Source organism: Clostridium saccharoperbutylacetonicum N1-4(HMT) (assembly GCF_000340885.1).
GTDB lineage: Bacteria > Bacillota > Clostridia > Clostridiales > Clostridiaceae > Clostridium > Clostridium saccharoperbutylacetonicum.
In genome coordinates, this window is the sequence record NC_020291.1 from 4,668,989 (window position 1) to 4,784,331 (window position 115,343).

The 115,343-nt window shown below is 30.2% G+C and carries 94 protein-coding genes (2 of these 94 running past the window's edge); 21 read left to right on the top strand and 73 right to left on the bottom strand.

The window, feature by feature from the left end:
- The 12 genes from CSPA_RS20905 to CSPA_RS20960 form a co-directional block, all read right to left on the bottom strand.
- Window positions 1-646 carry the 5' portion of a methyl-accepting chemotaxis protein gene (locus CSPA_RS20905; RefSeq protein ID WP_015394371.1) on the bottom strand. It extends 686 nt beyond the left edge of the window, so the window shows 646 of its 1,332 coding nt (coding positions 1-646); its start codon is at window positions 644-646; the stop codon falls past the left edge of the window.
- Window positions 647-923: 277 nt separating this feature from the next.
- Entirely contained in the window at window positions 924-2,630 is a 1,707-nt protein-coding gene (locus CSPA_RS20910; protein ID WP_015394372.1) for a hypothetical protein, read from the bottom strand.
- A 375-nt stretch (window positions 2,631-3,005) separates the two neighbouring features.
- On the bottom strand, window positions 3,006-5,684 hold the full coding sequence (locus CSPA_RS20915; protein ID WP_015394373.1) for a glycosyl hydrolase: 2,679 nt from the start codon (window positions 5,682-5,684) through the stop codon (window positions 3,006-3,008).
- 307 nt (window positions 5,685-5,991) lie between these two features.
- Window positions 5,992-7,629 (bottom strand): glycoside hydrolase family 43 protein, encoded by a 1,638-nt coding sequence (locus CSPA_RS20920; RefSeq protein WP_015394374.1) that lies wholly within the window; start codon window positions 7,627-7,629, stop codon window positions 5,992-5,994.
- Between the two features lie 167 nt (window positions 7,630-7,796).
- The gene (bglX, locus tag CSPA_RS20925) at window positions 7,797-10,049 is read right to left on the bottom strand and encodes a beta-glucosidase BglX (protein ID WP_015394375.1); all 2,253 of its coding nucleotides are present in this window, start codon (window positions 10,047-10,049) and stop codon (window positions 7,797-7,799) included.
- A 226-nt stretch (window positions 10,050-10,275) separates the two neighbouring features.
- Window positions 10,276-11,673, bottom strand: a complete 1,398-nt coding sequence (locus tag CSPA_RS20930; RefSeq protein WP_015394376.1) for an MFS transporter — start codon at window positions 11,671-11,673, stop codon at window positions 10,276-10,278.
- Window positions 11,674-12,496: 823 nt separating this feature from the next.
- Window positions 12,497-14,092: a response regulator transcription factor gene (locus CSPA_RS20935; protein ID WP_015394377.1), complete on the bottom strand. Its 1,596-nt coding sequence runs from the start codon at window positions 14,090-14,092 to the stop codon at window positions 12,497-12,499.
- A gap of 2 nt (window positions 14,093-14,094) precedes the next feature.
- Complete coding sequence (locus CSPA_RS20940; protein WP_015394378.1) at window positions 14,095-15,825, bottom strand: sensor histidine kinase; 1,731 nt, start codon at window positions 15,823-15,825, stop codon at window positions 14,095-14,097.
- Between the two features lie 167 nt (window positions 15,826-15,992).
- A complete protein-coding gene (locus CSPA_RS20945) occupies window positions 15,993-17,519 on the bottom strand; it encodes an ABC transporter substrate-binding protein (protein ID WP_015394379.1) in 1,527 nt (508 codons plus the stop codon).
- Between the two features lie 178 nt (window positions 17,520-17,697).
- The gene (locus CSPA_RS20950; RefSeq protein ID WP_015394380.1) at window positions 17,698-20,241 is read right to left on the bottom strand and encodes a GH39 family glycosyl hydrolase; all 2,544 of its coding nucleotides are present in this window, start codon (window positions 20,239-20,241) and stop codon (window positions 17,698-17,700) included.
- A gap of 19 nt (window positions 20,242-20,260) precedes the next feature.
- Window positions 20,261-20,905: a TetR/AcrR family transcriptional regulator gene (locus tag CSPA_RS20955; RefSeq protein ID WP_015394381.1), complete on the bottom strand. Its 645-nt coding sequence runs from the start codon at window positions 20,903-20,905 to the stop codon at window positions 20,261-20,263.
- A 399-nt stretch (window positions 20,906-21,304) separates the two neighbouring features.
- A complete protein-coding gene (locus CSPA_RS20960) occupies window positions 21,305-22,276 on the bottom strand; it encodes a flavodoxin family protein (RefSeq protein WP_015394382.1) in 972 nt (323 codons plus the stop codon).
- 566 nt (window positions 22,277-22,842) lie between these two features.
- Between CSPA_RS20960 and CSPA_RS20965 the strand changes: the two genes are divergently transcribed.
- Entirely contained in the window at window positions 22,843-23,673 is an 831-nt protein-coding gene (locus CSPA_RS20965) for a ThuA domain-containing protein (RefSeq protein WP_015394383.1), read from the top strand.
- Between the two features lie 243 nt (window positions 23,674-23,916).
- Here the strand turns inward: CSPA_RS20965 and CSPA_RS20970 are convergent, their stop codons facing one another.
- The 10 genes from CSPA_RS20970 to CSPA_RS21015 form a co-directional block, all read right to left on the bottom strand.
- Window positions 23,917-26,172, bottom strand: a complete 2,256-nt coding sequence (locus CSPA_RS20970; protein ID WP_015394384.1) for a glycoside hydrolase family 3 protein — start codon at window positions 26,170-26,172, stop codon at window positions 23,917-23,919.
- A gap of 454 nt (window positions 26,173-26,626) precedes the next feature.
- Entirely contained in the window at window positions 26,627-27,994 is a 1,368-nt protein-coding gene (locus CSPA_RS20975) for an MFS transporter (protein ID WP_015394385.1), read from the bottom strand.
- Window positions 27,995-28,149: 155 nt separating this feature from the next.
- Complete coding sequence (locus tag CSPA_RS20980) at window positions 28,150-29,199, bottom strand: Gfo/Idh/MocA family protein (protein ID WP_015394386.1); 1,050 nt, start codon at window positions 29,197-29,199, stop codon at window positions 28,150-28,152.
- 43 nt (window positions 29,200-29,242) lie between these two features.
- Window positions 29,243-30,157, bottom strand: a complete 915-nt coding sequence (locus CSPA_RS20985) for a sugar phosphate isomerase/epimerase family protein (protein ID WP_015394387.1) — start codon at window positions 30,155-30,157, stop codon at window positions 29,243-29,245.
- Between the two features lie 84 nt (window positions 30,158-30,241).
- Window positions 30,242-31,225, bottom strand: a complete 984-nt coding sequence (locus tag CSPA_RS20990) for a TIM barrel protein (RefSeq protein WP_015394388.1) — start codon at window positions 31,223-31,225, stop codon at window positions 30,242-30,244.
- A gap of 11 nt (window positions 31,226-31,236) precedes the next feature.
- Window positions 31,237-31,671, bottom strand: a complete 435-nt coding sequence (locus CSPA_RS20995) for a C-glycoside deglycosidase beta subunit domain-containing protein (protein WP_015394389.1) — start codon at window positions 31,669-31,671, stop codon at window positions 31,237-31,239.
- Between the two features lie 29 nt (window positions 31,672-31,700).
- A complete protein-coding gene (locus CSPA_RS21000; protein ID WP_015394390.1) occupies window positions 31,701-32,804 on the bottom strand; it encodes a Gfo/Idh/MocA family protein in 1,104 nt (367 codons plus the stop codon).
- A gap of 362 nt (window positions 32,805-33,166) precedes the next feature.
- Window positions 33,167-35,584 carry a GH39 family glycosyl hydrolase gene (locus CSPA_RS21005; RefSeq protein ID WP_015394391.1) on the bottom strand — a complete coding sequence of 806 codons (2,418 nt, stop codon included), beginning with the start codon at window positions 35,582-35,584 and terminating at the stop codon, window positions 33,167-33,169.
- A gap of 255 nt (window positions 35,585-35,839) precedes the next feature.
- A complete protein-coding gene (locus tag CSPA_RS21010) occupies window positions 35,840-36,034 on the bottom strand; it encodes a hypothetical protein (RefSeq protein ID WP_015394392.1) in 195 nt (64 codons plus the stop codon).
- A gap of 339 nt (window positions 36,035-36,373) precedes the next feature.
- Entirely contained in the window at window positions 36,374-36,820 is a 447-nt protein-coding gene (locus tag CSPA_RS21015; RefSeq protein WP_015394393.1) for a GNAT family N-acetyltransferase, read from the bottom strand.
- Between the two features lie 532 nt (window positions 36,821-37,352).
- On the opposite strand from CSPA_RS21015, the gene CSPA_RS21020 reads away from it, so the two are divergent.
- The 6 genes from CSPA_RS21020 (at window position 37,353) to CSPA_RS21045 (ending at window position 40,935) form a co-directional block, all read left to right on the top strand.
- Entirely contained in the window at window positions 37,353-37,559 is a 207-nt protein-coding gene (locus CSPA_RS21020) for a DUF1657 domain-containing protein (RefSeq protein ID WP_015394394.1), read from the top strand.
- Between the two features lie 12 nt (window positions 37,560-37,571).
- The gene (locus CSPA_RS21025) at window positions 37,572-38,432 is read left to right on the top strand and encodes a DUF421 domain-containing protein (protein WP_015394395.1); all 861 of its coding nucleotides are present in this window, start codon (window positions 37,572-37,574) and stop codon (window positions 38,430-38,432) included.
- A 12-nt stretch (window positions 38,433-38,444) separates the two neighbouring features.
- Entirely contained in the window at window positions 38,445-38,924 is a 480-nt protein-coding gene (spoVAC, locus tag CSPA_RS21030; protein WP_015394396.1) for a stage V sporulation protein AC, read from the top strand.
- A 1-nt stretch (window position 38,925) separates the two neighbouring features.
- On the top strand, window positions 38,926-39,927 hold the full coding sequence (gene spoVAD, locus CSPA_RS21035; protein ID WP_015394397.1) for a stage V sporulation protein AD: 1,002 nt from the start codon (window positions 38,926-38,928) through the stop codon (window positions 39,925-39,927).
- A 20-nt stretch (window positions 39,928-39,947) separates the two neighbouring features.
- Window positions 39,948-40,301 (top strand): stage V sporulation protein AE, encoded by a 354-nt coding sequence (gene spoVAE, locus CSPA_RS21040; protein WP_015394398.1) that lies wholly within the window; start codon window positions 39,948-39,950, stop codon window positions 40,299-40,301.
- A 430-nt stretch (window positions 40,302-40,731) separates the two neighbouring features.
- A complete protein-coding gene (locus tag CSPA_RS21045; RefSeq protein WP_015394399.1) occupies window positions 40,732-40,935 on the top strand; it encodes a DUF1657 domain-containing protein in 204 nt (67 codons plus the stop codon).
- Window positions 40,936-40,992: 57 nt separating this feature from the next.
- Here CSPA_RS21045 and CSPA_RS21050 read toward each other — a convergent pair whose 3' ends face one another.
- The 6 genes from CSPA_RS21050 to CSPA_RS21075 all read right to left on the bottom strand — a co-directional run bounded on the left by CSPA_RS21050 (window position 40,993) and on the right by CSPA_RS21075 (window position 46,015).
- Window positions 40,993-41,475, bottom strand: a complete 483-nt coding sequence (locus tag CSPA_RS21050; protein ID WP_015394400.1) for a MarR family winged helix-turn-helix transcriptional regulator — start codon at window positions 41,473-41,475, stop codon at window positions 40,993-40,995.
- Between the two features lie 25 nt (window positions 41,476-41,500).
- On the bottom strand, window positions 41,501-43,027 hold the full coding sequence (locus tag CSPA_RS21055; protein WP_015394401.1) for a DHA2 family efflux MFS transporter permease subunit: 1,527 nt from the start codon (window positions 43,025-43,027) through the stop codon (window positions 41,501-41,503).
- A gap of 12 nt (window positions 43,028-43,039) precedes the next feature.
- A complete protein-coding gene (locus CSPA_RS21060; RefSeq protein ID WP_015394402.1) occupies window positions 43,040-43,693 on the bottom strand; it encodes an HlyD family secretion protein in 654 nt (217 codons plus the stop codon).
- 18 nt (window positions 43,694-43,711) lie between these two features.
- Window positions 43,712-44,695 (bottom strand): HlyD family secretion protein, encoded by a 984-nt coding sequence (locus CSPA_RS21065; protein ID WP_015394403.1) that lies wholly within the window; start codon window positions 44,693-44,695, stop codon window positions 43,712-43,714.
- Window positions 44,696-44,912: 217 nt separating this feature from the next.
- Window positions 44,913-45,362, bottom strand: coding sequence for a MarR family winged helix-turn-helix transcriptional regulator (locus CSPA_RS21070; RefSeq protein ID WP_015394404.1), 450 nt, complete (start codon window positions 45,360-45,362; stop codon window positions 44,913-44,915).
- 26 nt (window positions 45,363-45,388) lie between these two features.
- Window positions 45,389-46,015 carry a class I SAM-dependent methyltransferase gene (locus CSPA_RS21075; protein WP_015394405.1) on the bottom strand — a complete coding sequence of 209 codons (627 nt, stop codon included), beginning with the start codon at window positions 46,013-46,015 and terminating at the stop codon, window positions 45,389-45,391.
- A gap of 226 nt (window positions 46,016-46,241) precedes the next feature.
- Here CSPA_RS21075 and CSPA_RS21080 point away from each other — a divergent pair, with 226 nt between their 5' ends.
- Entirely contained in the window at window positions 46,242-46,478 is a 237-nt protein-coding gene (locus CSPA_RS21080) for a DUF2164 domain-containing protein (protein ID WP_015394406.1), read from the top strand.
- 33 nt (window positions 46,479-46,511) lie between these two features.
- On the opposite strand, the gene CSPA_RS21085 is transcribed toward CSPA_RS21080, so the two are convergent.
- The 11 genes from CSPA_RS21085 to ulaG all read right to left on the bottom strand — a co-directional run bounded on the left by CSPA_RS21085 (window position 46,512) and on the right by ulaG (window position 58,784).
- On the bottom strand, window positions 46,512-48,947 hold the full coding sequence (locus CSPA_RS21085) for a GxGYxYP domain-containing protein (RefSeq protein WP_390624467.1): 2,436 nt from the start codon (window positions 48,945-48,947) through the stop codon (window positions 46,512-46,514).
- Window positions 48,948-49,602: 655 nt separating this feature from the next.
- The gene (gene fsa, locus CSPA_RS21090) at window positions 49,603-50,250 is read right to left on the bottom strand and encodes a fructose-6-phosphate aldolase (protein WP_015394408.1); all 648 of its coding nucleotides are present in this window, start codon (window positions 50,248-50,250) and stop codon (window positions 49,603-49,605) included.
- Between the two features lie 57 nt (window positions 50,251-50,307).
- On the bottom strand, window positions 50,308-51,237 hold the full coding sequence (locus CSPA_RS21095; protein ID WP_015394409.1) for a transketolase family protein: 930 nt from the start codon (window positions 51,235-51,237) through the stop codon (window positions 50,308-50,310).
- Between the two features lie 24 nt (window positions 51,238-51,261).
- A complete protein-coding gene (locus CSPA_RS21100) occupies window positions 51,262-52,077 on the bottom strand; it encodes a transketolase (RefSeq protein ID WP_017810426.1) in 816 nt (271 codons plus the stop codon).
- 112 nt (window positions 52,078-52,189) lie between these two features.
- Window positions 52,190-53,035 carry an L-ribulose-5-phosphate 3-epimerase gene (locus CSPA_RS21105; protein ID WP_015394411.1) on the bottom strand — a complete coding sequence of 282 codons (846 nt, stop codon included), beginning with the start codon at window positions 53,033-53,035 and terminating at the stop codon, window positions 52,190-52,192.
- A 14-nt stretch (window positions 53,036-53,049) separates the two neighbouring features.
- A complete protein-coding gene (gene araD, locus CSPA_RS21110; protein ID WP_015394412.1) occupies window positions 53,050-53,742 on the bottom strand; it encodes an L-ribulose-5-phosphate 4-epimerase in 693 nt (230 codons plus the stop codon).
- Between the two features lie 114 nt (window positions 53,743-53,856).
- On the bottom strand, window positions 53,857-54,885 hold the full coding sequence (locus tag CSPA_RS21115; protein WP_015394413.1) for a hypothetical protein: 1,029 nt from the start codon (window positions 54,883-54,885) through the stop codon (window positions 53,857-53,859).
- Between the two features lie 407 nt (window positions 54,886-55,292).
- The gene (locus CSPA_RS21120; RefSeq protein ID WP_015394414.1) at window positions 55,293-55,586 is read right to left on the bottom strand and encodes a PTS sugar transporter subunit IIB; all 294 of its coding nucleotides are present in this window, start codon (window positions 55,584-55,586) and stop codon (window positions 55,293-55,295) included.
- Window positions 55,587-55,667: 81 nt separating this feature from the next.
- Window positions 55,668-57,125 (bottom strand): PTS ascorbate transporter subunit IIC, encoded by a 1,458-nt coding sequence (locus CSPA_RS21125; RefSeq protein WP_015394415.1) that lies wholly within the window; start codon window positions 57,123-57,125, stop codon window positions 55,668-55,670.
- Between the two features lie 75 nt (window positions 57,126-57,200).
- Window positions 57,201-57,662, bottom strand: a complete 462-nt coding sequence (locus CSPA_RS21130; protein ID WP_015394416.1) for a PTS sugar transporter subunit IIA — start codon at window positions 57,660-57,662, stop codon at window positions 57,201-57,203.
- Window positions 57,663-57,719: 57 nt separating this feature from the next.
- Window positions 57,720-58,784: an L-ascorbate 6-phosphate lactonase gene (gene ulaG / locus CSPA_RS21135; RefSeq protein WP_015394417.1), complete on the bottom strand. Its 1,065-nt coding sequence runs from the start codon at window positions 58,782-58,784 to the stop codon at window positions 57,720-57,722.
- Between the two features lie 390 nt (window positions 58,785-59,174).
- Between ulaG and CSPA_RS21140 the strand changes: the two genes are divergently transcribed.
- Window positions 59,175-59,969, top strand: a complete 795-nt coding sequence (locus CSPA_RS21140; RefSeq protein WP_015394418.1) for a DeoR/GlpR family DNA-binding transcription regulator — start codon at window positions 59,175-59,177, stop codon at window positions 59,967-59,969.
- A 125-nt stretch (window positions 59,970-60,094) separates the two neighbouring features.
- Here CSPA_RS21140 and CSPA_RS21145 read toward each other — a convergent pair whose 3' ends face one another.
- From CSPA_RS21145 to celB, 6 genes are all read right to left on the bottom strand, one after another.
- Window positions 60,095-61,156 carry an iron-containing alcohol dehydrogenase family protein gene (locus tag CSPA_RS21145; protein WP_015394419.1) on the bottom strand — a complete coding sequence of 354 codons (1,062 nt, stop codon included), beginning with the start codon at window positions 61,154-61,156 and terminating at the stop codon, window positions 60,095-60,097.
- Window positions 61,157-61,324: 168 nt separating this feature from the next.
- Window positions 61,325-61,636: a hypothetical protein gene (locus tag CSPA_RS21150; protein ID WP_015394420.1), complete on the bottom strand. Its 312-nt coding sequence runs from the start codon at window positions 61,634-61,636 to the stop codon at window positions 61,325-61,327.
- A gap of 198 nt (window positions 61,637-61,834) precedes the next feature.
- The gene (locus CSPA_RS21155; protein WP_015394421.1) at window positions 61,835-62,143 is read right to left on the bottom strand and encodes a PTS sugar transporter subunit IIB; all 309 of its coding nucleotides are present in this window, start codon (window positions 62,141-62,143) and stop codon (window positions 61,835-61,837) included.
- Between the two features lie 60 nt (window positions 62,144-62,203).
- Window positions 62,204-63,652, bottom strand: a complete 1,449-nt coding sequence (locus CSPA_RS21160) for a glycoside hydrolase family 1 protein (protein ID WP_015394422.1) — start codon at window positions 63,650-63,652, stop codon at window positions 62,204-62,206.
- A 178-nt stretch (window positions 63,653-63,830) separates the two neighbouring features.
- Window positions 63,831-64,148 (bottom strand): PTS sugar transporter subunit IIA, encoded by a 318-nt coding sequence (locus CSPA_RS21165; protein ID WP_015394423.1) that lies wholly within the window; start codon window positions 64,146-64,148, stop codon window positions 63,831-63,833.
- 43 nt (window positions 64,149-64,191) lie between these two features.
- On the bottom strand, window positions 64,192-65,412 hold the full coding sequence (gene celB / locus CSPA_RS21170; protein WP_081603996.1) for a PTS cellobiose transporter subunit IIC: 1,221 nt from the start codon (window positions 65,410-65,412) through the stop codon (window positions 64,192-64,194).
- 341 nt (window positions 65,413-65,753) lie between these two features.
- On the opposite strand from celB, the gene CSPA_RS21175 reads away from it, so the two are divergent.
- Window positions 65,754-66,608, top strand: coding sequence for a MurR/RpiR family transcriptional regulator (locus tag CSPA_RS21175; protein WP_015394426.1), 855 nt, complete (start codon window positions 65,754-65,756; stop codon window positions 66,606-66,608).
- Between the two features lie 184 nt (window positions 66,609-66,792).
- Here CSPA_RS21175 and ilvD read toward each other — a convergent pair whose 3' ends face one another.
- The 10 genes from ilvD to CSPA_RS21225 all read right to left on the bottom strand — a co-directional run bounded on the left by ilvD (window position 66,793) and on the right by CSPA_RS21225 (window position 79,565).
- The gene (gene ilvD / locus CSPA_RS21180) at window positions 66,793-68,508 is read right to left on the bottom strand and encodes a dihydroxy-acid dehydratase (protein WP_015394427.1); all 1,716 of its coding nucleotides are present in this window, start codon (window positions 68,506-68,508) and stop codon (window positions 66,793-66,795) included.
- 213 nt (window positions 68,509-68,721) lie between these two features.
- On the bottom strand, window positions 68,722-69,444 hold the full coding sequence (locus tag CSPA_RS21185; RefSeq protein WP_015394428.1) for a FadR/GntR family transcriptional regulator: 723 nt from the start codon (window positions 69,442-69,444) through the stop codon (window positions 68,722-68,724).
- Between the two features lie 90 nt (window positions 69,445-69,534).
- Complete coding sequence (locus tag CSPA_RS21190; RefSeq protein WP_015394429.1) at window positions 69,535-70,770, bottom strand: MFS transporter; 1,236 nt, start codon at window positions 70,768-70,770, stop codon at window positions 69,535-69,537.
- 178 nt (window positions 70,771-70,948) lie between these two features.
- Entirely contained in the window at window positions 70,949-72,349 is a 1,401-nt protein-coding gene (locus CSPA_RS21195; RefSeq protein ID WP_015394430.1) for an APC family permease, read from the bottom strand.
- A 292-nt stretch (window positions 72,350-72,641) separates the two neighbouring features.
- Window positions 72,642-73,547 (bottom strand): coiled-coil domain-containing protein, encoded by a 906-nt coding sequence (locus CSPA_RS21200; protein ID WP_015394431.1) that lies wholly within the window; start codon window positions 73,545-73,547, stop codon window positions 72,642-72,644.
- Between the two features lie 120 nt (window positions 73,548-73,667).
- Window positions 73,668-75,074, bottom strand: coding sequence for a HAMP domain-containing sensor histidine kinase (locus CSPA_RS21205; RefSeq protein WP_015394432.1), 1,407 nt, complete (start codon window positions 75,072-75,074; stop codon window positions 73,668-73,670).
- Window positions 75,061-75,747: a response regulator transcription factor gene (locus tag CSPA_RS21210; RefSeq protein ID WP_015394433.1), complete on the bottom strand. Its 687-nt coding sequence runs from the start codon at window positions 75,745-75,747 to the stop codon at window positions 75,061-75,063. The genes CSPA_RS21205 and CSPA_RS21210 overlap by 14 nt, the downstream gene beginning before the upstream one ends.
- 149 nt (window positions 75,748-75,896) lie before the next feature.
- On the bottom strand, window positions 75,897-77,285 hold the full coding sequence (locus tag CSPA_RS21215; protein WP_015394434.1) for a L,D-transpeptidase family protein: 1,389 nt from the start codon (window positions 77,283-77,285) through the stop codon (window positions 75,897-75,899).
- A 117-nt stretch (window positions 77,286-77,402) separates the two neighbouring features.
- The gene (locus CSPA_RS21220) at window positions 77,403-79,103 is read right to left on the bottom strand and encodes a flavin monoamine oxidase family protein (RefSeq protein ID WP_390624466.1); all 1,701 of its coding nucleotides are present in this window, start codon (window positions 79,101-79,103) and stop codon (window positions 77,403-77,405) included.
- 111 nt (window positions 79,104-79,214) lie between these two features.
- The gene (locus CSPA_RS21225; protein WP_015394436.1) at window positions 79,215-79,565 is read right to left on the bottom strand and encodes a winged helix-turn-helix transcriptional regulator; all 351 of its coding nucleotides are present in this window, start codon (window positions 79,563-79,565) and stop codon (window positions 79,215-79,217) included.
- 176 nt (window positions 79,566-79,741) lie between these two features.
- Here CSPA_RS21225 and CSPA_RS21230 point away from each other — a divergent pair, with 176 nt between their 5' ends.
- Window positions 79,742-80,137: a pyridoxamine 5'-phosphate oxidase family protein gene (locus CSPA_RS21230; RefSeq protein WP_015394437.1), complete on the top strand. Its 396-nt coding sequence runs from the start codon at window positions 79,742-79,744 to the stop codon at window positions 80,135-80,137.
- A gap of 125 nt (window positions 80,138-80,262) precedes the next feature.
- Here the strand turns inward: CSPA_RS21230 and CSPA_RS21235 are convergent, their stop codons facing one another.
- The 3 genes from CSPA_RS21235 to CSPA_RS21245 are packed head-to-tail and all read right to left on the bottom strand — an operon-like array spanning window position 80,263 to window position 84,308.
- A complete protein-coding gene (locus CSPA_RS21235) occupies window positions 80,263-81,951 on the bottom strand; it encodes a [FeFe] hydrogenase, group A (protein WP_015394438.1) in 1,689 nt (562 codons plus the stop codon).
- Between the two features lie 4 nt (window positions 81,952-81,955).
- Window positions 81,956-83,830: an NADH-quinone oxidoreductase subunit NuoF gene (gene nuoF, locus CSPA_RS21240; RefSeq protein WP_015394439.1), complete on the bottom strand. Its 1,875-nt coding sequence runs from the start codon at window positions 83,828-83,830 to the stop codon at window positions 81,956-81,958.
- A 1-nt stretch (window position 83,831) separates the two neighbouring features.
- Complete coding sequence (locus CSPA_RS21245) at window positions 83,832-84,308, bottom strand: complex I 24 kDa subunit family protein (protein ID WP_015394440.1); 477 nt, start codon at window positions 84,306-84,308, stop codon at window positions 83,832-83,834.
- Between the two features lie 412 nt (window positions 84,309-84,720).
- On the opposite strand from CSPA_RS21245, the gene alr reads away from it, so the two are divergent.
- Window positions 84,721-85,884: an alanine racemase gene (alr, locus tag CSPA_RS21250; protein WP_015394441.1), complete on the top strand. Its 1,164-nt coding sequence runs from the start codon at window positions 84,721-84,723 to the stop codon at window positions 85,882-85,884.
- A 401-nt stretch (window positions 85,885-86,285) separates the two neighbouring features.
- On the opposite strand, the gene CSPA_RS21255 is transcribed toward alr, so the two are convergent.
- The gene (locus CSPA_RS21255; protein ID WP_015394442.1) at window positions 86,286-86,873 is read right to left on the bottom strand and encodes a DUF1349 domain-containing protein; all 588 of its coding nucleotides are present in this window, start codon (window positions 86,871-86,873) and stop codon (window positions 86,286-86,288) included.
- 229 nt (window positions 86,874-87,102) lie between these two features.
- Here CSPA_RS21255 and CSPA_RS21260 point away from each other — a divergent pair, with 229 nt between their 5' ends.
- Complete coding sequence (locus CSPA_RS21260) at window positions 87,103-87,978, top strand: AraC family transcriptional regulator (RefSeq protein ID WP_015394443.1); 876 nt, start codon at window positions 87,103-87,105, stop codon at window positions 87,976-87,978.
- A gap of 72 nt (window positions 87,979-88,050) precedes the next feature.
- Here the strand turns inward: CSPA_RS21260 and CSPA_RS21265 are convergent, their stop codons facing one another.
- Together CSPA_RS21265 and CSPA_RS21270 are read right to left on the bottom strand one after the other, a co-directional pair.
- Window positions 88,051-88,956 (bottom strand): DUF4367 domain-containing protein, encoded by a 906-nt coding sequence (locus CSPA_RS21265; protein WP_015394444.1) that lies wholly within the window; start codon window positions 88,954-88,956, stop codon window positions 88,051-88,053.
- Window position 88,957: 1 nt separating this feature from the next.
- Entirely contained in the window at window positions 88,958-89,524 is a 567-nt protein-coding gene (locus CSPA_RS21270; RefSeq protein ID WP_015394445.1) for a sigma-70 family RNA polymerase sigma factor, read from the bottom strand.
- Window positions 89,525-89,983: 459 nt separating this feature from the next.
- On the opposite strand from CSPA_RS21270, the gene CSPA_RS21275 reads away from it, so the two are divergent.
- Window positions 89,984-91,390, top strand: a complete 1,407-nt coding sequence (locus CSPA_RS21275; RefSeq protein WP_015394446.1) for a peptide MFS transporter — start codon at window positions 89,984-89,986, stop codon at window positions 91,388-91,390.
- A gap of 70 nt (window positions 91,391-91,460) precedes the next feature.
- Here CSPA_RS21275 and CSPA_RS21280 read toward each other — a convergent pair whose 3' ends face one another.
- The 6 genes from CSPA_RS21280 to CSPA_RS21305 form a co-directional block, all read right to left on the bottom strand.
- Window positions 91,461-93,242, bottom strand: coding sequence for a dynamin family protein (locus CSPA_RS21280; RefSeq protein WP_015394447.1), 1,782 nt, complete (start codon window positions 93,240-93,242; stop codon window positions 91,461-91,463).
- Window positions 93,243-93,245: 3 nt separating this feature from the next.
- Window positions 93,246-95,015, bottom strand: a complete 1,770-nt coding sequence (locus tag CSPA_RS21285; protein WP_015394448.1) for a dynamin family protein — start codon at window positions 95,013-95,015, stop codon at window positions 93,246-93,248.
- A complete protein-coding gene (locus CSPA_RS21290; protein WP_015394449.1) occupies window positions 95,016-95,711 on the bottom strand; it encodes a hypothetical protein in 696 nt (231 codons plus the stop codon). It lies immediately after the preceding gene.
- Window positions 95,712-95,722: 11 nt separating this feature from the next.
- The gene (locus CSPA_RS21295) at window positions 95,723-98,242 is read right to left on the bottom strand and encodes a dynamin family protein (protein WP_015394450.1); all 2,520 of its coding nucleotides are present in this window, start codon (window positions 98,240-98,242) and stop codon (window positions 95,723-95,725) included.
- A gap of 162 nt (window positions 98,243-98,404) precedes the next feature.
- Window positions 98,405-99,184 (bottom strand): SDR family NAD(P)-dependent oxidoreductase, encoded by a 780-nt coding sequence (locus tag CSPA_RS21300; protein WP_015394451.1) that lies wholly within the window; start codon window positions 99,182-99,184, stop codon window positions 98,405-98,407.
- A gap of 150 nt (window positions 99,185-99,334) precedes the next feature.
- Window positions 99,335-99,859, bottom strand: coding sequence for a ferritin (locus CSPA_RS21305; protein ID WP_015394452.1), 525 nt, complete (start codon window positions 99,857-99,859; stop codon window positions 99,335-99,337).
- 231 nt (window positions 99,860-100,090) lie between these two features.
- Between CSPA_RS21305 and CSPA_RS21310 the strand changes: the two genes are divergently transcribed.
- Together CSPA_RS21310 and CSPA_RS21315 are read left to right on the top strand one after the other, a co-directional pair.
- Window positions 100,091-100,972, top strand: coding sequence for a LysR family transcriptional regulator (locus CSPA_RS21310; RefSeq protein ID WP_015394453.1), 882 nt, complete (start codon window positions 100,091-100,093; stop codon window positions 100,970-100,972).
- A gap of 86 nt (window positions 100,973-101,058) precedes the next feature.
- Window positions 101,059-102,951 (top strand): oxidoreductase, encoded by a 1,893-nt coding sequence (locus tag CSPA_RS21315; RefSeq protein ID WP_015394454.1) that lies wholly within the window; start codon window positions 101,059-101,061, stop codon window positions 102,949-102,951.
- A 231-nt stretch (window positions 102,952-103,182) separates the two neighbouring features.
- Here CSPA_RS21315 and CSPA_RS21320 read toward each other — a convergent pair whose 3' ends face one another.
- The 3 genes from CSPA_RS21320 to eno form a co-directional block, all read right to left on the bottom strand.
- Window positions 103,183-104,445, bottom strand: a complete 1,263-nt coding sequence (locus tag CSPA_RS21320; RefSeq protein WP_015394455.1) for an Nramp family divalent metal transporter — start codon at window positions 104,443-104,445, stop codon at window positions 103,183-103,185.
- A 142-nt stretch (window positions 104,446-104,587) separates the two neighbouring features.
- Window positions 104,588-104,797 carry a DUF1450 domain-containing protein gene (locus CSPA_RS21325; RefSeq protein WP_015394456.1) on the bottom strand — a complete coding sequence of 70 codons (210 nt, stop codon included), beginning with the start codon at window positions 104,795-104,797 and terminating at the stop codon, window positions 104,588-104,590.
- A 139-nt stretch (window positions 104,798-104,936) separates the two neighbouring features.
- On the bottom strand, window positions 104,937-106,229 hold the full coding sequence (gene eno / locus CSPA_RS21330) for a phosphopyruvate hydratase (protein WP_015394457.1): 1,293 nt from the start codon (window positions 106,227-106,229) through the stop codon (window positions 104,937-104,939).
- A gap of 239 nt (window positions 106,230-106,468) precedes the next feature.
- Here eno and CSPA_RS21335 point away from each other — a divergent pair, with 239 nt between their 5' ends.
- The 3 genes from CSPA_RS21335 (at window position 106,469) to CSPA_RS21345 (ending at window position 108,606) form a co-directional block, all read left to right on the top strand.
- Entirely contained in the window at window positions 106,469-107,386 is a 918-nt protein-coding gene (locus CSPA_RS21335; RefSeq protein ID WP_015394458.1) for a DUF5685 family protein, read from the top strand.
- Window positions 107,373-107,993, top strand: coding sequence for a J domain-containing protein (locus CSPA_RS21340; protein WP_015394459.1), 621 nt, complete (start codon window positions 107,373-107,375; stop codon window positions 107,991-107,993). Before CSPA_RS21335 ends, CSPA_RS21340 begins: the two co-directional genes overlap by 14 nt.
- Window positions 107,994-108,111: 118 nt before the next feature.
- Window positions 108,112-108,606, top strand: a complete 495-nt coding sequence (locus CSPA_RS21345) for a hypothetical protein (RefSeq protein WP_015394460.1) — start codon at window positions 108,112-108,114, stop codon at window positions 108,604-108,606.
- A gap of 362 nt (window positions 108,607-108,968) precedes the next feature.
- Here the strand turns inward: CSPA_RS21345 and CSPA_RS21350 are convergent, their stop codons facing one another.
- Window positions 108,969-109,988 (bottom strand): pyruvate kinase, encoded by a 1,020-nt coding sequence (locus CSPA_RS21350; protein ID WP_015394461.1) that lies wholly within the window; start codon window positions 109,986-109,988, stop codon window positions 108,969-108,971.
- Between the two features lie 156 nt (window positions 109,989-110,144).
- Here CSPA_RS21350 and CSPA_RS21355 point away from each other — a divergent pair, with 156 nt between their 5' ends.
- Both CSPA_RS21355 and CSPA_RS21365 read left to right on the top strand, forming a co-directional pair.
- Window positions 110,145-110,627, top strand: coding sequence for a DUF4883 family protein (locus CSPA_RS21355; RefSeq protein ID WP_015394462.1), 483 nt, complete (start codon window positions 110,145-110,147; stop codon window positions 110,625-110,627).
- Between the two features lie 478 nt (window positions 110,628-111,105).
- Window positions 111,106-112,908: a multicopper oxidase family protein gene (locus CSPA_RS21365; RefSeq protein ID WP_015394464.1), complete on the top strand. Its 1,803-nt coding sequence runs from the start codon at window positions 111,106-111,108 to the stop codon at window positions 112,906-112,908.
- Between the two features lie 205 nt (window positions 112,909-113,113).
- Here the strand turns inward: CSPA_RS21365 and CSPA_RS21370 are convergent, their stop codons facing one another.
- Together CSPA_RS21370 and CSPA_RS21375 are read right to left on the bottom strand one after the other, a co-directional pair.
- Window positions 113,114-114,463: an FAD-binding oxidoreductase gene (locus CSPA_RS21370; protein WP_015394465.1), complete on the bottom strand. Its 1,350-nt coding sequence runs from the start codon at window positions 114,461-114,463 to the stop codon at window positions 113,114-113,116.
- A 503-nt stretch (window positions 114,464-114,966) separates the two neighbouring features.
- A protein-coding gene (locus tag CSPA_RS21375) for an N-acetylmuramoyl-L-alanine amidase family protein (RefSeq protein ID WP_015394466.1) crosses the window boundary here: on the bottom strand, window positions 114,967-115,343 show its 3' end. Its footprint extends 2,764 nt past the window's final position; only the last 377 of its 3,141 coding nucleotides appear in the window; its start codon lies off the right edge, out of view — the gene reads right to left on this strand; it ends in the stop codon at window positions 114,967-114,969.

Sequence of the window (115,343 nt, forward strand, 5' to 3'; positions counted from 1 at the left end):
TCTCTTCTGATGAAGTTAATCCTGCTTTTACTTTAGATAAAAGTAAATCATTTGTTTTTATAATTTCTTCAATAGACATATTTGCTTTTTCAGTTGTAGCTATTAAAGTCGATGCATCAGTTGATAATACAGATGACGTTGAATTAATAGCATTTATATTTGAATATGAGCTTTTTGTTGATTTTAACAATTCATGACTTGAAGTATTAATATTTTTAGAAATATCAATTATATCTGATAACAATACTTTCATATTTGAACTAGCTTTATTTAAACTATCTCCCAATTTGCTTATATCATCATTTCCTTTAAAATTGAGTTCCTCAGATAAATCCCCATTTCCTAGTTTTTGAGTAAAATCCAATACTTTTTTAAGCCTCTTTAAAACTAAATTATCATAAATATATACTATTATAAATACTGATATTATTATGCTTATAGCTGCAGATACAAAAATACCAATATCTCCATCTAAAAAGAAAGTAGGAACCCCAACTCTTTGCAATGCTTCCTTTCCTCTTGCTATAACAAAATTTACAGCTTGTCCTATGTAAGAACTAAAGCATTGAACAATTACAATAGCAATTATCAATTTAAATTTAATAGATTCCAATGTTGAATTTACTATTTTTCCTTTTACGCTCATATTTTTTCCTCCTCATATAGTAATACAATAATATTATAATACCAATTAATATTATAATATCAGTGTATTTTATTTAAGGCACTATTGTCAATGCGTAAAATGGACTGTGCATCTATATGGAATCATATTTATTTATCAATTTTTTATTACGATCTGGTGCTTGAGCAATCACTACAGCTATAAGCATAAATACACAACCTATAATTTCTCTAAAGGACATTTTCTCATTAAGTATAATAACTCCGCTAGTTATTTATAACCTAAAAATTTGAAATAGCTATACAATCCAAGCTCCATTAGCTCCTAGTACATAACCATCTATAGTTGTATTAGCAAGCATTGCTCCTGAAGCATTACAGTAATACCAAGTACCATTATCATTAATCCAGCCAGTTTGCATTACCCCTGCTGTATTTAAGTAATACCAAGTAGCTCCATCTTGTAACCAGCCTGTAGCTTTAGTTCCATCAGTTTTAACATAATTCCAAGTTCCATCTGCCGCCTTTACCCATCCAGTAGCTACTACTGCTGGAGTTGTTGTTTTTGTTGTATCAGTATTTTCTGAAGGTTTGTTAAATATTAATGAATAAACTTTATCATTTTCATTCCAAGCAACTACACTAGCATCATAAGCAACATTGAATTTATCAAATGATCCATCCACTTTATATAGCTTATCAAATTTACTATCTTTGTTATTCCACTTTTTAACATATCCACTTCCTACAGAATAAAGATTTCCTCCACCTATTCCCCAAGCATCAGCACTAGTATCATCATAATCACTTACATCTGTATAGTAATATCCATTTTCTGCTTTAAAGTTTATAGTTTGAGCATAATATTTTTTCTCAACAGGATCAAAACAATGACTTGCAATACCATCAGGGCTTCCTGTTATTAATCCAAAAGGAATGTTTCCAGGTGTAGGTAATTTACTAAAATCAAATAAACCAAATATATGTGCTTGATTTCCTTTATCATCTGTTGTAAAATAAGTCCCAACATTCTCAGCATATTTAATACCATCTACATCCCCTGATGCTTGAGCTTTTGAAATTCTTTGTAAAACTGTTACACTATTATCACTAGAATTAATAACTGGAGCTTTATAATGTTTTGCTTTTGATCCAAAGAACACTTGATCTGTCACATTAGTATACGAAGCATCTACATCTGAATCAGTTTTTAACTTTTTCCATATTGTTAATTTTGCACTTCTAGTTATGTAATCAGCATCTTCATCTCTTGTTGCATCATTAATAATTTGAGCTTTTAATGTATAATCAACGCCTCCGACTGTAACATCATAAGTATCTTTAGTATTTTTAATTGTAACACCAGCAGCGGTTGTAAAATATACCCCAACATTTCCCAAATTATAGTCGGCATCTACATAATTTCCACTTTCATCTGTGTAAATTATATCTTTTAGTTTACCTTGAAACTGATATTTTGTTTTTAAATCATATTGGAATTCTCTCCATTTACCTGTAGCTCCCCATATATCAGTCTTATCATTCCCTTTAATCTTATCTGGTTGTATATGATTTCCTTCATAACTGCTTTCTAGAAATCTCCCCTCATTATCTTTCTTAATTTTCTTTCTCAAGGCATCGGCTACATCACTATTTATGTCATCTAATACCTTATCATCTATCTTCTTACCTGTTGTTATATCTATATAATAATCCCCATTATTAAAATCTAAATATTTATCTTTATAAATATCTCCTATTTCATCGCCTGCACCAGCATCCTCTAATTGAGTATACTTCCCATCTGCCAAGTAATAAACAGCGTCATCTTTACCGTTTATTTCTCCATCAATTATATAGCTGCCTCTGCCCAAAGACTTAGCTCCATAAATAGTTCCTTCTTCAGTATCATACTTTTTCACATCTGCTGCCATAGCTGGAATCATTGATATAACTGCAGCTGCCGTCACTAAAAGACTAGTAACCTTCGTAATTCTTTTTAACATATTGTCTTTCCCCCTACTTTTTATCATTTTGTTCTTTTTCATAAATTTTCTTACAAATAATATTTTCTATACGTTTACAATAAGTGTAATTTCTTTAATTCATAAGAAATCTATACCATTTATTATAATTTGAAAGACTTTATTAAGCATTGATTTATCTTACTTTTCTTGCAACTTTTACGACTTTATAAATATTAATGTTACCAATTTCAACTATTATACAGTAAATCTACTTCACAGACTGTGTATTTCTACTACTTTCAAAAGTTATCTATAGTTCTAAATTTATTTTAAATTCCTTATAGTGAAAAGAAATATAACCTCTTATAAACAAACGCTTAAAGAGGTTATATCAAAAACTTCAATTGATCTATATTACATTTTTAACTTTATTTCTCCATACATTCCTGTTGGGTCAATTGAATCATGCCATAAAATAAATGGTGGCTCAGGCATAGTGAAACGATCTCTATCTAAAGTCGTTGCAACTTCTACGCGAATTGTATTTTTACCTTTCTCTAAATATTTACCTATATTATAAATATAAGGTGGACAAATCTTCATCCCTACATATTTTTCATTAATCCATAACTCCATTGCTTCATATACATATTCAAAGCTTAAATATGCATCTGTTTTTACTTCGTCAATTTCTATAGTTTTTTCATATCTTATTAATCCTGCAAATAGTGGATCTTCATTAGAAATCGGAGCTAACTTATCCATTTTATTCATTTCACCGAAATTAGGATATTCTTTATTTTTAACTATTGAATAGTTCCAATCTCTTGATAAATCAATATTGTTCTTACAATTGCTTAGTTTATCTGACATTGGTAAGTAATCTTCAGTAATTTCATTATATCCATCTGCATTTTCTAGTATTATACATGATTCACAAGGTTTTAATTCTATAAAAATACTACTCTTTCTATTTTCAGTATTGACAGCTAATTTTTTAAATTCATTTTCTAATCCATTATATATAACTGCATTTTCCCCAATAGTTAACTCAATTTCCCCTTTAAAAGTTTCATGAGCTGATTCATTTTGGAACATATATATGTTTCCATCTTTAAAATAATGATAATATGTTAAATCAGAAAATTTATCCTTTAACTTAACTTCCTTAAAGCCTTTTTGTTGTAATACCACTGCAAGTTCCTCTAATTTTACTACTGTACAATTTCCAAAACTTTTCATTAATTCTGCTTCTTCTGCTGCACTAGTTTCATTTGTAATTCCTTGTGGCATAGCATCTACAAATATAATTTCTACTCCCTTAGCTGTTTTAATAAAGTTTGCTAATTCTTTTGTAATATATTTAGTGTAAGGAACAACTAAACATTTAAATTCAACATCATTAATATTTAATATGCCATTATCTATTTTTCCATTATAATCTTCAAGCTTATTAAGCATATCCATAGAAACAAAATCAAATTCAATTTGATTTTCACTTAATTCTCTTGCTGGTTTTTGCATCTTCATAAAATCACCAGCCCATTCATTTTCACCATGATATAAAATAGCAGTCTGTGCTACATGTTTTCCTCCATTTAATATATGACACATACGATTAGCATACTTCATTAAATTACCAAAGTGCCTGAACTGTGGGTTATTCCCTCTAGCATAAAAATGTGGTGGACAATCATGATCTGGATATTCAGCCATTGAAAATGCATGTGGAACAAGATAATTTATACCTCTAACAAGTAGATGATCTGTAATATATCTCATATCCCTAACACCAAGCTTCCAGCCATATGCGCCAAAAAGTTCACACATAGTTCTTCCCTTTTTCTTTGGATCAAGATGTCCACTAGAAGCTCCTAATTTTCCTAAAGCATAATGATAGAATTCACCATCACCTTTTGTTAGTGAAATTCTTTCAAGCCCTGCTCCACCTGGTATGATTTGCCCTCCAATAACATCAATTCCTGCCATATGCTGACCTTCAATAGCTCTAAAGAAATGTCCAGCTCCACTTCCAAGTTTACTATGCTGATTACTATCCTCAACAACATGTCCTATATATTCAACTCCATGTTTTTCACACCATTTACCTAGTTGACTGCTAAAATTCTTTTCATATAAACGAGTAATAATATCCATATAAGTATATCTAGTATTAACACAATCATTCATTTCAATTGTACCTATCCATAAATATGGTAAGTATAAATTCCACTCATTTCCTAAAGCTTCTTTAAGCATATCTCTAACTTCTTCACTCCATGGAAGAGGCATGTCTCGTCTACCAATAGATTCATCAAAATCAAATCCAACTACGTTACCAAAGGCTGGTTCGTCTGAAAAGAAGCCTGCAAAAGTTTTTCCAAACTCTTCCTTATAATGTTCAAAATGTGGCTCGTATACAGCTTCTAATTGAGTACTTGCTGATTCTTTATCAACCATATTGATATATCTATTATCCCCACCATCAGTTTTTGTTTCATACACAACATAAATTCTCCAAGCACCTGCTGGTAATTTACATGTTAAGAAATTCCCAACTACATTATTTGTTAAATCAACTAATTCCTCATGAATAATTCCATCTTTGATTAATCTAGCTGCAACTACACTTACCAATTTATTCTTCTTTTGCTCTTCAACATCTTTTTGTTTTCCAAAATCCAAAAATGAAGTTCTTGGTTTAAGCATAGGCGTAAAATGAAAACTTATTTCATCTTGAGCACCGATTACATCCACTACATTATAATTAATATAAGTTTTTCTTCTTTCAGGATATTTTTTCTCAATTAATCCATTAGCATAGCCTGTTGGAAAATGTGCATCATCTAAAACCCAAACCCTCATATTTCTTTTCTTTGCTTCTTCCATAACTATATCTAAATCATGCCACCATTTAGGTCCTGTAAAATCCGGATGTGGTCTAGCTTCAACACATACTGCTCCAATACCACTTTCATATATCTTCTCCATTTCTTCACGAATCACATGTTCTTCTTCTCCACGCATCCATAAAAAAGGTAGGATGTAATTATCGCCTTTACCGTTTTTTAATTCTTCAATTGTCTTTTTCATAATCGACCTCCATAATTCATAGTTAAATGCAAAATCCTCATTAAGGTTTAATTCATAATCATAGCTATAAAACAATATCTATATAAATAAACTTAATATTTAATTTTTCAATTTAATTGTAATACTTCGCAACATCGTTTTCATTAATAAATCAGACATTAATCATAACTTTTACGACTATTAAACCAAAATAGTGTATCTCAAAATTAATAGTAAAAATTTTAAGATACACTTTACTAATAGATACTTTTCGCTATATTGATTAGTTATTTCAATTTGCTATTTTATACTTTATTTATGATTAATCTTATTTGGCCCCTTTCATTTGAAACCAGTCAAATTCTGCAACATTATCACTTTCTTTACCATTGGCAGTTGCAAACATGCCAATTATGGTACCTGCCATACAGCCAACATATTCTGGATTGATTCTTCCACAGTCCACATTTTCTGCAAGACATTTCATGTTTTCTAAATCTGTTCCGTATACAAAGTCATAACTTTCATGCTTTGCATTAAACCCTAAAATAAGTTCATTATCATCACATGGTACACATGCAATTATTTCTTCCTTATGCTCATATGAAAAGCCTGGGAAATACGGTGGTCTATCATAGTCTGTTGTAGAAATTATCAATTTCAAAAGTTGCTTCCCATTTTCACAAGTACGTTCTACACGTAAATGATGATGCATAGCCTGCATTATAGCCAAACCTGCTGACTCTCCTTCTTGAGGATTAAAACTCATCTTAGTAAACAATGAAAAATCAATATGAATTTGTCTCTTGCCTACAAAGCTTATAATTCGGTCTTTACATATTTCAGGATTAAATGAAAGTGGTTTGATTACTGGTGTCATATTTTCTTTCAAGCATTTTAAAGATAATTTCGAGTCATATATCTTATAAAATGGTTCATATGGAGTTCCAAGTAATACCCATGTCATTCCAAGGTCTCTTTCCTCATCAAAGTCTTCCATGTCTTTTTCTTTCTTTTCAAATTCTGTCCATGGCAATGAAGCTGCTGGATATTCCCATTCTAATTTTCCTGTTCCTGGACTGAATATTGGCCATTCTCTCTCCCATATTACTGGACAAATAAAAGTTTCTCTTCCTAAATTCTTATATTCACCATCAATCAGTCTAGAAGCAAGCATTACAGCATACCATTCTCCATTTTGCGTTTCCACAAAATCTGCATGTCCTACGTTTATAATTGGAGCTTTAAATCCAAAATGTCTATGAGTCATTACAGGATTTGCAGGACATCCCTCATACCATCCAAACAATTCCTTACTTCTTGCTACCATTACTGCATGATAATGCTCAGTTCCACCCTCAGCAATCATTAGATAATAGTAATCTCCAATATGATAAATATGTGGAGCTTCTGGTGCTGAACCGCCTCTTAGTGCACTATTAAAAATCGTTACTGGCTCTCCTGCTAATTTAAAGTTTTCCATATCATATGGTGCAAGCCATATTCCTCTTTCCTTTACACCAGCACCATTCTCCCATACATCTCCTGTACCCATAACGTAAGCTTTTCCATCATTATCAAAGAAAAATGAAGCATCAATCCCTGGAACATCTGTTAACCAATGAGGCTCTGACCATGGGCCCTTTGGATCTTTAGCTGTAATAATAAAATTACCTTTATCACAAAAGTTTGCATTTATTATATAAAATGTGCCGTTATTATAACGAATTGTAGGTGCCATAACACCACCAACCATTGAATTAAATTCCACATGAAAGCCATTATCTTTAGTCAAAGCATTTCCTATCTGCTCCCAATTTGCTAAATCCTTACTATGAAAAATTGGAATTCCAGGATACATTTCAAAACTAGAACATATTAAATAAAAATCATCTCCTACTCTACAAATTGATGGATCTGGATAAAATCCTGATATAATAGGATTTTTAATTTTTCTTTCTGTCATATAGTTTTAATCCTTTCTCTTTTCTATTTATACAAAATATAAAATTTTACTACTCTCGTTTGCAATACATATAATTACAAAACTACGCATTCATATGCTATGGGGATTCATCAATAATTTCACGAACCCTATTCTTCAATTATTCTTTTAATGTACCAACTTAAAAATTAATCAAGTGCTACAATAGTAAATTCACCTTCAAGACATTCCTTAGAATTTGTACCGACATATACTTTAAATAAGCCTGGTTCAACAACATAATTCATATTTTCATCATGGAACCCAAGATCTTTTGTGTTAAGTTTAAAAATTATAGTTTTACATTCCTTTGGTTGCAATAATACTTTTTCAAAGCTTTTTAATTCTTTAACTGGTCGTACTCTACTTGCAACAACATCTGATACATAAAGTTGTACAACTTCTTCTCCTGATACTTCTCCTGTATTAGTTACATATACCTTAACAGCAACTGTATCTCCAATTTTATTTTCTGCTGATAATATAGATAAATTTTCATATTTGAAAGTTGTGTAACTTAGTCCAAATCCAAAAGGATATAGTGGCTCTGCTGGCCCATCTATATATTTTGAAGTGAATTTTATTTTGCCTGCTGGTCTACCTGTCATAGGATTATTATAGTAAATTGGCACTTGCCCTACTGAATAAGGGAATGTAGCTACTAACTTTCCACTTGGATTGTAATCACCAAATAATACATCAGCTATAGCATTACCACTTTGAGTCCCTAACTGCCATGCTTCTACTAATGCATCTACATTTTCAGCTTCCCAAGGTATAGTTAGTGGTCTTCCATTAATCAATACAACAATTAATGGTTTGCCAATTTTACGTAATTCCTTTAATAATTCTTCTTGCTTTCCAGGTAAATTAATATCTATACGACTTGCAGCTTCTCCACTCATATCTGAATTTTCACCAACAACTGCTATAATTACATCTGATTCCTTTGCTACTCTAACAGCACCTTCAAAGTCTATACATTCTTCTCCAGTAATCTTACAGCCTTCAGCATATAAGATTTCTGTTTCAGTGCTAACTGCAGCTTTTATTCCTGAAATAATAGTAACTACATCTGATGGATTTCCTGTATGTGACCAAGTTCCGAGCATTTCTGCAGCATTTTCAGCAAGCGGCCCTACTACTGCAATCTTTTTTAAATCCTTCTTAAGTGGAAGAGCATTATTTTCATTTTTCAAAAGCACTATCGATCTTCGGGAAATATCTCTTGCAGCCTCAAGATGTTCCTTGCAAAGAAGTGTTTTTTCTTCTTTTTTAGCATCTGTTCTATATGGATTATCAAATAATCCTAATAAGAATTTCACTCTAAGTACTCTTCTTACAGCTTCATCTAATACTTCTTCTAATATATCTCCTTCTTTCACAAGTTCAGGCAATTCATTTCTATAAGTACCTTGACTCATATCCATATCTAATCCGGCATTCAATGCTTTTTTACTTGCAGCTTTATTATCTTCTGCATATCCATGCACAACAACTTCTGGAATTGAGTTAGCATCACTTACAACAAAGCCATTAAATCCAAATTTTTCTCTTAAAACATCTGTTAATAAATATTTATTAACAGTACAAGGAATTCCATTTAAATCATTAAAGGCACTCATAAAAGTTCCAACACCAGCTTCTGCTGCTGCTTTAAATGGTGGGAGATAAACATCATGCAAAGTTTGAAGTGACATATCTACTGTATTATAATCTCTTCCACCATCTGGTGCTCCATAGCCTGCAAAATGCTTAGCACATGCAAGTATACTTTCTGGATTATCTAAACTCTCCCCTTGAAATCCTTCTACTCTAGCTTTAGCAATAACACTTCCTAAGTATGGATCTTCACCTGCCCCTTCTGCAACTCTTCCCCAACGTGGATCTCTTGAAATATCAACCATTGGTGCAAAAGTCCAGTGAAGTCCTGCTGCTGAAGCTTCTTTGGCAGCTATTCTTGCAGATTCTTTAATTTTTTCGATATCAAAGCTACAAGCTTCTGCAAGAGGTATTGGAAATATTGTCCTATATCCATGTATTACATCGAGTCCAAAAAGTATAGGAATTCCAAGTCTTGATTCTTCAACTGCAATTTTTTGAAGTTCATTTGACTTTTCTGCCCCGTGTACTCCACCCATACAACCAAGTGTACCTTGTCTAATTTCATCTTCACGATAATTTCTTTCAAGTGCTTCAAACTCAGCTGGGGTAATCTCCCCATTAATTAATTTTTCAATTGTTTCATCAAAGGTTAATCCAAAGGCTCCAAAAATTGAAGGGGAAATTTGTACTAACTGCCCAACCTTTTCTTCTAAGGTCATTTTACCTATAAGATCATCTATTCTTTTTTCATAATATTGTTTAATAAATTCCTTTTGTTTACTTTCTCTATTAATCATACTGAACCTCCAAATATTTTTTTAATAACTTAAACTTTTAAGATTGTCCACAAACATTTAGCCTTTTCAAAAATCCTAATCAACTATTATAAGAATTTCATATGTAATATGCTTTTCTATCTACTGAAATATTCAACGAAAATCAATAATACCATCTCCTGCTACCTCATAAAAAACAAGAGATAATAAGGTAACATCCCTTATTATCCCTTGTCATTATTACCTATTATTCAGAGACACTCTTTCCTTGTCTTTCAAGAAGTATTCTTGTATTTTCATTAGCTTTTGCTTTTGATAATGTATAGAATACTAATGGGATTGTTGCAACAAAATATATTATTCCAGGTACTAAATTTACTAACATGTTTATGCTGTTAGCTACTTCTGGAGTTTGTGGTTGATTGGCAACATAACCTATTGCTCCTAAAACTGCAACGCTTACAGAACCAACAATTGCATTAACAACTTTAGTTGTTAAACTTGTAAATGAATATATAGCACCGTCAGCTCTTGTACCAGTTTTTACTTGATAATCATCTATGCAGTCACCAACCATACTGAATATCATTGATGAGAATCCCATTGATAAACATGCAACAAATGTTATAGCTATTATTGCTGTAGTATTTGAAACTGGTGTAAAATAAAGAGCTATAAACCCAATTCCCGATACAACATTTCCGCCACCTAAAACTGTTTTCTTTTCAAAGTGTTTTGCAATGAAAGGAAGACAAGAAGCACCAATAACACCAGCAATAGATAATGTTGTAAACATTACTGCAATTAAGTCAGGACGACCTACAACATATATTGCATAATACATTACAAGTCCTATTCTTCCAAATACAGCGATTAGTGATATTAATAAGCATAATAACATTAATAATAATGGTTTATTCTTAACTGAAGCCAATAAAGATTCCTTAATAGTTGGTCTTTCTTCTTTCATAGGCTCAACAATTTCTTTACAATTTTTAAAAGTTAATAATAGCATAGGCATAGCAATTAAAGTTAAAACTATTGCAGCATAGAAATATCCATTTTGGTTATTTCCTTTACCTAAAATTGTTATTAATGGCATTACTGTAGCCCCAGTAACAATACCAGCTACTTGTCCAAAAACTCCTCTAAAAGCATTTAATCTAGTTCTTTCTTCAGTATCTCTTGTCATAACTGTTGCAAGTGCACCATATGGAACATTAACTACTGAGTGAAAAGTACCAAGTAATAAATAAGTAACACATGCGTATATTGCTTTTCCAGTACCACTAAATTGTGGAGTATAGAAAGTTAATATGTTAAATAATCCAAGCGATATAGAGCCAAATAAGATATATGGTCTAAAACGTCCAAATCTACTCTTAGTGCGTTCCATAATCAATCCCAGAATTGGGTCTACAAAACAATCCCATACTCTAGCTACAAGTAATAATATTGCTATAATTCCGCCAGCTAAACCAAATACATCTGTATAAAAAAATAAAAGATATGATGACACTAAACTCCAAACAACGCTACAAGCAAACTCCCCTAATCCATAACTAAATTTTGTCATAAAACTAAGCTTTGCTTGACTTGCATCTTGATTAACGATTGCATCTTGTTTATCGATTACATTTTGCATTATAAATTCCTCCTAATGATTAATAGATCCTTTTCTTTTAATTCCCCAAAGAACTCTTCTTGTAAATTTCACTTAAAAATAATATAATATGTTTATAATTTCAATTAACATGCTGATTAGCTTTATTTAATGTTGGTGTGGTAACTTACCATTAAATAAGCTGTATCGGTGTGTTATTATTTTTTTCATAAAACATCCTATAATTTCTAAGCTTTCCTTATATTCTTTTGGATAAATTTCAATACTATAACTTATAAGCCATTCTCCTCTCCAGTTAAGTATTCTTAATTATTAACCCTTTTTTCTGTAAAGGTTTAACTTTATGTTATTATTTTAATACATACTTTCTTTTCTTTCATTAACTAATCAGACTTTTACTGCAACTTTTGTGACATTATCAATATCAAAAACTATACTATAGACATCCAATTTAATAATCAAACTTACAAATGGAATATACATGATGAATCATTGAGAAATTATAGCCGTAACACTACACTAGAAATCATATACATTTTTCTGGAAGCAGGCATGTGAAATTGAGCTATTGAAGGTTGTTAGTGGAAGGTTGTTCCATTTTCTGCTTGTCATAAATTTACTTTAGGAACATGCAGAAATGGGCGCAACCTTCCACTTAGAACCTTCCAGCGAAAATTTCACTAGTCCTGTGGAAGATAAATGTATCTGATCTCGATAATTGTTGCATAAATCTAATTCTCGCTTTGGATATCTATATTAAAATTTCATAGTAATTTAGAAAATTTTACCCTCTAAACATCAGAAAATGGATCCCATATCGTTTAATTCATGGAATCCATCTTAGCTAAATTCTATTTTGACTCTTCTTTCTATACTCTATTGGAGTCGTCCCCGTAATCTTTTTGAATATTTTAGAAAAATAGTTCATATTATTGTATCCCACTTCATCTGAAATGCTGCTAATTTGAATATTAGTCGTTGAAAGAAGTTGCATTGATTTTTCTATTCTCTGTTCTGTGAGATACTCCGTTAAGGATAAACCTGTAGCTTTCTTAAAAATTCTTGATAAATAATCTGGATTAAGAAAAACATAACTTGCTATATCATCTCTTGTAATATCTTTATTATAATTTTTCTTAATATAGTTTTTTACCCTTTCAATTACTGTTTGCGATTTAGTAACTTCTTCAACATAGCTGACAGCTTTATTGAACACATAAATTACCCATTTTATCATATCATCTATTGAATTTGTTGCCTTAATATATAATTTTTCAGATTTTTCATCATCAAAAAGCTGATGTGCTTGTATTCCTTTTTGCTCTAAGAAAGAATACAGCATCTGTAAAACATCTTGATGAAAAATATTTAGAATCCTTCTATTAATTCTTTCAGTTTTTACAAGTTCATCAATATATTTTTTTACTTCTTTAACCGCATTTTCACTGTCACCATTATAAAGCATTAAAGACCATTCACTAATATTAGGTAATAAAATTTCTTGTTCATTGCTCTGATTTAATGTACTACTATTTAAGTCAATTATCTTACTGACAAAAGACACATTATTTTTATCTAAGTCTTGAAGTTCACTAAATTCATCTGCTAAATTATCACCATTTACATATCTTCCTATATAACCTGTCATGCTGCACCCTAAATATTTATTACAATCAATTATATAATTAACACAACTTTTTCCTATATTATCCAAGCTCGTTTCCTTATCACCTATCTCTGGCACGATAATTATTATCTCCTCTTCCCCTACCGTCATACTACTTGAAGGAATCTCATTTAATATTGTCTCTTTAGCAATATTCTCTAGTGCAAATGATAAGGAATTTTCATTCCATTCCTCTAGCCTGCTAATTACACGCTTCTTAGTAAGTAAAACCAAAAGATATTTAAAATCTTTATTAAAACTAACATTCTTCTTCTTTGCGTAGGTTTCAATTCCCTCGCAATTTCCTGCTATTTTTCCTGCTATTAATTCATACCAAAAGAAGCCTTCAATTTGCTTTTGATTATTATCCCAATATTCACTATGCTTTTTTAATTTGCTGCTTGCTTTAATTTTAGCTATTAATTGTGAGATCTTATTTTCTAATTCTTTAAAAGGAATTGGTTTTACTAAATAATCAAAGCTTCCAAGTTCAATTGCTCGCTTTGCATACTCAAATTCTGCATGACAGGTTAATAAAATATTTTCTGTTTGAGGCGAGTTTATCTTTACCCATTCTATTAAGTCTAATCCACTTCCTTGAGGCATTTCAATATCACAAATTATAATCTGTATATCATTATTTTCTATGATTTCTTTAGCTTGAGAAATATTATATGCAGTATGTACTTTTGCTATCCCAAGCTTTTCCCATTCAATTGAAGTAGCTATAGCTTTTACGTTTTGTATTGAATCATCTACAACCATTATATTCATATTTATCTCACCTCTTTTTTTACTGGTATATATATATCAATACATGCACCCATATTGTCATTATTACTTGCTATTATTTGTGCCCTATCTCCATATATAAGCTTTAGTCTTTGCTTAACATTCCATATACCAATTTTTTCTCCTGTATTATTATTGTAAGTTGAATTATTTATTTTATTTATTGCTTCATCTGAAAAACCTTTACCATTATCTTGTATTATTATATGTGCATATTCTTCATCATGCTTTTTGATTAAGGATATTTTAATAATTACATTAATTACTTCAAAAGATTTCATTGCATGTTTAATTATATTTTCAATAAAAGTTTGCAAAACTAATGGAGGTATCTGAACTGCCATTAAATGTTCTTCTGCATCAACATTACATATTAACGTTTCCCCAGAATGAATCTTTTCTATCTGCAGATAATTCTTCACATGCTTTAACTCACTTTCAAGTGATACCAATAAAAAACTACTTCTAAATAAATATCTTAAATAATCTGATAAATATAACACCATATCTTGAATTAATTGAAACTCTTTCATTTGAGCCATACTATATATATTATTAAGTGCATTTATATAAAAATGTGGTCTTATCTGCATTTGAAGGTAATCAAGCTCAGATTTCTGCTTTTGTAACTGTTCCTCATATACTTCTATTTTTAATTGTTTTATTTGAGAAACCATATTGTTAAAGGCTTTATTCACTACTAAAAATTCATTTGAAAAGGACTGATCTTCTATGCGATAATCTAAATTCCCATTTTCGATCATGTTAATTGCATATTTTAAAGTTTTAACAGGTTTAAATATCAATCTATGCAAAATATACAAAGTACTAGGTATTAAAAGAAAAGACAGTATTGCTATAAAAAATATTATTGTCTGGATTAAATCAAGACCTTGCAGCATATTTTTTTCATTTGTTACAGCAATTAAACTAAATTTACCAACTTCTGAGGGTTTACCGATAACCATATGACTATTTCCTTCTCCAGAAAAGTAATAATGTGTTAAATCCCCTAATAAATCAATATGATTATCATTAACAAATCCTTGATTTATCATAGGCTTTCCTTCTGACGTAGCAAATAAAATACTGCCTTCTCTTTGTAAATTTATTTTTAAGAGAGGACTCATTAAGGTTTCTACTTTTATCCATGCACCTAAATATATATTATTATCTACTGATATAATCCTAAAAATGTAATTTGAACCATCCATTGATATTGGTATCCATCCTTTAGAATTAAAATTTGTATTATCTCTTGATACTTTTGAAATAAAATTTGATATATTTAAAGTTTCCTTATAATTTACTCTGCTGCTGTAAGAATCAAAATACTGATTACCAAACCTTGAATAAACAAAAAAGACATCAGCTAATTTATATAAAGCTCTTGCATTAGTAAGCTCATTTTGAAGTTTTACTTTTGATAATACACTTAAATCTTTATCATTACTATTTAAGTTCAATATATCTGTATTAAAGGAAATCACATTAAAAATATAACTGTCAATACTTTTCAAATCAGAATCAATTTGGTTCATATAAAGATTAACTGTATTACTATTATATTCTGCAACCTTATTATGTAAGGTTCTTATTGAATAATAGCTATTAAATATAAGAAAAAAGACCATTGGAATTGTTAAAATTAACGTTCCTGCTATGAGCTTAAAAATCAAAGAATTATGCACTGATTTGTTTATTTTTATATTCATAATATTTCACCTGCAACATATATATTTTGCAATTCAAATTTTACATTTCTAGTAATTAATTTTCAATAAATTCCGTAGGAAAAGTGAGAATCAAAAAGGGAATAAGTTTTAGTTGCAGAGAAGTTCTGTATTGTGGCAGACTAATCTTTTTATAGGTGATAAGTTCCTCATTGCGGCATAGCCACTCTTTTTATAGGTGTATCTTTTGCCCATTTATCAAGCTGCTTTTGTTTCTCTGAGACTATTTTGTCAATTCCTGCTACTTTGAGCCTACTTATAAATTCTGGCAATACTTTATCTGGATCTACTGCTCCATTTTCTAAAGCAGGTTTATACTCAGAAACAATTCTAGATACTTCCGTATATTCCACCATAACTGGTGTTGCATCAAATAAAAAACCAGTGGCTTTAGATTTTTCAGCATTTTTATTGAAGAAATCAATTTGTCCCCAAATATCTTTAGGATTTCCATCCCATATATGAGATAAAAATTCATTGCCAAACATGTATTCTTGATCTAAATTGTATCCATTTTCTCCAGTACTATTATCTGAGATACGCTCTATTATTTCTTCTGAGTCTTTTACTTTTTTGTAATGTGTTCCTTCAATACCATAATCAAGTAAATTAATTAGATCTTTATCTGTATACATTAGATTTAAAAATTCCATAGCTTTTTCTGTATTCTTAGAATAACTAGGAATTGCCCACATAAAATTCGTAATAGTTGATGTTCTCTTAATTGCTGGATAAATAGTGACAACTTCAACTGGAAATCCAACTGATTTTTTTTGTAAGTATTTAGTTATTGGATTTATATAGGCAGTAGCTCCATAAAGCTTATTTTCTCTCATAAGCAATACATCATTTTCTTTATTTGTTACTATATCAGGATAAATATAGCCAAGCTCATACCATCTCCTTATTTTTTTAAGTAAATCAGCATATTCCTTAGTTTCATAATAGTCCACTACTTTTAATTCATTAGGATTCATAAGCACACCATAGCCATCAACTAAATTATCTCCAAAAGCTGCTACTCCCAAGGAATCAACTATTGATGTCCCCCCCATTATTCCAAAATATTTATTAGGTTCATTATCATGTATGGTTTTCATAGCTTCTTCTAAATCCTCAAGATTTTTTATTTTTTGAGCATCAATTTTATATTTGTCTAATAACTCTTTTTCTATTTTTACTCCATGCTCTGTGGCCATATCTTTAATTGTTGGAATTCCATAGATCTTACCATGAATTTTACTTGAATTTAAGTATTCGTTTCCTAATGCTGAATTAATACCTTCCCCTTTATTTTTTATTAAATCATCCAAAGGATAAAGCTTTCCCTTTGATGCAAGGATTGGATAATCGAATAATCCTGATAAGGTTCCTGTAAGAAAAATATCTAAATTTTCATTACTGTTAAGTTTTAAGTTTATCTGCTGAGAATATTCTGAGGAAATTATAGGCTCTAATTTTATCGTAGCATTAATCTTTTCTTTTGTTATTTTATTTATTTCAGCATTAACCAGGTCCAAATCCTTAGGTATTGATGAAAATGTAATAAACGACAACTTCAATTCTGTAGTAGTTTCATTGTTTTTATTAGTCTTTTCATTTATTACATTACTGCAGGATTGAAATAAAATTAATGACAATAATACTGCTGCAAATAAAGGTGTTTTTCTATACATAGTATCCTCCTCATCCTAAGTATTTGTTTCTAATAAATCAACTTTGACCTATTTAAACCTTTTCAATAATAATGATAAACAAGTGCAATAGCTTATTTAACCTATCACACTTATTAAAAATTATAAATATTAATCAAGCCCTTAACCATTTTCACTAATAATTTATTTGTACATTTAATTAACTATATTCAAAAGTAATCTCATAAAAATTGACCTCATGTGGTGAAAGACAGCTTTCAAGCCTTAGTTCTTCTATACTCTCAACATAAAAAACAGTTTGCTTAGGTATACAAATTTGTTTTAAATAATCAATTTCATCTTTTTTAATGTTAAAAATAGCATTCATATTAAGCCATTCATCGAAGATACTTCCGTGTTCTCTATTTAAAACATACTTTTTTATACGATATCGCCCCTTTTTAACTCCTTTTAACAAAATAGAAAAATTCAAATTTTCTTGATTTTCATAAATATTATAATATTGTTCTAAAGTCACGGGTGTTTCTTCACTTAAACAGTAAAAATAATCAAAATGTTTATAATTATAGGTGATGATTTCAAAGTTATATAAGGATTTCTTGGTTATTATATATCCATCACCTTTTTGTACTAAATCATTCCCCAGTTTTCCTAACATTTCATAAGCATAAAAACCTGGTTTATTAATTCCATTAGCACTTATGAGTCCCATATCTCCATAAAGCAAATTTTTTGAATCCTTCAATTCTCCTGAAACATCTGAGCAAAACCAATATCCAAAACTATCAGTTTCATCTAAATTGTCTAATATATTTTTAGCAATAAATGCAGCCTTAAAGGTAGTATCATTAGCTGGATGACGATGCGATATACTTGAATTATATTCTGTAACATGTATTTCTGGAATATTTACTTCTGCTTCCTTCACCATTTTACGTATTTTATCTAATTTTAATTTTGAATAATTTCTGTCTTTAGATGGTAAAAGATGATTTAAATATTCTCCTTCATCATTTTTATAGGCCTTACTCCCTATATTATTTCTTTTACTTAATTTTTCAGCCTTGCTATCTTCAATTAATTCATATGGATATATTGATATTGATAAGAAATCCAGCTTAGTACTTGTTTTCTTTACTTGTTTCAAAAATTCATTAAACTGTTTCATATTTACTTCTGGATTAAACCCCGGTCCACCAATTTTAGCCTCTGGCACAATTTCTTTTATCATATTGTAATAATTTTGGAAAGTATTTAAATAATTTTCAAAGTGTCCACTCCAGAAAACATAATCATTATCTCCTTCTTTCCAAATTTCAAAATACCACTGTGAAACTTCATTTATTCCATACCTATTGATACAGTGAAACATAAATTTTTCTAATAAATCTAAAGCTTCTTTTAAAGTTTTCTGCTTTTCTGAGGAATTTCTAAAATACATTACTTTGTCAGAAACAAGATTTAGCACCTTAGCTTTATTCCCCAATTCAATAAATGGTTTTAGGTTAATACTATATAAAAAGTCTATAAGCTTATCAATTTTAGTAAAATTGTAATTCACCTCATTTATATTCTCATCTCCATAACTAAGCATCTCATCACTAAAAATCCCTTGAAATCTTGCATATTTAAATTTAATTTTATTTTGAATATCTGTTAAGTGCTGCTGCAAATCTGATCTTAAGCCATCTTGAGCGTATCCTAAATTTATTAGATTTCTCCAAGTATGCGCTATAGGCTTTGAGGTATAAATATCCGCTTCTACATTTATATTATTTATTTCTTTATAATCAACAATCTTTTTCTCATCTTTTTCATCTTCCACATATCTTGTTAATTTTTCAACAGCTTGATTATAATCAACCTTTGTTACTTCCGATTCCACTTTTTCACTAGCATTAGTTTTTATTTGTTTTTTTCTAACTTGGCTTCTATACTCTGCTGGAGTTGTATCATATACTTCTTTAAATATTTTGTTAAAAGCAACTAAGTTAGGAAATCCGTTATTCATTGCAATTTTAGTCACTGAAATATCTGTACGAATAAGTTCTTTTACTGCTTGGGCCAATCGAAACTCATTTAAATATTTTGAAAAAGTCATCCCCATATGAATCTTAAAAAATTTAGATAAATATTCAGGTGTTAAGTATTGAGAATCTGCAACATCTTGCAATGATATCTGTTGATAATAATTTTGTTTAATGTATGAAACTATTTTATTTATACGATCAGTATATTTGCTATTTTTAATATCTAAACTTTGCATTTTATAGTCATCTGCAATTACAAAATGAACATTTAACAAATATATTAAATCATACAATAATGACATTATTTTATAATCATAACCATATTCTCTATTTGAATATTCATACATGACTTTTGCCAAAATGCTTCTAATATCATCATAATGCTCATTATCATTAATAGAAGAATTACATAAAAATAAACTTTGTTCTCTTTTTACTACATCATTAAAGAAATCATTATCAATTTCCATTAATAAAATAAGATTTTCTTCTTCACCATAAATTTCAAAAACATCTCCATTATTTATTAATATCACATCTGATTCTGACAACTTGTATTTTTGATTGTTTATTATTACTTCCAATTCTCCTTTTAAAACAAATAAAAATTCCACATTTTTTTGAATATTAGAAGAAATTTTTTTAACCTTGTTCAAAAAAATCATTACTGGCAAATTACTATTTTCATTAGTACTTTGTCTTATATTGCTCATATTTCACACTCCTTTAAAGTTAATTACACACATTTTCAATAGACTTTATAAGTGTATCAACAACTTCAAATGAAATTTCTTCAAACGTAATAGGTTCATATTCAAAAGTTATTGGACTATAACTCATTCTTTGAAGCAATCCCATAACAGTTTGGTATATATACATTCCTGTCTTAGGAAGATTTATATCTTCTTTTAAAGATCTATCCTTAATTCCTTTTTCTAAAGCGTACTTAAGCAAACTTTGATTATAATCCTCTTTTGTAAAACTTTTATATTTTAATTTCAATTCTTCATTTAAATCATGAGAACTATAATAAAGATCAAATGAAACTATAAATTTCATTTCCTCCTTATGCTCTTTTGCAAAGTTTATCCAGGCATAAAGCACTGATTTCAAACTTTCCTTTCCATTGGAGCTAAAATCACTTTTTTCTTTTATAAACATCAGCATACTCTTTAATATATCCATTTGCACTTCGAATATTAATTCATCCATTATATTAAAATATTTATAAAAAGTAACCCTGCTTACTCCAGCTATATTACAAATATCAGTTATTTTTACATCATGAAAACTATGTTTCAAAAACAATTCTTTTCCTGTTTCAAGAATTTCTTCTCGATTTTTATTACTAATATTTAAATGCCAATTATTATTCATTTGTTCCACCTATCCATTACTTTATTACAGTTTTTATTTTTTAGTTAAATAAGGTAACAAAATCATTAACTATTGTTAACCTTTACAAAATCAATATCAAAAAATTCTTGCTTTAAACAATTCATATTAACCCTTTACATCTTGTAAATAATTATACACTGAACTTTACACCATGTAAATGGCAATAAACTTACATTTTTATATGAATTCACCAATTGATTTTCGTACTTAGCCTCATATTGATTAGGTGATAAATATTCACAATGATTATGTTTTTTAAAAAGCATCTATGTAGTTAAATCCCAATGGATATGCATGATTATAATCTAAAATTTAAAATCTATTTAATTAAAAGTAGCAATCTCCTTTTAAGAAACTGCTACCCATATTAAAAATACCTTATTCGTTTATATATTTTTCGAAGTTCTTATAAACTTCCATTCTCTTATCTAAAAGTTCTTTGTTTGCCATTATTTTTGGTGCACAGATTGCTCCAAACCCTTGTATTTCTGCAGTGTGCTCACGAAGACCTGCAAATGTACCTCTAGCTCTGGCTTGCTGAGCATCAGAGAAGGTTACTTTTAACTTTTCTCCTTCAATTGCAATCTTACCTTCAATTCCGCATATTGGACATTCTACTGTAGTTGTCCCATTAACTGTTAAAAGGTTTTGATGGCATACTGGACATGTTCCTTCTTTACCAAACCATGCAATATCCTTATCATCTTTTCCATAAGCTTCTGAAGTTTGTTTACCCAATTCATGAATTTCAGACATCATTTTATCATCTAGGATTGGATTAGCTCTTGTTCCCATTCCTGATGCATCGTAATTTCCAATAACTTTCATCATTGCAGGAAAGCCAAAAAGATGCATAGTTGATGTACCCATAGATACCCAATTTGGTGTAATTGCTCCACCAACTGAAATATAAGACACATAACGTTTTTTCAATCTTTCTTGTTGATATGCGTCTGGATCTCCAGGAGCCTCCCCATTTCTTCTCTTATCTAGTACCCAGTTAATTGCAGATACATCATGACGACAAGAAAATCTATCAACGAAATTTTTAAATTGACCAACTGGTTGTAGTACATATACTGGTGCACCTACAATCAAGCAGTCAGCTTCACGAATTGCTTCTTCTACCATTTGTAAATCATCTTTAACTATACAGTCATTGTCTTTACCGTTTTCAAGACTTCTTGAGCAAGCACCGCATCCTATACAACGATCAATTGTAAGATTGTTTGTGTTGATAAATCTTATTTCTGCATCTGGTGCACCTTTTTTTGCCCCAAAAAGTGCTTCCTTTACTAAAATATCTGTATTGCAATTTTTTCTTCCAAATGATAATCCTAAAACTTTCATAATTTAAAACTCCTCTTTCTTTTATAACTAATTTTTGTTTATATATGTTACTTTAACAATTAACAATGATTGAAAAAGTTCTGAAAGAATTCCTTCAATCGATAATTGATAATTTATCATTTATAATAAATTCTTACTATTTAATTATAAATTTTAATGTACATGTATTCATTAAGTTATTTAACCAATTTTAATCGATATTTTGACTTTATTAATTATCTATTTGAATAAAAAATAAAGACATCAAAAATGCCCCCTACTATTTTTGATATCTTTATTATTTTTATATTAATTTTCCTCTTTTAAAAGGAAAAAATCAAATATGAATATAGTTTGGTTTAATTATATAATGACTATATGGTGTTGGCATAAAAAAGCAACATCATCACCTTGAAAAATCTATATATTTTGTAGTGACAACTCCATATAAATACTTAACACTGATGAAACTATCAGCAGTTTCTACGAAATGTAAATTTTTCAACGAACTAAAGTTTCACATGAAAAGGTATACAGCTTTTTTCTTTGAACTTGATGAGTTAAAAATATATACTGGAGGGTTTGTAATGAAAAAATTGAATGTATTGCTGGTAACAGGTTTACTTACAGCAGAACATCAGGGACGTTTAATCACACTGCGTCTCAGAGAATTATTAGAAGCAACAGGACGTTTTCATGTTGCAATTGTGGAAGAGTTCCGTAATGTGACACCAGGATTTTTAGAGCCTTATGATGTGCTCTTTGTAGACTATGATGGAAAAACCTGGCCAACAGACCATGCACGTAGATTTGGAGAACAGAGCGAAGCTGCCGTTTATGATTTTGTTTCAAAAGGAAAAGGAATTGTATTTTATCACTCTTCAATCTGGGTCGATGCAGACTGGCCAGATGAGTGGAGAAAACTTTTAGGTGGCTATTGCGCTATGGAAAAAGGATGCAGAAGATGTCCAAAAGATGATCACTTCGTTGAGACCATGGACGAGAATCATCCAATTACTAAAGGAATAGATAAGAAGTGGATGAACGTTTTTGATGATTTATTCACACAGCTAATCATTCATCCAGAAGCAAAAGTTCATGTACTAGCATCTATTTATGATGATGTGGAAAATTACAGAATTCCTGGATTCCCGCCACCACATCATCCTGTTGACATTCCAGATGGAAAACTTGAGAATATGGCTGGGGTGAATGAGTATACACCGGTAATCTGGACAAATGAATATGGAACAGGACGTGTATTTGCTACATCTATTGGACATTGGGAAGCGCTTGATCGATTTAATTTCATTACTATGCTTGTTCGTGGTGTGGAGTGGGCTGCTACTGGTGAAGTTACATTGGAGAAGCCAGATCGTTCTGGAGACAACCGATTGAAATTGTTTCCATATTATTAAAGAAATGAACTGTCACACTATAATGGTGGCGTACAATAAAATACATAAATTTAAATCGCCGGAAATATTTTGACCGGCGATATCTTTTTGTTCAAAACTTCTTAATAATAATATTATTATCAGTTATAAATGAATTTAAAGTTATATTTTGTAATTTTAGGAATACTTTCCTTGGCACTCCTAAAATATTCACAATACAAGTTAAGCTAATTGTTTCCATATCTTTAGTCTAACTTTGTTATTTTACCTTGTTTTGTATTTTTTTACTCTACCATCATTAATAATACCATTAAAATCTAAACCATATGAAAAGTCGTAAACATTTCCTAATTCATCTTTATAACATTCCATATCATGAGGTACATCTTCACATTGATTTTCTACAGTTTCCATATTAATTGGCATTTGAAATGGTAATAATCCGCTTGGATTAAATTTTCCACTTACAATATCCATTACTGCTTGAGTTTGCACACCAAACTCTACTATTATTCCATCTACATACTTTTCAAACTCTGCTACTACTGTTGGATTTGTCATATTTATAGACACTATTACTAGTTTCTTTCCCATAACTTCTTTTGTTTCAAGTATTATATCCAAGTCCGCTTCATTGCTTGCATAATTAGTTTTATTTAAGTATGATCTATTAGCTGATATTTCTAGGGGATCTCCTCCAGCTATACTTTTTTCTCTAGTAGTTAATGATGTATATTTTCTATATTGCAAGCTAATTGGTAGGTACCCATCTTCTTTTGTATATCCTACTGTTTTTGGTGATTCTATAAATACAATTGAAAATTCAGCATCCTTTGGAGTTTCAACTACATCATAATACTTTTCAATAATAGCTTTATTTACAGGCTCCTTTTCATATGCTGGTATTATATTTCCAAACCAGTCTTTACTTTCTTTAATTCTCCTCTTTGGTATATAAACTCTTTTTCTTTCTTTTATTGGAATAATGTTTTCTTTATTTTTTAGCATGACAATGGATTTTAACTGAGCATTATATCCAGCTTGCATAAATTCAGAATTTCCAACTATTTCTTTAGATTTTTCAGCATCAACATAAGGATTTTCAAACAGCCCAGTTCTAAACAAATTCAATAATAATCTTACAGCTGATTTTTCAAATCTGCTGCGCATGAACTCTTCTCCATGTTCCTTTACGCCAATTTCATAAGCTTTAATTACAGGATCTACTTGGTTATTGCCTCCAAATTGATCCACGCCTGCCATTAATGCCTTGTAATGCCTTTCTTCTACTGAAAGGTTCTCTACACCCCAGCACTTTCCAGATATAAATGCATCCATTTCTTTATTGTCTTCTGTTATTGCCCAATCTGTACATACAACACCATTATAATTATATTTTTCTCTTAATAAGTCATTAATAATATACTTACTATAGGAATTCCCTACATTTTCATTATTTTTCTTATCTTGATCATAAGAAATCGTGTAATACGGCATTACTGCTGAGGCTGTATTTGTTTTTCCTTTTAACTTAAAGGCACCTTCAACAAAAGGCTTTAAATGCTCCTGAAAATTATTACCTGGATAAACAGCAAATTTACCATAAGCATAGTGGGCATCACGTCCACTTTCACCACTACCACCACCTGGCCAATGTTTAACCATTGCATTTACACTTTCAAAGCCCCAGCCATGATTTATTTCAAATTCTCCAATAGATGTTTGAAATCCATCACAATAAGCTTCTGCTAAATTAGCTGATAAAGTTGAATCTTCTCCAAAAGTTCCATTAAATCGCATCCATCTTGGTTCTGTTGCTATATCTACTTGAGGAGATAAAGCTGTTGTTATACCTAACGATCTATATTCTTTAGCAGCTATACTACCAAAATTTCTCACTAATTCTGCATCAAAGGTAGCAGCAAGACCTAAAGGTTCTGGCCATTTTGAAATATCTCCTCCTGCTCCAGCATTAAATTCAGTATCACTACTAGTTCCATGTCTTGGATCTGTAGATATATTGACAGGGATACCAAGAGATAGTCCTTCCGAAAATGCTTGTACATTATTATTCCACATAGCTCCAATTTCTGAATTTTCTATTACAGTAATTAATATATGCCTTAGATTATCATTTTTTAAAAATTCCATCTGCTGATCAGTTAAATCAATTATTTTAGCATCACTTTCATGTAATTTCTTGCCTTTATAAGTTCCTGCAAACATTTTTGCAAATGGATCATCACTGCTTGAAATAGCTTGATGTCCACTATAAAGCATCAGGCCAGCTATTTGCCTAATTGTCATTTTACTTGCTAAATCTTTAGCCCTTTCTTCTGCTGGCAATCTCCAATCTTCATACTTTTCCAGCTTCCCGCTTCTGCTTAAATTTTTAAAAGTAAAACCATCTTCTTCAATTATTTTAATATTTGACTTTGGTGAATAAGCTATATTTTGTCCACCTTCATTTAAAATAAGATTATATCCTTCTTTTTTAATTTTCTTCCATTTTTTAATCATAATTCTTAATCCTTTCTATGTGCTCCAGTACCTAATATTATTAAAACGACTCAAGCATGTCATTATTTAAAACAAATATATCACTCATAACTCCCTCCTAATTTTTCCATATAAATTTTATCATTCTGCTAAAATTAAGTAAACATTTTCATACAATAAAATACTATATTCACTATTTAATTTATATTATATACTATCTCATATGTAGACGCCTTCTTTTACTTATTCACTTATATTTGACTTTATTGTTTTTATATGATTTTTTTATGCTTAATGAAAAAAATCTAAAAATTTGATTAGCATTTTTAACTTTTTTGTATAAACAAGTAATTATCTATTTTACTATACTATTATTTCTCATTTCACCAAATACTATTACTAATATCTATTTCAGCTGTAAATTATTTAAGGATTTGAATTATTCATTCAAATCCTCAAAATAAAAATTTATCTGTTATACATTAGTATTAGCACGTCTTTCTTCAATTTCTTTAGCATACCCTTGAGCCTTTGCTTTAGTTATTCCATATAAGAGCATTGGTACTATCGCCAATAAGTATACAATTCCTGGAAGAAGATTAACTACCATATTTAATCCTTTAATGGTTTCAACAGATTGTTGTGCATTTGGAATATACCCAATCCATCCAAGTGCAATTGCAGTAATTCCACCAATTATAGCTGAAGATATTTTTGTAATAAGACTTGTTACTGAATAAATAGCCCCATCTGCACGAGAACCATGCTTCCATTCACTATAATCTATACTATCAGCAACCATACTAAATATCATTGGAGCACCAAAACCTACTGGTATAAATCCAATAGTTGATAATATCATTATTGCAGTAACGCTTGTAACAGGTATTAAATATATTCCAATGCAAGTTAAACCACATAATACTACACCGATAATTGCTAATGTTCTTTTTTCAAAATATTTAGCTATAGCACCAACTATTATAGATCCAATTGCTGTACATACCCCAAATCCACCCATCAATGGCGCAATTAAATCAGGTCTTCCTATAACATATATATAATAAAAAACTACTGTGCCTAATCTTCCAAATAGTGCTGTAAATAATAAGAATAAGTAAATTGCAATTAACATAAATGGTTTGTTTAATGAAACTGCACGAATTGAATCCTTGATTGAAGGATGACTCCCCTTTGGAGGTTGAATAACTTCCTTACAATTTCTAAAAACCATATAAAACAGTGGTAATGTAAATAATGATATTACTAAGGCTCCATATGAAAAGCCTTTTTGATTGTTACCTTGTCCGAGTGCCATTACAAGTGGCATTAATGCAGCTCCTGTTATAACATTAGAGATTAATGAGAAAAATCCTCTAAAGGAATTCAAAGAGGTTCTTTCTTCTGTGTCACGTGTCATTACTGTTCCTAAAGCTCCATAAGGTACATTAACGATTGAATAAACTGTTCCAAGTATAAAATAAGTTACAGTTGCATAAATTATTTTTCCTGTAGGGCTTAAGTTCGGTGTGGTAAATGTTAAAGTATTAAACGCTGCAAGCACTATAGCACCAAAAATTATATATGGTCTAAAACGCCCAAATCTAGTATTAGTACGTTCTACAACTAATCCAACCACTGGATCAACGAAACAATCCCATATTCTTGCAGCAAGTATAATTACTCCTGCTACTGCAGCACTTATTCCAAATACATCTGTATAAAAGAATAATAGATATGTCGATACTAGGCCCCAAGATAGATTACTTGCAAAATCCCCTATTCCATAACTAAATTTTGTTCCAAAACTAAGCTTTCCTGTTTTTACATTCTCATTATTCATAATAATTTCTCCTCTTTTTGTTAATAAGTAATATAATATCGTTTACAAAATTGTATAAAAAAAGCATATTATGTTATAATTCATTTGGTTAATTTTTATCAATTACCATTTTTATAGTTTATAAGCAAGGTCCTAAGCTTGCTTATAAACTTTTATTATTCAAAATCAATTATGGCTTTATTTGTTTTGCTAGATTCCCACGCAGCTTCCATTACTGATAATACACGACGTACTTCTGAAATCTTAATTTTTGATTCTTCAGTTCCATCTAATACACCTTGTACATTTTCATAGAAATCTACCCAGTCAGTTTCAACTTGTGGAAGTGACTCCTCTACAATTCCTCCTGGAGGTACAGGAGCAAATTGTCTTGTTGGTCCTGCAACAGTTTCAGTTATTTGAGGTGGAAGCTTCTTTAGCATATCTCCTGTACGATAAAGTGCTCCTTCGCAACCAAAACTCTTTACAATTATTGTTCCCTTATCTCCTGCTACTAGCCAACGTGGTTGGTATTCTAGAATATAAGTTGATAATTCTAAATGGAAGGTAACTCCATTTTCCATCTTTAAAATTATTTTAAAATAATCATCAACTTCTTCATGTAATACATTTTTTATATCTGCATAAATAGATTTAATCTTTACACCTGGAATCATAAACAGAGCTTGGTCAATTAAATGAACGCCCCAGTCATAAATCATTCCACCACCATATTTCTTATAAAGATGCCATTCATGCATATAACCATTACCTGAATGAAGTTTACTTTCAATTGTAAATATATTACCTAAAAGTCCTTCATCATAAGCTTTCTTTACAATTAGCATATCTCTATCCCATCTTCTATTTTGATGAGCTGTAAAAAATACACCTGCTTTTTTACAAGCTGCTTCCATTTCATCTAATTCTGCTACATTCATAGCTGCTGGTTTTTCAGTAATAACATTTTTTCCAGTTGCAGCTGCTTTTAAGCACATTTCTTTATGCAAATGGTTAGGTACTGTCAAAATTACTGTATTAACTTCACTATCTGCAAGTAATTCATCTGCTGATTTATAAAGCTTAAAACCCATTTCTTCTGCTTCACTCCAGCGTTCTTCCTTAATATCACAGACTGCTGCAATTTCAACTCCTGCACGAGGTGCATTTTGAGCATGCCACTTTCCCATGCCTCCAAAACCTATAACTCCTAATTTAATTTTCATTTTTCCACCTTCTTCTAATATGTTACTGCATATTTGATTTTTCTTATATCACAAATTGTTTAAGATATTTTGCACTTAAAATTGCAGCCTTTTTAGAATCTACAACTGAGCCTTCAAATGCTTTATCTTCAACTTCAATACAGGTATCACCTGTGTAACCTATGTCTGTTAAAGCCGAAACATATTTTCCCCAATCAACATCACCAAGACCTGGTAATTTAGGTGACATATATTGAAGTGGTGTTGCCATAATTCCAACATCATCAAGTTTGTCTTTATAGACTTTTATATCCTTATAATGTACATGGAATATTTTATCCTTGAACTCATATAATGGCTTAATATAATCAATTTGCTGCCATACAAAATGAGATGGATCATAATTTAATCCAAAGTTTGGACTATCTAGTATTTCAAATACTTTTCTCCAATTAGCAGGTGATGTCATAAGATTTTGTCCACCCGGCCATTCATCATTTGTGAATAACATTGGACAGTTTTCAATTCCTATCTTTACACCTTTTTCTTCTGCATGCTTTACAATTGAAGGCCAAACTTCTTTAACTATTTCCAAGTTTTCTTCTACAGTTTTTGAAGGTATACGCCCTACAAAAGTAGTAATCATATTAACCTCTAATATACTAGAAGCATCAATTAACTTGTTTAAATGCTCAACATATACTTTTCTTTTTTCTAAATCTTCCTCAAGAGTGTTTGGATAATATGCTAAAGAAGATATTTTAACATTCTTTTTAGCTAAATAATCCTTAATATAAGAAGCTTTAGCATCATCTAATTTATCTACATCAATATGACATACTCCTGCATATCTTCTTTCTGCTTTCCCCTTAGGCCAACAGCACATTTCTATACATTCAAGTCCATTTTCAGCAGCAAAATCTACTACTTCTTCAAAGCTTAGGTCTCCTAGTATTGCGCTTACAAATCCTAATTTCATAAAAATTCTCCTTTCCCAAGTTCTATTTACCCAACGCTTTTTATATCATTGGGTAAATAATTTGAATTCACATATACAAATCTTTTACATTCCTAAGAATTTTTTCTCCATTGCAATTTGACGTCTTGTAAATTCTGTTCCACCACAGAATAATTCATCTTCATATTCACAAATAAGATATCCATCAAACTCTGTATCTTTTAGCATTCCTAGAATTTCTTCATAAGGTATGCTTGGTTCTACACAATCTTCACTTAAATAATGGAACTTACCATGCATTTCAAAGCAATATGGAAGAATTTCTTTTAATCCATTTAATAATTCAGGTAATTTTTCCTTAGGATTAAATTGAACAAATCCATACATTCCTTGTAATGTACCATTGATTGCCGGATGAGCTCCAGCTTCCATTAATTTTTTACGAGCTTCTTCTATATCAACACCTTGATATCTAAATTCTGCTGCCATTTGTAAATGTTCTTCCTTAACACCTGCCGCAAGAGCTTTATCCCAATGTGGCTTATTTGGAGCAATTGAGAAGCATCCAAAGTCAGGTACAAAGCCTAAATGCTTAGAGCCTGTACGTTTAATAACTTCTAAATATTTCATCATCTTTGGAGATGTTGGTGTTTCAGGATTATGAATTTCAATACCTGCTTTTACATCATATAGTTCTGCATAAGGAGCAAGTCTTCCAAAAGCTTCTGGTGATAACATGTATTGTACACGCATAACCTTACAGCCTAATTTATTAGCTGTTTTTAAATCAATAATTGCATCTGCTAACATTTCATCATCAGTAAGATTTCTATCATGACGCATACCTTTATCATTATTTGCACCATATCCAACTGGTCCAATACCATACTTAGCCTTTAAAGAATTTACTAATCCTAAAAATTCATCACTTACATTAGGATAAGAAGGAATCATTTGAGTTCCTACAATTTCATATCCTGTCGCACCAGCTAAAGCTGCTTGTTTTACACATTCTTCAAAATCATATTGATATCTTGCATACTCTGTTCCATAACAAAACAAAGTAGCACCTAATTTAATATTACTCATCTTTATTCCTCCTAATCATTTATGGTTACAGTTACAGTATCTCCACTATCAAGCGGCATATATTGATGATCTGGTCCCATCTGCATATAAGGAACTCTAAGCATAAGCTTTAATTCTAATTCATGCTCTCCTACATCTAATCCATCTTTTTTAATTACTCTAATCTTAGCTAATTGAACTTGACTCCAGAATTCAGTTACTGCATATTTTAATTTATAAATAGGCATTTCTTTGCCATTTAATTCAAAAGTAACTGCTTCTTCTGGCATCTTTTCACCATCACAATACACTTCTAATAAATCAATATCTGATAAATAATGTCCTCTATAATAAGCTAATTGAACATCAAATTCGAAACCATGTTTTTTCCCATTTATATACATACTTTTAAACGAATCTTCTTTAATAATTTGATTATTAAGTTTCATACGCATTGCAAATGCCATTTTTCCTACCTCCTTTTGTATGAAAAAAACTAAAATTTAACTTCTGCTTTTTCTTCTGCTGATTTGTAAATTGCATCTAATATTTTTGTAACAGCTAATGCTTCTTCAGGCTTAACTAGTGGTTCTGTATCATTTGCGATAGCTTCTAACCATTGTTTACAATCCATGCTCCCTTCAGCACCGCCTCCTCCACCGAAGTATGCAACCCCACCAACTGGAGATAATTTTTCTTCCATTAATTGATTATTTCTTCCACGGTTATAAATCAATTCATTTTTAGAATGGCTCATTCCTGAATGTATTTCAGCACCTGCAAGTGTTCCGCAAAGTGTAGTTGATGCTTCTCTTGATTCAAGTACATTTAATGCCCAGCTTGCTTCTAAGTTTATAGTTGCACCATTTTTCATTTTAACGAAGCCCATTGCAGAATCTTCAACTTCAAAAGTTTCTGGATTCCAAGGTCCAAATAAGTTTCCTTCTGTAGCCTGCTTTAATCCACCTAATTTATAGAATACAGAACCTGATACACTTTCAACCTCGTAATTGTTCATGCACCATAAAGTAATATCTAAAGCATGTGTACCAATATCTATAAGTGGACCTCCACCTTGCTGTGCTTTATCCATGAATACTCCCCAAGTTGGAACTCCTCTTCTACGTACTGCATGTGCTTTTCCGTAGTAGATTTCTCCTAAGTCACCATTCTTGCATGCTTCATGTAAGTTCATAACTTCAGCTCTAAATCTATTTTGATATCCTACAGTAAATTTCATTCCTGATGCTTTCCAAGCTTCAACCATATTTTCAGCTTCTTCAGTTTTATGAGACATTGGTTTTTCACAATATACATGTTTCTTAGCTTCAAATGCATCTATTGCAATAACGCTATGAGATACATTTGGTGTACAAATATGAACAACTTCAACATCTTTATCCTTTAATAACTCTTTATAATCTGTATAAACTCTTGCTTTTTCTACACCAAATTCTTTAGCAGCCTTAGTAGCTCTTTCTTCTACAATGTCACAAAAAGCAACTATTTCATTTAAATTAGAATTTTCTTTTAATGCTGGAAAATGCTTTTGATTTGCAATTCCTCCACAACCGATAATTCCTACTTTAATTTTACTCATTTTATTACTCCTCCTATTTTCATATATATAAATTTCTTATTGTTTCTTCTTATGTACCAAGTATACTTTTTTAAACGTATTCAGACATTCAATTAATTTCACTTAGTTCAATCATTTATTGACTTGTTTTATTTTTATATTTGAAAACAAGAAAATAAGGTCAAAAATAATACTAATTATTTTTGACCTAAATAAAAAATTAACCTAATTCTAAAATATTTTTTTAATGGGCATGACTCGTTAACTTTGATATTTCATATAAATATCTAAATATATTCGTAGTTTCATATATAACTACTTTTCTATTTGTCTATAAACATATACATCCATTTAACCTATAAAAAAGCCAGTTATAAAATTTATCACAAAGTCCTATCCCCGTAAGATATATGTATAATATCAAATTCATGTGGTGCCAAAGCAACTTCTAAATTTAAAATTTCCTCTTCGACATCACATCTCTTTATAGTTAACCTTGGGGTTGAAATTCTTTTTAAATAATCGATTTCATCTTTATCTAAATCACCAATTTCATCCATCCTCATCCATTCATCTAAAGCACTTCCATGTTCTCTATTTATAGAATAAGTTTTTACATTATATTGACCATTTAACAAGTTCTTAAGTTGAAAATTCAAACGTAAATTATCATAATCATTAAATATTTTTCCCTGTTCTCTTGGCTTTATTTCATCTTCTGATTTTAAATAATAATAATAGTTAAAATGCTTATAATTATGACATGCTATATAATATCCATTATGACTATTAGCCGTTATAATATAATTTTCTCCTTTATCTATAATCTTTCCACCAACTTTATTCATAAATTCTATTGCATAATAAGCTGGCTTTTTAATACTATTTTTAGAAAGCAATCCTGCACCGCCATTTAATAAAACATGAGAATCATAAAATTGAGAAAATAAATCTGATCCAATCCAATAGGCAAGAACATCTACTTCATTTATATTATCAATAATGTTCTTCATTATATAAGCACCTTTATAGCAGCTATCATTTGTATAATTACGATTAGATATAGTGCTATTCCATTCAGTAATATATAATTCTTTAACCGCCCATTTTATATCTTTTAAAGTTTCTTTAATAAGTTTTATCTGATTTAAAACATAATCTTTATCTGTAGATCTCTTTGAATATTTATCACCTTTTTCCTTAATTACTATATAAGGATATAAATAGAATGATAAAAAATCGGGTTGATTACTTTGTTCTTTCCACTGAATAATGTTTTTCATCAATTGTTTTAAGCCATAATCTCCACGAAAACCTGCTCCTCCAACTTTACAGTTAGGAATATATTTTTTTAATTCACCATATCCAACATTAAAAATATCGAGATAGTCTACCTCCATCTCTTCAATTTCAGGTCTCCAGATTTCAAAACACCAATTTTGAGTCTCTTCAAGGCCATATCTTTTAACAATATGAATAGAAAAAGCCCTCATTACATTTTTCCACTGCTTTATATTATTAAATAATTGTTGCTCCTCTTCAAAAATAACTGCTTCCCTTACTGTTCTATCAAGTCTTTTAGGCTTTTGACCTAGTTCAATGAATGGCTTTATTTTATTGTCTAAAAGAAAATCCAAAACTCTATCTATTTTATCAAAGTTATATTTCCCATCTGGATTAGATACGCCAACATACATATCATGACCAAATATACTCCAAAATCTCACATATTCAAACTTCAATTCATTTTTTAACATTTTTACGTGTTCCTGTATATCTGATTGAAGCAAATCACTTGCTGCTCCCACATTGATTACTTTATTCCAATTTTTTATATAATCTTTTTTATCTCTTGCATCAACTATTATATATTGATTATCTTTTACCAAATCAGCATTATTTTCAAATTTATTTTCTTCTCCAAAATGATTATCTAATCTATCCAAAATAATATCTTCGTTTGATTCAACTTCTTCGATATTATCATCTATACTTTTCTTTACCTTCTTTAAATATTCTGATGGAGTCATATGATAGGTTGCTTTAAATAATTTATTAAATACTGCTGTATTTGCAAAACCATTATCTAGTGCCGCTCTAGTAATTGTAGCCTCAGTATATAATAAGTCTTCTAAAGCATAATGCAATCTAACATTATTCAAATAATCTATAAAGTTCATGCCTAAGTGTTTCTTTAAATATCTAGATAAATATGCATTAGATAGATGTAGCTGATTAGCCAAGTCATTAAGACTTATTGGCTTATTATAATTGCCTCTTATATAGTTAGTAATTTCATTGATTCTATCATCATATTTATTTTCTTTATCATGAAAACGCTCATCTGCATTATTAATTAAAAAGTTATTGGTTAATAGATTTACTAACTGATAAAACAAGCTATATTCATAAAAATCTTCTTTACCTTTCCTATTTAAATAATGATTGAATACTAATTTTAATATTTTTCTAACCTCATCATAGGAATAATCTTTGTCTATGGTTGAATTACACCAAAATAATATCAAATTATTTTCAAGAAAACTACTTAATCTTTGAAAGGAAATATAAAAACTTGCCATTAATATATCTTCTGAACATTTGTAGCTATGCTTTTTATTAGGATTTACAACTACAAAGTCATCCTGCTTTAATTTAAATATGTCTGCTTCAACTTTAAGTTCCATTTCACCTTCTAATACATAAATTAATTCAACGTCTTGGTGAAAATGTATTTCTTCTTTTTGCTTAACCATTATATTATAGGTAACTATATTTTCCTTGTTAAGATTTGATTTCATCACTTAATTACCCCTACCTTAATCATATTTATTAAGTATTTTATCACATAATTATAATATAATTAATCTATTAAGAACAGTCACTTTCTGATCTGATACGTCATTTAAATCTTCTTCATTTATTTTACCAGCACATAAAACATATGCATATATGCTATTTTTGAGCAAAAAAAAAGCGACTATTTAATATAGTGCCATCTAAATTTAAAAATATTTCTTTATAACTTTATGTAAAAAAGCTTGGTAAAGCTTTATTTACATAGCATATGAAACTTTTTTTGTTTTCATTCCTGCTTGATTTACTTGATTTGCTTCATTATCAAGCATTTTAAGTGATTCACTTAATCTAGCATAATCAGCTGCTGCTAAATTTGGACTGCTAAATAACATATTTATTCCTGCCCTTTTTAAATTTCTTGAACTAAATAATTCTCTAATAATATTCATCATAGTTATCATATCTCCTTTTCTTTTTTCTTTATATATTTATAATAAATCACAATAAATTTTAATTCAAACCAAATTTTCCCCTGATATCGTTTCGAATTTGTTAATATTTTGTTAACAAATTTAAATTATTATTGAAAACTTTTACAAAAAGTTTTATAATATTTACCCAACAGATGAGTTAATTGACTAGGTTGATAAACATTATATTATAAATGTTATATTAATTATTTCTATTAATTATAAAAAAATAATACGAAATATACTTTTAATACAATATTTCATCACGTTGATTTATAATTTTATTACTCAAAACTTTTCTAAATGCATACAAGTAATGAATTATAACTTTAAGTTATAATTCATTACTTGTAATGTTAATCCACTTTTTTCAGATATAAAAGTATCCCCTATACAATTAAATCCAACTTTCTTATAAAAACCTACCGTATCTATTCTTGCATTTAAACTCAGATTATTAATACCTTGTTTCCTAGCCTCTTCTATATGCATTTTTAACATTTCAACTCCAATGCCTTGTTTTGTATACTCATATCCAACAACTACATTAGTAATCTTACCCTCACCATTTAAGTTCGTCATACGGGAATATGCTATAACTTCATTGTCCTTCAACACTGCTAAGTGCAAACTAATCTTATCAAATTCATCATAATCATATTTGTCTATTTTACCATATGGCTTAAATAGTACATTAAATCTTAACTCTATTGCTTCTTTAAATTTTTCACTTTTATAATCTATATATTCATATGTAATTATATTCATAATACTTTCCTCTTCTTATTATATTTCATTATCATTATACACTATATTCATTATTATTGTATATTTATTCATATATTATTTCGATAATTATTTTTTTCTTTTATTGGATATCCAATTTAATAATCAAACTTATAAATGGAATATACATACATCATCGAGAAATTATAATCGTAACACTAAACTAGAAATTAGATACATTTTTCTGGAAGCAGGCATGTGAAATTGAGCTGATGATGGTTATTAATGGTGGCTTGTTTCATTTACAACTTGTCCAGATTTTACATCTGGAGCACGCTGAGATGACGACAAGCCACCATTTAGAACCTTCCAGCGAAAATTTCACTAGTCCTGTGGAAGATAAATGTATCTGATTTCGATAATTGTTGCATAAGTCTAATTCTCGCTTTGGATATCTACAAAATTCACCTAGACATTTTTTCTACTATCTTATTCTTAAAATAATGTGAATTAAATTTAGCCTTATTGGTTAAAGTATCTTAGTAAACATTTTATATACAAAGGAGATTTTTATATGACTGTTGGTTCAAAGGTAAAACAAACATTAGCTACCTTGAAAGGTTCTGAGGCTACTTTAAGAATGTACTCCCTTCAGGAACGTGATAAAAATGCTAAAGCAGCTTATACAGAAGCTTATGACGAATTAAGCCAAATTAAAATAGATTTAGAAAAAAGATTGGGCTTCATAGAATTTCAAGAACCCCAATATAAAGGTAACTAAGTGAGGTGGAATATGAGTACTTGGTTAATATTTTTATTTAATTCAATTATTTTATTTTTTCTTGCCCTTATTATTTCAAGGTATATGAAGAAAAAAACTTTATCTAGGGCTACTCCCTTTGATTTTATTTCTTACGCAGTTATAGCCATTATAATTACACTAATTTCATTAAATACCGTTAACAATGTTTACTTTGCACTAACTACATTAGTTGTTTGGGCATTAATGCCCATGCTTTTAGATTTTGCATCAATGAAAAGTAAATGGGTATACAATCTAATACATGGTAAAGAACGTGTATTAGTTAAAAGTGGAAAAATATTAGAAGATAATTTATCTAAGGAAAGAATTACAGGGCAGGAATTTCTCCAGGAAATGCGGTCAAAAAAAGCTTTTAATTTAGCTGACGTTGAATTTGCTTTAATGGAAACAAGCGGAGATATAAGTGTAAGTTTTAAAGCTGATAAAAAACCAGTTACACCTCATGATTTAGGGAAAAATGTTTCATCTACAGCTGAACCTCAAACTGTAATCTTAGATGGAAATATTTTAAATGAGGGTCTTGTTAATGCTGGATTAAATCATGGCTGGCTTAACACCCAATTAGAGAACAAAGGCATTGCTCTTGAGAATGTTTTTCTTGGTCAGGTAGATTCTTCTGGTGATTTATATGTAGATCTTTTTGATGATATGATACAAATTCCTAAAACTCAAGTTAAAGAAATGCTTTATGCAAGTCTTCAAAAAGCTCATGCTGATCTTATTACTTTTTCTCTAGATACAGATGATAAACCGGCAAAAACAATGTATTTACAAAATGCACAAAAATTAGAGAATGTTATAAAAAATTTAGAACCATACTTATTACGTTAGAAGGTGATATAAATGTCCAATATGAAAAATAAAAAATTAACTACAACTCAGCTTCAATATAACCAATTAGTTACTTCAATAGAGCCCAAGCGTCCAATTCTAACTAACTGCATAAGAGCATTTCTCATTGGTGGTCTTATATGTACCATTGGACAATTTCTACAATGGGCCTTTATAACTTATTTTAATTTTGATGAGAAATCTTCAGTTGGTCCAACTTCACTAGTTTTAATATTTACTGCTGCTTTACTTACAGGACTTGGAGTTTATGATCATCTTGCTCAATGGGCAGGAGCTGGCTCTGCTGTACCAATCACAGGTTTTGCTAATTCTATAGCTTCAGCCTCAATTGAACATAAAAGCGAAGGTTTTGTACTTGGCGTAGCTGGAAATATGTTCCAACTTGCTGGTGCAATTATTGTTTATGGAGTATTCTCTGCCTTTGTAGTTGCTACAATAAAATTGATAATAACATGGTTGGGGGCGATGTAAAATGCTTAAAGGTCATCAATCCTGGATTTTTGAATCTAAACCTGCAATATTATCCTCTGCTGCTGTTGGAGGTCCTTTTGAAGCTGAAGGCGCATTAGCTGATGATTTTGATATTCTTCATGAAGATTTATGGCTAGGTCAAGATAGCTATGAAAAAGCGGAAAAAACTCTACTTGAGCACGCTTGTCAAAGAGCAATACAAAAATCAAAGGTAAAAAAAGAAGATATTAACTTCTTTTTAAGTGGAGATTTAATGAATCAAATAATTTCTAGCAGTTTTGCTGCAAGAACATTAGGAATACCATACTTAGGCATATTTGGTGCCTGTTCAAGTTCTATGGAAGGATTATCTTTAGCTGCACAATTAATTGATAGTAAAGCTGCTAAATATGTTTTAGCCTCTGCATGCAGTCATAATGCAGCCGCTGAAAAACAATTTAGATATCCTACTGATTATGGTGTGCAAAAGCCACCTACTGCTCAATGGACAGTAACTGGAGCTGGTGCAGTATTGCTCGGAAGACATGGAGGTGGACCTAAAGTCACTTCTGCAACCATAGGAAAAGTAATAGATATGGGAATTTCTGATCCTTTTAATGTAGGAGCAGCTATGGCTCCCTGTGCAGTAGATACCATTGAAGCTCATTTTAGAGATTTGAATATTGATGCTTCCTATTATGATCTTATTGCTACAGGTGATTTAGGAAAGGTAGGACACGAACTAGCTAATGCATTATTTGATAAACATGGTATAGCTATGCCACAACATATATTTACAGATTGTGGGCTTTTAATTTATAAAAAAGACCAGCCAGCTTTTTCTGGTGGAAGTGGTTGTGGCTGCTCTGCCACTGTAACTTATGGTCATTTTCTTAATCGAATGAGAAAAGGAGAATTAAAAAAAATTTTAGTTGTTGCAACAGGTGCTTTAATGTCTCCTATTTCTTTTCAACAAAAAGAAAGTATACCTTGCGTTGCTCATGCTGTTTCAATCGAAATGTAAAAGGACGGTGTAAGTTATTTATGGAAAAATTTATTTTTGCATTTGTAATAGGTGGCTTAATTTGTGTTATAGGTCAACTTATAATGGATACACTTAAGATTACTCCTGCTCATACAACTTGCACACTAGTTGTAATTGGAGCTATACTTGGTGGCTTTGGACTTTATGATCCTTTAGTCAAATTTGCTGGTGCAGGTGCATTTATTCCTATAAGCAGTTTTGGAAATACTCTTGTAACAGCTGCTTTAGCTGACGCCCAGGAAACTGGCTTTATTGGTATATTCACAGGTGTTTTAAAGACAGTAAGTGCTGGTGTCTCTGCTGCAATAGTATTTGGTTTTATGTCTGCAATGATATTTAAACCTAAAGGCTGATTTCAAATTAACAATTTAAACAGATGATAAAATCACTTCGTGATTATAGATATCCAACTTAATAATCAAACTTATAAATGGAATCTGTATACACTCTTGAGAAATTAAAATTACAACACTACACTAGAAATATGATACATTTTTTTCTGGAGCAGGCATGTGAAATTGAGCTGTTGAAGGTTCTTAATGGGGGCTTGTTTCATTTACAGCTTGTATAAAAGTGAATGTCCAAATTTTATATTTGGAAACATGAACTTTCTCCTTGGGGATTTTACATCTGGAACACGCTGTAATGACGACAAGCCGACATTTAGAACCTTCCAGCGAAAATTTCACTAGTCCTGCGGAAGATAAATATATCATATTTCGGTAATTGTTGCATAAATCTAAGACTTACATGTGTATCTATATTTGAAAGGAGGTGATAATTATGACAGTTGGAACTCAAATGCAAAAAGCAATTGCTGGAATTCAAAGTGCAGCTGCTACAATGAAAACTTTCTCTTTAGAGACTGAAGACCAACAGGCAAAACAAGATTTCAAAATGATTGCAGAACAACTTGATTGTTCATTAGAACTTTTAAAAGGTAGACAAAAATATATTGAAGAACAAGAACCTCAATATAAATCTTAATTAATATTAAATCCCCTACATCACAATAATTTAATGTGATGCAAGGGATTTAATTTTTTATTCTTCTTCACTTAATAACTTGCTAAACTGTCTGAGCCCATATATAATTTTTTCAACTTCTTCTTTATCTGTCTTCTTTATTGCATTAGATATAAATTCTCCAATAAATCTTTTCTTTATTAAACATATATCATTGTTATTTTTAAATTCTTCAGAAATTGATAACTTTACAATTCTACGATTATTCTCGGGCACTTCTCTATTTACCACACCCTGTCTAGCTAGACGATCCACTATTCCTGAAACCGTGCTTTTGGTTAAATTCATATGTTCACTTAATTCATTTAGTGTTATTGAAGGCATTTTATACAAATGAAATATAACACCTAACTGTTGCGGTGTATAACCATATTCCTTTGCAATTTTTTCATATTTACAACTAACTGATCTTTTTATACTCTTAAATATTTCAATTATTTCATCTGCTTCTTTTTGAGCTCTTTCATCATTTGTATCAGGTAAATCTTCTTTTAAATTCATTATTTTCACCTTCCTACTTTAAATTTTAGAGTCTTTTAGTTCTCATAAAGAAAGTTAAGATCAAAGCAGCTATTACTGCTACAACTGTTACCATAACTGCATATTCCATTCCATCTAAAGTTGCTTGACCTTTTATAATTTGAACCAAATAAGATGATGCTGAAACTTTAGCCATGCTCTGTGACATACCAGAATGCATGTATTTTTGTATCAGCGAACTTAACATATCATTTGTTGCTTTATTATAAACATTTATTTGTTCTGCTAATTTAGCATAATTATAATCACTTCTGCTTTGCATTATTGTAGACATTATAGTTACAGCTAATGCACCTGCTACTTGCCTAATGGTATTATTAAGAGCTGACGCTCTTGAAACTAGTTCTGTTTTTACAGCATTCATCCCTGCTGTACTAATTGGCATCATAGCAAGACCTAGTCCGATTGATCTAATACAGGTAACTAGTATTATATATTCTTTACTTGTATTCATATTTATAGTATGTGCAAGTTCATAAGAACTAATACCCAATATTGTGAGTCCAGGTATTACAAGAGGTTTTGCACCCATCTTATCAAACATTTTCCCACTTATAGGCATTAAAATTCCCATTACTAAGGCAGAAGGTAACATAATTATTCCTGTCTCTATAGCAGTATATCCTCTTATATTTTGCAAAAACATTGGTAATATATATGAAGACCCCATAAGTGCTAAAGTTAAGACACTAGTTATAATTAGACTTATACTAAAATCAAACAACTTCAGAACTCGCAAATCTAATAGCGGATTTGGATGTGTAAGCTCATTTACTACAAATAATATAAGACTCAATATTCCAAGTGTCATTAACATTGGATTTTCCAGCTTGCTCCAGTCGATTGAAGAACCTTCCCCAAGCACATATAATACACTTACTAGTCCAATTGTACAAGATAAAAATCCTATTATATCAAAGGATTTAATAGGCTTTCTTTTCGAATCCTTTAATAAAATTCCTGCCATTATTACTCCAACTACCCCTATAGGAACATTTACATTAAAAATCATTCTCCAATCCATCTTTTCAATAATAAAACCTCCAAGTGTTGGTCCTATAGCAGGCGCAGCCATAGCTGCTATTCCCCAATAGCCAAGGGCAAGTCCTATTTTTTCTCTAGGGAACAAGCTATATATTATGGACATTCCTACGGGCATTATCATACCACCGCCAAGGGCTTGAAGTACACGAAAGGCTATCATAGTTCCACCACTCCATGCAAAACCACACAATAATGACCCTATTGAAAACATTCCTAACGCAAACATATATATTTTTTTAGATCCAAAAGTATCCTGAAGAAATCCTGTCAATGGGATAATAGCACCAAGTGTCAAGGAATAAGCCGTTATAATCCATTTAGCATCATCTAAAGGCATTCCAAAAACAGACATCATCTTAGGAAGAGCAATATTAACTATACTACTATCTAGTATAGACATGAAAGTACCTATTACAACTACACCTAATGCTAACCAGCTATTTAATAAACCTTTATTATTCTCTTCCATATTACCACCCCATTACTTAACATGGATCTTAACAACTGCATTAGTTCCTGGAAGAATTTTATTATTAAAATCATCAAGTTCAATTTTTACTGATATTCTTTGAACTACTTTTGTAAATGTCCCACTTGTTGATGATGGTAATAAGGATAAAGCTGAATTTGCAACTTCTCCAATAGATTTAACTTTTCCTGTAAACTTTTGCGAATCATATTGATCGATAGTAATTTCAACAGGTTGGCCAACTTTCACTTTTCCAAGTTTTGTTTCCTCAATATCTGCGGTAACATATAGTTTACTAGGATCTATTAATGTAATTACACTTTGACCAGCTGATATAAGCTCTCCAACAGTTCCTTGTTTTTTTATAACCACACCATCGATTGGTGATCTCATCAAAGATTGTTCAACATTAGTATCTGCAAGACCATTTACATCTTGACGTGCCAATATTTCATTTTTAGATACTGTATCACCTTCTGCTACATTAAGTTCTAACAATTTTCCTGTAATTTGAGGCGTCACGCTAACTAAATCAGCACTAACTCTTGCGTCATCAGTCGAAACATAATATGTATTTTCATACCAGTAATAGAATACTATACCACTTAATGCTATCACAATTGTTGCTAAAATTCCAATAATTAATAATTTACGTTTTTCCTTCATCTTAACTCACCTCTTCTCTTATTCCTTTAATCCAACTTCTGCTAACATTCCAGGTTTTAACTCTGATTTTGGATCTGTTAACGCTACTTTAACTAAAACATTTCTACTTTGAGAATTTATTTTAGTATTAATCACTGTTATTTTTCCTTCAAATTCTGTATCTTCAACTTCTGCCACTTTAACAACAACATCTTGACCTTCTTTAAGTTTGCCCACAATATCTAATGGAGCATAAGCATTTACATATAAAGCATCTGCATTAGATATTGACGCTAAAGTTACCCCTGGTGAAGCCATTTCACCAACATTAATACTCTTAGCATTTACTACTCCTGAAATTGGAGAAGCAATAACTCCATTACTTAAGGCCGTTTGTGCAGTTTTTAAAGCTGCTTCCGCTTGTTCAACTTGAGCTTTATAAACATCAATGCTTGTTTCTGTTGCACCTTTTTTAAGCATATTTAATTGCTCATCGGCTGATTTTTTTTGTGCTTCTGCTGCGACAAGCTGTTGATGAGCAGCTTCTAATTGTTGCTGAGTATTTGCTCCTGAATCAACTAAAGCTTTTGTACGTTCATAATTTTTATTTGCAACCTCATAACTTTCAGTTGCACTATCTAGGGACGCTTGAGCTTGAGCAATTTGTTCAGGACGTGTACTATTCATTGCATTAGCTAAATTAGCCTTTGCAGTATTTACTGCTGCTTGAGCTTGATCAACTTGTGCTTGTAAATCTTTTGTATCTAATTTTATTACAGCATCTCCTTGATTTACCTTTGAACCAATGTCAACTAATACCTCTGATACTCTTGCAGAAATTTTTGATGCTATATTAACCTCATCATTGGAATCAATTTTTCCTGCCATCATGTATTTATTTTTAGCTTGCTTTGTTGCAGTATCAACAGCTTGTACATTGCCGTTTCCGTTTCCATTGCTAACTGAACCGCATCCGCTTAGCATCATTGCCGTAACTAAACAAAGTAACATTATTTTTTTCATATTAATCCTCCTTATGCGAATGTTTCTTATACTTATTGTTCGTATGCTGACATTTATTATATACTTAATATTTTATTAATTCAATACTAAAATTATAAAAAAATAAAAAGTAACCATTCACCATTCATCTTTTCCATAGATTTCATCAACCTCTCAAGTTTCTGAAATCTGAAATCATATAATTACTTGCAATATAAAAAATAGGCAGAATTACTACCTATTTTTTTGAAATATTTATACTTATCTTTCTTATAAGTTTTAAAAGTTCTTCTCTTTCTTCAAAAGTATCTAAAGCCAGTATTATTGTTCCATAAACTTCATCTTCAAATTTCATATGTTCATCTTGAACTTTCCTTCCCTTTTCAGTAAGTTCTAGTTTATAGGATCTCCTATCTCTATCACTAATAGCTCTAACAATAAAATTGCGCTTCTCAAGTCTATCAATTATACTAGTTAACGTACTTTTAGGAAGCCTTAACGTATCTACAATATCCTTTATTATAACATCTTCTTTCTCAGAAATAATTCTAATAACACTTATTTCAGTTGTACTTAACTCTTGAAGATTTTCATATTTTTTCTCTATCTCATTATATTTAGGTTCTGTAAGCATAACGTGCCATAACTTATTTAATTCATCTATTTGTTTTTTGCATTCTTTATCCATATTTTCACTCCAAAGCTTATATAATCTTACCCTACTATTTTAGCATTAATTGCAAAGCTCTTCCAATTAATCATTTTAAAATCACTTGGTTCAAAACCACATCTTAATAACATTTCTTCTATTTCTTTTTTAGAATAGATTCTATAATCACCATTATTAGATAATTTACAAAATATATTTAATATTTGTCTTATCATTATTGGACATGTTGGATCCCCAATAATTAATGTTCCATTTTTCTTTAATACTCTTTTCATTTCAAGTAAAACCTTTTCGGGGTTTGGATAATGATGAAATGATGCATTACACACAATCACATCAAAAGTATCGTCATTCCAAGGGATATATTCTGCATCTCCAACTTTTAACTCTGCTCTATCTCCAACATTTTTCTTTGCTATTTCAATCATATTTTCTGAAAGATCCAATCCACTTAAAACAATTTCTTTATTCTCTTTAAGTCTCTTAAGTACATTCCCAGTTCCACATCCAAGATCTAATACTCTCTTTGGTTTTTCACTGATAATCCTACTAATAATTTCTCCATACATTGGCGCAACAAACTTTCCATCGTCACTTTCATCATAAATTTCAGCGTGTTTATTGAAATTATTCTTTGAATTTTCTTTAAAAATATTTTTACTGCTTGCCATACAAATTCCCCCTTAAGTAATACTATATTAGTATAGTACGTACTTCGCACTATACTAATATAGTATTACTTTTATTCCAAATAGTCAATTATTTTATCTTTTAGGAAATATTAAATTTTTAATCCAATTAAATATAATCTCTTCTTTAACACTAAAAAGATTTGCATAGTGTATTAACCTAATATATGATTAGAATGAATTAAATTTTTTACAAAGGAGTGTTTAAATGAGTGATAAAAATAAAATCAAAATAACCAAGGAACAACGTGAAGATATGATTACTTCTATTAAAGAGTATTTTTCAACTGAAAGAGAAGAAGAAATAGGCGATTTAGCTTCAAGCAAAATTTTAGATTTTATTATAGATGAGCTAGCAATAGAATTTTATAACCAAGGCGTCTATGATTCTTATAAATATATGACTAGAAGTATAGATGATTTGCTATCAATTCAAAAGTACTAATTTAAAATAAGAATAAAGTGACCACGCAACGCTTTAATTCACAATTTGAGGTGTAATATTGTTCCTAATTAGTTCCATAAATACTTCAGGAGTTGTTATTCTTACCTTCGGATTTTCTTTTAGCTTATTTATAACTGTTTCTACATTATTAAGATCTTTGCTCCACACATGAATATAAACAAAAGTATACGCTTCTGAAGTATGTATATTAGTTTCACCAGACTTGACTCTAGCATTTATTTTATTTACAAGTTCGTCTTCATCTTCAATAGAATTCCAAAGTAGATCTCTACAGGAGACTATTGGTTTATTGTTTGACCATATAATTTTCCCGCCGAAATTATCATGCCTTGTATAATCAAGATAAAATAAACCTTGAATATTAGATTTTTCAGTGAATCTATTCCAAATTTCAGTATTGTAAAAAGCATAATCATCTATAACCTCAAGATATTTTTCATCTACTATTTTCATATACTCATTTAAAGTATTAATGTATTCACTTAATTTCTTAATATCAAATTTACTTGGATACATATAACCATTTCCTGAAGGTGGCACAATAAAATTATTATAGGTCTTCTCATTGCTTATACTCTTATAATATATATTAAAGACCGTTGGCGCTAAATAATATAAGGCTGGAGTCATTGACCACCCTAAAGAAAGTTTGTCTCTATTTGTATTGCCAAACCATTTGGTAGAACTATAGTTATTTCCAAGATTCCATTGTAGATTATCGCCATCAGACATAATAAAAGTCACATAATGAACATCTTCTTCTTTAGGTGTTCCTAATGGATATTTTTTCAAACTTCTTGATGTTGGAAAAGAGCTTAAAGTAGTTAAATTATAGGCCCAATCTGCTGCAACTACACTAACGCCATGCTTAGATGCTACACTTACATTAATAAACTCATCAGGCCCCCACCCTAAACAAGTAAAACCTTTATCCATTGAAGAAAATACCTTATCTCTAAGCACTGTTTTGTTTATACTATCTTCATAAAATATTAATGACTTGCTCATTATTGCATAATCTCTTAAAGCAGCATCTTTGTCAGGTGAAAGTTCTATTACCGTTAAATGATTTAATCCTTTATTCCACAGATTATCATAAGCCCAGCTTTCACCTGTATTCCTGCAATCTTCTTTAAATCCTATGCCCATTTTCTTTACTTTAGCTTCTATACTTTCTTCAATCACTATAGCTTTATTTAAAGATGCAAAAGTACAAGCATTGTTAATAGATGGGTCTTTGGGTGACTTATTGCTATAAAGTACATATCCATCTATATAATCCTTGTAAATCTCTACTAGCTGCCAGGGATCCGATATTATTTTGCACTGGATATTATTGTTTTTTTTCAAATCGTTCAACCATATTTTATAATCTGGTTCTGAAGAAGTTAAAGTATATATTTGAAAAGAACAATGGTTATTTACCAACCCTTGAAGGCTGGCAACCATTGTTCTTTCACTTGATGACATAGAATCTAATGAGATAACATAAAGAAAATTTGGAATGATTTTATTTCTTATATAAGGAGAATTTATCCTTGGTACTTTAAAAGCTTGAAACATCACTCCATTATCTGTAGTAGATATCGTCTTCCACTCGCTCCATTTTTTATTAAATGAATTAGCATTTTCTTTGCAGTAATCATAAAATTTCTTCAAAAAATCCATTCTTTCCTTATTTTGAAAAGATTTAATATTTTCTTCATTAAAAGCTGCCAATGCCATATGTCTATTAATTATGTCTTCTATACCAATCTCTTTACAATTTTTAGTCATATCGTACATAATCATAAAAGTCGTAGTTCTTCCAACTCCTGCTTTGCAATGAAAGTGCAGCCATGAATTATCTCCTTGATTCTTTACAAAGTCTATAAAATAATCAACCATTTCATCTGAAGGTATTCCACCATCTCTAATTGGTATTCTTTTATATGATACAGAATTTGACTTAACAATGTCCTTTTCATCTTCAACTTTTGCAACTATTACTGTTTCTTTAGGTTTATTATCAAAAGTAATTGGTGCTCCAATCTTAATACTCTTAAGCTTACTAGCCTCATCTTCTAATACCTGTTCCCTAGTTAATCCTTCATTTGCATTATTTTTTGAATTTGCCCAGCTTACTGGCAATCCATTGATAAAGCCGTGAGATTCTTGTCTTAAATCTATATCTGTTATAGGCATGGAGGTTCCAATTGATTTTATTAATGTGGGAAGATTAAATTCTGAAAACTGCTGACTTCCAGAAATATTTAATTTATCTAAACCTTTTAAATTTATATTTTTATTATCTTTTATACTTGTTAAATCCGATGTCTTACGAAATTCCTTTGGAATAGTCTCTCCTTCAGTTGATGTATCTAAAACAAGATGTGCAATATTCTCTTCTACACTTTGAGCTTCAACATTTTTTTTCACCATAAAAGATGAAATAGTAGTCATAAACATTACTAATATAACGAGTAGCTTTAATTTTCTATACAATCATATCCTCTTCTTTCGTATTAAATTACAATTCTACATACTTTAATTTAGCATTTATACTCATTAGCATTTAAAATAAACTCTATAATATTTTTTGCAACATTCAAATTATTATACACTCAAATTTATTAAATGAATTATTCACCCTTCATCTATGATAACCCTATATTTAATCAGAATCTCAAGTTTCTGAAATCCTATAATTTCCTGTACAAGAAAAATAGAGCTATCAATAACGGATTTTTACCATTAAGATAGCTCTTTAAATATTAGTTTATATCTCAAAGATTATAGATATCCAAATTAATAATCAAACTTATAAATGGAATATACATGCATCATTGAGAAATTATAGTCGTAACACTACACTAGAAATTAGATACATTTTTCTGGAAGCAGGCATGTGAAATTGAGCTGATGAAAGTTATTAGTGGAAGGTTGTTCCACTTTCTGCTTGTCATAAATTTACTTTAGGAACATGCAGAAGTGGGTGCAACCTTCCACTTAGAACCTTCCAGCGAAAATTTCACTAGTCCTGTGGAAGATAAATGGATCTGATTTCGGTAATTGTTGCATAAGTCTAATTCTCGCTTTTTATATCTTTATCTTCCTAATTTAATTACTTATTAAATGCTTTATCATAGTCAGCCAAGAACTTTTCAATACCAGCATCTGTAAGTGGATGTTTTATCATTTGTACTATTACACTATAAGGGATTGTAGCAATATTAGCTCCAGCCTTAGCGCAATCTAATACATGAATTGGATTTCTAACACTTGCTGCAATTATTTCTGTTTCTATTCCATGAACTGCAAAAACATCTGCAATATCTTCAATTAATATCATACCAGTACTTCCAATATCATCTAATCTACCTAAAAATGGACTTACATATGTAGCTCCTGCTCTTGCTGCAAGCAAAGCTTGAACTGCTGAAAAAATAAGAGTTACATTTGTTTTTATTCCTTCTTTATGAAGAATACTTACAGTCTTCAAACCTTCTTCACACATTGGAATTTTTACTACCATATTTTTATGAATTTTAGCTATTTCACGAGCTTCAACCACCATTTCTTCACTTTTCATAGAAATAACTTCTCCACTTATAGGACCATCTACTATACTGGTAATCTCATTAATTACTTCTTTAAAATCTCTACCTTCTTTTGCAATAAGTGATGGATTAGTTGTAACACCACAAATTACTCCTAAATCATTAGCTTTTTTAATCTCTTCAATATTTGCTGTATCTACGAACATTTTCATTAATAATCACGCTCCCTAAATATCTAATGCACTTGCTTGTACACCTCTTGATTTTTTCTATTTCTTCAATATAGCATTAACTTCTTCTATAATAGCTTTACTTGTTAATTTATATTTTTCCATCAACTCATTTGGAGTCCCTGACTCTCCAAAGGTATCTTTTATCCCAATCATCTTTATAATAGTAGGACATTCACTGCATACAACTTGTGAAACCATAGCTCCAAGTCCTCCTATTATTGAATGTTCTTCTGCTGTGACTATACCTTTAGTTTCTTTAGCAGCTTTAATTATTAAAGCTCTATCTATTGGCTTTATTGTTGAAATATTTATAACCCTTGCACTAATTCCTTGAGTTTCTAATTCCTTTGAAGCATCAATAGCTTTTTGAACCATCATTCCCGTTGCAATTATTACTATATCATTACCATCTCTTATTTGGACTCCTTTACCTATTTCAAACTTATACGTATCATCAAAGATATCTTCAGTATTGCATCTTCCAAATCTCAAGTAAACAGGACCTTCAAATTCTGCTGCTGCTTTTGTTGCTGCCATTGCTTCTCTATGATCTGCTGGAACAATTACAGTCATATTTGGTAGTGAATTCATTAAAGCAATATCTTCAACTGATTCATGAGATCCACCATCTTCACCAACAGTTATTCCCGCATGAGTTGCTGCTATTTTTACATTCATTTTAGGATAACAAATTGAATTTCTTATTATTTCAAAAGCTCTTCCTGTTGCAAATACAGCAAAGGTACTTGCAAAAGGTATATTCCCAACATTAGCAAACCCTGCTGCCATACCCATTAGATTTTGTTCAGCAATTCCTGAATTAAAAAATCTATCTTTAAATTCTGATTTAAAACCATTTGTTTTAGTTGATTTAGAAAGGTCAGCATCTAATACAACAACTTTTTCATTTTCACGTCCTAGTTCAACTAAAGCCATACCATATGATTCTCTTGTAGCTTTTCCCATTTAATTAATCCTCCTAAAAACACACTAATTCATAATATCTTTTATAGCTTTTTCTTTTTCTTCTTCATTAGGTGCTTGACCATGCCATTCAGCTTTATCTTCCATAAAACTAACACCACTACCTTTTACTGTTTTAGCAATTATTACTGTTGGCTTTTCTTGTGTATCATCAATACTTAAAAAGGCTTGATCTATTTTATCAAAATCATTTCCATCTTCACAGTAAATTACATTCCAGCCAAAGCTTTCAAATTTTTTATCTACTGGTGCAACGCCCATTACTTCTTCATTTTTTCCATCTATTTGGAGACCATTGTAATCTATAATTGCAACTAAATTATTTAATTTATAATGAGCTGCTGCCATTGAAGCTTCCCAAACCAATCCCTCTTGAAGCTCTCCATCCCCTAAAATAACATATATCTTTGCGTTATTTTTTTGATTTCTAAGACCTAAGGCCATACCAACTGCATTTGATATACCTTGTCCAAGTGATCCTGTAGAAACATCAACTCCTGGTACATGCTTAGAATCTGGATGTCCTTGAAGAAGCGCTCCTATTTTTCTTAAATGTTTTAATTCTTCTTTTGGAAAATATCCCTTTTCTGCTAAAACAGAATAAAGAGCTGGAGCTGCATGTCCCTTACTCAAAACAAATCTATCTCTATTAGGATCTTTAGGATTTTCAACACTTACCTTCATTGTTTCATAATATAAATAAGTTATTATATCTGCACAAGATAAAGAACCACCTGGATGTCCTGACTTTGCCTCATATATCATTTCAATAATATTTTTTTTAATTTCTTTTGATAAAGAAATTAATTTTTGCTTATTCATTTTTTCACCAACCAATCTATATCTTTTAAGTTCTAAAATTCTAAATAAATTCAAAGTTAAAATAATGAATATTTTTGTAAAACTTTAATTTATATTCTAAAGAAATATGAACTTAAGCTAAAGCTTTCTTAAACTTCTCATCTATAAATATTTTTGTATCTCTAATTACTTCTTTCCAATCTTCATTTCCTGTATACCAAAATTCTGCTGTGAACTTTCTTACACCAAGTTCCCATGATTTCTTAATTATTTCTTCAAAATTAACATGCCCAGTACCAAATGTGATTTCTCTAAATTTTCCTGGAACAGTTTCTTTTAAGTGAACTGCTGCAATATGCCCTTTACCTTTATCAAAATCTTCTGTGGCACTACTTCCCTTTTCCAAAGTTGCATTAGTAACATTTCCGCAATCAGGGTATATTTGAAGATAAGGTGAATCAACTATTTTTACAAATTCCATAGCCTTTTCAACTGTATTCATGAATTCAGTTTCCATTGTTTCAAAAGCAAGAATTACTCCCTTGCTGGCAGCCATTTCAACTGCCTTTCTTAAATTTTCTTCAAAATACTTTCTTGTTACTTCATTACCTTCTTCATAGTAAACATCATATCCAGCTAATTGAATTATTTTAACCCCTAAATCATCAGCCAATTCAATAGCTCTTTTCATTATATCCATACCTTTAATTCTTATTTCTTCACTCATACTTCCTAAAGGATATTTCCTATGTCCACTTAAACACATAGTTCTGATTTCAACACCGCACTTAAACATCAATTCAACAATGGCTTTTCTATCACCTTTAGACATATATAATCTAGATAACTTTTCCTCAGTTTCATCTATGCTTATTTCAACAGTATCAAAGCCACACTCTTTTGCACAATTTAACTTTTCTTCCCAGGTCAAATAGCTTGGCATAGACTTTTCATATAATCCTAAACTATACCCTTTCATAAGCTCACCTCTTTCTAACCTTGTCCGTAATAAGCATTTGGTCCATGCTTTCTCATAAAATGTTTTTCTATTAAATCTTGTGGCATTCTATTTGCATTATGATTGCTTAAAAGTTCAGTATTTAATGCCATCATTGCAACTTCTTCAAGTACTACTGCATTATGAACAGCATCTAATGCATCTTTCCCCCATGAAAAAGGTCCATGATTCTTAACTAAAACTGCTGGTACATGAACTGGATTTAACTTGCTAAAGGTTTCTACTATAACACCACCTGTATTGTATTCATATTCATTACTTATCTCTTCACTAGTCATATTTCTTGTACAAGGAATTTCATTATAGAAATAATCCGCTTGTGTTGTGCCATATGGAATTATTCCTTTCCCGGCTTGTGCAAATATAGTTGCATATCTTGAATGAGTATGTACAATTCCCCCAATATCCTTAAAATCCTTGTACAATTTTAAATGAGTTGGTGTATCTGATGAAGGTTTATATTTTCCTTCAACAACTTTTCCATCCATATCAACTACAACCATATCTTCTGGTTTCATCATCTCATAATCTACTCCAGATGGTTTAATTACAAAAAGCCCTGTTTCTCTATCTATAGCTGACACGTTTCCCCAAGTAAAAGTCACAAGTTTGTATTTAGGTAAAAGCATATTAGCTTCATAAACTTTTTTCTTTAATTCTTCTAACATTTAATTTCCTCCCGCTTCCAAAATTCATACCGCTTTACTCTGATTTAAATTTTTCATTAAAGATTAAGCATGGAATTCACTTGATAACCATGCTCGTAAATTTAATATCTATAATTACTCTTTTATTACTGTATAAACAGCTGCTTCATTCTTTGTATGGTTAGCTGAAACAATCAAATCGCAGTCCTTTAAATTAATAACTGCTACATTAGCAGGTCCTGCACCTTTTTCTATAATTGTTTCTTGACATTTTCCATCAACCCATTGAATATAAAACAATTCAGCTTCTACACGTCTTACACCACCAACAAAGCTTGGTACACCGCAAAGAGTTGTTCCTACTAAGGTATGCGCAAAATCTATTTCATGTGGATATGTATAAATTTCAGTATATTTACCATCAATTAATTTGTATATTTTCATCGAATTTCCATGGAATGGTTCAATAGTCATTAGTTCATCCTTGCCATCACCATCTAAATCACACCAAGCAACTTCACTAATTTGACCTTCCATTAAATGATTAACTTCCCACTCTCCAGTTTTACTTGGGATTACTTCAAATACTCCTTGATCACATCCAAGAGTTCCGTGTATCTTTCCATCAACTATATGACGTATATATCCATGATTTCTAAACAAACCATTTTTTAGAACTTTAAGTTCAATTCCATCAGTTGGATTCTCTGGCAATTTACCATAATAAATTGTACCTGAATGACTCCAGTCATCTTTAGCTGCTTTTAGATCTGCTATTGTTGCAGCAACTACATATATTTCACCATCAACATCCCATACATCAAAACGGTGCAAATATGGTAATTTATTAACAGTTTCAATAACCCATTCACCCTCAACTAAATGTCCCCAAACTAATCTAGAACCACTTGGACTTTCTTTTAAATAAAAATCGCGAACTGCTAAGAATTCATTTTTACGGTTAGGAATAGGAATTATTGACATGCATCCTCCACCGTTGTCCCATACTGTTTGACGGTGCTTAAAATCCTTACCACTATATGCATAACAAGGATATCCTTTCTCTTCAGAAGCTACAAATAAATTCAATTCACCATTAACTTCCATTGAACTTGCCGAATATGCCCTATACATTTCATCTAAGTGTTTTTTAATAATTTTCATGTTTAATTCACCTCAATTTCGAATTAACCTAGTTAAATTTCTAGGTATCCAATTTAATAATCAAACTTATAAATATAATATACATGCATCATTAAGAAATTATTATCGTAACACTACACTAGAAATTAGATACATATTTGTGCAAGCGGCATATGAAATTAAGCTGTGCTGGTTATTAGTGGAAGGTTGTTCCACTTTCTGCTTGTCATAAATTTACTTTAAGAACATGCAGAAATGAGTGCATCCTTCCACTTAGAACCCATCCAGCGAAAATTTCATTAGTCCGCTGTAATAAATATGTGTTTAATTTCGGTAAGTTACCCATATGTCTAATTCTTGCTTTGGATATCTATAATACTTTATCATTTTTTTTAGCTATTTGAAGGAATATTATAGTGATATATACTTTACTTTTTATTAACTATTTGCTCTAGAACTTTTTCTTCCATTTCTTGTTCTGATAATATATTTTTCAAGCCTATTATTATAGTTCCTGAATCTTCTGCTCTTTTAAAGTTTGATTTTAACACTTCTGAACAAAATACTACATCAAAACTTGATGCTTGGCTTTTTGCTTCCCCAACACTGTTATGTTGTACTGACACTTCTATTCCCAATTTTTTAAACACTTTGTTTATTTTCATCTTTATAATTTGACTTGATCCCATTCCACTTCCGCACGCTGCTATTACTTTTAACATAATTTATACACACCCTTCTTCATTTTATTTTTTATTTCATTACATTAAATATCGAACTTACTTTACGTTACTATATATTGTTTATGCTTTCTCAATTTCATTAAGATATTCTTCGTAATCTTCTGCTATTTTGAAATAACCTTTTTTATTTTTAAGATATTGGAATTGTGGTATTGCAAGTAATGCTATAACTGCTATTCCAAAACCTACATATGTGAAGTTCTTCATTAAGAATCCAATTACTGGCCATACTGTATCCCAGTCGAAGTTTCCATGCCATCCTCCGAATTGTGATAACCCAAAATAATAAGCTGCAAATGCTCCACCTAATACTTGAATTATTCCTGATACTAATGGAATTATGCAAGCTGCTTTTAATCCACCTTTTCTATTTGCAAATACTGCAAATGTTGCATTATCAAAGAATACTGGAACGAATCCTGTGATTATTAATACTGGGCTATGGAATACTATTAAACCAAGAATTGATATAAATTGTCCTAATGCACCAAATAAGAATCCAATTGTTACTGCATTAGCATGACCAAATCCATATGTTGCTGCACAGTCAACTGCTGGCATTGAACCTGGTAAAATTTTATTTGAAATACCTTGAAATGATTCTGTAAGTTCTCCAACGAACATCTTAACTCCAAGTTGTAATATACTTAAGTAAACCGCAAAACTTAATGATTTTTCCATTATGTAGAAGAAAAAGTTTCTATCTGCTGCAAAACCTGTCTTGTCTATTTGATGTAACAAATCTGATCCTAATATCCCCATAATTGTTCCAAAGAATAACATCATTAAAACACCAGTTGCAACTACATTATCATTGAATATTTGTAAAAATCCAGGTAATTGAAGATGTTCTATTGATTTTTCTTTATTACCAATTTTTCCTGCAATCTTATCTGTAAGCCATATACCAAACATTTGTTGATGACCAACTGCAAATCCACCACCTTCAGTTAATTCTTGAGTTGCTTCAACTGTAAGGTTTGCTGATACTGCCCAATAAGCTCCAAGTAATAGTCCAAGCATAATTACTGCTTGTGTATCAATTATATTAGGGAAACAGAATAATACTAACCATAATGCTGTTGACGATTGTTGAACCATTATATGTCCTGTAATAAACACTGTTCTTACTTTTGTAACTTTTCTAAATAATACCAATATTATATTAAATATAAATGCTATTAATAATACTATCATCATAAGAGAAAATGATCTGCCAATATTTTCAATTGCCTTTTGTGCTGCTGTTTGACCAAAATAAGGATCAATAACTGCTGCTGTTAAATTAAAACGATCTTTTAATCCAGCTAGTATTGGACGGAAGTTACTAACTAATCCACCAGATGCTACATTTAAAATTAAATAACCAACAGTTGCTTTTATAAATCCTGCAATCGCCTCGTAAATTGGACGTTTTAATAACAAATAACCTATAAGTACTATAAAACCAATAAAAAACGCAGGGTTTGTTAAAATATTTACCTGAAAAAATTTCCATATGCCCAATAATATTTCCATTTTAATTCCTCCATTATTTAAATTTATTTTACTTTCATTAATTTTCTCTTTCGATTATCTTTCGTAGCCTTTATTTTATACTGCATTAGCTTGTAACATTTCAACTATTGCATCTAAATCTTCCTTACATTCTGCTTCTAATAATTTATCAACTACAGCTTCGTCTTCTATTAAGCCAACCATATTTGATAAGTTTTGTAGATGTACTTCATTATCAGTAGATGCCAAAACAAAGAATAATCTTGCATCTTGTTCAGGATCATCACTAAAATGAACAGGATTTTTAGTTCTCATAAAACACATTGCTGTTTCATTAACTCCAACTACACCTTCTTGTGCATGTGGTATACAGATATTTGGAGCTATAACTATGTATGGTCCATATTTCTTAACATTTTCTATTATTGCATCAGCATATGCCTCTTCTATTGCCCCATCGTTTATTAAAGGTTTACAAGAAGCCTTAATTGCGTCTTCCCAATTATCAAATCCATCATGGAATGAAATTCTTCCCTTCTCAATTAATTCTTTTAACATCTCTTTCCTCCTTATTATTTGGATAGAGGGCTAATTCATAACCCTCTATGAATTTTACTATAACATTGATTTAAATGGTAGGTCTGGTTCTATTTCAAATGCATCGTGGAAGCCTCTATCGTGATGATATTGCATTACATCCTTATCGTTTGGATAAACGAATTTGCCACCGACTTCCCAAATAAATGGTTTAAATTTATATTGTAATCTATATTTTCTCATATTCCATAAAGTTATAATTTCTTGTGTATCAGCCATAAAGTTTGTCCAGATATCATGATGGAATGGAATGACAACTTTAGTATTTAAACATTCAGCCATTCTTAAGATATCAATAGAGGTCATTTTATCTGTCATCCCCCTTGGATTTTCACCAAATGATCCTAAAGCAACATCTATTTTATGATCGTTACCATGTTTTGCATAGTAATTAGAATAATGTGAATCACCACTATGATAAAGGCTTCCACCTGGAGTTTTGAAAAGATAATTTACAGCTAACTTATCCATATCCCTTGGCATTTTATCTTTTAATATTGTACCTTTTGGCGCTGTAACAAGTTCAGTACGATCAAAAGAATCAAGTGCAACAATTTCTGTATCTTTTACTTTTACCACATCACCAGGTTTTACAACTATACATTGGTCTTCTGGAACTCCCCAGCCTAACCAAATATCTACACAAGCTTGTGGTCCTATGAATTTAACATCCTTTGAACAATTTTGAATTACAGCTGCTGCTACATTTGCATCAATATGATCACTATGATCATGTGTAGCTAAAATTGCATCAACTTCTTTTATTTTAAAAGGATCAATAACACAAACTGAATTTCTTAAATTTGGTTGCATTGCTACGCATCCTATCATCCTTTGATGTTGATGCTGTTTAGCCATTAATGGATTTGCTTTTGTTTTCTTTCCTGAATTAACCCATAAGTCTACACATATATTTGCATTTCCTTCAGATTTAAGCCATATTCCTGTACATCCCAACCACCACATTGCAAAGGTTCCTGGTTTCACTTCTTCTTGTTCTATTTCTTCATTAAGCCATGTTCCCCATTCTGGAAATGTGTTTAATATCCAAGACTCTCTTGTAATTTCATTTACTTTTGACACTTTAAATCTCCCCTTTATTATAATTAATGATCTTTTATTTTCTTATTTTATCTTTTTGAACGTTTTGAATTATTTATTTTGAACTTTCTGTCTTGTTTATGTTTTCATAATACACCAACAATTCAAAAAGTTCAAGTATTTTTTGAACGTTTTTTTATTTTTTTATTTTTTGATCATTTTTATTGAACTTTTTGAACATTTATATTATACTGATATTGGATACACTCTAATTATTGTTAATTTAGTCTATACAAAAACATACTATAGATAATCAACATAATCATTAAGTGGATAGTGTATACGCACTTTACAGGAAGTAAATTATCTATATTTTATTTATTCGATATATTCATAAAACTTATCAATTATATTAAAGGAGGAGCAACTTAAATGAAAAAGACTCAAGGTATCGTATCTAAAAGACGAGCAAGAATTTTAGAATATTTAAATTCAAACGAAACTATTAGCAACAATGAATTAGCCGAAAAGCTAAATATATCTCCTCTAACTTTAAGAAGAGATTTGCAAGCATTAGATGAAGAAGGCTTGGTAGTAAGACATTATGGTGGTGCAAAATTAGCATCTTCAAGTGATAAATATGAAAATCCAAGTTCTAATGAAAATGAAAACAATTCAACATTACTTGATAACAAACATGCTCTAGCAAAATATGCTGCTAGTTTGATAAATGATGGGGACACAATATTTATTAATTCTAGTTCAACTGCACTATTAATATTAGAGTATTTAGGCCATAAACGTGTTTATGTCGTTACAAACAATGGCAAAGCACTTCATTCTACTATTGGCCCTAACATAGATCTTGTTTTAACTGGAGGACAGGTTTATGAAAGAAAACAATCACTAATTGGGGAATTTGCAACTTACATTCTTTCAAAAATTACTGCTAACAAATGTTTCTTAGGGGTTAGCGGAATAGATTGTGATTTAGGCATTAGTACATCAGTTCTTCAAGAAACACTTGTTAATCACGAAATGATTAACCGTTGTGGCGGACCGATTTATGTTTTAGCTGATAGCAACAAAATTGGTAAGCACCATAATTTTTCAAGTGGCGAAATAAACGAAATTTCTCATCTTATTACAGATTCAAATATAAGCGATGAGGATATTGAAAAATTCAAAGAAAAAGGAGTTACTGTAACAAAAGTAACTAATGAATAATTAGTAAATCTAAGCTATTGCAAATAATTAGAAATCAAATATATTCTTCCTACATCACAAGAAAAAATATATTTGATTTCTTAATAAAGGCCTTCAATTCCGCTCATACTAATGCTATTTCATATCTAAATTAATACATGTTTTAATATTTCATCTTCCTCTACTATTCTTTTAGCAAGAATTCGATTTTCTTCAACGTGAATATATGTGTATCTGCTTGATTTTATTGAAGGCGCATCATCTATTGCCCTCTTAAAATCTTCCTTTTTCATTTTTAAAGATTTAACATATTCAAAAAAACCTGTTTCCTTTAACACTTTACTTATCCTCTCAAATCTATGATTTTGAACCTTTGCCATAATGTAAGTTGCTATACCAACTTGTATCCCATGAAGCTGCGATACTTCTACGAACTTATCTAAAGCATGAGAAATTAAATGTTCTGAACCAGAAGCAGGTGAGCTATTTCCTGCTATCTCCATAGAAATTCCATTTAAAGTTAACGAATCCACTAACTCTTTTAAAAACAAATCATCTTTAATAGTCTTAAATTCAGTTCGCACAAAACTATTTACTGCTTTCTTAGAAATCATAGTTGCAAAATCATCAACAATAGCCTTTCCATTCTCCTCTTCAAATTTCCAATCATATAAAGCAGTAATATTTGAAACTAAATCACCAATTCCAGAAAATATAAATTTTTCTGGAGCTCCTTTAATTACATCAATGTCTACAATAATTCCATAAGGTGTTTTAGCCGGAACAGACATACGTCTATCATTGACCAACAACGAAGCTCCTGCACTTGAAAATCCATCATTAGAAGTTGAAGTTGGTATACTAATAAAAGGTAGCTTTTTCAAGAAACTCATATACTTAACCCCATCAATAACTTTTCCTCCACCAACTCCAATCAATGCTTCAACATCATTTGATATTTCAAATGCTTTTGTACTTATTGCCTCAAATTTTATATCTGATATTATTTCTACATTAGAAATTTCTATATCAACCTCTTTTAATGAATTACGTATAGCATCTCCAAACAATTCTTCTATACCTTCCCCAAAATAAATCGACACCTTTTGAAACATTGCTTTTTTAATCAAAGTTCCTACATTATTGATATTTCCTTTTCCCACTTCAAGTATCGAAGGAATTGCTATTCTATGAATTGAAGTTTTCATTTCTCCACCCCTTATTCTAATTTTATTTAATATTAAAGCATACTCAAGAATACAATAAGATAATATATAATTTATTATATATCTTTATCCTAAAGTTTTCTTTCATATGCTTTATTTTAAATCAAAAAATTTATTATTATGTATTCCTAAACTTCTTGCCGAGAAAAATTAATTCAAATCATTAACTACCTTATTAATTTTTTCAGCCTTATCTACTGCTTGAGTCCAGACTTCCTTTGAAGGAATTATCTTTTCAATTGCTGTGTAACTTTCCTTCACTCCTGGTATATTAACTAAATTTGTACTTTGTAACGACATTAGTACAAAATAGCACACTCCTATTATTGCAACTGTTTTTATAATTCCACTAATAGCTTTTATTACAACATAAACAGCTATAATAGTTACTGCTGCTAAAATTATTGTATTAGTTGTCAAATGAACTGGAGCTTTATCTAACATATTATTTATCGTTTCCATTGTAATCTCTCCTCTTCACGGATACTTTTTTGATAATATTATTTTTTTGCATCCACCTTATAAATTTGTTGTATTTTATTATAACACATGTTAAGTTTTTTTCCATTTTTTCAGCGCAAAAAAATTATATTTACATTAATTAAACCGTGGAAAAATACTTTAACCACGGTTTAAAATAATATTATTAAATTTATTTTATTATTTATTATTTATTAGATTCATTGCAAAGCTCAAAACTTTTGGACCATTACACATACCATAATCTATAGACGGAATTGCTTCTACAGGAATATTATATTTCTCACCTTTTTTCTTCATTTCAGGAAGCTGAAAACGAATTTGCGGCCCTATTAATACGACATCTGCCTTTGCCATATTTGAATCAGCTGCATCAGTAGATACTGCCCAAATTGTTGCTTCAATTCCTTCTTCTTTCGCTGCTTTCTCCATCTTTGTAACTAATAAACTTGTAGACATTCCTGCCGAACAAACTAATAAAATTTTCATTAAAATCACCTCATAATATTTTTTTATATCTTTCACTTTAATTTTACGTACTAAATATTTTTACTTATAAACTGTTTCCGTATTTTTAGCTTCAAAACATCTATCAGTAGATATCTTTTTAAACCAACGACCTGATTTTTTAATAATTCTATTTCTATCATCTTCTAAATTAATTTCAATTAGCCCATATCTATTCTTAAATGCATTCTGTGGTGACACATTATCAGTAAATGCCCACAACATATATCCAATACAATTGCATCCTTCTTCAACAGCTTTTAAAAGCCAAATTAAATGATCAGATATAAATTCTATTCTATAATCATCTTGAATTATACCTTCTTCATTTTTATACTTTGCTTCGCCTTCCACTCCCATTCCATTTTCAGCAATGAACCATTCAATATTTCCATATTCATTTTTAATTCTCATTGCCATATCATACATTATTTTAGGATATATTTCCCAACCTCTATGAGGATTCATCTTTTTACCAGGCAAATCAAACATATCATAATAGTATGACGGATGAAATGGCACCTCTGGATTCCACCCATTTGTCCTAGCTTTTACTCTATGAGGAAAATATAAGTTTAACCCCAATAAGTCAACAGTGTTATTTTTAATAACAGCTAATTCTTCATCATTATATTCAAATAAACAATCATGTTTTTGTAGAATTTCAAATAATTCTGCTGGAATTTCTCCTTTTACACTTGGATCAAGATAAAGTCTATTGAAGAAAAGATCATACATTTCAGCTGCTTTCATATCATGAGGCGCTGACGATCTTGCATAAGTCACTTCTGGGTTTAAAATAACACCAATTTTCCCTCCAATATCCTTTCCAATTTCACCTAACTTAAAGGCTTCAACTACTTTTGCTGTTGCAAGAATTTTATTATAATTCCACTGCATCCAAGTTCTTGTATTTTGTTCAAATGGCCATCTAATCGCATCTAAATACACTCTAGTTTGTACTACTATTGGTTCATTAAAAGTGAACCAATACTTAACTTTATGGCCAAAAGCTTCAAAAGCTTTCTTAGCATATTCTACAAATAAATTCACTACATGCTTAGATCCCCATCCCCCATATTCTTCAAATAATACAGCTGGTAATTCATAATGCTCAAGACATATCATTGGTTCAACACCATTTTTAATAACCTCATCTATCATATTGTTATAATATTCAAGTGCTTCTTCGTCAACTTCTGCAGTTTCATAATCTTTTATAAATCTAGACCAATCAATAGAGGTTCTATATTTTTGTAATCCCACCTCACTCATAAGTTTAGCATCTTCTTTATATCTTCTATAAAAATCCGTTGCTAATGTAGGTCCATAACCATTGTGCCAAAGATGTGGTGTAGATTTATACCACAAATCCATATATGAATCTTGACCATCCTTTTTACCTGTCCACCCCTCAGTTTGCCATGCGGATGATGATGCTCCAAGGAAAAAATTTTTAGGTAATTCAAATGTACTTTTTTTCAACTCCATATCTTGCCTCCAAATATACTATGAATTTTAATATTGTTCTAATTTTTTTAGGTTTTGCCTATTTCATTATTAAGTTTTTGATTTAACTATTTTTTATGTTATAATATAATCCGAAAATGTTTATTAATTATTCTTGATCAGATGTGCGAAATATGCCCATTTCACACATCTCATCTTTTTATTTTGAATTTGTCATATCTTTTCTTATTTCTATAATTTCTTCTGCCAATTGTTTTACTGTAATTCCTGTCATCAAGTGGTCTTGAGCATGTATTAATAATAGCGAAATTATTTTTGCGTTTCCATCTGCCTCCATGGTCAATAATTCTGTTTGTACATGATGTGCTTGTTCAAATTCTTTACTTGATTTTTTCAATAACTCTTCTGCTCTTTCAAACTCTTTTTCTTTTGCCGCTCTAATAGCTTCGAAAGCATAACTTCTTCCGTCCCCACTATGCATTATTAAAGAGAATGCTTGTTGTTCTAAATTTTCCATTATATTTTCCTTTCCTTTCTTAGTATTAGATTTCTATATTTATCTAAGATACTTCTATATCTTCTTGTTCTTGCCTTACCATATTATGATCATAAGCTTTTAGGAATGGCCAATAAATAATAGCTGAAACAAGTATATTTATACCTTGAAGAATTATAGCTCTCCAATCGCCGTTTGTAGCTAAAAAGCCTGAGAAAAATGATGGTACAGTCCATGGTACTGCAATTCCTGCTGGATAACTAACTAAACCTGTTGCCATTGCAATATAAGTTATTGAACCTACAGCTAAAGGCGCTAGAATAAATGGAATCATCATTATTGGATTCATAACTATTGGAATACCAAATATTATAGGTTCTGAAATATTAAATATCGCAGGTGCAAGAGCTAATTTACCTATTGATTTTACTTGTCTTGATTTTCCAATCAATATAATACATATAATTAAACCCAATGTTGCTCCGCATCCACCTAAACTGTTAACGAAGTTATCATAAAATTGAAGCGTTACTATATTCGGTAATTGGTGACCTGCTTCTAACGCTGAACGATTTTGGTCCATAGCTGGTAGTAATATTGAATCCATAACTCCGAATACTACACGCGTCCCATGTATTCCAAGTGTCCAAAAGAAACTATAAAGTGATACTGTTGCAAACATTCCACCAAAAGATAATCCAACTAAAGCCAATGGTGCTCCAACGAATTTAGTTATAAAAGCAAACACTGTTTGGTATGATGTACTTTCAAATCCTAAACGTATTAAGAAAAACACTACTAAAATAATAAGACCTGGTGTTATAGCTGTAAAAGATTTTGCTACAGCTGGTGGTACAGATTCTGGCATTTTTACTACCCAATTCTTTTTAACAACAAATATAAATATTTCTGTAGCGATTATTGCTGTAAGAATTGCTACTATTAATCCACCTGCTGATAGATTTGCTGTCGGCAGAACTTTTCCCAAACTCAATTTATCACCATTTTGTAATACTACATCAATAGTTTGTACTGGTGTTAGCATTAAAAATGCTGCAAGTGATAGTGTTCCAGCTGATAGTCCATCAACTTCTCTATCTTTTGCAAGTTGATACGAAATCGAGATAACAGCTAGTATTGCTACAATATCAAATGTAACTCTAATAGGATATAAGAGCTTTGTTGTAAAACCAGCCCCAAAGATACCGTTTACAAAATTTGCATAACCCGGCATTGGGAAGTTAGCTAAAATCATAAATATTGAACCTATTATAATTAATGGCATTGTATTGCTAACCCATCACGTAAAGCTCTAATATGTCTTTGTGCTGCAATCTTACCTGCAACCGGCATTGCTTTTTCTTCTAGGAAATTTATAAATCCATTCATAATCGTACCTCCAAAATTTTTATTAAATGTTTACAATAATGACATGAATATTTTCGGCCGTAAAATTATTATTCATTATCTTGATTTAAATTATATCATTCATGAAATTTTTTTTCAATACCTGAAAAAAAATTTCATTTTGTTTTTTATAACAAGTATTTTTATGTTATAATGAAATAAATATTTCATTAATTTATTTTAAAGTATATAAGAACTACTTGAATGGAGTTGAATCACTTGGGAAACAGTTGTTTATTAGAAATCACTGATAGATATAATACCTTTAGTTCAAAAGAGCGTACAATTGCCGATTTTATTTTGAAAAATCCAGCAAAAGTTATATATTATACAATTGACGATTTTGCTAGAGAGCTTAGTATTTCAGAAGCTACAGTATTTCGATTTATAAAGAAATTAGGATACGAAGGCTACCAATATTTTAAAGTGTCATTAGCAAGCGAAGTTACAAAAGCATCTGACAATAGCAAAAAAAAGCTCGATGCAGATAATATATCCGATATATATAAATACATTACAGATTTATATTCTCAAAATCTTCATGAAACAGCAGCAATATTAGATACTAATTTATTAGATAATATTGTTACAAAAATCTTGAATTCAAAGAAAATAGCTTTTTTAGGCTTAGGATCATCTGGAGAATTATCAAAAAATTCCTATAATAAATTTATTGATACTGGATTATTTTGTATTTATAATGCTGACTATCATATGCAACTAAAGTTGGCATCTCAATTACATTCTGATGATATAGCTATAGTTTTTTGTAATTCTGGTATGAACAAAGATACCATTACATTAGTTGATACACTAAAAGACAATAGTGTGCCTACAGTAGGTATATCCAGCAATCCAAATTCACCTTTTGCTAAAATGGTTGATGATTTTATATATACTCACCCTATCAATCCTAAAACAGTAATTGAAAAACTTTCGTCTTATATTTCTCAAATTACTGTAATTGATTATTTGTATCTTAAAGCACTTTCAAACGGTAAAAATATAGATATAAGCCTTAAGCACCAAAACAAAATTATACAAAGTAGAAAATATACAAATGAAAAATCCTAGTAAATTTAGTATTTCTTTTTATTCATTAATAATACTTAAAAAAGTATTTCGTAATAATTCTGCAATTATTATGAGATACTTTTTTAATGTAACTCATTTTTGAATAATTAGTGTATATTAACTCGACACATCAATTAACAAAACTCTTACTGATCTGTTAATTGAAATCTCCAATTTCTTTTGTTTACTTCATATACCCACCTTTCATCGGAGATACTGCATGTTCTGAGAATATCTTCAAAATACCAGATTCATATTTCTGCTTCCTAGGCTTCCAATTCTTCTTACGTTGTTCAAAAATTTTATCTATTTCTTCTTTACTACACTCTTTTCCATCAACTCCAATAACCTGCAAAACTCTATTAGGAATATTGATTTCAATCAAATCATCTTCTTCTATCAATGCAATCGGTCCGCCTACAGCAGCTTCCGGTGAGACATGTCCAATTGCTGGTCCTTTAGAAGCTCCAGAAAATCTTCCATCTGTTATGAGTGCAATGCTTGCCCCTAATTCTTCATCGGAGGAAATAGCCTCTGTTGTATAAAACATTTCAGGCATTCCACTTCCTTTTGGACCTTCGTATCTAATTATAACTGCATCCCCTGGGCGAATGACTTTCTTTAATACAGCTTCGATTGCTTCTTCTTCACTGTCAAAAGGCTTTGCCTTTAATATTGCTGTATGCATTTCTTTTGGAACTGCAGTATGTTTTACCACTGCACCTTCAGGTGCAATATTTCCCTTTAATATAGAAATTGATCCATTTGTACCAATAGGATTATCAAATGGACGTATAACATCTTCTTTCTTTAAACCTACTTTTTCTAAATAAGAATTACACTTTTCATAAAATCCATTAGTTTTTAATTCCTCTAAATTTTCACCTAAAGTCTTACCTGTTACAGTCATAACATCTAAATGAAGTAAAGGTTTTAACTCTTCCATTATTGCAGGCACTCCACCAGCATAATAGAAATATTGTGCTGGCCATTTTCCAGCTGGACGTATATCTAGCAAGTAATGAGCATTTTTGTGTATTGAATCAAAAGTTTTCTCATCAATATATAATCCAAATTCATGAGCTATAGCTGGTAAATGTAATAGTGAATTGCTAGATCCCGATATAGCAGCATGAACTAATATTGCATTTTCAAAAGACTTAATTGTTACGATATCCTTTGGATAAAGATTCATTTTTGCTAGTTTTACAGCTTGTATTCCAGCTTTCAACGCAACCTCTTCTAAATCTTCACAAGTTGCTGGCATTAAAGCACTTCCTGGAAGCATCAATCCAAGCGCCTCTGCCATAACTTGCATTGTAGCTGCGGTTCCCATGAATGAGCATGCACCACAAGAAGGACATGCATTTTCCTTATAATATGTTAATTTTTCTTCTGTTATTTCCCCTCGCTGACACATAGCACTATAAGCACCTATTTGTTCTAAAGTTAGTAAGTCAGGTCCTGCTTCCATAACACCGCCTGTAACTATTATAGCTGGGATATTCAACCTCCCAATTGACATAAGGTGTGATGGAACAGCCTTATCACAACTTGAAATAAATACTCCTGCATCAAATGGTGTTGCATTTGCATGAATTTCTATTAAAGAAGCAATTGTATCTCTCGATGCTAAAGAATAATTTATCCCATCATGGCCTTGTGCCATACCATCACAAATATCTGTTGCAAAATATCTCGCTGCTTTTCCTCCTGATTGGTTAACTCCATCTGCTGCCTTGTCAACAAATTTTAAAAGATGTGCACTTCCCGGATGACTATCCCCAAATGTACTTTCTATAATAATTTGTGGTTTTGCTAAATCTTCAGTTGTCCATCCCATTCCTCTGCGAAGGGGGTCCATTTCTGGAGCAATTTTTCTTATTTCCTGACTAATCATAACATGTCTCTCCTTTTTACTTTTATATCATCAAAATACATCCGATGTATCCATCATAACACATCAGATGTATTTTTCAATATATTCTCTAAAATCTTTTTATTTTTATATTTTTCATCATTTTTTCTTGATATTCATCTGATGTATTTGCAAGTTCGAAAAAAAATATATCCGCTTACTTTATGAAGCAGATATATCTCGCTCTTTACATAATTAATCATTCATTCTCTTCTTTATAACACCTTTTATATTCCTACGATTATATACTAAATGTAAAAACATTGCATCACGAGCCCCATTAGAATCATGTTCTGTAATTGCATTTAAGACTTCTCTATGTGTTTCTATTGTCTCTTTACGCAATTCTTGGCTTGTAATATCAATAAATATTGCAATAGAACTATTTATAATCGGAATCAAATTCTCCATAACTAAATTTTTGCTACTTTTAGCTATAGCTGTATGAAATTCTATATCCTTTTCAGTATATGGCTCTTCCTTTAAAATTAAAGCCTCTATTTCATTACATAAAATAGTCATTTGCTGAATTTCTTCCTCTGTTGCTTCCACTGCTGCTATTGCTGCTATTCCTGGTTCAATCATAAATCTAACTTCTAACAAGTCAAGAGCTAACTTGAATTTATCTTTTACAAACGTCAATCCTAATGGATCATCTACAATTCCGCATTTTTGAGATACAAAAGTTCCAGCACCTCTTCTAATCTCCAATATGTTTCTTGAAACTAACGCTTTTATTGCTTCTCTGACTGTACTTCTTCCTACATTAAGCATATCAGCTAGTTCATATTCGTTAGGTAATTTATCACCAATACTCCAATTATTCTCTATAATTAACTGAATAATCCTATCTGACATCTGCTCACCCAAAGATTTTGAAGAATTATTTATATTATTAAACTTATTAGTCGCCGACATATTTCCTCCTAAAAAATTATCTCATTTTTCTAAAATCACTTAATTTTATTATACTACTACATCAACTATATATTTTACACTAACCTGTGATTATAACCCTCTTATTTTTTTCACAAAAAGCAAAGGAATCATAAGAAGAATTATAATCCCACCACAAGCTGCAAACCCTACTCTTGCATTAAAATGTTCAGCAAACAACCCAGCATAAAGATTACCAAAAGGTGTTGATCCTGCAAATACTAAAGTATATACACTCATTACTCTGCCTCGATATTCATTTTTCGAGTTAAGCTGCAGAGTTGAATTAGCACTAGAAGTGAAACATATAAAAAAGAAACCTGTTAAAGCTAAAAAAATTCCTGTTAATAAATATATATTAGTATAACCAGTAGCAATTAATAGCATAGCTACTATTAATGGTACAAAATAAATTATAAACTTTTTAGGACCCGACTTACTTAAAGCAGCTACACACATAGCGCCCAAAAATGATCCAAATCCCATAAAGGACATTAATAGACCAAAACCAGCTTCTCCTTGATTTAAAATCTCCTTTGCAAAAACAGGAACAAGTACATTAAAATTTGGTACAAAGGTACCTACTATGGCTAAAATTAATATTGTATGTAACAAAACCTTTTTTCTATAAATATATTTTAATCCATCTTTAATTTCCGCTAAAATTCTAGTTTCCTTATTCTCTCCTCTTTTTACTACATTTATTTTTATAAAAAACAAACCAACTACAACTGCTGCAAAGCTAATTGAATTTGCAAAAAAGCAAACTGCTATTCCAGCATATCCCATTACTATTCCAGCAATAGCTGGTCCTACAATTCTTGCTAGATTAAATACCATTGAATTTAAAGCAATAGCATTCATTAAATCTTCTTTACCTACAAGTTCTATAATTATAGATTGACGCGAAGGCATATCAATTGTATTAACTATTCCAAGCATTGTAGCCATAATCAAAATATGCCAATATTGAATTTTCCCTGTCCATACCAAAATTGCTAGTACTAATGTAATAACAAGAGATGCAGTTTGAGTAAACAACAAAATTTTCTTTTTTGAAAATTTATCAATTATAACTCCTGCAAATAGTGAAAAAATTAGCATTGGCGTAAATTGTACTATTCCAATTAAACTTAGTAAAAAAGGTGAATTAGTTAAGGTATATGCCAACCATGGCTGGGCTATATTTTGCATCCAAGTACCTATTAATGACACACACATACCTATCCAATAATATCTAAAATTCTTATGTTTCAATGCTGTAAATGGATTATTAAATCTATTTTTAAAGTCATTAGTTATATTCATCTATATTCTCTCTTTCTTCTGGATATAAATACATAAATTAAAACATTAGCAATCAATTTTTACTTTTATGCCTAATTTCTACATATATAGATTATACACTATTTTTAATAATAAATGAAAATGAGATGCCTAAGAATTTTTTTATCATTCTAAGGCATCTCATCATAACTCAACTATTTTAACTATTTTTTTTAGCAAGATAAGGCATAATTAAGCCTAAACCAAGCAATACAAATGGTGTTATTATATTTAGTGATAATTGGAATGTATCAGTTGAATACATTCCGCCAAGACATGCAAAAGCAGTGAAAGCAAAACACCATGCTCCAAATATCATTCCTATTGTTCTATTTTTAATAAAATGATATTCTGATTTAAATTTGTCTCCTGCCTTTTTAAGTGCAACATATGCAATAAATACCCATAAATAACGAAGAGGCATACATACTGCATTTAACTTAACTAACCATTTAACTAGTGCGTCAACATCTTTAATACCAATAGCTGGTACAATTATTAATATTGAAACTATAACTAAAATAAGTTTATGACCATTAATATATGCTCCATACTTATTCTTCTTAAACATCTTTTCTGGAATGAAATTTCTATCACCACTATCAAGTAACATACGTAAAGGCGCATCTACTGATATAATTAATACAGCAAATTGTCCAATCATATTTGTAACAGCATAAATAACTACAAATAAATTTCCAAGATGATAATATTCTCCCAGCTTTTGGAATGCATAATATGCTCCATTTGTCATTAAGTCCTTGGGAACATTGTTTGAATCAAACATCATACCTAGTGAAATAGTACCTAAAATAGCACATACAGCAACCATAATTGCAAGTGCAATCATCCCTTTTGAAAACCCTTTTTCAGGATCTTCCATTTGGTTAACATAAGGTGATATCTTTTCACAACCACCAACTGCAAAAACTAAAATAGATAAGCTTGTAAAAAACTTCAAATCAAATGTTGGCATAAAAGTATTTATTGACCAATCAATAGAATTTAAATGCGCATCTGTAATTGCAGGTGCCGCTATCATTAAAACAATAAATAAAATTGACATTACAAACATAGATGTTCCTGCAAGTGCAGCCAATTTTTTTAATGGATTTAATCCCTTTGATGCAATATATAGACCAATTATAAATATTACTAAACATGCTAGTTGCATTAATTTAGGATCCATACTACTAATTCTCTTATCTTGGAATATAGCCCAGCTTGTTGCAATCATAAAACCTGATGGCTTTTGTGAAATATAAGGCATATGTACTACCCAGTATGTCCATCCTGCGTAATAAGCAATTTTAGGTCCTATTGTTTCATTAATCCACGAACTAACTCCGCCTCCATATTCTTTAAATGCAGATCCTAATTCTCCTACCATCAAAGCATATGGTACAAAATAAATAACAAAAATTAAAATCCAAGAAACTATCGATTTAAGACCATTATACTCTGAAAATCCATTGATAACGTTTCCAAATCCCCACACTGTTGAAAACGCCATAAACGCTAAGGTATACCATAGAATCTTTTTATCATTTCTTTCTGACATTTTTTCTTTTCTCCCATCTTTAAATATTTAATATTTATATTAAAATAATATAATATATAATTGTATTTGTATACATGTTCGACAAAACTAGACTTCAATTTGTTATTAATATAACAATTCAGAACTCCTACCATTTATTATTTGAATTTTATTCAGATTAAAATGAAAATAATAGTATCATACTGTAAAATATCAATAAAACATTTTCATTTTCGCTATTTGTAACTATAAAAATAAAAACATAGGTCACGCAGAAAATCCATCCACATGACCTATGTTTTATTTATGATTTTTATACTGTTCCATTTGTTGATTTTACTGTTTTATTAGCTTTAGCTGCTTCCCTAGCTTCTTTTAGCTTTGCTCTTGCATCTTTGTTATTAAGCCCTGTAACATCAACTCCAAGCTTTGCTGCTCTTGCTTCTATTATTTTAGTAGCTAATTGTTCATTTGTAAGTCCAGTAGTGTCAATTCCTAATTTTGTTGCTTCTGCAGTAAGCTTTTGAGTGTTTTCTTCTTTTTTTGTACCACGAACTTCTTTTATTTTTGCTTTTATTTGATCACTTGTTAATCCTGTAGTATCTATTCCCAACTTTGTTGCTTCTGCTTGTCTTATTTTATCTCTTGCTTGATCATTTGTTAGACCTGTTATGTCTACTCCCAATTTTGTTGCTTCTTGAGCAAGTCTTTCAGCAGCTTTAGCTTCACGCGCCTGCTTCATTTTAGCTAATGCATCTTCCTTAGATAAACCAGTTATATCAACTCCTAATTTAGCTGCCTCCGCTTGCATTACTTTATCTCTTGCTTGTTCATTAGTTAAACCTGTTATATCCACGCCTAACTTTGCCGCTATTTTAGAAAGTCGCGCTGCTGCATTAGCTTCACGTACTTCCTTAATTTTTGCATTTATTTGATCCTTTGTTAGGCCGGTAATATCTATGCCTAATTTAGCAGCTTCTGCTTGTCTTATTTTATCTCTTGCTTGTTCATTAGTTAAACCTGTTATATCCACGCCTAACTTTTCTGCCCTTTGTGTAAGCCTTTGAAGAATTTCCTCTTGTGTTAATTGTTTTGTTTGTGTTTGCACTGTAGTAGTTGTTTGAGTTGCTGCAACAGAATCATCTGCAAATGCAGGCACCATACTTGTCATCCCAATTATAGCTGCAATTGCAATTCCTAAAATTTTATTCTTTTTCATATTAATCCTCTCCTTAACCTACTTATTTTCCAATAAAAAAATGTATTTGTAATTCAGTAATAACTGTTTACAAATACATAATAAAATCCTTTTGTGAAATTTATGTGAAATATAATTGTATTAACTTGGTATTTCTATAGAAAATTTTACACCACCATCAATATTTTCTACGCTAGCTGCACCCTCATGAAGTTCAGCTATTAATTTAACTATAGATAATCCAATCCCATGCCCCCCATATTTTCTTGACCTTGCTTTATCTATTCTATAACAAACATCCCATATCTTATTTATTTCTTCTAAAGGTATATACTCACCAGTGTTAGCAACACTAATCGCAACCCCTTCTTTGCCATTTTCCACATTGATATCAATCACTTTTTTATCACTTACATGATCAATAGCATTTGTTATATAATTATTTAAAGCTTTTTCAAGCATATCCATATCCGCAGATATAATAAAATCATCTATACATTCCAAATTTAAACTAATATTTTTTTCCGCAAATACAGGTGTAAATCTCTCAATTATTCTTGATAACAACGCTTTAATATTAAAGGCTGTAATATTTAATTTAATCATACCACCTTCCATCATAGAATAATTCAGAAGTTCCTTTACTAATTTATCCATCCTATCGCATTCTTCAACTAGAATTGTGCAATATTTAGCCATCTTTTCTTTATCTTCAACCACTCCATATTTTAATCCTTCTGCATATCCTTTAATTATTCCTATTGGAGTTTTAAGTTCATGGGACATATTTCTAATAAGTTCTTGTTTGCTATTTATATCCCGTTTTAACTCGTTAATGCTACAATTTAATTTATCAGAAATTTTGTTTATGCTATTCCCTAATCTACCAATCTCATCTTCCGAATTAGTTTTTATCACTTTATCGAATTGAAGATTTGAAATACTTTCCGCTACATTACTCATTTCTATAATTGGCTTTGTTATCTTATTAGAAAAAACAAGTACGATTACAGCTCCAATGAAAATAATTATTATTCCTGCAATAATAAAAAACTCATTTGCAATTACTACACTTTGGTGGATACTTCGAACAGACTTTGTTAAAATAATAAACTCATCATCATTTATTCTTGAAAAAAACACCAATCGAGTATTTTGATCATTCTCTTTTTCAGCTATATAATATACATACTTCTTTGCATTTTTTTTATCATTAGCTAAAATCTCTTTTTGTACTTGCTTTGATAATCTTTTTTCTTCTTCCGAAGTTTTTTTCCTAACTGAATTGTATTTTATATTAAAGTTCTTATCAGTGATTATCGTATTTATATTTTCTATATTTTGTACCATATCAGCATATTCAAATTCACTACCAGCACTACTGATATATTCATCCTTTATTTTTTCGCTTACCGACACTAATATTCCTTTATTTTTATAAACATAATATGACTCTAAAAATAAAGAATTTAATATTATTCCACCTGCAATCAGAGAAATCATTAACCCTAAGAATATGCAAAAAAGTTTTGTTTTAATAGTCTTCATTCTCTTCCACCTCAAACATATAACCACTGCCTCTTACTGTTTTTATGTAATTTCCTTGGAGCAATAACTTAGCTCTTAAAGTTTTGATATGAGTATCTATAGTTCTGACATCTCCCTCAAAATCATATCCCCATATTTTATCTAATATTTGATCTCTTGATAATACAGTGTTCATATTCTTAATAAAATAAATAAGAAGATTGTATTCTTTTGGATTTAATTTAATATCTACATCATCTATTACAACTTTATGAGTTCCTTGATTTATTTTTATTTTGCCAACATTTAATTCATTTGAAACTTCCCTCTTTATTTTTTTAGCTTGATTATTTAGACGAGCAACAAATACCTCATAGCCAAAAGGCTTTCCAATATATTCATCTGCTCCATTTTTAAGTCCTAAAACTTCATGTTTTTCATCTCCTAAAGCTGTAAGCATAAGTACTGGTGCATCTGAATGTTCTCTTATTTCTTTAAGCACTTCCCATCCATCATAAACAGGCATCATTACATCTAGAATAACTAAATCAATATCATTTCTACTGAAAAAAATATCAATTGCTTCTTGACCATCACACGCTTCCACTGGTGTATATCCTTCTTTTTTTACTATATCACAAACAAGATCTCTAAAAACATTATCATCTTCTGCTATTAGAACTTTAATCCCCATATCTTCACCCTCCAAAAATTCCATTTTAAACAAAAATAAAAGCAAGTTTATGAATTTTCTAAACCTGCTTTTATTTTAACACATCTATTTTTACATCTACTATTAAATTGTCTTATAAATCCATAAATAAATATAAATTAAATAATACCTTATTCATTATATACTACAATTGGAGTTCCAGCCTCTATATTTGCAAATATTGTTTGAGCTAAATTATAAGGACAATTTACACATCCATGGGAACCACTTGCTAAGTATATCTGTTTACCGAATTCTGATCTCCAACTTGCATCGTGAAGTCCAACATTTCCATTAAAAGGCATCCAATAATCCACTGGTGATGAATAATCCTCTCCTTTTAATGTTGCATTTTTTTCTTTATAATTTAAAACATAAGTTCCAATTGGTGTTCCTGTATTATTGCTTACATTTCCTGTAACAACATCTCCGTCTACTACAAGGGAACCATTCTTATAAAACCATACATGTTGTTTAGTTAAATTAACTTCAACATATGTATTTCCAACATCATTACTACCTGTTACTGCTGCTTTTTGAGCATATGCAGGTTCCTTTGTCACATCTTGTCCACCTTTAATTGCTTCAATTAAATCTTTAGTTTCCTGAGATTTATTAACAATCCATCCATAATTACCACCACTAACTTGAACTGTTTTATTTGAAGCTGTCACAAAATCTCTAGTATTACCAAAAGTATTAAAGATACTAGCTATTTTATTTACATATCTCTTTACTTTATCCTCGTTAAATGTAACCTCCATATTTTCATTCACGCTAAGCCAATCATGTATTGTTGAACCATCTAATATCTCAGTTTTTCCATTAGACTTGTATGTAATTTTCAAATTTACATACTTATCCATTATACTTTTAGCATCAGCTACTTCCTGTGACTTTGCGTTATATTTAGGATTTTCATAGGAATTACTTGAAGATAAATCTAAAGATGCTTTTCCATTAACTATTGCATCTGCAACACTATGATGCAATGCTTCTTTATTTATTTTATTTCCAGCAACTTCTTCTACTATTTCATAACTTCCGTTGTTATATTTTAAACTAGCATTTTGAGGATTAGTTGTTTTTTTATTAGTAACACATTTAAGATTATCAATAGCTTTATTAAGCAAATTTTCATCATAAGTTATTACTTTATCAGCTTCTGCATTATCTTTTTTAAATAATGTAGAAGGCCACGCAAAAGAATTCTGTTTATCTTTTAACTCCTTAATCTTCTCATCATCATATTTCAAGCCAATATCAGTACCTTTGATTTGTTCTTTTTCATCTCCCTTCTCTTGTAATTCTAATGTGTATTTTTGCATTTGTGATGATAATTCACCTTCAGCATCTTCAACAGTTTTACCCCCAACATTAACGCCGTTAATTTTAGTTCCAAAATGAAAATGATTCGCGGAATATAAGGACATACCTAAATACGCAGCAGCTAATGTACTTACAGCTATTACAACACTTGGTAGAACTCTGCTACGACTACTATTTCTTTTTCTTCTCATGATGCTTACTCCCTTCCTCTGATATTATACTAAAAAATTCAATTTAATAATATATGTTTTTTCTCCAAAAAAAGCCCGCCTAAAATAAAAATCCCCCTTCAAATTTCTTCTTTCTTCTCATATCATACTTTTACAATATTCTGCTATAGAGTTTGCAGCATTCATAGCAGATAATATAGATCCTTGTATCCATCCATGCGTCAAAGAAACGTGTTCTCCAGCGAAATAAACTCTATTCTCATATTCTGGTTTTTCTATTGCGTAAGAAAAAAGTTGCTGTTGCTCAGGATAAAAGTAACAAAATGCTCCATAAAAACCTTTTTCTTTATTCCAATCAACAGTTTTATAATCAATCACTATGGGATCAAGATATCCTTTTTTGAGCCCATGAACTTTTTCAACTTGCCGCTTTATTTCATAAATTCTATCATTATCATCTAAATTACCTAAGCGTATTGCATCTAAATTAATATTATATGATGCCAATAATACTCCTGCAGATCTATTTAAATTGCTTTTTCTATTTTCTAAAGCACGTTTTTGATTTATATTTCCGGAATGATTTGGATACCATATTGTTTGAATTGGCAAATCCGTACTTGATCCTCCTCCGATTATTCTTTCATTTGCTGAACCTTCTTCCCAAAAGCGCTTCCTACATAGAAATACAGTCTTTTGAGATGATGTATAAAAAACTTCCTTTATTGACTGCATCTTTTCTGTACTAAACATAGGATCAATGTTTACATTCCTAAGACTAGAGAAAGGAATCGAACAAATTACAAAATCAAAATTTTCTTTAAATATTTCTAAGTTTTTTTCATCCCTGTATTCAAGGCATACTTTATTCAATCCATCAAATTTATGTATACCTATTATCGTTTTTCCTCTCTTAAAAGTGACTTTTCCTAAACTATTTTCATCAATATTAACATATTCCTTTGGCTCAGTAGATAATAAGGATTTATACGAAGCTAAAGGTAATTTAATGAAGCCACCTTCAATTTCATATCTATAGGCATAATCTAGTGTATACTCTTCAATTAAATTTTCAGAATAACTATTATAATAAAAACAGCCAAGAAATGGTGCTATTCCCGAAATCAATTCTATTGCACCTTCACTTAACCCCATTTTTTCCATTACTCTCCTTATACCATATCTACCAACATATTTGATTGTCATAGAATATTCTTTTTTTATTTCTAATAACTCTTTTCTTATATTTGGACTAATTTTATATAAATTACTAGTTAAAGCATATTCAATCAATTTTTGCCATGGAGTATTTCTTTCTTTAGGAGTCAACTTAAATTCAGGATAAATATTTTCCATAACACTTTTACCTTGAGCATCATTCCTAGCTCTCTTATTTCGTATATAAATAAATGCATTTTCGTTATTTTGAATAAAAGGTCTTGTTTTTAATTTAAAAAGATTTATATAATGCCACACAGATTCATGAGATATTGGCAACCGCATTGCACCAAGTTCTCCATAATACCTTTTATCTTTATCAAAATAATGCGTATAAATTCTTCCTCCTATACGATTTTTTTCTGTTTCAAAGATAGTAATATTAAAGCCTAGTTTTCTAAGTTCAAATGCTGACGTAAGTCCTGCAATACCTGCACCTATTATTCCAACTTTAATATCTTTACAACTACCTGGATTTAAAATTGATGTAATTTCTTTAGGTGGACCAAGTAATTTAATTATATTATCGAAATCCTCAAGTCTATTTACTTTCTCTAATGTCATTCTTAACATTTTATGTCTCTCTTCATTTGTTGGATTATCTGGCTGTATAAAATTCATATCTTTAGCCAAATAATTTCAACTCCTTACAACATCATTTCTAGTATAAATATATTATTAAAATGTAAGGAAAATACTATTCTTTTATTATTACCTAATCATTAATCATATTTATTCCGAAATCTTATCCATTGTTTTCATATGCGCTATATACTTCTCTCCCCACACTGAGATGCTATCTAATACTGATTTAAAATCCTCACCTATATCGGTCAAAGAATATTCTACTTTAGGAGGTACTTGCGGATATACATGACGCCTTACCATCCCATTATCTTCTAAACTGCGAAGCTGTTTTGTCAAGGTTGCTTGGGTTAAATCTGGTAGTAGTTTTTGAAGTTCCCCAAATCGAAGAGTCCCATTGCTTAAATTATGTAAAATTACTACTGCCCATTTACCAGCTATTATTTTTTGAGCTGTTACAAACGGACATTTGCCAAACAAATCATATTTTTCTTCCATTAAACTTCTCCTTTATCAATTGCTAATTATGATGATAACATAATCTAATATCAAATCATTAGTATCTTTTGTGATACTATGTATTACAAATAATCGTACTTGAAATATTTTTTGTACAAATATATTATGAAAGTACATAATAATTTTATCATATTAAAATAAAAGGAGCAATTCAAATGAATGAAGTATTAGAATTTTTAACTACAAATCCAACTTTTTATATTGCAACAATTGAAGATGACCAAGCAAGAGTACGTCCTTTCGGTGCAGTAAACGAATTCGAAGGTAAATTATATTTCTGCACAAATAACACAAAACCTGTTTTTAAGCAATTAGTTGCAAATCCTAAAGTTGAAATATCTACTGTATCACCAAAAGGCGAATGGATTCGTTTAAGCGGAACTGCTGTTGTTGATTCTAGACGTGAAGCTAAAGAAGCTATGTTAGAGGCTGTACCATCATTAAAAAACATGTACAATCTTGATGATGAAATTTTTGAAGTATTCTATCTTACTAATGCTGTTGCCGTAATTAATTCTTTCACTAACGGCGCAAAAACATTTAACCTATAATTAAGTTTTTTACAAATACTTAAAAGAGCGTAATATCATAAAAATATGATACTACGCCCACCTATAAACATTTTTATTTTCAAAGAGTGAAGCTACTACACAAAGCGTCAAACTTATTCAAACTACTACTCTTTTCCTTTATAGTGAACATGTAGTAATTCATGAGTCTTATCTTTTAATATTCCTGAATATAAGGAATCCATTAATGGATTATCATCTGAACGGCTTATGCTCTTCATTTTATCTACCTTATAAAGTTGAGCTCCACGTTTTACCTTTTCTTCAGCCTTTGCAAAAGGTTGACCCGCACCATTTATACATCCACCTGGACATGCCATAACTTCTACAAAATCATAATGTGCTTCTCCAGCTCTTACCTTCTTTATAATATTATCAGCATTCTTTAATCCACTTACTATTGCAATCTTTATTTCTCTATCTAATGCATTAATAGTAGTTTCCTTAACACCTTCCATGCCTCTAACACCTTCAAATGCAAAAGAACGTAATGCTGGTACTGGTTGCTCACTTAAAACCTTACGAATTACAGCTTCAGTAACACCTCCAGTTACACCAAATATAACTCCAGCTCCACTACAGCTTTGGAATGGTCTATCTAATGCTTCTGGCTCTAATTCTGAGAATGCAATTCCTGATTCATTTACCATATTAACGAATTCTTGCGTTGTAACTACATAATCCACATCAGGTACACCATCATTTTTAAATTCTTCTCTTGCTGCTTCGAATTTTTTAGCCGAACAAGGCATAATTGCTACACTTACAAGTTCCCTATCATCTTCTCTATAATGTTCCTTTAATACAGCTGCAAACATCCCCATAGGTGATTTGCAAGATGATACATTTTTCATTAACTCTGGATAAGTCTTTTCTGCATAATTCACCCATGCTGGACAACAAGATGTAAATAATGGCAATGCCTCGTTATTTTGGAGTTTTGATACAAATTCATTTGTTTCTTCAATAACTGTAAGATCAGCTCCTACTGAAGTATCGAAAATCTTATCAAATCCCATTCTTCTAAGAGCAGCTGCCATTTTGCCCATTGCATTTCTGCCATCTTCTTCTCCTAATTGCGTACCCAAACCTACTCTTACAGCTGGAGCTATTTGAACAACTACTCGTTTCTTAGGATTATTTAAATCCTGCCAAAGCTTTTCTGTATTACTTCTTACAACAATTGCTCCAGTAGGACATACTGCTGCACACTGGCCACAAGAAACACAATTTGAATGCCCTATAGGTTCATCAAAAGCTGTAGTTACAGTCATTTTAGAACCTCTTCCTACAAAATCAATTGCTCCAACATTTTGTACTTCTTCACATACTCTTACGCAATCACCACATAAGATACATTTGCTTTTATTTCTAACTATAGCAACTGAAGATTCATCTAATTCAACATCTGGTGCTGTATTAGGAAATCTTACATCATTAATTCCAAATCTTTTTGCTAACTCTTGAAGTTTACATGCTCCGCTTTGCTGACATGTTGTACAATCTCTACAATGATTTGCAAGCAATAATTCAAGAATGTTCTTTCTATATTTTCTAAGTCTTGGTGTGTTAGTGAATATTTCCATACCAGCTCTTGGAGGTGTAGAACATGCTGATTCAATATCTCCACGTTTAGTTTCTACCATACACATACGGCAAGCACCATAAACTGAAAGTTCTGAATAGAAACAAAAGGTTGGTAATTCAATACCTGCTTTTCTAACTAACTCCAAAATGTTTTTCTCATCTTGTATTTCTACAGGTATATTATCAATAGTCATAAACTGTCCGATCATCCTATTAATCCTCCTTTATAGCTTTAAATGGGCAAGTTTCCAAACAAGCTCCACATTTTATACACTTGTTTTGATCTATTACGAATGGTTCTTTAATTTTTCCTGAAATTGCCCCTACAGGACAAACTTTTGAACATTTTGAACATCCCTTACACATAGAAGGGTCAATTAATATTGTCTTAAGCTTTTGACAAGTCTTTGATGGACATTTTTTATCGACAATATGTTTTATATATTCATCTTTGAAATTCTTAATTGTGCTAACAACAGGTGATGGCGCTGTTTTTCCTAGTCCACAAAGTGCTGTAGCTGAAATTGTGTCTGCAAGTTCAAGTAACATATCCATATCTTCTAATTTACCTTTACCAGCAACAATTCCTTCAAGTATTTCAAGCATACGTTTAGTACCTTCACGACAAGGAACACATTTTCCACAAGATTCATTCTTTGTGAAATTCATAAAGAAACGTGCAACTTCAACCATACATGTATCTTCATCCATAACTACAAGACCACCAGATCCTATCATTGCACCTGCTTTTTTAAGAGAATCAAAATCTAACGGTAGATCAAGGTGTTCAGCTGTTAGACATCCTCCTGATGGTCCACCAATTTGCACGGCTTTAAACTTTTTACCATCTCTTATTCCACCGCCAATATCAAAAATTACTTCCCTCAAGGTTGTTCCCATTGGAACCTCTATAAGACCAGTATTTTCAATATTCCCTGTTAAGGCAAAAGCTTTTGTTCCCGGACTATTTTCAGGTCCAATAGATCTATACCATTCAGCACCTTTATTAATAACTATAGGTACATTAGCAAAAGTTTCAACATTATTAAGTACTGTAGGCTTTCCAAAAAGACCTTGTTCAACAGTTCTTGGTGGTTTTACTCTTGGCATTCCTCTTTTTCCTTCAATAGAAGCAGTAAGTGCACTTCCTTCACCACATACAAATGCTCCGGCACCTCTATTTATTTGAAGATCAAAGCTAAATCCAGTTCCTAAAATATTTTCTCCTAATATTCCATACTTTCTTGCCTGCTCAATTGCATTTGAAAGTCTGCTTACTGCTAAAGGGTACTCTGCACGAACATATATATATCCTTTTTGTGCACCACAAGCTACACCAGCAATCATCATGCCTTCAAGCATTCTATGAGGATCTCCTTCCATTATGCTTCTATCCATAAATGCACCTGGATCTCCTTCATCACCATTACAAACAATATATCTAATTTCTTCTTTTTGGCGACTTACTTGAGACCATTTACGACCTGCTGGAAAACCACCGCCTCCACGACCTCTTAAATTTGATTCTTCTATTTCCTTAATAACTTCATCTGCTTTCATATCAAACAGCACCTTTTCAAAGGCTGAATACCCATCTATAGCAAGGTATTCTTCAATTGAAGTTGCATCAATATGTCCACAGTGCTCAAGTGCAAGTCTAGTTTGTTTTTTATAAAATGGTATTTCTTCTTGTTTTTTATATATCTCACCATTTTTAGTATATGCAAGTCTTTCGACACATTCATCATTAATTATAGTTTTTTCAAGGATTTCAGCACAATCTTCTGGCTTTACCTTTATGTATAAATATCCAAAAGGCTCAATTCTTACAAGAGGTCCCATCTCACAAAACCCATGACATCCACTTTTTTTAATTCCAACAGTTTCATCATGTGGTTCTTTCTCAAGGCTCACTTCACAATTTATTTCTTTTTCTTTCATTAACTTTATAAATTCTTCATAAATATCTAGTGATCCACCTGCTACACAACCAGTACCAGCACATATTAAAATTTTCTTTTTTTCTTTTATTAAACTTTTTTTATAAAGTTCTCTTGTATTAATCAAATCATTTCTATTAAGAAGCATATTATTTTTCCTCCTTAAAAGTATTTAACAGTTCCATTGCTTTTTCTGGTGTCATTGATCCATATACTTTATCATTAACAGTCATAGCCGGAGCTAGTCCACAAGCACCAAGGCAAGAAACAGTTTCCAAAGTAAATATTAAGTCATCCGTTGTTGTTTTAGCCTCTGAAAGATTAAGTTCCTTTCTTAGCTTGTCCAATATTGGTATAGACTTTCTAACATGGCATGCTGTACCATCACATATTTTAATTACAAATTTGCCCTTAGGCTCTAAAGAAAAATTTTCATAAAAAGTTGCTACACTATAAATTTTAGCTCTACTCATCCCAAGCTTTTCTGAAAGATAAACAAAAGCTTCTTTTGGTAGATATCTATACTTTTCTTGAGTATCTTGCAATATTGCAATAATATTACACGCATCATGGTTATATTTTGTTAATATTATGTCTAAGTTACTGTAGTCAAAAGATTTACTCATTTATTTTCCTCCTTGCAATTGTTTTCATGCATTCAACATTTATATATTACTTTATTTAAAAACATATTACAATACGTTTATTCAAAATATTCTGTTATTTCTGATTTTTTTGTTAATTTTTTATCTATTTTTTGTTATATTATTAACAATTTAGGTATATTAATTAATATAATCAACCACCCTTAATATAAATTCTAATATTAGTGGTACTTTTATTTTTTCGCTCATTTTATTAAAATATATATTGTAAGGTTCAATTATAAATGATTGATTATCAATTTGTTTTTATTTCCTTCGGAAATCTACATATTGGCAATTGATCATTGATAAATGACAATTGTTAATTTTTACTGTTATCTGTAAGATGATATTACAAAAATTTATTTGAAATAATAATTGCGAGGATAGAAAAATGGAAAAATTACTCAGACCTGTATATGCAGAAATTGATTTAGATGCATTGGCATATAATATGAAAAATATAAAAGCTTTAGCAAAAGATAAGGAAGTAATTGCCGTAGTTAAAGCTGACTGTTATGGTCATGGTGCTGTCGATGTAGTTCCTACTTTACTTAAAAATGGTGCCTCCAGGCTTGCTGTTGCAGTTTTAACTGAAGGAATTGAACTTAGAAATAATAATATTAAAGCTCCAATAATGATACTGGGCTATACTCCAGTTGAATTAGGTGAAGAGCTAATAAAATATGATATAGAACAAACTGTATATGATTTAGATTCTGCAAAGGAACTGTCAAATATAGCTTTATCTCTTAATACAAAAGTTAAAATTCATATAGCAATGGATACTGGTATGGGTAGAATTGGCTTCCTTCCAACAAAAAATTCGGTTGAAGATATTGTTAAAATTTGTTCATTAAAGGGATTAGATGTTCTTGGTATATTTACACATTTTTCAACAGCAGATGAAAAAGATAAAAATTATACCTATGAACAATTTAAGAAATTTACAAATTTCACTGAAGAGCTTTCAAAACAAGGACTAAAAATACCTTTAAAACACGTATCTAATAGCGGTGCAATTATGGATATGCCCGAAACATATTTAGATGCTGTTAGAGCTGGAATAATACTTTATGGATATTATCCATCCAATGAAGTAAAAAAAGAAATGCTTTCATTAAGACCAGCATTAACTTTAAAAGCAAAGATAACACGAGTTCAAGAAATGGACAAAGATATGTATATAAGCTATGGAAGAACCTTTAAAACTAATAGAAAAAGTATAATAGCAACTCTTCCTATAGGTTATGCAGATGGTTATTCACGATTATTTGCCAAGGACGCAAAAGTAATTATAAATGGTCAATTTGCTCCTGTGGTTGGAAGAATTTGCATGGATCAATGTATGATAGATGTTACTGATATTGACTGTACCGTTAAGGTTGGAGATGAAGTAATACTTCTTGGAGAACAAAACGGTTTGAAATTTAATGCAGACGATATAGCAGCTGTCATGGGTACAATCAATTATGAAATACTATGTATGCTTAAATATAGAGTCCCTAGAATTTACATTAAAAATGGTAAAGTGGTTAAGGTTCATAACTACCTTTAATGTTAATATATAGATATACAATGCAAGAATTATACTTATGCAACAATTACCGAAATCAGATACATTTATCTTCCACAGGACTAGTGAAATTTTCGCTGGAAGGTTCTAAGTGGAAGGTTGCACCCATTTCTGCATGTTCCTAAAGTAAATTTATGACAAGCAGAAAATGGAACAGCCTTCCACTAATAACCATCATCAGCTCAATTTCACATGCCTGCTTCCAAAAAAATGTATCTAATTTCTAGTGTAGTGTTACGATTATAATTTCTCAATGATGTATGTATATTCCATTTATAAGTTTGATTACTAATTGGGATATCTATAATAGATCCTTAATATTGTAATTGGACCAATGTATACTTTTCCTATACATTGGTCCATATTTCTTTATATTAATTAACTTAATGAGCTTCCCATAAACACTCAGATATATTTATTTCAGAAAACTTTGCTTCAAAAGAAGAATTTGATGGGCTACATGCATATAGTCCAAAATTTATTTCATTATCTCCTTCAAATAAATGAAAAATCCTCATCTGTTTAAATACTTTCCCATCCATTGAATTTTCAACACAAAAATCATTTTCTCTACGGCTTAATCTATAATACATTGAATTAATGCTGCTATCTATATCTCTTGTAGCCCAATCTGAATATCCATTATTAGTAACTACACTTCCCAACCTTTGATATTTATCATTTTCATATTCTGTGGATACCTTAAACCAATTATCGCTATTTTGATAGATTATAATTCCACATTGATCAAATTGCTTTTTGCTATTAAAGTTAGTTTTAACTGTAAATGAAAAATATCTTTCATCCGTTTTAATTAATAAAGCTGGCGCGTTATCATTTCTAAATCCATAATAAGTTCTTTGCCAAAAATCTGTTTCTGGCTCTGTAATTATTATAATTTCTTCATTATTAATTTCATATTTTTTAGGTTTATTAATCCAAAAAGTTTTTTCCAAATCAAAATTCAACATCTAAATCCCTCCAAAACAATTATTTTAATCTATACACTCACACCTCAAATACATTTTACTAAACTCAATTAACATTTTTGGTTTTTTATAATAACTTCCAAAAATATTAATTTTTTAGCTATAGCGCCCACCTAATTCCATTATAATGCTATTATAAATAATAAACACTTACAATACTTTTATAATACAGCTAATTTATATAAAAATACTGCTTTTTTGAGGTGATTTTTTGAATAATATAGATTTAAAAGAAAATAAAGCACATGGAAACTTCATTCTTCCATTTACAACTTATTTTTGTGAACTTGATAATAAAAATTCTTCATCTGTCGTAACTCATTGGCATGAAGAAATTGAAATTGTATTTATAAAAAAAGGTACTGCTCAATTTAGAGTTGACTTAGATTCCTATATCTTAAAAGAAGGAGATATACTTATAATAAAACCTTTTTCTCTTCATTCTATGAATCCTATAAACAAAATGTATTGTTCTTGGAATGTTATGGTCTTTGATTTAAGTATGTTAAATAGTGCTATAACAGATGGATGTTTAATTCAATACTTTGCTCCAATATTAAATAATGAGCATCAATTACCTTTAATTATAGATAAAGAAAGTAGTGGCTATTTTGAACTATCAAAATGTTTAGAAGAAATTTTTAAATGCTTTAATTCTAAAAAAGCTGCTTTTGAACTTAAACTAAAATCCTTCTTATTTTATTTTTTCTCACTTCTTTATGAAAATGATTTGATAATAAAGAAAAAAGTTGTTCCGCTAACAAATGAAACAACTCGAAAAATTAAAATAATATTAAATTATATACACGAAAATTATATGAATGATATCTCAATCATTGATGTTTCTAATAGTTGTAATTTAAGTCAATATTATTTTATGAAATTTTTCAAAAAAAATTTAGGAATTACTTGTACCGAATATATTAATGTATATAGATTAGATATAGCCTCAAAGCTTTTAAATACAACTGACAAATCGATAACTGAAATATCTTATGAAACTGGATTTAATAGCGTTTCTTACTTTAATAAACTTTTCAAAGAAAAATTTAAAGTTACTCCAAAAGAGTTTAGAAATGCAAATTAATAAAATTTTCATCCTGCTAATATTTTTTAAACTTTATATTAAGTGAGGTCAGAAAAATCACCCCACTTAATATTATTTAATTGATTCCGCTACTTTAATAACCTCATCCTTACCAATATTTTTACCCCCTAAATAAAACAAAGTATTATCAGTTTCCCAATCAATATTTCTACCATCTGACAAAATAGCATCTACCCCATTAATTTTGATTTTCTCAATATCATCTGCATTACCTACTGTTTTAGTTTCATCACAAGCAAATCTCTCTTGTAAAAATATTTCTTTTCCTGTTACTTTATTTTCAAAATTTATATCCGCATATTTACTATCTTTCACATTACCATTTTCGTCCTTAGTGAATTCTGCATTTTTAAATGTATATCCATCAGGTAAATAAGTAGGTAGCTTAACCTTAAAACAAGTATAATCACTTATTTTGTTAATATCAGTAACATATAACTTATCCTCTGACTTACTATTCTTGTCCTTCATTTCAACTACCGAACCATCATTCATAATGAACTTTGTAATTCGGTTTCCATCTTTATCATATATACCATCTTTTGCTGTATCTTTTGTAAGCTTTTCAATTAATTTTCCATTTTTATCATAAGCTTTACCTTTAAGCGAATCTGGCAAATCAACTTCTTTAGGCTCATCATTATCTTCTTCTTGTACCATTGTTACATGTCCTAAATTTATGCTTTTTATAATTTTACTCACTGATTCTTGTGCAAATGATGTTTGAGCTACTAATGTTGAAGCTATTACTAACGATGCTGCTATAGCCACTGTTTTCCTTATTTTATTCATATCTTTATCTCCTTTACTATTAACATTTTTTAAAGTTGTTTCAAAAACATAAGCTTTATTACTTTCTTTACTAAAATCTAATTTACTAAAACCGGCTGCTAAATCCTGAAATTCTTCGTCTATACCTTCAATGTAATTTCCTTTATTATCCTTATTTCGTTTCATTTTATTTAGCCTCCTTTTCCATTTCATTTTTAAGTTTTTTCATAATCCTATGGAGCTTTACCCCAACATTACTTTCACTAATTTTTAAAATTTTTGCAATTTCCACATTTTTTAAATCCGCACCAAATTTATATGCAATAATATTACGTTCTTTAGCATCTAAAATATTTAATGCATTTATTAGTTTATTGTTTCTTTCTTCGTTAATAATTAAATCTTCTGGTCCCTTATCCCCTGATATCAAGTCAATAATGCTATCAATTGAAATGATTTTATGTCTTTTTTGTTTTCTAAAGTAATCATTAATAACATTCCTTGATATAGTAAACATCCAAACTTCAAATTTTGATTTTTCAATACAATAAGTTTTTATGTTTAACATAATTTTTTCAAATACCTGACTTGTTAAATCTTCTGCAACTGCCTGCGAATTAACTCTATAATAGGTATAGTTATATAGTCTTTTATAATAAAGTTCAAAGATTTCAGTAAACTCATCTTGCTTATCCACAATCTCATTTATTTTTTTCTCTTTCTGCAAGAAATTAACCACGGTAACCGGCTCCACCTTATTAATCTCCTCCTTACTGCAATAATATTTACTTAGCTAAGCTGCTTACATAAGTAAATACGCTCTTTTTTCTATTTCATTACAAACTTTTTATAAAAAATAATTTTTCTCAATTTAAAACTATTCCCTATTTAGGATACCATATAAAAACAGGTAATCCCATTTTGAACCACCTGCTAATATTGAGTTTCTTTGATTATAATATTCTCATTTCCAACTACAATAATAAAAATATGAATTTATCATGAAAATTTTATTATTTTTATCATATTCACAATTATGCAATAGGTTTTATAAAACCTATTATTAAATTTTTCATATTAAATATTTAATTTTTAATATCAGCAGCCTTATTTCATGTTTAAATTTAGCAGTTTTTAACCTATTTTTTTGCAAATTGTCAAATTTATTGATAAAATCAAACTGATAACAAAATATTAGAGAAAGAGGATTATTATGGAACTTAAAAAAGAAAATGATGTTATGATAAACGAAGTTTTATCTAACGAAACAAAAAAAATGAAGCATCCACCCGGTTTATATATGTTATTCATGACCGAGATGTGGGAACGCTTTAGTTATTATGGTATGAGAGCATTACTTGTAATGTACTTAACCACAGAATTTATAAAAGGTGGACTTGGTGTTGATAAAGCTTCCGCAATGGGCATATATGCCAACTTCACAGGGTTAGTTTATCTTACCCCACTCTTAGGCGGATATCTTTCTGACAGATATTTAGGTCAAAGAAAAGCTATCACTATTGGAGGAATAATAATAGCTTTAGGACAATTTACATTGTTCTCAAATCAAAGTTTAGCAGCTTTATATATAGGCTTATTTTTACTTATCATTGGTAATGGATTCTTTAAACCAAATATTTCAACAATAGTTGGACATTTGTATCCTGAAGGAGATAAACGAAAGGATTCAGCTTTTACTATTTTCTATATGGGAATAAATACTGGGTCATTTTTAGCTCCTCTTATTTGTGGAACTTTAGCTGAAAAAACAATGGCAACAGTCCAAGGTGGAGAAATCATACATTATGGATACAGATACGGATTCTTAGTTGCTGGTATTGGTATGGTACTCGGACAAATACTCTTTAATGCTTTATCAAATAAATACCTTGGTGATATTGGAAAATCACCAGTAGTAAAGGTTAAAAACAACACAAATACTAAAGCACAATATCCTCCTTTAACCAAAAAGGAAAAACATAGAACTACAGTTATTTTAATACTTACAGCTTTTGTTATAATTTTCTGGACAGGCTTTGAACAAGCTGGTAGTTCACTTACTATCTATACTCAAGATTATATAAATAGATCAGTTGGGGGATGGGAAGTTCCAGTTTCATGGTTCCAATCACTAAATCCACTTTTTATAGTGACATTTGGAATACCAGTATCAAAATTATGGTACAAACTTGCTTCTAGCAAAAGAGGTGATTTAAGCATTCCTCAAAAAATGGCAATAGGTTCAATAATGTTAGGTTTTGGTTTCCTACTTATGGTTTGCGCGGTTATGCAAAGAGGCGGTAATGTAGAAGATACAGCAGTTAAAGCTAGTATGATATGGCTAGTTGGAACTTACTTCCTTCATACCATGGGAGAACTTTGCTTATCGCCTGTAGGTCTTTCAATGGTAAGCTCATTAGCTCCAGCTAAGCTTGCATCATTCCTAATGGGTGTGTGGCTATTAAGCAGCTTTGTAGCCAACGAAATTGCTGGACACCTTGCTGGATATGTTGAAATTCTAGGTCATTTACAAATATTCAGCGGAATAGCTGTTGTTTCAATTATTATGGGATTAATATTATTAACCTTTAATAAAAAATTAGTAGCTATGATGGAATGATATGCATAATAACTTTAGGCACATGAAAATATTCATGTGCCTAAAAGTTTACTCTATACAAATTGTTCTACTATTTTTTTAAATTTATCAATAAACATTTATTAAGTAAAAAGTCTATCTCTGTTTTAAGTCTAGTTAATTCTTCGGAACTTATATCCTCTAATTCTTTTTTATTATTTTTAAATTCTTTACTTAAATCATAAAATAAAGCTCGCACTTGTTCCATATTAGCTTCTTTCATCTTATCTAAATATCTTCTTACAGCTTCATCTATATTGCTTGCCCATTTATCCACTGCAGTCATAGATATTTCCTCAATTTTTTTCTGCCAAGTCAATGAATCATATAAAAAGAAAATTGAATCTGTGAATACACTCAATGATTCAGTAATTCCTTTTACAGATGCTGCTTTTATAGTTTTTAATACATGATTTAAATTATTGTTAGTATCACCATAACTCACTCTTTCAAAAGCATTCAAAAGTTTCTTTAAATTTTTACTTTCTCCCAAGCCATTTTCTGCTCTTCTAAACATTTCACCTGTAGCCTGCTTTATAATATCTCCTCTATGTTTTTCGATAATTTCCTCAATGACTTCGCTATATAGAGAATTATTCTTCTTAACATTTTCCTCTAATTTTATTATTTCAGCACTTAACAACTTCTCAATTTCTCTATCTAAGGCAATAATTTCATCCTCAATATAAGAATTTAAATTATCAGTTTCTTCATTAGTCAGCTTAGGAACATAATAATGCTGCATTAAATTAAAGGTTTCTTCCTTCATAGTCCATTTGCTTTCATCGTATATGTATTTTTTCACATCTTCTTTAATCTTTAAATCAAATTTTCCAATAAGTCTAATAGCTTGTAATTTTATTTTTACAAAACCATTCTCTATTGAATCTAATATATTTTTCTTTTCATCTAAAAATTCTTTGATTACATCAACTTTTTCTCCTGTACTTACCTTAGCCGATTCAATATCTGCAATTTTAGAATTTATTTTAATATTACATTCACGTAGCACATAATCCTGATAGCTTTTTAAAACTTCTGCAAGTTCTTCCTCTTTACTTGGATCAGTGACTCTTTTATAAATGTAATCCCAAAGTTCATCTGTTGCTGGATTTTTTTCACTACTGCTTTCAATTAGAAATACCTTCGTATCTATATGAAGACATTCACTGACAGCTTTTTTTATTTCACAAATTCTTTTATTAGTTTCATCTGTATTTTCTGGGCACATATTAACTGCTAATACAACTTCAACATTTTTATTTATAATTTCTCCAACATATTTTAAGAATTGAAAATCATCTTCCCCTACGCCTGTTTTATAAGAAACAACATAGATGATAAAATCACTTTCTGGTATAAATTCCTTTAAAACTTCTTCATGCTTTTCAATGAGAGAACCATACCCTGGAGTATCAAATATTCTTATTCCATTATATTTTTTATTTTTACTTCTTCCAACATATTTAAGTCGCATTAAATTTCCAATAGGTTTAGTTGTAAGAGCTGCAAATCTATCTTCATCTATAACCTCTCTAGTAAGATCGTCACTTATAGCAATCAAGCTCTCTTCTTCCTTCTCATCTATAACAACTTCAGTAACTACACCTGTTGTTGGTCTAACACTTTCTACAAGTATCTTTCTATCAAAAATACTATTTATTAAAGCACTCTTTCCTGAGCTTGTCTCTCCTAGCATAACAACATAATGAGCTGGATTAATTATTCTATCCTTCACCAATTGATTTTTAATTGTAACCTCATCACTGTCAAGGATATTAACAACTTTATCTATTCTATTTTGTCTATCTACACAGCTTTTAAAAATATCCATATATTATTTCTCCTTGCATATTTGTATTAAATCTCTTAATATCTTTAAATCTTCTTCAAATTCTTGAACATGTTCCTCGTTATAATGTGTTTCATATCTCATTTCTATATTTTTCATATCTTCTTTAAAAGTCTTTTCTAAATTATTCTTTAATTCTCTAATAGCATCATCTACCTCTTGTTGTTTTGCCATTAAATCTCCAAGGATTTCTTCCTTTAAATACTTTTCCAAATCTTCTATCATTGGCTCTAAGTCCTTCAGCGTATAGCTAGCTCTATTTTCAACAATCTTTTTACGCATCTGATTTCCTATTAATGAAAAGGCTAAGCTAATTCCCATACCAACTAAAATTCCTGCTGGTCCTCCAAGGACACTTACTGCACCAGCAGCTCCTATTAGTCCACTTGACACTCCAAGTACTGTAGGAAGTGATTTTTCATATTTAACTGAACTTTTTCTATTAAAGAACGATATATTTTCATAGGTTCCAGTGAACCCTTTTACTTTAATTTCATCAAGTTCATAATTAATATTCTTTATAAGATTACCTATACTAGCTAAAATTTGATCCATTATATCATTTATTGCTTTATCTGAACTTTCCTTGTAGATTAAACTTAATCTATTTCCATCTACAATTCCTTTATTAATAATTCTTCTTAATTCAATCCTTAAATTTTCCATATTTTCTTTTATTATCTTAGAAGAATTATCTATAATATTCCCCATTTCTTCATCTGCATAAATTCTACATTTTCTTATTTTAGCTTTATTATCAGAAATCAGCATTTTTACCTGATTAATTTTTTCTTCTTTTTCCAATACATTTTGCTTATGTTCATTTAAAGCTAATAACTTATACGCCTCTATTTTATCATTGATCCCTTTTAAAGCTTCATATAATCTTTCTTTTAAAGTTCTTATTAAATCCTCATTATATTCTTTTGAAATGTTTTTTATTTCTTCTATAACTTTAGTAATACCTGATTCCTCATAAGCTAAATTATCCTTAGTAAATTTCCCTTTTACCGCTTGATAAACATTTACTACATCAACATGAATTTCTCTTTCTTCATTATGAGCATAACTTATACTGCTTAAGACACCTTCATTATGTTCTTTTGCTTCATTAGCATCTTCTAAACTTTCATCATTCCATTTATTTTGTATAAAAAGCGTATTTGAAAGCTTTGGCCATAAGGCATTAATAAAGTTCTTTTCTGATCTTGTTATAGGAGGGTTTGTTCTAATTAAAAAAATTCCTGCTACAAGCTTATTTACATATTCCAAAGTAGTTCTTTGATTTTCAGGCGTCAAACTACCTACTCCTGGTAAATCCACAAGAACAATATCATCTTTCAATACTTCGCTTTGATTATGTAAAACTATTTTAGAAACTTTAAGAGCGTTTCCAGCATTAAAATCATTATGAACATACTTTTCTAAATCTTTAACTTGTATGTTCTCCTTAGTTCCATTTATATAATAGACTATAGCCTCATTAACATTATCTCCATATCTCACTTCAACTGGTACACAAGTTGTCTCATCTACATCTGTAGGAAGAATATTATCTTCCATCAGTATAGAATTTAAAAAACTGCTCTTCCCAGCTCCTTGAATTCCTAACACAGGAACTATTATTTCTTTCCTATTTAAATTTTCTAAAAAATGATAAAAAAACTCTTTATAGTTAACTCCCTGATCATTATGTAAATATTTTTCTAATAACCCATAGAATCTTTCATCTTCAATTAAATTCATATATGACATTTATTGTTCTCTCCTTTTTCCAAAAATCCTAGCGAAGATTGACTTATTGCCCCATTCAACTTCTTCTTGTATATTATCGATTCTTTCATTAAAACTATCTTCTATTTTATTAATTAATTCAATCAAAACATCTTTATCTTCAATTTTATCATCAATCTTCTTAATTTTCTCTAAAACAAAATTATTACCACTAACTAAGTTATCCTTAATTGACTTTTCAACTGCTTTGGTCTTACTTTCGATACTTTTTCCTACTTCTTCAACTTTTTCTTCAACTTTTCCAAGATTAATATTATCAATCTTATTAATAATTTCCTCTTTATTGCTAGTAGCATCTTTTACAATTTTAAGGCCTAAAATAGCAAGTCTATCTTCTATTGAGCTAAATAGAACTTTATTTTGCTCTTCTAAATTTTTATTTATAGCGGCCTCTATTGTATTTTCAATAGTTTTAGATATATTTTTTATACTATTATTTAAATCTTCAAGTTTTTCTTCAAATTCTTCTTCTTGAAACTCTTGAAAACTTCCCTTTAAATCATTTATCTTCTTTTCAATAGGAATTAACTTTTCGATTACTTCCTCTGACATGTTTCTAGACACTTTAGAAAGTGCATTTGCCATATCATCTTGAATTTCACTCATTATATTTTTTGTAACCTCATCACTTTGAATTAAAATTGATTTTTCTTCCATGTCATACTCCTTTACGCATTAAAATCTGCGTCACAGTTTCTATTCAAATAATAACTTAATATTGATTCTAATATTTCTTTTTCTTCCATCCCTCTTGCTAAAGGATTTTCAAACAACTTTTCCTTCAAATTCTTATAATCACTTATTAAAAATTGTCCTTTCTGTGTACTTTCTATCAGTGCCATATTATATATAGGATTTTTAGCATTGATCAAAACATAATCTACCACAACATTATAATATCTATTTTTAATGCTATTTTTTAAATTTTTAACTTCAAATAAAAGTTCTTGAACATTGTTTGCATTAATAAATTCTCTTGAAGAATCTATAACTAAATTCAACATAATGCTTTTGCTATTTTTAAAGAACGCAAGTAAATTTCTACTTTCTAAAATCTGCTTTTTAGAGTTTCCTATTTGAATGCCATTAAATAAAATAAACATATTGAAAGACTTATCTTTAAGTGTATTAATCTTATTATAAAAATCTTTATTATTCTTACATAATTCATAAGCAATTACTAAATTATCAATACTCAGCAAACCTTCTTCTTTTAGCCTTTCACATTCATTTTTACTTAAATAATTTCCATAGGTTCTAAATATAAATTCATTGCAGGAATCTATATCCCATGTCCAAAAAAGATTAAAAAAGCTATTTTTCACTTTTTCGCTACATTTTTGTCTTATATATTGTCCAACTAATAAATAATTTTGCTCTAAAACTTTATTACTTAATACATAAAAATTATATTGATCTTTTGGAATTTGATATATTATCTTTTGTTCAGGTTCGTCTATTGTTATTGATACTTCATCTTTTTCTTCAAGTTTGAATTCTTCAAGCATATCTTTAATAACTGATAAGCTCCTGCTCACATCATCTAAATCAAATAATTCAATATTTTGATCTTTTTTTTCTTTATATTCTTCTGCTCGTTTCTTAGCTTCATCATAAAATATCTCAATAGATTTATTAAACTGATTACTCCATTCTTTCAATATATTAATATAGCTTATTTTATTTTCATTACATATATCCTTAGCCATTTTTTGGGTAGCATCTTTATCTATTATTTTCTCATCATATTCTACCTCTTTATAGCCCCATTCTTTATCTAACAAATTAGATAAAAATCTTTTTCCTTTATTAAACACTCCATCTTTTTTGAATAGCATGGTCTTTTCTTCAACCCTATGTTTAATTTCTATATTTTTGCTTTCAATATTAGGTAGTGAATAGGAAAATCTTATATCTAAATTTAACTTATCATATATATCCTTTTTACGATTTTCACAATCTTTAACTACATTTATGATATCACTTTCAATATATAATTTCTTATTATTGATTCTATCTACTATATTTAAATAATCTTCAAAATCCTCGGAAGTTGATTCTGTAATTTCACTTATTGTTCCAGAAATAACTTCTTCAATATCTTTAATTTTTAACAAAATTTTTTCCTGGGCATTTTCAAAATCATATACAAGTTTATCAACATCTCTACTTTTTACCTCTGCCAAAGCTTGTATAGCTTCTAAATCATTTCCTTTTACTATTTCTTTGTCAGTATTAATTATACTATTTATTTTATCCTTAAGGCTAATAGCCCTTTTCATATCAATCTTAGGTATAGTATTTTCCTTGCAGATTTCTACTGCTCTTATAAAACCTTCTAAATTCGATTTTTTATATAATTCATTATCATCATTTATAATTCCATTTAGTCCATTGAGAGCAGATATTTGAATAACTTCAAACTTCTCTTTTCCTTGTGTTGCTTTATCCAATAGATTTTCAGCCCTATTTTTATGTTTTTTCAAAATAGTAATCTTATCTTCTTCAATTATTCCATTTTTACCAATTTTCTCTTCTACTGAGTCAATCATATTTTGTACTAATATTATCTGCTTTTCTTTTTCATCAACAATTTTTATTTTTTCAGCATTTGTTCCATCACTATTAGCTTTAACAGTCGTTACAAAAATGCATATATCTATTGTTGGCAATAGTATTTCTAAAGTTAATTTCTCATGATTTTCTAAATTCCAAGCATCAAGTCCCGGGCTGTCAATGATATGTATATTTTCATCTAATAAGAAGCTAGGGGTGGTAATATGAATTTGTGTAACTTTCAATTCATTGTTAGGATTCTTATTTTCATCAGCATATTCACTTATAGTATCTTCATTTAAATCATCCTCTTTTAATATTTTCGGCTTTTTATCATTAAAATAAATTATTGCTTCTCTATTTACACCTTTCGATGCAGTAATTATTATACTAGAACTTGGCCTTATAGCCATAGGTAAAATCCGCTCACCTAAAAGTGCATTAACCAAAGTTGATTTTCCACTACTGGTTACTCCCATAATAGCAATTCTTATTATATTGCTATTAAATAGTTCTTTTCTTTCTTCAAGCCATTCTATATCTTTATTATATCTTGTTTTTCTATAATCATTTTTTTGTAAAATATCTTTTATTTCTTCAATCGCATTTAATATATAACCATCTTTTATCATAATATCTCCATAACAAACTATAAGTAATTTGTAGAATTAATTTACATTTATCATACCTATATATTAACACAATTAAGCCTAATTATCTAAATAAAAAAAGATACTACCTCTTGTTAGCATAGTATCTATTCTAATTACAAACTTCTTCATTAATAACTGATTTTATTCTTTCTCTTCTTTAAAGGCTAATTTCCTCTGCATTTTGAAATTTAGTGAACTCACTAAACCAGATGGCAGCTTTATTAATATTTTATTTGCAAATCCTGGTACCACTAATCTCTTATTTTTCATTAATCCATAATATGCAGCTTCAGCTACCTTTTCAGGCTCCATGCCACCTGGTACATCTTTCTTTCCAGCATTTTTTGAAAAATTAGTTCTTGTTGCTCCAGGACATAGAGTTGTAACTGATATTTTATATGGCTGCAATTCCTTATAGAGGGCCTCAGAAAATGATAAAACATATGCTTTTGTAGCATAATAAACTGCTGTAAAAGGGCCAGGTGCAAAAGCTCCAGTAGATGCTACATTTAAAATTCTGCCCTTATTTCTTTTAACCATTTCCCTTGAAAAAAGTTTTGTCATCTCCGTTAAAGAAACTATGTTTAATTGTAATATTTCTAAGTCTCTTTCTATTTCAATTTCATGAAAAAATCCTACTTTACCACTTCCAGCATTATTTATTAAAATATCTACCTGCAAGTTCATTCTAGTTATAGTATTAAATATTATTCTTGCTGCTCCTTGCTCAGATAAATCCTGAGCAATAATATAAGTCATTATGTTATATTTCTCAGATAATTCATTAGCTAATCTAGCAAGTTTATCTGCATTTCTTGACACTAAAATAAGATCATATTTATTAAAAGCAAATATTTTTGCAAGTTCATATCCTATTCCACTAGTTGCGCCTGTTATTAATACAATTTCATTACTTATCATATTTAATACCTCTCTTTAATTATTGTAACGATAAACTATTTAATCATATACTAATTATGACTTCAAAACGAATACGAACCATAGTAATTTTGATTTTTACTATGGTTCATTTATCTAAACAATATAAATATTAAGTTTTATAATCAACTTTTATTCTGCTGGCATAGCTGGATTTGCTGCTGGAGTATATGTTCTTGTTAACAATTCAGAATCTAACAATAACAAACCTCGTACATCATCGCCAATTAATTGTAATTTCTTAATATTGTCATCCATATTTGACTCTTCTTCTGCTTGCTCACTAACAAACCATTGAAGAAAAGCATTAGTCTTGTGATCCCTCTCATCAAGTGAAAGATCAACAATTGAATAAATAGACTTTGTAACAAATAATTCATGTTTGTAGGCCTCTTTAAAAACATCTAGTGGAGAATTAAATACTAAGTTTGGCTGATCTATCTGTTGCAACTTAATTTCACCTTGAACGTGAGATATGTATCTAAAGAACATCATTGCATGATCACGTTCTTCTTGAACCTGAACCTTAAAGTAGTTAGCAAATCCCTTAAGGTTTTTATCTTCAAAATATGCAACCATTGATAAATATAAATATGCTGAGTAGAACTCTTTATTTAATTGTTCATTTAAAAGTTGTTCCATTTCCTTACTAATCATATACTTTCCTCCTTTTAATCTGCTCTTTTATATAAATTTTCTATGTTATAAAATAACTATTCCTTACTAATAATTTTATACCTTAAAACCATATTTTTCAATCATCAAATATTTTCTATAGAATAATTTGTTTTTTTGAAGTACTCTTAGATTAAGGAAATCACATAATAACAATTATCATAAGTTTCACAAATATTTTACGCATAAATAGGAAGGATATTGATTATAATCATGTATATAAATAAGCTTGTTTATTTTATAAGTGTAGCAGAAAATTTAAATTTTACTAAGGCAGCTCAAGAATGTCATTTAGCTCAACCAGCTATTAGCCAGCAGATCAATTCATTAGAACACGAAATAGGATTTCAATTATTTATACGAACAAGTAAAAATGTTGTACTTACTGAAGCAGGAAAAGTATTTTACGAGGAAGTAAAAAAAATAATTGAAGGCTATAAAACTGCTGTAAAAAAAGCTGAAAGTGTTGCATATGGATTTGAAGGCATGATTACAATAGGAATATGTGGAGGCACTGAAGAAGTATTTTTACCACAGATTCTAAAAGTATTCAAAGAAATGTATCCTTTAATAGGATTCGAATTTAGAAGAGCAGCCTTTAATGATATAAGTAAGCAATTAGAAAATAAAATTTATGATATAGTATTTACATGGCCATATGATTTGGAAGGCTTAAAAAATATTGGTTATAAAATAATCTTTGAAGATGAAGCTTGTGCTATGATGAGTTTTAACAATAAGATATCAGAAAAACCTCGAGTTTCTAAAGGTGAACTTGCTATGGAAAATAATATAATGGTGGCATATGAAAAAAAAACAAAGACGTATAAACATTTTTCTGAGTTTTATGGTAAATATAATATTAAACCTAAGTCAATTATAACTGTAGAAGATAGTGAAATATTGAATTTAATGATAGATTTAAATATGGGAATAAGTATTGTACCTAAAAGAATTAAAGAATTAAATAGCAACAGATTTTCCTTTGTTGAAATACAAGGTGAACCACATTCAATTAAATTTTGTGTAGCATATTTAAAAGAAAATACAAATCCATGTGTTGAGTTATTTGTCAACAATGCAGCTATAAGATAATCTTATAGCTGCATTGTTTTATTATATTTCTAAATAAAAAAATTGAATGTTATACTAAAAGCATAATTATGACAGGAGGAATACTTATGGACAAAAAATCTAATATTTTCAAACCTATACAAATTGGAAATATTACAGCCAAAAATAGAATTGAAATATCACCAGCTGGATCGTTTTTATGTGGAAGAGATGGTGGAAACACTCCAGAATTTATAGCTTATGTGAAGTCACTAGCAAAATCAGGAGCAGGAATTGTGACTTTAGGAGTTTCATCAATTGATGAACAAAGCTCTGGTGTTCCTATTACTAATGTAGGCAATTCATTGTATATATCAGATTTAGCTGATCTTGCTGAAGTTATCCATATATATGGCGCCTTAGCAAGCATAGAATTAGTATCAGGACAATATATGCTTACACCACCTGAAGTTGTAGCAACTCAAAGCAGCAAAGAAGAAATCGAACATATTATAAAGTTATTTGCAAATGCCGCAGAAAGATGCATGATAGCTGGTTTTGATATGATAATGATTCATGGTGGACACGGGAATGTTCCAGCTATGTTCTTTTCTAAAAAACATAATCATAGAACAGATGAATATGGTGGAACATTTGAAAATAGATGTAGATTTGGTCAGGAACTACTGGGAGCAATACGTGAAAAAGTTGGAAATAAGATAGCAATAGAATATCGTATAAGTGCTGAGGAGTTATTAGAAGGATCTTCAGAATTAGAAGAAACTTTAGAATATGCAAAGAAAATTCAAGATAAAGTTGATATTATGCATGTTTCAAGAGGATTACTTGAAGAAGAATCATTACTTCCATATTTATTTCAACCAACATACTTTCCAAGAGCTATGAATTTGGAAGCAGCGAAAAGATTTAAGAAGGAATTAAATATTCCAGTATCAGTAGTTGGAAGTTTTGATTTAGATACTGCGGAAGAAGCTGTATCAAATGGAGATGTTGATGTAGTTGCAATGATAAGAAATATTTTAGCTGATACAAATTGTGTAAGTAAGGCTTATAAAGGAAAAAGTAATGAGATAAGACCTTGTGTTCGTTGTAACACATGTATAAATAGAACTCATACTCAATTTATAAGATTAAGATGTGCCGTAAATCCATTATTAGGAAGGGAAACTCAATTTTCTGAAATAAAAGAAGAGGCACGTAGTAAAAAAGTCGTAATAATTGGTGGAGGTCCAGCGGGTCTTGAAGCTGCAAGAATATCTGCAAAGAAAGGCTATAGTGTAGTTGTTTTTGAGAAAAATAGCGAACTAGGCGGGGCACTAAGAATGGCTTCCATTGCACCATTTAAAAAGGATATGCAACGTTATTTAGATTGGTCTATAAGAAGTATAATAAATAATCCTAAAATAGAAGTCAAACTTAATACACTGGCAACTAAAGAAAACGTTCTTAATGAAAAACCTGATGCTGTGCTAATTGGAGTTGGAGCAAAACCTATTATTCCTAAGTTTACTTTAAGCGACAGTGAAAAAGTTGCTTGGGTTGGAGATGTAGAATCAAAGAAAACTTCAGTAGGACAAGATATTGTAATGGTAGGAGCAGGATTTACAGGCCTTGAAGCTGCACTTACTCTAGCACAAGAAGGAAAAAATGTTAAAGTTATTGATATGATTCCTGAAGAAAGAATTGGTGCAGATGGTATACAAATCAGCATGATTGCACTAAAAGAACTTCTAAAAAAAGAAGGAGTAACTTTTGAATGTGAAGTTAAATTATCTGATATAACAGAAGAAGGAGCAATTATAGAAGATAAAGCTGGTAATAAGAAAATAATAAAATGCGATACTGTAATTTTATCACTAGGAGTAAAAGCTGATAGAAAACAAGTTGAGCTATTTGAAGCTATTGTAGATGATGTTTATGCTATTGGGGATTGCGCTACAAAAGGTGGCACCTTATGGAATGCAACCCGAACTGGATTTGATGCAGCAATGGATTTATAATTTAATATGCAGCATTTATATAAAAATTCTATAAATCAGGTTGCATGTTAAATACTTCAACCCCTTACTAAAATTATAAAGAAGTTCAAAAGAATAAGGCTGTAGCACTAAATAATTGGTGCTAAAGTTCATTTTTGTGCAAAAACATAAATCTCAAACCCTATTAATCTGAGATTTATGTTTAATCCGCTAATGCTACAGCCCTTATCTTCAGATATAATCTTACGAATTTTATATATCTAATAAAAGCATTATATTTAAAGCTGTTATAATAAAAGCAATTATGCCCAAAATTATTTTACCTAGTATATCGTTAGAATATTTCCCCATAACTCGCTTAGATGAAGTTAAGTATATTTGTAAAAATACTGTAATAGGAAGTTGTATACTTAAAAACATTTGTGAATATACTAACCCTTTAAAAGGATCTCCTACAAAAAATATAACTGCAAGTGCAGCTATTAAAGTGCCTGCAACTCCAACTTTAGTATGTGAGTCACTTATGTCATAAGGTTCTTTATACATACCTGCAAAAATACTACCTGATGCCATTCCTGCTGTTATTGTTGATGAAATACCTGCAAACAATAAACCAATAGCAAATATTAGTGCTGCCCAGTTACCAAGTAATGGTTCTAACATTTGTTTTGCCTGACTTAAATCATCTACAACTACATTATTAGAGAAGAATGTAGTTGCAGCAATTAAGACCATAGCACTATTAATTGCCCATCCAATTAGCATTGAAAATAATGTATCTGCAAATTCATACTTTAATTGCTTTTGAATCACTTCTTCATCTTTTAAGTTCCATTGCCTGCTTTGTATTATCTCAGAGTGAAGAAATAAATTATGTGGCATTACAACAGCTCCAATAACACTCATTATTATAGGTATTGAGCCTGTTGGAAATGATGGTGTCACCCAACTCACAATTGCATCTTTCCAATCTACTTTAACAAGAAAAAGTTCAAATATAAAAGATAGACCTACAATAGAAACAAATCCAATTATCCACTTTTCTAACTTTTTATAAGAATTAGTTAAAAGCATATACATAATTAATGCAAAAGCTAATATACTTCCAATTTTTATTGGTATTTTAAACAACATATTCAGTGCTATTGCAGCTCCAAGAATTTCAGCCATTGCTGTTGAAACAGCAGCTAGTATTGCTGTAAATAAAATACTTTTACTTAGCCATGGTTTTAAGTAAATCGATGCAGCTTCTGATAAGCAATAGCCTGTTGCTATTCCAAGGTGCGCTGCATTATGCTGCAATATAATAAGCATTATTGTTGAAAGTGTTATAGTGAATAAAAGCGAATATCCATATGTTGATCCAGCCATAAGGTTAGATGCCCAGTTACCAGGATCAATAAATCCAACTGTAACTATTAATCCCGGTCCTATATATTTAATAAAATCTAATGCCATAAACTTAGGTTTATGTTCTCCTGTAAAAAGAGATTTATTCTTTAGTAGTTTTTTCACCCTACTCACCTCCATAATTTAATATTAAGTTTCATTATTCATATATATATATTCCAATTATAAATGTTCAATGAATGTTTATTTCCTTTGAAAATCTTAATTGATGAACAACTCTTTTTTCAACATATATATTTTAAATAAATTATAATTCCTTTTTTATTTTTTCATATAATTCCTCAGAGTCTTTTCCTTTAATGAGTTTATCTTTTATCATAGCAATTGGTTGTTCTGAACATTGCTTACATTTTCCCAAACACTTTTTCTTTGAAATCTCAATATCAGGGTATTCTTCTTTTATCTTATTTATAACACTTTTCTTGCCTTTATTTTCCTCACAAAATTTTATTTTCATATCAATCCTTCCTCTCTTAAACTGAAATAACACCTCAATGTTGACAATTGATCATTAATCCTAGATATTATTAAAGATAATCAATAACATAAAATTTATTTTACGTTACTGATTATCTTTTACCATAATCTACCAAAAACTATTTTATGTTAAAGAAAGCCTTTTTTCCTCTATATTCAGCTACATCATCTAACTCTTCATTTATTCTTATCAATTGATTATATTTAGCAACTCTTTCAGATCTTGCTGGGGCACCTGTTTTTATTTGACCTGCATTTACAGCTACAACTAGATCAGCTATAGTAGTATCTTCTGTTTCTCCAGATCTATGTGATACTACCGCAGTATATCCTGCTCTATTAGCCATTTCTATAGCATTTAAAGTTTCTGTTAAAGTACCAATTTGATTTAACTTAATCAATATTGAGTTAGCAACTCCAAGTTCAATACCTTTTTCTAATCTTTCAGTATTAGTAACAAATAAATCATCACCAACCAATTGAACTTTCTTTCCTAATCTCTCAGTTATTAGTTTCCAACCTTCCCAGTCTTCTTCAGCCATTCCATCTTCAATAGATATAATTGGATATTTATTAACCCAATCTTCAAAGAAATCAACCATTTCTGCAGCTGTAAGTGTTCTTCCTTCATGTTGTAATACATATTTTCCATCTTCATAATATTCTGATGAAGCAGCATCAATAGCAATAAAGATATCTTCACCTGGTTTATATCCTGCTTTTTCTATTGCTTCAATGATAACGTCAAGAGCTTCTTGATTTGATTTTAGATTTGGAGCAAATCCACCTTCATCACCAATACCTGTTGAATATCCTTTATTATTTAATATTTTCTTAAGTGTATGATAAACTTCTGCACACATTCTTAAGGCTTCACTAAAATCTGGCGCTCCAGCTGGCATAATCATAAATTCTTGTAAATCTACTGAGTTATCAGCATGTGAGCCTCCATTTAAGATATTCATCATAGGTACTGGAAGAACCTTCGCATTTACCCCTCCTATATACCTATATAAAGGTATCTCAAGTGCTTTTGCAGCTGCATTTGCAACAGCTAAAGATACACCTAAAATAGCATTAGCTCCTAATTTCTCTTTATTTTTAGTTCCATCTAAATCTATAAGCATTTTATCAATATATGTTTGTTCAAATACATTGCAGCCTATTAATTCTGGTGCAATTATTTCATTAATATTGTTTATTGCTTTCAAAACGCCTTTTCCTAAAAATTTATCTTTATCTCCATCTCTTAGTTCCAAAGCTTCATATATTCCTGTTGAAGCACCCGAAGGTACAGCTGCTCTTCCTACAGTTCCATCTTCTAAATATACTTCTACTTCAACTGTTGGAAAACACCTTGAATCTAAAATTTGTCTACCAATCACATCTATAATTTCTACATAATCTTTCATTTATAAATACCTCCTTAAATTCGAAACCTTAATTGATAATTATTATCAAATAAATTATACTACATATTTCGAAAAAATAAAAGTATTTTTATGTAAAATAATCTAAAAATTCAAAATTTTTAGAACTAAATAATTTAAAATAAATAATTTAGTTTTTCAAATAATTTTGTTTTTATTGTTTCAAACTTGAAATTTACTGTATAATGGTCTTATACTTAATTCAATAAGGAGTGTTTTTATTGTTTGGATATGTGACCCCCTTAAAGGCAGAAATGAAAGTTAAAGACTGGGGTAGATTTAAATGTTATTATTGCGGATTATGCTGCCATATAAAAAAAGAATTTGGCAATATTCCAAGAATGTCTTTAAATTATGATATGACTTTCCTCGGATTATTATTAGATGCACTAAATCCTGAAGAGCTTCAAGTATCAAAGCATAGATGTGCTCTTCATCCAGCTGAAAAAAAAACTATAATAACTAATAATAAAGCTTTATCTTATGCTGCTACCATGAATATATCCTTATTCTACTATAAACTATTAGATGATGTTCAAGATGATAAGAATATTAAAAGTAAGTTTTTTTCACTTCTCTTATCACCCTACAAAAAAAAGTTCCCTTCATCAATAACTGCTATTAATAGTAATATAAGTGATTATTTAAACAAACTTTCTACCCTTGAAAATAGTAAATCTTTTTCTTATATAGATGAAATATGTGATCCTTTTAGTGCTTTAGTAGGTACAATTATGCGTGATTATCCATATGAATTAAGAGATGATTGTCCTGACTTAAGAAATACACTATATAGTTTAGGATATTCTATTGGGAAATGGATTTATCTAATTGATGCTTTAGATGATTTAAAAGCTGATATGGAAAACAAGAAATTTAATCCATTAAATTTCTTATATAATAAAGAAAACTTAAATTATGATAAGTTTATTGAAGCTATAAAACCAAGAATAGAATTTACTATTTTAAATTGCGGATATACTTGCAAGGAAAATTTAGAAAAATTAAATCTTGTAAGAAATAGAGATATATTATATAACATAATTGAATTAGGCCTAATGGATAAATACATTAATATAATTAACCGTTCACAAAATACCAAGGAAACAAAAGGAGAGATTAATAATGAATCCATATGAAGTATTAGGAGTAAAACCTGGTGCAAGTCAAGATGAAATAAAAAGTGCTTACAGAAAGCTTATTAAACAATATCACCCTGATAAATTTATCGATAATCCCTTACAAAATTTAGCTGAAGCAAAAATGGCTGAAATAAATAAGGCTTATGATGAACTAACAAAACATTCAGGTAATAGTAACTCTAATAATTCTTACTCTAGTAGTTCTAATAGTTATAGTAATTCTTCAAATGACTATGCTTCTTTTGATCTTCAGGAAATAAGAAGCTTTATTCAATCAGGAAATTATATGGCAGCTGAAAGCAGATTAAATTCAATTAATAATAGAAATGCAGAATGGCATTATTTAAATGGTGTCGTACTGCTTAATAAAGGCTGGTTTGATGCCGCTTTAAACGAAATGACTACAGCTGTTAATATGGACCCAAATAACTTTGAATACAGACAAGGTCTAAATTCATTACGCAGAAGAGGAAATAATTACTCAAATCCTTATTACAGAACTACAAATACAGGCAGTTCTGATATGTGCGATTGCTGTATTAAACTTTGGTGCTTAGACTCATTATGTGAGTGTGCTGGTGGTGATTTAATTGGTTGCTGCTAATCAATTTACAGTTTACAGTTTTTTAATTATCAATAGTTAATTCTCAGTTATCTATATTAAAAGATAATTTGCAATCTATATATACAGGATTAGATTTATATGAAGAGGTGATGGTTAGATGAAGTCAAAACAAATTGCTGAAAACGGATTAACTGTAGCATTAACCCTTGTAATACTTTATGCTACTTCAATTCTTCCCATAAGTACTTTATCAATATTAACAGTTGCTTCTTGTTTAATACCAATTTCCATAATAAGAACCTCAATTAGAAACACCTTTTTAGTATATCTTGCTTCAAGTATCATCAGTTTCTTTTTGGTTCCAACCAATATAGCTTTATATTATGCATTATTTTTTGGAGTTTATGGAATAATAAAATACTTTGCAGAAAAAATAAAAAATAGGCCTTTGGAAGTAGTATTAAAATTATTAGGATTCAATATTCTCCTCCTAATAATATATTGGGTTACAATTAACTTTTTAGGACTTCCTACTGTTAATTATCCTTTGTATTTGCTATGGGCACTGGCACAAATTGTTTTCTTAATTTATGATTATTCATTAACTATTATAATAAGTTTTTATTTAAACAGAATACATAAACATATTTAAAAAGCAGGCAATGACCACTATTGTTCATTGCCTGCTTTTTTGTTAATTTATATTTGTTGCACTTATTGATTTCTTAATTGTGCTTTGCACTCTTTTTATTAGTGCGCGCTTTTTCTAAGGTGCGTTGGTTATTTAGATTAAATGGTCTTGGTTGCAGCATAGCTGCTTTTTTCTATGGTGGAATGATCTTAATTATGCTTCGTACCTTTTCTAAGGTGCGTTAGTTACTTAAATTAAATGATCTTGGTTGCAGCATAGCTGCTTTTTTCTATGGTGGAATGATTAATTGTGCTTTGTACCTTTTCTAAGGTGCGTTGGTTATTTAGATTAAATGATCTTGGTTGCAGCATAGCTGCTTTTTTCTATGGTGTGTATTTTTTTACTAAATCATTCAGGAACTGTACTGTTTTTATTGGTGCTTTTCCTATTGAGGTTTCTCCTGCTAGAAGGAAGCCTGTAACTCCACATTTTATAAAATTATATATACTTTCAACTTCTGTAATTGATGGCATCTTTCCATTTTTCATACTGTTGAGGAGATGGGTACCTATAATAATATCCTTTCCTTTATTTTTAGCTACTTCATTTATTATTTTTTCTTCATATATTGGAGTATCTTCTATTGAGGTTTCTGGGATTAAATCACCTCTTCCAATTACTACTCCATCAACTTCTTTCACAATATTTTCAATATTATTCACACCGTTTAAAGTTTCTATTTTTGCCCATATTCTAGGCTTAAATTCACTTTCTATATTGTTTATAAATATTTTCATTTCTTCTATATCTTCTTTTCTTTCAACAAATGATTGGCATATTGTATCTATCTTATTTTCTATTCCCCATTCTATTGCATTCTTATCTTTTTCATTTAAAGAAAAATTTTCTCTTTCCAAATTTTTAATGTTACACCCTTTTCCACTTCTTATAATTCCACCTTTTATCGTAACTGCTCTAATAAATTCATGTTTTTTTCCAATTATGCTAAAAGACATAGTGTTATCTTTAATGCCAATTTGCTCATACTCATTTTGATTTAAAATTTTATTTTCTACATTCAATGGAATTACTTTCTTTTTCATCTTACTAACATTATGCTTTATTTGATCATATATATCTTCTCCACAAAAATATACTTCTTCTTCATTATATATTTTATATATATACTCGAACTTACTAGATACCCTTACTTTTGTTCCTGACAGATCTAATACTATTTCTATATCATTTTTTATGTCCTTTGCCATTTCTAAAAATTCTAAAAATTCTGCTTCGCTGCCATGAATATAGTTAAATCTTAAAACATTAACCCCACTATCAATTATTCCTTTAAGAATAGTTCTATCTTTTACATTTGGCCCTACTGTCCCTATGATGTACATACTTTCCTCCAAATTAGCACTACCTTTATTCTTATTATAGAAGCATATTATTTAGCACTTATTTTCATTTTATTTTACAGGTGTTACATATAAGTTCTAAAAAACTGTTTTAAGAATAAACTTATTCTGTGTACAAGTATTTTAGGAGGTTTTTATATGAAAAAGATTAGTTCTATTTTTATAATTTTATTGTTGTCATTAACGCTAACAGGCTGTGATTTTCAGAATCCTAGATACATAAATTTTTCTATGAAACCTAATAACCATTATTATATTGATAAAATTAAAAATAGAATTTTAAATAATTATAAATATAAACTTTATGTATTTGATACCAATTTATATAAAGAATTTCAAATTCCTGATGAAGAGGACAATATAGTAGAAGATTTTATTTCTTCCATAAATAGTGATGCATATACAGATGAAACAATTACTTCAAAGGAGCCTTTTAAACTAACAATAATTTTTGATAATGGTGAAAAATACCTAATAAAAGTTTTTAATTCTTCTATAATCTCTGTAGCTCCTTGGGATGGATTTTATAAGGAAGATGTTATATCAATTAAGGACTTACCTTTAAAATATAATCTTTTTGATTTTTGCAATCATGTATTAAATAATCCTATATCTAAGTAATATCAGGCTATATCAGCATTATTTTAAGTGTAAATTTTAGTTTTGCCCCTTCTTTTGCCGCTTATAGAATGGTATTAGATAATATATAATAGCATGAACAGGTAATTATAATAAATTCTATTTTAATGATAGTAGGAAGAATGTCGGAAGTTTTAATTCTTCCTACCATTATTTCTTCAAATATTTCAAAATGATTTTCAATATTATTTATTTTTTCTCTCTTTTTTGCGTTTTCTTGTAATACTAATTTTAATGATTCTATATGGATATTTTCTTTATGCCTCTTCCTTAATATATACACATCATGATAATCTCTTTATTTTATACTTAATATACTTCTAGATATTATAGTTTTTCAGCTAGTACAGTAGCATATTGAAGTTGAGTTTCATAACTTATACTATAAAACCTTACCATTAAAAACTCGTATTGGGCAATTTAAAGAAGTGAGTCTATGCTAAAGAGGAGGGGATTGAAAGTGCCAAATCCACTTAATCCAAAAGATATTCCAAAGTTTGAAAATCAACTTGTTGTTCCACCCGTATTTGAACCAACTGTGATTAGAAATCCAATTACCTGTAAAGTAATAAGCCATAATTATTTGGTGACAATCAGTCAATTTACTCAGCAGATATTACCAGAAGGATATCCTGAAACTACTGTTTGGGGCTATGGCGGTAAAGTCAAGGATCCCGAAACAGGTGATGTCATTCCAGATTTTAAGTCCACACCTGGTCCGACTTTCAAGGCTATAAGACACATTCCAATCAATGTTCAATGGGTTAATAATTTGACAGAAGCTCATCCGTTAGCGGTAGATCCAACTATTCACTGGGCTGATCCTAATAATGTGGGAATGCCTATGCCACCATTTCCGCCATTTCCCCCAGGATTTCCTTTAGCTCAAAGACCAGTACCAATTGTGACTCACCTACATGGCGGGGAGACTGAACCAGCATCTGATGGTTATCCTGAGGCATGGTTTACAGCTGGAGAAGCTATTACCGGACCTGATTTTATAAAATCTCGATACCACTATGCTAATGATCAAGAACCAACCACTTTATGGTATCACGATCACACATTAGGTATTACTCGCCTAAATGTTTATATGGGCCTAGCAGGTTTTTATTTATTACGTGATCCTAATAAATATCTAGATGGAAAGTATTCTAACTTACCTCTAGGAAAATATGACATTCCTCTTGCGATACAGGATCGTTCTTTCTATGATGACGGATCGTTGTTATTCCCTAGTAATGGTGTAAATTCTGATGTTCATCCATACTGGAGACCATCATTTATAGGAAACACCATAATGGTTAATGGTAAAGTATGGCCAAATCTAAATGTTGAACCTAGACAATACCGTTTTCGGGTTTTAAATGGCTCAAACACCCGATTTTATAATATGGCATTCTCCAATCAAATGCCATTTTTCCAAATCGGTACTGATGGAGGATACCTTCCAAAACCTGTACAACTTGTATCTTTGCTCATTTCTCCTGGAGAACGTGCCGATCTCCTTGTAGATTTTTCACAGCTAGCACCTGGAACAAAATTAACCTTAACCAACACTGCGAATGCTCCTTTTCCAAATGGAAATCCCCCTGATCAAGAAACAACAGGACAGGTTATGCAGTTTACGGTTCTTAACAAACCAGCTGTAGAGCCATCAACATTGCCAAAAGTCTTGAATGTTTTAGCTCCTTTAAAATGCATTAATAAAAAAAGAACCTTGACTCTTATGGTGGTTGGAGATCCTACAAAACCAGTAGAACTTTTACTAGACGGCCAAAAATGGAATGCGCCTGTCTCTGAACTTCCGCTAGTGGGATCAACCGAAGATTGGCAACTAGTAAATTTGACAAAAGGCGCTCATCCAATTCATCTTCACTTGATTCAATTCCGTCTTGTCAGCCGTCAAGATTTCCTAGTTACCCAGTATACGAATGACTGGTTAGCACTTAATGGTCAGCCTCCATTTGACCATCCTACTGAAGTATTACCTGTGAAATCTTATCTGTTAGATGGACCAATTAATCCACCTGCTCATGAAGATGGTTGGAAAGATACAATCCAGGCTTATCCTGGACAGGTAACTACAATCAGGGCTCGTTTTGCTCCACAAGATGTGGTAAATTCGATTCCTGGTATTAATCTATTTCCATTCAACCCAGCAGCAGATCCAGGCTATGTGTGGCATTGTCATATTATTGATCACGAAGACAATGAAATGATGCGTCCTTACAAAGTTCTAAATCCATTTGCTGATTGTTAATTGCTGCTACTTTAATATGTCTTATGTAGCAATAGAATAATAGAGTAGAGAAATCTAAAAAGATTATTATAAACTAATTTAAGCCTACCTTTTGGTAGGCTTTACTTATATTGTTTATTACAATCTCTAATCTATTAGAATCAAATTTAATTCAATATAATATTTTAATGAAGAAATTTACGAAAGGTTAGAAACTAAAAATAAACTAAAAGTCAGTTGCAGGTGGTATGCTTTGAGGGAATCTAAAGATGTTCTCAGGGTCGTATTTGGCCTTTATTTGAGTCAAACGTTTAAAATGGGTACCATAATAAGCATCTGGCCAGTCTTCGATAGATAGATCTATGGTATTAACATAAACACCTTTGGTAAATGGCAGCATAGCTTGGCGGAAGTCCTCAACCCAGCGTATACCAGCGGCAGCTCCCTCAGGTTTACTCCAGGTAGCAAAGAGCGACATGTTCGAAAGAGCTTTACGATAAATATAGGCTGTAGACCAGCTTGGGATCTTAGCCACAGCTCCCCCTAAGCCATGTAAGAATACAGAGAATGTGGAATCAGGTGGTGCTTCATTGATAAAACGTTGAGTCGTAGCGATTCCTTCTTCCGGCAATAAATGATAAAGGTATGGTCCAACACTCTTAAAAGGTAATGGTGTTGATGGTTGTTTGGCAGCAACTAGGTCTACAGCTTCAAGCCAAGGTATCTCTTCAATAGTCACTTTTTGTGGTGACGCAGCCTGGAGTAAAGGCTTAAGCAAGTTGCGTAACTCTTTAGCTGAACCTAAAAAGACTCCTTGCATTAAGAGTGAAGTCTGTTGTCCTGAAGCCATAAATAATGTTGGAGTAAGTCTTTCATCTGCACAAGGTGTGGTATACTTCTGCCAGGTTTTTAACACTGGTTTCAAATATTTTAGATCCCAGCTAATTTCTGCAAAGCCTACTGTATCAATACGGTGGGTGCGAAAACGAAATGAGGTGCAAATACCAAAATTACCACCGCCACCACCACGTGATGCCCAGAATAGATCAGCATTGTGATCATTACTAGCATGAATAATATTGCCATTAGCGTCAACCATCTCCAATTCAAGCAAATGATCAAGAGTTAATCCCCATGGTCTAGATAAAATACTATGACCACCACCTAAAGTTACGCCACCGATACCAGGAGTTGGACATACACCGCTTGGTACTACAAGCCCTTCAGCTCCAAGTATTCTATATAAAGCAATGTTTCGTAAGCCAGTCTGAACTATAGCTGTACCGCACTTATATTCTATATCCGCTTGGGTCATTTCACTTACATCAATTACGATACCAGCGTTAAGGACTGAGAGAGCTTCATAGCTGTGACCGCCAGAGCGTATACGAATTGGGACATTCCAATAACGTGCCCATCGAACTGCATTAACTACGTCACGTGTCTTTTGAGCATAGACAATAACCAATGGGAATTTGTTGAAGAAAGTATTAAAATCTAGACGATCTGTATTATATTGAAATTCGTTAGGAGTAACGATACGTCCAGTCAATTCAGGTTCTTTATAATGATGCATACAATCATCTCTCCTTATCTTTCGTTGATTTTCGAATAATTATATACTATATTATGAAAATCAATGCATGAATGTGCTTAATATAATATTCTTCATTTTGAACAATAATTTTGCAACCAATATTCTGATACAAATGTAGCGTATAAATTATAATTTCATGCAGATATAACTGATATTATTTTGAGTTTTGTTAATAAGATAACTCTCTATGGCACAATAGTTTTATATTTTGCTAGAAATCCATAACCTTATAATACAAGTAACAGACAAATCCAATTCGTTCTTTTTCCATAAATAGTGCTATATTCGTTGGTTCTGCATAAAAAGCAATAACTATTAAACACATATCAACTGATAAAATAAGAATAATCTAATAATTAATTTCTTACATTCTTTGAAAATATTCCAACCAAGAACCATACCTTGACATCTCCAAATTTCTATTTTTTTAATTATCTACTTGACGGGAAGAAGCTCAATTAAAAACCTCGCTCATTTTTGTTTTATATTAGTGCTCCATCGCTTCCTAAATTATATCCATCTACTGATGTATTTGCTGCCATAGAACCATCTAATTTAAGATAATACCACTTATTTTCATTTTTTAGCCATCCTGTAGCCATATATCCATTTTCTTTTAGGAAATACCACTTACCATTATCCTTTTTCCAACCAGTTTGCATTTTTCCATCTACTGGGGATAAATATGTCCAGTTTGTATTGTCTTTTTGCCAGCCAGTTAATAAATTTCCTGTCTTATCTAGCAGATACCAGCTGTTTTCAACCTTTGTCCAACCTTCTGACGCGACATCTGCAGCTGCAATTTTATCTTTCACTGCAATATAAGTTGCATTTGCATCTGTTGGTAAAGTCATTGTAT

Excerpts from the sequence above, each read along its gene's own strand:
- CSPA_RS21370 (WP_015394465.1), bottom strand. The coding sequence starts at position 114,463 with ATGCATCATTATAAAGAACCTGAATTGACTGGACGTATCGTTACTCCT.
- nuoF (WP_015394439.1), bottom strand. The coding sequence starts at position 83,830 with ATGCTTCTTAATAGAAATGATTTGATTAATACAAGAGAACTTTATAAA.
- CSPA_RS21340 (WP_015394459.1), top strand. The coding sequence starts at position 107,373 with ATGAATCCATATGAAGTATTAGGAGTAAAACCTGGTGCAAGTCAAGAT.
- CSPA_RS21095 (WP_015394409.1), bottom strand. The coding sequence starts at position 51,237 with ATGGGAAAAGCTACAAGAGAATCATATGGTATGGCTTTAGTTGAACTA.
- CSPA_RS21210 (WP_015394433.1), bottom strand. The coding sequence starts at position 75,747 with ATGGGGATTAAAGTTCTAATAGCAGAAGATGATAATGTTTTTAGAGAT.
- CSPA_RS21055 (WP_015394401.1), bottom strand. The coding sequence starts at position 43,027 with ATGGAAGAGAATAATAAAGGTTTATTAAATAGCTGGTTAGCATTAGGT.
- eno (WP_015394457.1), bottom strand. The coding sequence starts at position 106,229 with ATGAAAGATTATGTAGAAATTATAGATGTGATTGGTAGACAAATTTTA.
- CSPA_RS21025 (WP_015394395.1), top strand. The coding sequence starts at position 37,572 with ATGAGTACTTGGTTAATATTTTTATTTAATTCAATTATTTTATTTTTT.
- CSPA_RS21120 (WP_015394414.1), bottom strand. The coding sequence starts at position 55,586 with ATGTTAAAAGTAATAGCAGCGTGCGGAAGTGGAATGGGATCAAGTCAA.
- CSPA_RS21200 (WP_015394431.1), bottom strand. The coding sequence starts at position 73,547 with ATGAAAAAGAATAAAATTTTAGGAATTGCAATTGCAGCTATAATTGGG.
- CSPA_RS21355 (WP_015394462.1), top strand. The coding sequence starts at position 110,145 with ATGAAAAAGATTAGTTCTATTTTTATAATTTTATTGTTGTCATTAACG.
- CSPA_RS21010 (WP_015394392.1), bottom strand. The coding sequence starts at position 36,034 with ATGATGAATATTATTAGAGAATTATTTAGTTCAAGAAATTTAAAAAGG.
- CSPA_RS20985 (WP_015394387.1), bottom strand. The coding sequence starts at position 30,157 with ATGAAATTAGGATTTGTAAGCGCAATACTAGGAGACCTAAGCTTTGAA.
- spoVAE (WP_015394398.1), top strand. The coding sequence starts at position 39,948 with ATGGAAAAATTTATTTTTGCATTTGTAATAGGTGGCTTAATTTGTGTT.
- CSPA_RS21315 (WP_015394454.1), top strand. The coding sequence starts at position 101,059 with ATGGACAAAAAATCTAATATTTTCAAACCTATACAAATTGGAAATATT.
- fsa (WP_015394408.1), bottom strand. The coding sequence starts at position 50,250 with ATGAAAATGTTCGTAGATACAGCAAATATTGAAGAGATTAAAAAAGCT.
- CSPA_RS20955 (WP_015394381.1), bottom strand. The coding sequence starts at position 20,905 with ATGAATAATAATTGGCATTTAAATATTAGTAATAAAAATCGAGAAGAA.
- CSPA_RS21230 (WP_015394437.1), top strand. The coding sequence starts at position 79,742 with ATGAATGAAGTATTAGAATTTTTAACTACAAATCCAACTTTTTATATT.
- CSPA_RS20920 (WP_015394374.1), bottom strand. The coding sequence starts at position 7,629 with ATGACAGAAAGAAAAATTAAAAATCCTATTATATCAGGATTTTATCCA.
- CSPA_RS21305 (WP_015394452.1), bottom strand. The coding sequence starts at position 99,859 with ATGATTAGTAAGGAAATGGAACAACTTTTAAATGAACAATTAAATAAA.
- CSPA_RS21205 (WP_015394432.1), bottom strand. The coding sequence starts at position 75,074 with ATGAAGACTATTAAAACAAAACTTTTTTGCATATTCTTAGGGTTAATG.
- araD (WP_015394412.1), bottom strand. The coding sequence starts at position 53,742 with ATGTTAGAAGAATTAAAGAAAAAAGTTTATGAAGCTAATATGCTTTTA.
- CSPA_RS21325 (WP_015394456.1), bottom strand. The coding sequence starts at position 104,797 with ATGAAAATAAAATTTTGTGAGGAAAATAAAGGCAAGAAAAGTGTTATA.
- CSPA_RS20930 (WP_015394376.1), bottom strand. The coding sequence starts at position 11,673 with ATGCAAAATGTAATCGATAAACAAGATGCAATCGTTAATCAAGATGCA.
- CSPA_RS21190 (WP_015394429.1), bottom strand. The coding sequence starts at position 70,770 with ATGAATATAACTAATGACTTTAAAAATAGATTTAATAATCCATTTACA.
- CSPA_RS21295 (WP_015394450.1), bottom strand. The coding sequence starts at position 98,242 with ATGATAAAAGATGGTTATATATTAAATGCGATTGAAGAAATAAAAGAT.
- bglX (WP_015394375.1), bottom strand. The coding sequence starts at position 10,049 with ATGATTAATAGAGAAAGTAAACAAAAGGAATTTATTAAACAATATTAT.
- CSPA_RS21300 (WP_015394451.1), bottom strand. The coding sequence starts at position 99,184 with ATGATAAGTAATGAAATTGTATTAATAACAGGCGCAACTAGTGGAATA.
- CSPA_RS21350 (WP_015394461.1), bottom strand. The coding sequence starts at position 109,988 with ATGTACATCATAGGGACAGTAGGGCCAAATGTAAAAGATAGAACTATT.
- CSPA_RS21245 (WP_015394440.1), bottom strand. The coding sequence starts at position 84,308 with ATGAGTAAATCTTTTGACTACAGTAACTTAGACATAATATTAACAAAA.
- CSPA_RS21020 (WP_015394394.1), top strand. The coding sequence starts at position 37,353 with ATGACTGTTGGTTCAAAGGTAAAACAAACATTAGCTACCTTGAAAGGT.
- CSPA_RS21215 (WP_015394434.1), bottom strand. The coding sequence starts at position 77,285 with ATGAGAAGAAAAAGAAATAGTAGTCGTAGCAGAGTTCTACCAAGTGTT.
- CSPA_RS21265 (WP_015394444.1), bottom strand. The coding sequence starts at position 88,956 with ATGAAACGAAATAAGGATAATAAAGGAAATTACATTGAAGGTATAGAC.
- CSPA_RS20950 (WP_015394380.1), bottom strand. The coding sequence starts at position 20,241 with ATGAGCAATATAAGACAAAGTACTAATGAAAATAGTAATTTGCCAGTA.
- CSPA_RS21060 (WP_015394402.1), bottom strand. The coding sequence starts at position 43,693 with ATGAAGGAAAAACGTAAATTATTAATTATTGGAATTTTAGCAACAATT.
- CSPA_RS21275 (WP_015394446.1), top strand. The coding sequence starts at position 89,984 with ATGGAACTTAAAAAAGAAAATGATGTTATGATAAACGAAGTTTTATCT.
- CSPA_RS21080 (WP_015394406.1), top strand. The coding sequence starts at position 46,242 with ATGAGTGATAAAAATAAAATCAAAATAACCAAGGAACAACGTGAAGAT.
- CSPA_RS21145 (WP_015394419.1), bottom strand. The coding sequence starts at position 61,156 with ATGAAAACTTCAATTCATAGAATAGCAATTCCTTCGATACTTGAAGTG.
- ilvD (WP_015394427.1), bottom strand. The coding sequence starts at position 68,508 with ATGATTAGTCAGGAAATAAGAAAAATTGCTCCAGAAATGGACCCCCTT.
- CSPA_RS21290 (WP_015394449.1), bottom strand. The coding sequence starts at position 95,711 with ATGGAAGAAAAATCAATTTTAATTCAAAGTGATGAGGTTACAAAAAAT.
- CSPA_RS20960 (WP_015394382.1), bottom strand. The coding sequence starts at position 22,276 with ATGAAAGTTTTAGGATTATCATTTGGAAGAAAAAATTGCAATACAGAT.
- CSPA_RS21155 (WP_015394421.1), bottom strand. The coding sequence starts at position 62,143 with ATGAAAATTTTATTAGTTTGTTCGGCAGGAATGTCTACAAGTTTATTA.
- CSPA_RS21000 (WP_015394390.1), bottom strand. The coding sequence starts at position 32,804 with ATGAGTAAAATTAAAGTAGGAATTATCGGTTGTGGAGGAATTGCAAAT.
- alr (WP_015394441.1), top strand. The coding sequence starts at position 84,721 with ATGGAAAAATTACTCAGACCTGTATATGCAGAAATTGATTTAGATGCA.
- CSPA_RS20990 (WP_015394388.1), bottom strand. The coding sequence starts at position 31,225 with ATGAGTAATATTAAATTAGGTGCTACTTTGTTTTGTTATGGAACAGAG.
- CSPA_RS21075 (WP_015394405.1), bottom strand. The coding sequence starts at position 46,015 with ATGGCAAGCAGTAAAAATATTTTTAAAGAAAATTCAAAGAATAATTTC.
- CSPA_RS21255 (WP_015394442.1), bottom strand. The coding sequence starts at position 86,873 with ATGTTGAATTTTGATTTGGAAAAAACTTTTTGGATTAATAAACCTAAA.
- CSPA_RS21065 (WP_015394403.1), bottom strand. The coding sequence starts at position 44,695 with ATGAAAAAAATAATGTTACTTTGTTTAGTTACGGCAATGATGCTAAGC.
- CSPA_RS20935 (WP_015394377.1), bottom strand. The coding sequence starts at position 14,092 with ATGAATATAATGGTTGTAGATGATTCAATACAAAACGTAAAAGCTATA.
- CSPA_RS21005 (WP_015394391.1), bottom strand. The coding sequence starts at position 35,584 with ATGAAATCAAATCTTAACAAGGAAAATATAGTTACCTATAATATAATG.
- CSPA_RS21130 (WP_015394416.1), bottom strand. The coding sequence starts at position 57,662 with ATGTTAAAAGAATTAATTGAGAAGGGAAGAATTTCATTCCATGATGGA.
- CSPA_RS21165 (WP_015394423.1), bottom strand. The coding sequence starts at position 64,148 with ATGGAAAATTTAGAACAACAAGCATTCTCTTTAATAATGCATAGTGGG.
- CSPA_RS21140 (WP_015394418.1), top strand. The coding sequence starts at position 59,175 with ATGAAAAAGACTCAAGGTATCGTATCTAAAAGACGAGCAAGAATTTTA.
- CSPA_RS21050 (WP_015394400.1), bottom strand. The coding sequence starts at position 41,475 with ATGAATTTAAAAGAAGATTTACCTGATACAAATGATGAAAGAGCTCAA.
- spoVAC (WP_015394396.1), top strand. The coding sequence starts at position 38,445 with ATGTCCAATATGAAAAATAAAAAATTAACTACAACTCAGCTTCAATAT.
- CSPA_RS21015 (WP_015394393.1), bottom strand. The coding sequence starts at position 36,820 with ATGAATATAATTACATATGAATATATAGATTATAAAAGTGAAAAATTT.
- CSPA_RS20940 (WP_015394378.1), bottom strand. The coding sequence starts at position 15,825 with ATGAATATAAAAATAAACAAATCAGTGCATAATTCTTTGATTTTTAAG.
- CSPA_RS21225 (WP_015394436.1), bottom strand. The coding sequence starts at position 79,565 with ATGGAAGAAAAATATGATTTGTTTGGCAAATGTCCGTTTGTAACAGCT.
- CSPA_RS21150 (WP_015394420.1), bottom strand. The coding sequence starts at position 61,636 with ATGGAAACGATAAATAATATGTTAGATAAAGCTCCAGTTCATTTGACA.
- CSPA_RS21220 (WP_390624466.1), bottom strand. The coding sequence starts at position 79,103 with ATGAATTTTATACAGCCAGATAATCCAACAAATGAAGAGAGACATAAA.
- CSPA_RS21085 (WP_390624467.1), bottom strand. The coding sequence starts at position 48,947 with ATGTTTATGACTACTATTTCATCTTTTATGGTGAAAAAAAATGTTGAA.
- CSPA_RS21235 (WP_015394438.1), bottom strand. The coding sequence starts at position 81,951 with ATGATCGGACAGTTTATGACTATTGATAATATACCTGTAGAAATACAA.
- CSPA_RS21115 (WP_015394413.1), bottom strand. The coding sequence starts at position 54,885 with ATGAAAATTATTAAAAAACACTTAGATGAAATGTATAGGGCATATTCG.
- CSPA_RS21125 (WP_015394415.1), bottom strand. The coding sequence starts at position 57,125 with ATGGAAATATTATTGGGCATATGGAAATTTTTTCAGGTAAATATTTTA.
- CSPA_RS20980 (WP_015394386.1), bottom strand. The coding sequence starts at position 29,199 with ATGAAAATTAAATTAGGAGTTATAGGTTTTGGAGGCATGGGAAAGTGG.
- CSPA_RS21345 (WP_015394460.1), top strand. The coding sequence starts at position 108,112 with ATGAAGTCAAAACAAATTGCTGAAAACGGATTAACTGTAGCATTAACC.
- CSPA_RS21070 (WP_015394404.1), bottom strand. The coding sequence starts at position 45,362 with ATGGATAAAGAATGCAAAAAACAAATAGATGAATTAAATAAGTTATGG.
- CSPA_RS21285 (WP_015394448.1), bottom strand. The coding sequence starts at position 95,015 with ATGTCATATATGAATTTAATTGAAGATGAAAGATTCTATGGGTTATTA.
- celB (WP_081603996.1), bottom strand. The coding sequence starts at position 65,412 with ATGCCATTAATTATAATAGGTTCAATATTTATGATTTTAGCTAACTTC.
- CSPA_RS20945 (WP_015394379.1), bottom strand. The coding sequence starts at position 17,519 with ATGTATAGAAAAACACCTTTATTTGCAGCAGTATTATTGTCATTAATT.
- CSPA_RS21045 (WP_015394399.1), top strand. The coding sequence starts at position 40,732 with ATGACAGTTGGAACTCAAATGCAAAAAGCAATTGCTGGAATTCAAAGT.
- CSPA_RS20970 (WP_015394384.1), bottom strand. The coding sequence starts at position 26,172 with ATGATTAAAAAATGGAAGAAAATTAAAAAAGAAGGATATAATCTTATT.
- CSPA_RS20965 (WP_015394383.1), top strand. The coding sequence starts at position 22,843 with ATGAAAAAATTGAATGTATTGCTGGTAACAGGTTTACTTACAGCAGAA.
- CSPA_RS21195 (WP_015394430.1), bottom strand. The coding sequence starts at position 72,349 with ATGTCAGAAAGAAATGATAAAAAGATTCTATGGTATACCTTAGCGTTT.
- CSPA_RS20910 (WP_015394372.1), bottom strand. The coding sequence starts at position 2,630 with ATGTTAAAAAGAATTACGAAGGTTACTAGTCTTTTAGTGACGGCAGCT.
- CSPA_RS21185 (WP_015394428.1), bottom strand. The coding sequence starts at position 69,444 with ATGTCGGCGACTAATAAGTTTAATAATATAAATAATTCTTCAAAATCT.
- spoVAD (WP_015394397.1), top strand. The coding sequence starts at position 38,926 with ATGCTTAAAGGTCATCAATCCTGGATTTTTGAATCTAAACCTGCAATA.
- CSPA_RS20975 (WP_015394385.1), bottom strand. The coding sequence starts at position 27,994 with ATGAATAATGAGAATGTAAAAACAGGAAAGCTTAGTTTTGGAACAAAA.
- CSPA_RS21280 (WP_015394447.1), bottom strand. The coding sequence starts at position 93,242 with ATGGATATTTTTAAAAGCTGTGTAGATAGACAAAATAGAATAGATAAA.
- CSPA_RS20995 (WP_015394389.1), bottom strand. The coding sequence starts at position 31,671 with ATGGCATTTGCAATGCGTATGAAACTTAATAATCAAATTATTAAAGAA.
- CSPA_RS20915 (WP_015394373.1), bottom strand. The coding sequence starts at position 5,684 with ATGAAAAAGACAATTGAAGAATTAAAAAACGGTAAAGGCGATAATTAC.
- CSPA_RS21100 (WP_017810426.1), bottom strand. The coding sequence starts at position 52,077 with ATGAATAAGCAAAAATTAATTTCTTTATCAAAAGAAATTAAAAAAAAT.
- CSPA_RS21105 (WP_015394411.1), bottom strand. The coding sequence starts at position 53,035 with ATGAAAGGGTATAGTTTAGGATTATATGAAAAGTCTATGCCAAGCTAT.
- CSPA_RS21310 (WP_015394453.1), top strand. The coding sequence starts at position 100,091 with ATGTATATAAATAAGCTTGTTTATTTTATAAGTGTAGCAGAAAATTTA.
- CSPA_RS21160 (WP_015394422.1), bottom strand. The coding sequence starts at position 63,652 with ATGGAGTTGAAAAAAAGTACATTTGAATTACCTAAAAATTTTTTCCTT.